Origin of the sequence: Flavobacterium bizetiae (assembly GCF_024271895.1) — a bacterium.
GTDB classification, from domain to species: Bacteria; Bacteroidota; Bacteroidia; order Flavobacteriales; family Flavobacteriaceae; genus Flavobacterium; species Flavobacterium bizetiae.
Map to the genome: position 1 here is coordinate 5,441,588 of NZ_CP091861.1, position 115,343 is coordinate 5,556,930.

Genomic DNA, 115,343 nt, shown 5'->3' on the forward strand with positions numbered 1-115,343 from the left:
GCGATGGCGATTTTATTCGCTATACTTCTACCCTTGACGGTTATGATAAAAACAGATTATTGCATTCAATCCCATTTGCGGGAAGCCGAAAAAACGTAAGCGTACAATTGAGTACAGATGAAGGAACAACCTGGGGAGCACCAAAAACTATTTTCGCAGGAGCTTCGGCTTATTCAAGTTTAACGATTTTGCCTGATGGCACGATTGGTATTTATTATGAGAACGGAGAAAGTTCGACTTATCAAATGTATTTTGTTCGTTTTAGTTTAAATTGGTTAACGAATGGTGCAGACACATTTGTAGCGGCTAATAATCCTTCATTAAGCAAAAAAACAGCAGAAAATAGTGTAGAATCGGTTTCAAAATTTGATGTTTTAGTTGAACCTAATCCAACCAACGATATTTTTAATATCAGATTTAATAATGCAAAAGGCGATATAACAGTCAAAATAGTGGATGTTTCAGGAACAGTAATTCAAAAAACAATGCTTAGTAATTTCGAAACAAGCAAAACTTTTTCGCTGGGAAATAAAACAAGTGGCATATACATTTTACAAATTAGTGATTCAGACACCACTCTTAGCCGTAAAATAATTAAAAAATAAAAAGAGAAAAAAAGCCATCGGCTATAGTAATTTTGTAGAATCGGATCTATTCCGGTTCTACAAAATCAAAAACAAATTAAAAAATGAAACAAGCGATTATCAATACAACCGTGCATACAGGTGATGAAATTATTACCAACGGAGTCATTATTATCGAAAACGGAACTATTCTTTCTGTACGAAAAGAAATTCCACAAGATATAGAAACAATCGATTTAAAAGGAAATCATATTGCGGCGGGCTTTATTGATATTCAGATCAATGGCGGAGAAAGGCTTTATTTTAGTCAAACTCCTACCGAAGAAACCATTCAGGATATTTATGATGCGAGTTTGAAATACGGGACAACTCATGTGCTTCCGTGTTTGATTTCGTCTTCGCATGAAACGATTCTTCAGGGAATTGAAGCGGTTCGTAATTACATGAAAAAACATGATAATGGCGTAATCGGAATGCATTTGGAAGGTCCTTTTTTGAATCCGTTAAAACGTGGCGCGCATAGTATTGATCAGGTTCGTAAACCAACGAATGAAGAGCTTGAAGAAATTATCAGACTTGGAAAAGATGTTATTAAAGTCATCACGATTGCACCGGAATGTTTTACAGAAGAACAATTGAATATGTTGATTGAAAGTGGAATCGTAATCTCAATTGGACATTCGACTGTAACGCACAAAGAAGCTCAGGTTTATTTTTCGAAAGGCATAAAACTCGTTACACATTTATTTAATGCGATGACACAATTCGGACATCGCGAACCGGGTTTGGTTGGAGCCACTTTTGAAAACGAAAATGTTTATGCTCCTGTTATTTTAGATGGTGCGCATTGTGATTATGCTGCTGCAAAAGTGGCGTATAAACTAAAGCAAGACAAATTCTTTCTGATTAGTGATGCTACCTTTTTAGGCCGAAAAGTAGCCAATTTTAAATGGGATAACTTCGACGCGCATCTTGACAATGGTTTTTACAGAAATGACGATGGCAATTTGGCCGGAGCCACAATTTCGATGTTAGAAGCGGTTCAAAATGCTTACAATCATTTAGAAGTTTCGGCAGATGAAGCGATCAAAATGGCGACTTCGCGCGTGGCAAGTGCGATTGGTTTAGAAGACCAATTCGGAAAAATAAAAGCTGGTTTTCCGGCAAGTTTTGTTCAGTTTAATGATGATTTATCTGAAATAGCAACTTTGAATTTTTCTACATCATCAATTTCTATTTCATAAAATGATGAAAGAAAAAATGCTCCCGATTACTACTAAAATCAAAGAATTTAAAATCATTATTGCCGGAATATTGTTCGCTTTTTTATGGGCGTCGGCTTCAACAGCGACCAAAATTGGTTTACATGCTGCACAGCCTTTTGTGATTTCTATTTTCAGATTTATAATAGCCGGAAGCATTATGCTTATTCTTTCACATATTATAATGGCAAAACGATTGCCGCAAAAAAAAGAATGGATACAAATCAGTATTTATGGTTTGTTCAACATTACTTTTTATTTGGGATTGTATGTCGTTGCCATGCAAAAAGTATCTGCTGGCTTGGGAAGTCTGGCTGTGGCCACTAATCCTGTTTTTATTGTTTTGATCTCGGCTGTTTGGTTATCGCATAAAATCAAATTCAAAAACATTCTTAGTCTTATTCTTTGTTTTATTGGTGTATTTCTAGCGGCATATCCTTTATTACAAAGCAGTTTTGCGACCCCCGGCGGGATACTTATTTTAGTTACCAGCATGATTGCCTATTCTTTAGGAACAATTTATTACTCTAAACAAAACTGGAACGGATTGCACATTTTAACCATAAATGGGTGGCAAACTATTATTGGCGCTGTGTTTCTGCTTCCGGTTTTATTTATAACCTATAAATCTGAAAAAAATATTTTTAATAGCGATTTTTGGTTTTCGACCTCATGGCTGGCAATTGCGGTTTCTATTGGCGCCGTTCAGTTTTGGCTGTATTTACTCAAAATTAATCCTATCAAAGCTTCGTATTGGCTTTTTCTGTGTCCGATTTTCGGGTTTTTAATTGCCTATTTTATGGTAGATGAACCGCTTACTTTATATACGCTTTTTGGAGTTGTATTCGTCATCATCGGATTGTACACTACTCTTTCTTCTCATAAAAAATAAAAATAATTTAACCAAATAAAATTAATAAAAATGGAAACTGAATTAGAAACCAAACCTGATATCAGCTATAAAAGTGCGGGAAAATTTGAAGAAACTCGATTTGAGAAAATCCATAATGAAATCTTCAAGAATTCAGCTGAAGCTTCTGTAATTGTAGCGCAGGAAATTGCGCAATTAATTAGATCTAAACAAGAAAAAGGAAAATCTTGTGTATTAGGTTTAGCAACAGGTTCTTCTCCTATAAAAGTTTACGAAGAATTAGTGAGAATGCACAAAGAAGAAGGCTTGAGCTTTAGCAATGTAATTACTTTTAATCTGGATGAATATTATCCGATGAGCAAAGAGAACAATCAGAGCTATTATTATTTCATGCACCAGCATCTTTTTAATCATATTGACATTAAACCAGAGAACGTGAATGTTCCAGATGGAACTATTGCCATAGAGGAACTGAACCAATATTGTGTTGATTATGAATTGAAAATAAAAAACGCTGGAGGTCTAGATTTTCAATTATTAGGAATTGGCCGTACAGGTCACGTAGGTTTCAACGAACCGGGATCACACGTTAATTCAGGAACCAGAATTATTACACTGGATCATATTACAAGAGTAGATGCTTCATCAGACTTTAATGGTATCGACAACGTTCCTAAAAGAGCGATCACGATGGGAGTTTCTACCATTTTGAGATCAAAGAGAATTGTACTTATGGCCTGGGGGCAAAACAAAGCCGATATCATCAAGAGAACCATTCAGGGAGATATCAGTTCAGAAGTTCCGGCTACATTTTTACAAAACCATGCGAATGCGACTTTCGTATTAGACCAGTCTGCAGCATCTGAGTTAACCCGTTTTAAAACGCCTTGGTTGGTAGGAGAATGCATCTGGACACAGGAATTAAAAAGCAAAGCGATTGTTTGGTTGTGCCAAAAAACAAAACAAGCGATATTAAAATTAACAGACAGAGATTACAACAATAACGGAATGTCTGATCTTTTGGCGCAAGAAGGTTCTGCTTATGATTTGAACATCAATATGTTCAACGTATTGCAGCATACCATCACAGGATGGCCAGGTGGAAAACCCAATACCGACGATTCTCATCGTCCGGAAAGAGCCAATCCGGCAAAAAAACGAGTGATTCTTTTTAGTCCACATCCTGATGATGATGTGATTTCTATGGGAGGAACTTTTTCAAAATTGATAAAACAAGGTCACGATGTACACGTAGTATATCAAACCTCCGGAAATATAGCCGTTACAGATGACGAAGCCTTAAAATTTGCTGAGGTTGCCAAAGATTTCATTGGTGAAGCAGGAAGTGGCATCAACTTCAAATCTGTAATTGAATTTTTAAACCATAAATCAGAAAACGAAATTGATTCTCTTGAAGTTCGAAAATTAAAAGGATTGATTCGTAGAAGAGAATCTTATGCAGCCACAAGATACATTGGTTTAAAAGATGAAAATACACACTTTTTAGATCTTCCGTTTTATGAAACAGGACAGGTAAAAAAGAATCCTTTGGGACCTGAAGATATTGCGATTGTAAAAGATATCATTGCTAAAATAAAACCGCATCAGGTTTTTGCAGCAGGAGATTTGGCAGATCCACACGGAACACACGAAGTTTGTCTGAACGCGATTTTTGCAGCCTTAAAAGAATTAAAACCAGAGAAATACATGGATGATTGCTGGTTGTGGTTGTACAGAGGAGCATGGCACGAATGGGACATCCATGAAATTGATATGGCCGTTCCGCTTTCTCCATCAGAAGTACTACTTAAACGTCATGCGATTTTATACCATCAATCTCAAAAAGACCGAGTAATGTTTCAAGGAAACGATTCTCGAGAATTCTGGGTGAGAGCCGAAGACCGTAACAAAAATACCGCAATTCTATACGATGATTTAGGATTGGCAGAATACGAAGCAATCGAAGCTTTTAAACGTTTTGATTATTAATCAAAACCTAAACATTTTTGATCAGATTCTAAAGTGTATGTTCTCATTCGAAATTATCTTCGTTTTTGATAACAAATTAAGAATCAATACGTTTTTATAATAACAAAAATCTAAAAAAACCTACTCATACAACAAATTAAAATAGCAATTTTCTTTCAATATCATTGTTTTTAATAATGATATTGATAGTTTTGCGCTTTGAAAATTAAACCCCAAATTTAACCTACAAACCTATGAAAAAAACCATTTCTTATTTATTGCCCTTTGCCCTTTTCGCAAGCATACTGGTCGGTTGCAGCGATGACGATTCAAAAGGAGACGATTACAATGCGAATTATTTGCCAAGCATTGATGCTTCGAATTTACCTGCCGGGAATCAACCCATGACAATGTTCGAAGATGATGAAAATTCATCAAAAATGTATGATAATAAAGACCGTTGGTTTCGTGTAAATCAGCCGATGCAAATCCTTCAAAAAGGAAAAGATTCGGTACAAATTTCTCTTTATTCTCCGGTTGGACTTACAGATGTAAAAGTTTACGCAAAACTAGCCAACTACGACAAACGATTTTTAGTATATCAATTCTCAAAAGTTCCGGCTTTTCATCGTTCTTTTCACCAACTTCCTTTAGTTGAAGGAAAACATGATTACCAGTTAGAAAACGGAAAAACAGTTACGATTGATAAAATCGACGGATTTTCTTCGGGAGCAATTCAATTTTCTGTAGAATCTTCAGATCCTTTATTTGCAAAATTCAAGAAAATTAAATCGGCTCGTTTGGTACAATTCAGCACGCAGTATCACCTTAATAATCCTGCTGATGATCCTAATAAATATTTACCAATGAATCCTGTTTTGGCAAAAGAGGCGATTACAATGATTATCAACTTCTCGTATGCGATCAGTCATCCTTTGTATTACGACACTTTTATGAATTTTGACCGATACAAAAGAGAACAGGCTGCAGCAGCAGGAACTGAAGTAAATGGGGCATTAAACTGGCACGGAAATGCTGACGATGTAGACGGCGTTTACGATTATTTGACTAAAGCTCAAATCGAACAAGCATATAATACTTATATTGATAGCCGTACACTGAATATGGCCATGGTTGGCGGAGGTTCTGCCTGGGGCGGTGGCGCATTAGCTTCTCAATGGGAATCTGGTTATGTAACCGGACACTGGGTTGGCGAAATGTCGGTTTGGTCTCACGAATATTCACATCATAGTGGCTACAGCCATAGTAGTAATTTAGCCAATAGCGGTCAGGGTGGTGGCCAGCAGGAAATGTTAACCGATTTTTATAAATACCTGATTTCTTTAAATGATCTTCCGTTTATCGATCCTGATATCTTAAAAGGATACACGAAAACAAAATATTTATCGGGAGCTTATAAAAAACCTGTCTTTAAAATTAATCCTAAAAACCCGTTTTTAGTAAAATATAAAGGAGAAGGAAAATGGAACTAACCTACAAAACTATCATGAACAAAATACCGTTTTTACTACTATTACTTTGCCTTTTTACCAATTGCAGCAAAGATTCAAATGGCGATGATGCCACTACTTATAACTATTTTTACCCTACTGATGAAGCCTCGATTACTGCGGCTCAGATTGGGAATGGTACAGGAACTTTAGATCCAAAAGGAATTGCGATTGCCAACGAAAAATTATATGTGGCAAATGGTAATGTACTTGAGGTTTTTAACGCTGTAACTTTGGCACACATTAAAACAATTACAGAATATAAAAAAGGAACGACTACAATTCCTTTAACCGAAATTACCTCGGTTGCTGTTGATAATGGCCGAATCTATATTGGAAGCCGTGAGTCAAGACTTTTTGTTATGGATGAAAATACCAACGCGGGAATCAGCACGGTTGGAAACGGTCAATGGTGGAATACTTTTGTACACGTTTTTGGAGTTGTGGTAAAAGACGGATTGATTTTCGTAAAAGAAAAAGAGACTTCTATTAAGGTTTTTGAAACTTCTCAAATCACCGAAACCAGTAATTGGGATTTAAAACCAATCGCCAAACTTAATACATTAAACGGTTTTGATCAGGTATATTCGCTTGATGTAGAAGCAGGAAACCTTGTTGTTGCCGGAAGAGATGCCAAAAGCTATTTGTATTACAACATTGCTTATATTAAGGCCAATGCAGCTGCTTCTCTTACTGAGCCTTTAAAACCTACAACTTCAACTTTTAATGCAAAACCTATTGCGGTTAGTTTTAGCAAGGATTGGGCGATTGCATCAGAAAACTCAGGAAGTGTAAATAATTTAGTATTGTATCCTAAAGCTGAATTTATGAATCGTACTTATAATGCAAGCGTAAATGTTTCTGATGTTTTAGGAAAAAATGCTTTTGGGAGCATTGTTGGTGTAGCGCAACTTAACGATCGTTTGTTTTTATCAGACAATACCAATAAAAAAATCAGAGTGCTGAAACTGAATAAATCAGTAATCGAAGAACAGAATTAAAAAATTCCAATTTTTTAAAATTCAAAATTCCAAAAAATCTCAAATTCCTTCATTGGAATTTGGGATTTTTTTATTTTGGAGTTTTACTTTTATAGATTGGAATTTGAAATTAAAATAAATCGTAACTTTTCATGCTTTTTTTAGACCAACAATAAAAAAATCCATGACAACCGATATCATCGAATTAAATGATTTTATTGTTTTAATCGAACAATCTAATACCGATAAAGCATTTGTTCAGCAATGCGAAATCGACGGCGATGCTGTGGGATTTGCGTTTTATGGTTCGGGCAATGTTGAACTGGAAATTAAACACAATGAACAAACCAAGTATTTAATGAATACGACAGGTTTGGCAATTTGTTTTTTTGGAAATCAAAAAGTAGCGTTCTCGCATAAAATCGAGCCCGATAAGCCTTTGCAATCGATCAGTATTTTTACAAAACCCAAACATCTTCATGCTTTGCCTCAAGCCGAAAAAGAGATTTTCGAAAACTATCTTCCGAAATTACTACATCCTAAAGAGCATTTTGTAAAAGGGCCTTCTTTTTATATGACTCTGGATATGCAACTGGCCGTTCAAAAAATCTTCAATACCACTTATACAGGCAATACGAGATTGTTATTTTTGAGGAGTCAGGTCAATGAACTTCTGTCCCATTTTTATGCGCTTTTAGCGACTGGTACCAAAATTGACTTTTCGGAAATAGACAAAAATAAATTGTATAAAGCGAAAGAAATTGTCACGAACAGTTATTCGAAACCACCTTCGATTACGCAGTTATCTCAAATGGTAGGCCTGAACAGTAACAAACTCAAAAAGAATTTTAAAGAGCTTTTTGGTATTCCGGTTTTTAAATTTGTTCAGGAAGAACGATTGCATAAAGCTTATGAATTACTCCGCGAAAGCGAAAAAACAGTACAAGAATCGGCTTGGGAAGTTGGGTACGAAAGTTTAAGTTCGTTCTCGAATGCATTTCATAAAAAATTCGGAATGCGCCCTAATGATGTTCGGCAACAATTCCTTTCAGACAAATCATAATTCTTTTACGACAAATGATTCTTTTTTAGTCTCCACATCTTTGTATCAGTAATCATTTAAAAAAATACTGATATGAAAAATACAAAAATTTTAGTCCTGGGTTCCAACGGAAAAACAGGACGCAGAGTGGTTGAAAGATTAGAAAAAATCGAGAATGTCGAAATTCGTTTAGGTTCGCGAAACGAGAAAATTCCTTTTGATTGGGAAAAGCCCGAAACCTGGGAAAAAGTTCTTCAGGATATCGATGCGGTTTATATTACTTTTCAACCCGATTTGGCCATTCCATCTGCAGTAGATATTATTCAAAATTTTACTCTTCTTGCCACAAAAACAGGTGTTCAGAAAATAGTTTTATTGTCCGGAAGAGGCGAAAAAGAAGCGCAGGTTTGCGAAGAAATCGTAAAAACAAATGCTAAAAACTGGACAATTGTTCGTGCAAGCTGGTTCAATCAAAACTTTAGCGAAAGCATATTTCTGGATCCTGTTTTGTCCGGAATCGTTGCGTTGCCAAGAGCCGAAGCGCTCGAGCCTTTTGTAGATGCTGATGATATTGCAGATGTGGTTACAGCTTCACTTTTAGACGAAAAACACAACGGACAAACTTATGAATTAACAGGTCCGAGATTATTAACGTTCGAACAAATCGTAAACGAAATCGCGAATGCTTCTGGCAGAAATATCACTTTTCAAGCATTATCTCTAAATGAATATGTTCAAATGTTACGAGAATATGAGATTCCGGAAGATTTTATCTGGCTGGTAAATTATCTTTTCGAGCAGGTTTTAGATGGCAGAAATTCAAATATCACTTCTGATGTCGAAAAAGTTTTGGGCAGAAAAGCTAAAGATTTTTCCGCTTACGCGAAAGAAACAGCGGAGACCGGAATCTGGGATATTTGAGATGTTGTGCTTTTTAAGAAACACTTTGTCGATTGTACGCGGATGATACGGATTCGCTAAAGCGAAAACGCGGATTTGTACGGATTTTTTTTATCCACACTCTTTGTCATCCTGAGCGAAGTCGAAGGATCACACTCGTAAATCGACAAAGATTGGCGACTTTCTTTGAGGAATTTTTTATTTGAATTCCCTCTAAAAAAACGTTCAAAATTTTTATTTTAATACAAGAAAAAACCAGCATAAAAACCCACAATTCCCTTTTAAATTTCTAATTTTAGAGAATAGATTTTCAATACATTTTAGAAACCTTATGCTCAAAAAATATAGCGCGTTGATTGTGTTTATTGCAATCGAAATTGGTATTGCATTAATCAGTTTAAATATTCATATTCAGGATAATTCGACTTTATTATCGGTCTTCACAGCTTTGTTTTTGATTGTAACACCGGCATTATATTATATCACAAATAAAAAACAAACCGAATTTACGTTTTGGTTTGTTTTTTATTCTGTTTTCAAGATTACTCCTTATGTATTCGAAATGGAAAACAACTTTTTTCAAGTCGTTTTTCAATGGAAGATTTATTTCAACATTGCATTCCTGATTTTCTTAGTTTGGAAAGCTTTTCAATTTGTTCGGAATTTCAGAAAAGCAGTAAAACAAAAAGATAATATCGAACTAGACGATTATGCTATTATTTCAGGTTCTTTAAAAAAATCGATCAAGTTTAAAAAGCTGGCCAAAATGATCGCTTTTGAAGTTTGTTCTTTCTACTATTGTTTCATAAAATGGACTGGAAACAAAAACAATAAAAGTGGTTTTTCCGGCTATCGCGAAAGTGGTGTCAGCGCCATTTATATTGGTTTAATGTTGGCTTCGGTTTTTGAAGCTATTGCATTGCATGCGTACTTAATTTCCCGCAACAAAACGATTGCCATTATTATCCTGATACTTCACGTTTATTTGCTAATTAATCTGATTGGGCATTTGAAGGCGATTTATTTCAGAAGCCATCTTGTTTTATCTCAAAAAATCATCATTCGCTACGGACTTTTTGATACTTTAGAAATTCCTTTTGATTCTATTAAAACCCTTCAAAAATTTGAAGGTGATTATGACAAAAGCAATGATCTAGTAAAATTTGCTCTATTAGGAAAATTAGAACCTCATAATATTTCGATTGAATTAAAAGAAAGCATTCCTGTCAATTTACCTTTTGGAATCAAAAAAGAACCGAAAAGAATATTGCTTTATATTGATGATGTTGCTGATTTTCTTAAAACTGTTACTGGCAAAATGGCAGAAGCGAGAGACTTTGATTCTGTGTCTTTAGAACTAGAGGGTACTGAACCTGTTTTTGTTGTTTAGTTATTTAGGGACGGGAAATCTTTATATGTTTAGGATGGATTAATCCCGAAGCTTCGGGACATCCCTACAATATATTTCGTTCCTCTGGAACTCTATCAAATAACCTCATTTTTGTCATTTCGACGGAGGAGAAATCTCCGTGAGAAGCTCGACAAAGATTGGCTTATTGGAACGGAGTTACTTGCGGAGATTTACTTCGTCTATTCGCTATCGCTCGGGTCTCATTCTTCGAAATGACAAACTTTGCGCTAAAAACTTTGTCAAAGTTTCAAACTTTGACAAAGTTCTCATATAAGATCCACCTATTTTTGTCATTTCGACGAAGGAGAAATCACACTCGTAAATCGACAAAGATTGGTGACTTTCTTTGCGGAATTTCTGGTGTGATTTCTCCTCCGTCGAAATGACAAACTTTGTACTGAAAACTTTGTCAAAGTTCGAAACTTTGACAAAGTTAGCCCCACAAACTACACAAAAATATTCTTATGAAAATGATTGCTCTAGCCCCGATAGAAGTGGAAATCCTTTTATTTTTTTCCTTTAAAAAAATAAAAGATTGGAACGAATAGCGGGATTAGCTCCTAAAAAAAAATTACAGAAATAAAAATGACAAACTTTGCGCTAAAAACTTTGTCAAAGTTTGAAACTTTGACAAAGTGCTACACACAAGAATTGTAAAATAATCTAAAAAAAAAGACTGCCTTTTCAGACAGTCTTTTATTCTTAAAATAAGAATGTATTATAATTCTAGTTCTTTGGCTGCAGCTTCTTTTGACTTTACCAATTGATTTACTCTCCAAATTAAAAATATAGATAGCAGTGTAATTACAGCAATAACATATCCCAAAATATCGTAGTTTTCTAGAGGAGCTGATTTTGTTTTTTGATGTACAATATATCCTGCAAAAACGGCTCCGATACCTCCTGCGATTTGTTGTAATGAAGACGAAATCGACATATAAGCGCCTCGGTCTTTCATTGCGGGAATTGCAGTATTTAAGGTAGTTGCCGGAATCATTCGGCTCATGATTCCCATAAACAAGATCATGTTGATTACTACGATTTCCCATAGTGGAATGGGATTTAGGTTCGTATAAATTAAGATCATGACAATAGAAAGTATAGAACCTGAGGCAAACAATTTAAACTTGCTTACTTTATCACTCAATTTACCTACTAATGGCATGATAAACAAAACCGAAAGTCCGGTAAAGAAAAATACCATTGGTAACTCAAGCTGGCTAATGTGAATGTTGTTGACCAAAAATGCGCTTCCAAAAGGTTGTAACATAAATCCGCCTATCGAAAGAAATGCAATAGAGGCAAAACCAATTTGGTATTGTTTATTGCTCAAAGTATGCCAAAGATGTAAAAAAGGACTTTTGTCTAATTGCAATTCTAAGTGTTTATTAATGGCCTGCATTTGCGTTATAATGGCAATGAGAATTAATACTCCTAAACCTGCTATCATTAAAAAAGACGAATGCCATCCCCAATTATTGGCGCAATACAAACCAATTGGAATTCCTAAAATCTGACTTGTAGCATAGGCCATTTGTATAAATCCCATAACGCGGCCTCTTTGGTGAATGACAAATAAATCGGTTACGATGGCTAATGAAACTGAACCAATTACACCGCCAAAAAGTCCAGTAACGATTCGGGCCAAAAGCAAAGTCATATAACTTGTAGATAGTGCGCAAAAAACGGTACCGATGATAAATCCTGTATAAAAGAAAATTAAAAGTTTTTTTCGGTCGAATTTGTCTGCAAAACCCGCTGCGAGTAAGCCCGAAATTCCGGCGCTAAAGGCATAAGCTGAAACGGCAAAACCAAAATTTGCTGTAGTCATATCAAGGGTTTTCATTAATATATCTCCTAGTGGAGAAATAACCATAAAATCGAGAATTACGGTAAATTGCAAAAGTGCAAGTATGGTAATAATGATAATTTGGTGTGAAGTAAATTTGGGGCTTTCCCCTGGTGTTTTTTCCATATAAACTGGTTATTTTTTATTAATTTAATTCCTGGCATTCGTGACCAAACTGGTTGATCATGCCAATGATTGTTTCGGGTTTTAATGCCCCGGAAACGACACGTAATACACAATCGACATCTTCGTGATCGATGCTCCATTGCTGAATGTCCTGATGCTCGTCTAGCGTTTTGCGAAGCGGGCAATTGGGTTCTACAGTGGTAATATTGGTTTTAAAAACGTGTATGGTGTTTAAATCTGTATCCATAATTTTTCATGGTTTTAGCGCTTTTATGGTTCGGCTAAAAGCTTCTTTCATAATTTCTTTGGTAAGCGTGAATGGCTTCCCTCCCATACTCTTACCCTCAGTATGCAAGTTCAACAGCGTGTATAATGGCCCGTAGGCAACAGCCCAAAAGGCTTCAAATGTCATAGGAACGAGTTCGTTGTTACGAAGCCCGTTATCGATAAACTCCTTCATGATCATTCTAAAATCTGCAAACTCCTGAATAGAATCTAAAATAACTTCTGAATGGGGCGAATGTTTGACGATTTCAAAAAAAGCAACTTCCTTCGGGTATTTCATGGTAAACGCCGCGCGGTTTTCCCATTGCTTCCATAATCCTTCTTCAAACGACATTTTTGGGGAAAAATCTTTTACCGTACCGGTAAAAAATTTAAGGGCAATTACTGCCCCTATTTTTTGTATTAAATCATCTTTGTCTTTATAGTATATATATAAGGTTCCAACCGAAATTGAACAGGCTTTTGCCAATTTATTCATGCTGAAACCCTGAAATCCGTCTTGTACGATTTGATCGATGGCAGTCGCAATTACCAGTTTTTCTTTATCAACATCACGTATTCTCATGGCATTTTTTTGACAAAGATAAAACAATAAATGAATGAACATTCTTTTATTAATTATTTTTTTTTAAATTTATTTTAAGCAGTAAACCGACAGGTTTTTAAGGCCTGTCGGGTTTGAAATATGATTTCTAATCTTGGTGTGAAAAAAACATAGCAAACGGTTTTAACCGTTTGGATGCAATATATTTTAGGGATATGGTATTATGATTCGTTTCCTGTGGTTGAAACCACAGGTTATGTTTGAAAATATGATGAGTTAGAATTTTAGCAAATTATATCGCTAAAATTTTTCAATGTGGCCAATCTTTGTCGAGTTTCTAGTGTGATCCTTCGTTCCTCAGGATGACAAACTAGACGAAAATCATATTATGAAAATGAGTGTCCTAGCCCCGATAGAAGAGGAAATCCTTTTATTTTTTTCCTTTAAAAAAATAAAAGATTGGAACGAATTGCTTCGCCAATTCGCACTTTCAGGCTCGGGTGCGGGATTAGCTCCTAAAAAAAAATAACAAAAAAAAACTCCTGCTCAAATGAACAGGAGTTTCAAAAAACAAATCTAATTTCTATTTCTAATCTAATTCTAATATTTATTTAAACTAAACCACGTGTTAACCAACCTCTTTTATTGGCTGTAACGATGGCATAGGGAGTAATCCAGAAAAGGCTAAAGGTGTAAAAAACACTGTATGAATACGCCCAAAGCGAATCGGAGAAATTGTACCTTTTAGCGTAAAACAAAACCGGAAAACTCGAAACAATTAAGATTCCTAATAGTGTTGAACTTAAAAATAATAATGGGTGTATGGCGATAAAAAAGAACATAAAAAGCATGAACGGATAGGCCATAACGATTTTTGTTGCCTGGTTTAACCATAAAAGTCGGGAACCAAATTTAGATTCTTTTCTAAAATCTGTAAAAACGTATTTTGCCATTGCGATGTTCTCACGCACGTTACTTCTACTCCATCTGATAAACATTTTGTATAATCCGGTGTATTCTTCGGGAACGTTTGTCAATACATAAGCATTTCTTTGAAACAATACGTGTTGTCCTTGTTTTAGGATCATATTGGTCATGGCGCGATCTTCGCCAATGTCTGATGGTTGTCCCATAAAAGTCTGGTTGATCCATTCGTCAAGACAAGCGAAAACAGATGTTTTACGGTATGCTGCGGCTGCTCCGGGAGTACAAAGAACAGAACCTAATTTGCTTTCGGCAGAACGCATGAACTCAAAACTCATTACGAAACTTACGTTAAGCATTTTTGGTAAAATTGCTTTTTTGCTGTTCAATACATGAACGTTTCCTGCAACTGCTCCGCATTTTTCGTCTACTACAAACGGACTTACTAAATTACGTAGCGTATCTTTTTTCACGATCGAATCACTATCGACTGTTACAAAAATTTCTCCCATTCCTAATTCAAATCCGCGGTATAGGGCGTGACGTTTTCCTGCGTTTGCCGGTTGTTGAAAAATCGTTAAACGATCTCCTAATTTTATTTTGGCTTGTTGCATCCAATACCAGGTATCGTCTTTACTTCCGTCATCTACGGCTAATATTTCTAATTTATGTGCCGGGAAATCACTGTCGGCCAAACTCATCAAAGTATCCCAAACCAGTTTTCCTTCGTTGTATGCAGGAACGATTACGGTTACGGTTGGCAACATTTCGTCTGAAACGGATTCGATTGGTTTGTATTTAAAAAACAGGTATAAGTTATAAAGGAAAACCCCTGTTTGAAAGAAAAATAACAATCCCGCAACGATCAGGAATGGTAATCCCCAAGAAGAGTTTAATCTGTCGATTTGAAACTGATCAAAATCATCTTGCAAATGATACACAGAATAAGCCCCAACAAACATTAAAATAAAAGTACTTACTAACACAAATAATCCAAACTTACTTTTGGTGCGTTCGCTCACTTTTTTTGTTGCTGCATTATCATTACTAATACGAAAAATGGAACTCTTTAAGGCTTGTTCGTTACTAAGATCTGATTTCGACGTATAAAATTGTTCTGATGTTAAGGTTTCACTTTTCATATGACACTATTTTGATTTGCTTTGTATGGCTTTTATTTAATTTGCTTTCCTCTCGATGCGTAATTTTCATTTATCGAAAAGGAATTTACATTATCCCATTTTGCAAGCGTTGTGCCATTATCAGTTTTTACTGGTTTTGAGTTGTTTAGGTATTTTGCACGTTTTTGATGTGTGTAATTATTATACGTTTTTAGGATACAGTATACAGTTTTTACTGGGGTTTTGGAAGGTTTTGGGTTGGGATTTTGGTGTCTTTGAGTGTGACGAAGTTTAGTAAAAACGGTTTTTGGAGTTTATTATTGTAGTCCTGAACGAAGTTGAATGATTTTTGGAATTTGGATTTTAAGGTTTGGGATTTATTTTTCTGGAGCTATTTCCCGCTGTCCGTTTCAATCTTTTGTGCCGAACAACGGCACAAAAGGATTTTCACTTCCATCGGGGCTAGGGGTTTTGGGGTTATTAGAAGTTTTTTTATTAATTTGAAAACTCAGGTATAAATACGCATTGTCTTGTTTTTTATTATTGGTATTCTTGTTGGGAATTAATTTTTAGGGGATTTATGGTTTTCCGTAAGGAGGTTAATTTTTAAATTCTAAAATTTGTTAACAATAGAGGATTACAAATTTATTATTAATTTAACTCATATCTTAAATTAACAAGCATATTAGAATTAGAGCATATTTAAGCAAAATGAAAGAAAGTACATATCTACTCCATCAGCATTTCAATAGAGCACTATCTTTCAAGGAATTAAATGATGTAACAATTATTTATAATAAAACTATTAGCAATTCTAATTTAATAATCCCTAAACTTAATACAATTGATTTTATGCTTTGGGCAAAAAGAGAAAAGATAAATTTTGGTCCTTATCAACATTTAACCTTTTTTGAAATCAGTAATCGAATTTATTCTGATTTAGTTTTATTAAAAGCTGCTGAAATATTATTCAAAGATTATCATATAAAAAGCATTCAACTAAAAATGAGTAATCACTCAGGCAGTGATTTAACAATTATAGATAAACATGATAATCAAATTAATGGTGAATCTTTTAATTCTGCTTGTTCCTTCTTTCAATTAAAAATGAGAAAAGAATTGAAAAAATTTAAAAACAAATCAGGAATTATAACTTTCAACAGTTCCGCGTTGAATGATATAAATAAAGTGTTTTTAAAAAGAAAAAAATAGAGTTCCCGAACATTTTGTTTATAGAATGTAATATTTAGAAAAATAAAAAATAATGGATTACAAATCAACTATTAGCGACATCTTTAGTCCCCGTAAAAATCTCTTTGCAGTACCAAATTATCAGCGTGCTTATTCTTGGGAAAAGGAAAAACAAATAAAACAATTCTTCACAGATTTAAAAGATCATCCTAAATCAGTGCCACAATATCATTTGGGACATTTTTTGTTTGAAACTGATGAATACAATAAAAATAAATTTTGGATAATTGATGGACAGCAAAGACTCACTACTGTGGTTATATTCTTAAGCTGCATATATAATAAACTTAAAGATTTAGAAGGTTATAAATCTATAGCCGCAAATATTTATAATGAATACTTAATAAATTCAGATGGTGAGCAAAAATATTCAACAGTTAGTTATGATAATAATTTTTTTCAAAATATTATTATAAGATCTGTTGATGATAAAATTGATACCCGATCTCGTAAAAGAATACTTGAATCATTCGAATATTTTACTTTAGAGTTTGATAAAAAAGAAGTATCAATTGAAGATATTATCCATTGGAAAGATTTACTAGAAACTGCTAAAATCACAACAGATTCAGTTTGTGACAAATCAGAAGCTACACAGCTTTTTAGTTTTCAGAATGATAGAGGTAAAGATTTAACAGAATTAGAAAAATTAAAATCTTTTTTAATGTTTAATATTTATTTGGATTGTAATTTGTCGGAGAAAAAACCTGATAGTGACATTGTTTATATTGAAAAAGAATTTGAAACCATATATCAATCATTAGAATTAATAAAAATTGCCGACGAAGACCAAGTATTAAACTATCATACTATTGCTTTTCTTTCAAATGATGATACTTCATTAGAAAGAGTAAAAAAAGCAATAAAAAGACATGATAATAAGTCTAAATGGATAAAGGATTTTACTGTTGGATTAAAAAAGAGTTTTTTAAATGTCATTGAGATTCAGAAATCAAAAAACAAAGAAAGTTTATTAGGTGATATATTATATTTAGATCAGTACAACTCATTTCCTTTAATTTTAAAATTATTTCACTATCACGAAATTTCTGAATTTAGAAAAATTCTCCGATTAGTGGAAATTATTCTTTTTAAGATGGAATATACTTTCGGTAATTACAGAACAAATAAAATTCATAACATAGCTCTTCATTATAAGAACGATCTGATTTTATTAGAAAATGATTTAAGATATTATGCAAATCAAGGATTTAAGCATTATTGGAACTTTACAAGTGATTTTGTCGGTCGCTTAGAAGCAAATTCTCATTATTTTAAACCAACTCGATATTTATTATGGAAATATGAAAATCGATTAAGACACGATATTAAGGAACCTGCAATGAGCTATAATGATTTTGCAAATTCTTATGGTAAAAACAATCTTGAAAGCACATTAGATCATTGGACACCAAAAAAACCCGACGATATTGAATATACTCAGGAATTCAAAGATCAATTTTTAAATAATATAGGAAACCTTGTTTTATCCACCAGAGGTAGAAATTCGAGCGACAGCAATAATTTACCTCATGATAGAGAAACAAATTCTGTACTAATTCAAAGACAAAAATTAGAATCTTTCAAAAATAATTGGACAGAATTAGAAATAAAAAATCGCCAAAAAGAAATTGTAGCTTTTGCAATGGATTATTGGGATCCAAATAGCATATAAAACATTACACCATTAAAGAATTAAACATAAAACTAACCAGATTTAGAATAAATTAGAAATTAAATCCTATTCTTTTAATTTTCAAAAACAATATCGATTCTAGGAAATCCAATTATAAAAATAAAACATGAGTTATAAAATTACTATTGAAGAGTTTGACAATGATATTTCAAACTATATAGAAAAATTAAAAAATGATTTAAAAAACATTAGATTCGATATAGAAAACAGTACTCGTTTTATAATTTCACATGAATTAGATTGTAAAAGCTTATTTAATTATCAAAAACAAAAAGGAGTTTATCTTTTCGAACTTAATTTGGATACTCCTAATTTAACAGGAACAAAAAGAGCAACTAAAATTAAAAATTTTGCAGAAGCTTGGTCTAAAAAAAAGAATGATTCTTTTTTTTCTTCAAGTGTGATAAAAAAGAGACTACAGTTAAGATCAAACTTCGATGAGCAATGGTTGCCTTTGTATATAGGAAAAAATAAAGATATATATAGCAGAATAAAAGAACATATTGACTTATGCCCAACTAAAAACACTTATGCTATGAAACTTAGACATCGAACTAATTTGCATGGCTTAGAATTTAGAGTTACAACTATAGAAATTGATGTATTAAATTATGATTTTATTGTTCCGCATATAGAACGTTCTTTAAGAGAAATATATCATCCCCTAATTGGAAAGCAATAAATTTAAATAGTTAAAGCTTAACCATTATAATAAATTACACATATAAAAGTCCAACTATAAAAATTGGACTTTTAAATTTATTCAAAAAATTGTATGACTAATCTAATCCCCCTACTCCTCATACATCTCCATCCACAACCTAGTCTCTTCCAAATCCAGTTCCTTCTCAATCTTCCTAAAAATCTCTTCGTTGACAGAACCCGATTTGTGCATTGATTCTAGCTTTCCACGTTCCACGTTTAGGAGATCGATTTGGAGTTTGGTGAAGTCGTTGAAGATTTCGCCGCCCATTAGATTTCCTTTACCGAAGAAATTGGCTGGGAGTTCGGTTTTTTGGAGGCGATTGAATTTTACCTCATATTTGCTTTTGATGTTGTGAAGCAAATCGTCGTTGAGTAACGAGAAATTATCTTCGATGTGGGTAATGGTTTGCGATACGATTACGTTTCTTATTTCGTATTCTTCGGCCAGAATCGAATATTTTTCTATTTTTAATTTCTTGATTAACCACGGCAATGTTAATCCCTGAATGACTAAAGTCGAAAGGATTACACAAAATACCAGATAAATGATGAGGTTTCGTAACGGGAAAGCTTCTGTTTCGTTCATCATTAGCGGAAGCGCCAATGCAGCGGCCATCGAAACCACGCCACGCATTCCGGACCAACCGAAAACAATCATGTTTCGGAAATCGAATTCTTCTTGCAAACGGATTTTTTTACTGATATATCTTGGGAGTAATGTTGCTGGAATTACCCATAAAAAACGCACTAAAATCACGACAATACTTACAGATGCGCCCCAAATAAACAAAGACCAACCCGAGTAATCCCCGATTCCTTCGATAATTTGGCGCAACTGCAATCCGATTAAAATGAAGATTAATCCGTTTAGGATATTCGTTAGAACGCTCCAGATTGTTCCTGTCATGATTCGGCTTTCGTGGGTAAAGATCGTTCCTGATCTTGCGGAAAGGAAAAGTCCGGTTGCGACTACGGCCAAAACTCCCGAAGCTTCGAAATGTTCGGCTATTAGATAGGAAGCAAAAGGTGTTAATAAGGTTAAAGTCGCTTCGATCACTTCGTCGCAAACAAACTTTTTATGAATAAAACTCATGATATAACCTACTCCTAAACCAATCCCGATTCCTAAAACCGACATTATAACAAAGTTCAATCCGGCTTGCCAGAGTACAAAGTTTCCGGCGGTAATGGCGGTTAAAGCATATTTGTACGCCACCAAACCACTGGCATCATTCACCAGACTTTCGCCTTCAAGAATAGCAATCAATCTTGGGTGCAAACCCAAACCTTTTGTTATAGAAGTTGCCGAAACGGCATCAGGCGGCGAAACGATTGCGCCTAATAAAAAAGCTAACGGCCAGGAGATATCATCTATGAGCATGTGCGCTGCAAAAGCTACGGCAACGGTGGTAAAAAGTACCAAACCTACAGCGGCCAAAGTTATTGGTCGGATGGTTTGTTTGAAATCAGACCAACTGGTGTACCACGCAGCATGATATAAAAGCGGCGGTAAGAACACGATAAAAACGACTTCGGGACTTAAAGCTATTACAGGAAGTCCGGGAATAACGCTAATAATTACACCACAAAGCACCAGCACAATCGGAATGGGGAAATTGTATTTTTTACTGATTAGGCTCAAAAAAGCAACCCCAAATAGTAACATGATAATTACGGTAATATTTTCCATTTTTTGATTGTTTGGTAATTCTGGTATTTAGAGTACGAATATAATATTTTTAATTTTTCTTTTTCAGCCACTCCCGATAGTTATCGGGATAAAAGGATTAAAATGATTTTTTCTTTTGAGTGTGGTTAATTTTTGCACGCAGATTTGCTTCGCCTGTTCGCTATCGCTCGGGTGGCAGATTGAGCAGATTTTATTTTCTGGTTTGTGTATATTTTTTTTGCCACTCCCGATAGCTATCGGTATAAAGGATTAAAAAAGATTTTTTACTAATGGGGACTTTTAAACTTTGACAAAGTTCCCGAACTATCGAAGAATTAAAAAAACTAAATGTCTTAGCACAAAGAATGCCCTAGCCCCGATAGAAGTGGAAATCCTTTTGTGCCGGTGTTCGGTACAAAAGATTGGAACGGATAGCGGGATTAGCTCCTAAAAAAAATATCTGCAACAGAATTAACTCTACGCCTGTAAACCTTATTTTAACCAAATTTTATCATCCAATACATCATAAATATCCTAAAAAAAATTACTTTTGACCCTTAAATTCATTGCCTTACATTATGATTCAGAAAAGAAATTTCATTGGTTTATTCGCCTTATTTGCCGTCTTTTTTTACGCGCCGCTAACCTACTCTCAAACCGCACCGGCCAAAACTGATACTACAAAAGCTAAAACGGAAACTGCACCGGCTAAAACGGAAAACAAATCGAAACTTTTTGAGGAAAGTGCTACTGATAGTGATTATCTGGTGGCTATAGAAAAAGCGGGAGAGGTTTTAGAATCTGCTCATAATGACACTGAGTTTGACGGGAACAGTCATCATTTGTTTGGAGAAATTAAGAGGACGCAAAGCAAGCTTGATCTTATTTTAACGAGTTTAAAGGGCGCGAATCCTAATGTGCGCAACCAGCAAATGTATCGTATTGTCCTGAAAGAAATCGAACAGGAACTGAACGAACAAAATACTGCGATCAATGCGAGAAATCTGGCGCTTGAAAAAATCAAAGGCAGGGTAATTGAGTTGCGTAAGGACAAAACCTTAATGGGGCTTTTGACGGATACGATAAAACGTAAACAGTTTAAAAAGGAATTTGCCAATCTTAAAAACAGATACCTGAGCACGGATAGTTTAATGACTAAAAATCAAGGTATTTTAAACGATAATAAAAGACTAACGGTTGAAAGAAAAATTGCGGTTTCGAATGCGTTAATTACGGTTGAAAGTAAACTGGAACAATCGGGAATCAGCATGCTTAAAAGGGAATATCCTGCTTTATGGAGTACGAGCGATTCTACTTCAAAGAAAATAGTGGGACAAAATATTAAAGCAAAGGTAATTATCGAGGAAAATGTGGCTTCGTATTATCTAAGCTACAAAGCGGGTTCTTTAATCTTTTTGGTTTTATTAATGGGTGCTTTGGGGTGGTATATTGCCCGTAATTTAAGATATCTTCGAAATAACGGACATGCGGAAAATCTGGCTCAGTTTAATTTTAAATATCTTAATCGGGGTGTAATTCTTCCTGTATCGGTAATTGGTTTAAACATTGCGGTTGTGAGCAATTTGTATGCTCCTGCTATGTTTATTGAGTTGATTCAGTTGGTGCTTCTTGTGTTGCTTACTTTTCTTTTTAAAAGAGACTGGTCGACGACTTCAATGCGCAACTGGCTGCTTCTGTTAGTATTATTTTTTGTACTGTGTTTCTTAGACTTGTTTATTGCGGTTGGTTTTATACAACGTTGCGCTTTTATCGTAATCAATATTCTAGGTGTTCGTTACGGATTTGTTCAAATAAAAACGCTGAAAGATCAGCTTTACTACAAAGGATTTTTTAAATGGGCGACGATCATTTTTATTGGCCTGAATGTTTTGGCGATACTTAATAATCTCTTCGGACGTGTTTCCCTTGCTAATATGTTAAGCATTACGGCTTTTATTTCGCTTACGCAAATTGTGGCCTTGAGCGTACTATTAAAAATGGTATTAGAAATTATTCTTTTACAAATTTATACGACGAGAGTAAAACGTGATATCGAAAAGATTTTTGATTTCGAAAGTTTGTCTGAAACACTCAAAAAGCCTTTCATTATCGTTATTAGTTATATGTGGATTATTGTAATCGCAGCTAACTTAAATATTTGGGAATCTTTACGCGCTGGTTTATCTACTTTGCTAAGTCATCCTAATACGATAGGAAGCATCACTTTTACGTTAGGGAACATCGTTTTGTTTTTTATCATTATCTGGGTCGCGCATTTATTACAAAATTATGTGGCGTACTTTTTTGGTGAGGTCGATGACGAAAACGAAGAAAACATCAACAAAAAACAGCATTCTAAATTATTGATCACAAGACTTGTGGTATTAATTTGTGGTTATCTTTTGGCCGTTGCCGCATCCGGAATGCCTTTGGATAAATTGAGTATTTTACTTGGTGCTTTGGGTGTTGGTGTTGGATTGGGTCTTCAGAGTGTGGTAAACAATTTTGTATCTGGTATTATTTTAATTTTTGATAAACCTATACAAATTGGCGACGTAATTAATATTGCTTCTGAATCTGGTCGCGTAAAATCGATGGGATTGCGTACTACCAAAATCAACTCGGCAAATGGTGCCGAAATCATCATACCAAATGGTAATTTATTATCGCAAAACATTACCAACTGGACGTATACTGACAATTATAAACTGGTAGAAATCACTGCAGAGGTTAGCGGAGAAATCATGCCGGAAGAAATTAATACTTTGATATTATCTTCTCTGGAAGGTATGGATTTAGTGAATAATACTAAACCTCCTCAAATTTATTATACGGCAATTGCTGACGGAAAATTCAAACTACAAATAAAATTCTGGTGCAGCATTTACCGTACCGAAGAAATCGTGAGTAGCGCCCGTCAGGTTCTTTTTAGTAATTTTAAAGCTAAAGGTGTAACGATAGCAACATAACAAAATTTAGATTATATCTTAAATCCGTCAAATTAATTTTTTGACGGATTTTTTTTGAAGTTAATTTCAGAAATAAACATAGCCGAGATAATCAATAATCCTCCTGTCAAAATCTGATAGGTAAAATTTTCTCCAAGAATAAAAACTCCCGCGATGGTAGCAAATACAGGTTCAAACAAATACGTTAATGCTACTTTTTCTTCGCCCAAATACCGTTGCCCTACATTTTGTACTGCATACATAAAAGCGGTTGCCGGAATTGCTGCAAAAAGAACACCTTTCCAAAATCCATTAGTGTTGGGTAACCAAACAGAGGCTTCATCAAATAATGCGAGAATCAAACATCCAAAAGCACAAAAAAGCATTAATAAAATCACGGCGGGAATAGGATTTTCTTCGGTAGCATATTTCCCGACCTGAAGTACATAAAAAGCAAACCCAAAAGCACAGGACACAATTAATACATCACCGGAATTTAGACACAATCCGTCTTTTACCACAATAATATAAAGTCCGATTAGGGCTAAAATACAGGCAATCCAAATCTTGTTTTCGATTTTCTTTTTATAAATAAGAAATTTTAAAATCGGAATCAACAATACATCCAATCCGGTAATAAAAGCAGCATTTGAAACTGTAGTATACTGAAGTCCTATAGTTTGCAAAACGGTTCCGGCAAGTAACGGAACTCCAATCAGAAAACTGATTTTTAACGTTTTTAGAGAGATTAATTTCAGTTGCCTGAAAAAAACAAAAGCAAGGCAAAATGCGGCTATTAAAAATTTATAAAATAAAAATACGAATGGTGAGCCAGCGCCAATACCCACTTTTACAAAGGTGAAAGAAATTCCCCAGAAGGCTGTTCCTGCTATAAGAAGCAGTAAATAAAGATGTTTTTTTTGCATATCTATAGTTATAATGAATTACATTAAACTATTAGAGTATGCTCAAGGCAAAAGAAGTACAATAATCCCGATTTCTTCTCTAATGTTAGAAAATTGTACGTATGTTTCTTATCTGCGGCAAATATAAAAATTATTTAAGAGACGCAAAAAGTGTTTTTTATACATTAACAATTGTTCTACGGAGTAAATTGGGCTTTTTATTTTTTAAATTAATAAAAAAATACAGTTGTAAAAGCTGTAAACCGCTAATTTTAAAACCAATACATTCAAAACAAAAAATTATTTTTTTAGGACCTAAAACGTTAAATTTATCGGTATATTACTGATTAATAGTAATTAAATTAGTTCTATCTTAGCAGAATTAAATCGATTTTGAATTAAAGTTAATCTCTAATGAAGAGTAACTGAACTCAAAAACAGATACAGTATCAAATTTAAAGGGAATTAATTCTTTAAAAAATAAAAAATTTATAAGACTCAAAATGATTAAACAGAATTACAATTTATTGCTGGCAGATGATGACGAAGATGATTGCGATTTTTTTAAAGAAGCGCTGGATGAATTAACGCTTCCGGTATCTCTTGTGACTGTTAATGATGGCGTACAGCTTATGGATTTTTTAGGTGATCACTCCGGAGATAATTTACCGGACCTGCTTTTTCTGGATCTTAATATGCCCCGCAAAAATGGTTCTGAATGTCTGAAAGAAATAAAAGAAAGCGAAGCACTTAAAAACCTTCCTGTTATTATTTTTTCGACTTCGCTGGACAATGATATTGTCGACCTGATGTATGCAAAAGGCGCGACCTATTATATTCGTAAACCAGGCGAATTTTCTAAATTAAAAAAAGTAATCGAAAATGCTCTTGTTACAGCATCCGAAAATAATTTTAAGCAACCTCTAAGAGAGCAATTTATACTTCAACCCTAATTCGTTTTTAGAATGAGCTTTACAGATCATAAACATTATTTTCTATCCGATGGTGGCGAAATGGGCAAACTGATACGTGCTAAAGATTGGAGTAAAACAACTTTAGACGATCCTGAAAACTGGCCTCAAAGTCTTAAAACCATGGTTGCTGTGATTCTCAACAATCCGTTTGGAATGTATATTGCCTGGGGAGAAAACTATACTCAAATTTATAATGACGGGTTTCGCCCTATTTTGGGTTCGAGCAAACATCCTGAAGCTTTAGGAATTAGTTCGAAAGAAACATTTACCGAAATTTGGGATACAATTGGCCCTATGTTTGGCGATGTAATGAAAGGTAAAGCCGTTAGTTCGCCCGATTTTATGGTAGTGCTAAACAGAAATGGATTTGATGAAAAATGTTATTTTGATTTCTCTTACAGCCCCATAAAAAAAGAAGACGGCGAAATTGGAGGTGTTCTCGTTACCGTTATTGAAACGACCGAAAAGAAAAAAGTAAACGAGGCGCTTAAAGAAAGTAACGCCCAGTTTATGAATAATATCATGCAGGCACCTGTTGCCATGTGTGTGATGAGAGGTAAAGATTATATTGTAGAAATTGCAAACGAACAGATGATTCAGCTTTGGGGAGTCGAAGCCAAAGAGATTCTTTACAAACCCGTTTTTGATGCTTTGCCGGAAACCAGAAATCAATATCTTGAGGATGTACTAGATAATGTATACAATACGGGCGAAAAATTTGTTGCCAATGAGCAACTTGTTAAACTTCCAAGAAATGGAAAAATAGAAGATACTTATATCAACTTTGTATATCAGGCCCTTAATGATGCCGATGGTACAATATCGGGCGTTGTAGGTATTGCGATAGAAGTTACAGATCAGGTTATTTCCCGGGCCAAGAATGAAGAAAGCGAGCAAAAAATAAGAGAATTGGTCGAAAATGCGCCATTTCCGATTGCTTTATATGTGGGTAAAGAAATGATTGTAGAACTGGCCAATGATTCTATTATCAAAATATGGGGAAAAGGTAATGACGTTATCGGAAAATCATTTAAAGATGTGGTTCCGGAACTGGACAATCAATTGGTCTTTGAACAAATTACAGAAGTCTTAAACAGCGGAAAATCCTTTCATACACAAAATACGCCTCTTGATCTTACTGTTGATGGAGTATTAGGCACTTATTATTTTAATTATAGTTTAACGCCTATCTACGACGTAAACGGTAATGTATATGGTGTAATGAATACAGGCGTCGATTTGACGGATTTGAATCTCGCCAAGAAAAAAATAGAAGAAAGTGAACAAAACCTGCGTAGCATGGTATCGCAATCGCCAATTGGTATTTGCGTTCTAGATGCCGAAACTTTGGTGAGCGAAATTGTCAACGAAAGTTTTATTGAAGTTGCAGGAAAAAAATACGAAGAAATTGCAGGAAAACATTATTGGGAAGCTTTTGCTGAGGTAAGATCGGCTTACGAAATTCCACTGCAAAAAGTAATTGCAGAAGGTGAACCGTTTTATGCTAATGAGGTCGCAATGCCGCTCATCAGACACGGAAAACAGGAAACAATTTACGTGACTTTTGTTTATGCTCCGCTAAAAAATACGGAAGGAAAGGTAACAAAAGTGGCTATTTGGGTGTTGGACAATACTCCGCAGGTAAATGCCCGAAGAAAAATTGAAGAAGCCGATAAACGTTTTAGAAATACAGTAAAACAAGCTCCTGTTGGAATTACTATTCTGCGCGGGGCAAACCATGTTGCAGAAATGGCCAATGAGGCTTATTTAAAATTGGTAGGAAAAGAAGAAAGTAACTTTGTTGGCAAACCTTTGTTCGATTCTTTACCAGAAGTAAAAGAAACCGTAAGTGATCTCTTAGATACTGTTTTTACAACAGGCGTTCCGTATCACGGATATGAAGTTCCGGTACCTATTAATAGATTTGGAAGTCCTGAAATTTTCTATTTTGATTTTCTTTATCATCCTTTGAAAGAAGAAAATGGACAAATCTCGGGAATTATAGTAACTGTAACCGAAGTAACGGAAAAAGTTGAAACCAGAAAAAAAACAGAATTAAACGAAGAAAGATTAAATATTATAGTCGAGGCCAGCGAATTGGGTACCTGGGAATTGTATGTGAAAACAAAAGATCTCCAGTATTCTGATCGCTATCTCGAAATTGTTACCGGATATAAAGACCAGGAATATCTTACTCATGCGCAACTTCTTAGCCATGTTCATCCTGATGACTTGCACATACGCGAGAAAGCTTTTAAAGAAGCAATTGCTTTAGGTAACATTCATTATGAAGCCCGGGTAATATGGGATGATCAATCGATTCATTGGGTAGAAGCCAAAGGAAAAGTATTCTATGATGCTGAAGGTAATCCTGAAAGATTGTTAGGAACGGTAAGAGATATTACCGACGAGAAAAATCATCAGCAGGAACTTGAAGCAAGCGAAAAAAGATTCCGTAAACTGGTGATGGAATCGCCTGTACCAAAAGCGATTTTAAAAGGAAAAAACATGGTGATCGAAATGGTCAATGGTGCCATGCTAAAAAATATCTGGAGAAAAAATGAAAGCGATGTTCAGGGAAAAATCATATTAGATGTATTTCCGGAACTTAAAAAACAAAAATATGCCCGACTTTTAAATGAAGTCTACACCACCGGAAATGTACATTCAGAATCAGAATCATTGTTTTATCTGAATGATGGAAATGGGGAACGTAAAATATATATCGATTTTGAATATGCACCACAACGCGAATTAGACGATACGATTTCAGGTATAAAAATGACGCTTATTGATGTAACCGAAAAAGTAGAAACCAGAAAAAAAATCGAGGAAAGCGAAAAGAAATTCAGATCGCTGACCGAAAGTATTCCGCAGCTTATCTGGGAAACCGATGAAAAAGGACATGCCTTATTTACTTCCGGAAAATGGCTGGAATATACAGGCGTAGTTCCTGCTGGCGAAGCGGAATGGAAAGCGATGATTCATCCGGATGATTTTGAACAAAATACCAAAACGTGGAGTCACAGCCTTGCCACCGGTGAAGTTTATAAAACGGATGTTAGGGTTTTACGAAGAGATGGTACGTATAGATGGCATTCGGTAATTGGTGAACCTGTTTTAAATAAAGACAATAAAATCATAAAATGGGTCGGCGCTTTTACTGATATTCAGACAGAAAAAGCTTTTACTCAGGAATTAGAGAAACAAGTTACGGCGCGTACCAAAGAACTGGAGCAAAAAAATGTCGAACTAGAGCAAATGAACAAAGAGCTTCAGTCGTTTGCTTATATCTCAAGTCACGATTTGCAGGAACCGTTGCGAAAAATTCAAACTTTTGCCACGCAAATTATCGAGAAAGAATCTGAAAATTTATCAGATTCCGGAAAAGATAAATTTCAGCGCATGCAAAATGCAGCGCAGCGAATGCAAACGCTTATTAATGATCTGCTCTCCTACTCGAGAACCAATATTCAGGAAAGAAAATTTGAAAAAGTGAATCTTTCTAAAATTATCGATGAGGTAAAAGAAGATTTGAAAGAAGAACTGGAACAAAAAGGAGCTACAATAGAAACTGACAATACCTGCGAAGCAAGTATTATTCCGTTTCAGTTCAGACAATTATTGTATAATCTGGCTAGTAATTCATTGAAATTTGCCAATCCTGATATTCCTACTATCATAAAAATAAACTGTGAATTTACCAAAGGCGTAAATATAAATAATGACACTTTAGCTGAAGAAACAACTTACTGCCATATCAGTATATCTGATAATGGTATTGGTTTTGAACCTCAATACAGCAAAAAAATATTCGAGGTTTTTCAGCGTTTACACGGAAAACTCGAATACACGGGAACAGGAATTGGATTGGCTATCGTGAAAAAAATTGTAGAAAACCATAACGGAACGATCACCGCAACAGGCGAAAAAAATAAAGGAGCTACTTTTGATATCTATATCCCGGTAGTTTAAGTTTACATCTAAAACAATAAAAAACGGAAATAACTTTTAATAAGTCATTTCCGTTTTCGTTTTTAATCCTCCCAAGGAATTAAAAATTTACTTTCTAGATTATCTCGTATAAACCGTAATAATACCAGTAGTTTTGTCTTTCAATTTCAACTCTTTATTAGTAAGATTCATGATATCGCTAGTTGAGCTCACATTACCTACACTAATAGTTAAATCGTTGTGAGATCTTGCATAAGTTCCTGTAGTTTCTGTTAAAGCACAATCACTTCCTTTATAATCTCCTATAACTGCTGCGTTACTCAATCTTAGGTCTAAATAATCTCTGCTACAACCAGCTTCGTTTTGTGGGGCGTCAATTAAGACCTCTTTACCATCAATAATAGTTCCTGTTTGACTTAGGTTGTATTTACCTTGAATTGGAACGATTGTTTCTCCGTCATTGTCATCGCTGCTACAAGATGCTGCAAATAAACCAATGCTCAATAATACTCCGAATAATATTCTTTTAGTTTTCATGTTTGATTTCTTTAAAATTATTTTATGCTAAATTAGTTTTAAAGTCCTCCAACAATGTTCTATAATTTTCGGTTTGATTTACATAATTATATTTCTTTTTAAAGAATTGTTTTACGAAATGAGTTTTTTATGATTAATATGGTAGTAATTATCTCAAAATATACTGACATTATATGTTTTCTTTACTTTTTACTTTCTTACGTATTTATTCAAGATATACTTTGTCACAGGTTTTAACGGACTACTATTTTCAGGATGTCGACCATGTGCATTAAAAAAATCAACTCCATTTGCTGTTCTACCATACCAAATTACTGCTATCCCATTTTTATCAAAATAAGTCGTCGTATCGCAAACTGCAATCTTTTTAAGATTAACAAGAGTAGGATCTAAAAGTTCAATCTTATTATAAGCTCCAAAACCTTCTATCTTCAAATCACAATCTACAAGTTCATAATGATCAACAGACCATTGCATACATTGCTTTTTTGGAAATGCAAAAAAGATTATACCAAAGCCAATACATAAAACCAGAGTTACACCTAATATAGCGTTCTTAATTCTTTGATTAAACTTATTTGAGTTTTCTTCTTCATTTTCTATTTCATTCCCACTTTCCTCTTCTACTTCACTTTCTTTTATATTATCATTTTTCTCTTCCTCTTTTTCTTTTATTTCAATATCTTCCTTTTCTTCTACTATGCCCTTTTCTATTCCTTTTTCTCTTTCCTTTTCATCTAGAAAATTCTCTAAATCTCCCGAACCTTCAATTTGTTTTTTTTGTTGATTTTCTAATACTAAGTTATCATCACTAATATCATCGGGATATAAATTGTGGATTCTAAATTTATTAAAAGGTCGTAATTCAAAATTCACCAGGATTGCCGCCATATTTACTGCCTCAACATTTGCAGGATCAGTTTCTCCTTTAAAATATTTTTCAATAGGTCTAAACTTATCTATTTGTTCATCAAACTTGTTTTTTCGATTAACATCAAAAGGCAAACCTAATAAAGAACTAAAAACATTCAAATCATCCTGATTTCTGTTTTGTTGTTGAAATAACTCCCAACACAAATTGCGGAGTTTAGCTCTTGTGGGATTATCTAAATAAACAAAATATTCGCTATTTCTAACTTCTTCATATTTATTTTTTACAGCAATTTTATAATCTTCAAAAGTATTGTTTGGCATGGGTTTTCTGGAATTTTAAGGATTTCTCATTTGGATTTTCAAGGATTTTTACGGAATTGTCAGGACTTCAAAAAATACTTCGGAATTCCCGGAATTCCTTCTCAAATCACGCTCAAAGCCGTTGTTACTTTGCCTCAGAATTAGTTCTTATTCGATATCGGATTAAAACAAAAATACAAAACTAGTTCAATTAAAAGTACGGAAAACCGTAAGACAAGATTTATCCGGGAAGTATAAATCAACCTCTTACAGTTCTACGCACTTCACTTCCCAAAAAAACAATTTGGTATTGCATTAAATCAACCTCCGGAAAAGTTCCGGACAGCAATACCCATGTCCAATTTTTAATTCATAAAATCATGAAAAAAATATTTATTTTGGGTGCGTTTGCACTATTGACAACGACTGTAATTTCTTGCACTTCTGACGATTTCGAAGATACTAAAGCGAATATTAAACCTGAAGTACCAGCATACGCTGACGGACCTGGAGACCAACCAATAACAGTCCCACCACCACCAATAAAAAATTAATACTAGTAAATATCTATAATTAATTAGTAAATTCGGGGAAAGTATCTTTTATGTTACGGTCCCCGTTTTTTTTATTTATTATATTCCTTTTTTTTCTTTCGTGTAAAGAAAAAACAACTCCTTCTATAAAGTCTAAAGCGGCTTCAAATGAAGCTGGTATTTTGAGATCTAAAGGAATTAACCACTTTCAATCAAAAAACTTTAATAGTGCTTTTTACTACTTTAACAAATCTAAAATAGCATTTGAGTCCACAAAAGACAGTAGTAATATTGTATACAATCTTATCCAGATGGCCAATATTCAGCAAATAAATGGCGATTATTATGGCAGTAAAGAAACCCTGACTGAAGCATTACCTTACGTTAAGACAAAAGATGTTTATAGTGCCGCTATTAATAATTTATTCGGAATTGCAGATAAAGAACTTTCTCTGTACAATGATGCTATTTTTTATTATAAAGAAGCTTTAAAAGATTGTACCGATGAAGCATCTAAACAATCTCCTCTAAATAACCTGGCAGTTGTTTACATACAGCAAAAAAAATATGATCAAGCTATTCTTATTTTAGAATCCATACTAAAAAAAGGACTTATAGATCAAGAACCTTCAAAAAAAGCGCGGGTCCTTGATAATTTAGGCTTTGTATATTTTAAAAAAGAATTACATGAAAAAGGACTTTTTTTAATGAATGAAGGACTTAAATTAAGAAATGAAGATGATGATTTTTACGGAAGCATCGAAAGCAATTTACACTTAGCAGAATTTTATTCAAAAACTAATTCTAAAAAATCAAATCAATATGCACAATCGGCTTATGAAATTGCTACAAAGTTTAATAGCGTCGATGAACGACTGAAAGCTCTCTCCTTTTTAATTTCTAGTGAAAACGGAAATAAAAATGCACAATATGCGCAAAACTATATTGCCATCAATGATAGCATCATAAAGGTTCGTAACAACTTTAAAAATAAGTTTGCCAGGATTAAATACGATTCTAAAAAAGAAAAAGACGAGAATCAGAAATTGCGTTTAGAAAAAGCAGAAAATTTATTGTCACTACAGGAACAAAAATATCAAAAAGTTGTGGCCGGAATTGGGGTTATATTTTTGATAATTGTAATTGTTATTCTGATACGATATTATAAAAACAGAAGCAGAATCGAAAAAATAAAAACCGCATACGATACTGAAACCCGTATTGCTAAAGATATTCATGATGAATTGGCAAACGATGTTTTTCATGCAATGACTTTTACTCAAACACAACCTTTAACGAGCGAAAATACTAAGGAAACACTGGTTCAGAAATTAGACAATATTTATTCGCGCGTGCGTAGAATTTCGCAAGAAAACAGCACAATTGATGTTACGGCAAATTATGCGGCTAACTTAAAAGAAATGCTTTCGACTTATAATAGCAACATTACAAACGTCATTATAAACAATATCGAAAAAGTCAATTGGGAATTGGTCGATAATATAAAGAAGGTTACGCTTCATCGAATTTTGCAGGAATTAATGGTGAATATGAAAAAACATAGTCAGGCATCATTGGTAGTTGTAAAGTTTGAAAGCAACGGAAAAACGGTCTTTATTGATTATACAGATAATGGAAAAGGCTGCGAAAAAGATAAAATTATAAAAAATGGTCTGCAAAATATGGAAAACCGTATTCTGGCCATAAAAGGAACTATTACTTTTGACTCTGAACCGGATAAAGGTTTTAAAGTAAAAATAACTCTGCCTAAATAAAAGCCTTATGTTTAAAAAAGTAATAATTGCCGAGGATCTCGAAGATATAAATTTAGGAATCGAGCAAACCTTAAAAAATTTAGATATTGTAAATTTTCAGCATGCAAAATATTGTGATGATGCGTTTCTAAAAATTCGAAAAGCAATTCTGGACAATGAACCTTATGATTTATTAATTAGTGATCTTTCTTTTAAAAAGGATCATCGCGAAGTAAAAATTACCTGCGGTGATGAACTTGTAGAGAAGGTTCGTGAACTTCAGCCCGATATAAAAATCATAGCCTATTCTGTAGAAGATAAAAGTCATCGCATTAAATCTCTTTTCGAAAATGCTGATATTGATGGTTTCGTTTTAAAAGGCCGAAACAGTATCGAAGATTTAAAAAAAGCAATTCATCTTACCTCAACTTCAGATCAAAAATTTATTTCGCATGAAGTTGCTTCGGCGCTTCAGGAAAAAAACAATTTCGAAATAGACGATCTTGACATTCAAATCTTAAAACATTTGTCGTCGGGAACTCCGCAAGACGAAATCATTCAAATTTTTAAAGACTTGGGCATAAAACCCAATAGCAAAAGTGCAATGGAAAAAAGACTCTCAAAACTGAAAGATTTTTTTAAAGCCAATAATACTGTTCATTTAGTTTCTATTGCAAAAGATATGGGTATTATCTAAAATATTATTATAAAATTATTAATTCTAAAAGCTCCTTCGGGGGCTTTTTTTTATGGTTCAAATTAAAAAAATGGTGATTATGGATTTCCGTAAAATACTGATTTCAAATAGATATAAGTTTGAATTGTTGAAATTTCAATAATAATTTAAAACCAAAAAACATGAAAAAGTATTATGTAAACAACACCGAACAATCAAACAAAGATCATGAAGTTCATACAGATGAATGTCAATATTTTAAAAGTATTGTAAGTAAAAAATATCTTGGAGAATTTTCAGATTGCAAACCTGCGATTGTTGAAGCAAAAAAAACTTACTCTAAATCGAATGGCTGCAAAACTTGTTGCAACGCCTGTCATACAAGCTAAAAATTATGGGCTTTCGATTTCAAAAAAGAATAAAACTTGGAGGAGGACTTGGATTCAACATAAGCAAATCCGGAATTTCTCCAAGTTTAAGAACAAAGATGGGAACATTTAGCAAAAGCGGTTATTCTACAAAAACGGGTATATCCGGATTAAGATATCAAAATAGCGGATGCATCGTATTAATTGCATTTACAGGAATTATAACATTTTTAATTTTTACCATAAAAGATTTATAGTCATGAATACCAGAATAAAAATTACAGTACTATTTATAGCATCAATATTATTAGGATTAATAATTTCTTGTTCAGAATCTTCAGATGCCTCAAACACAAATGATATATCAGGTTCAACAGGAAATTCATCAAACTCAAATTGCCCAACTAAAACTTGTGGAGATTTTAAAACCCAGCCTCAGGCTCAAGCAACTTTTGACAGTAATAGAACATGCTATAAAAGTTTAGATGGTGATGGAAATGGGCGCGCATGTGAAAGTTTGCCTAAAAAATAAAACAGAAAAAACATGATAACACTAGAACTAAAAAGCCACTTTTTAAGATTATATCAAATGGCATTATCTGATGATCAATTTGATGTCTTAGAACTTCAAATGCTGTATCACTTTGCAGACGAACGCGGAATTCCGAGAGAGGAACTCGATAAACTTTTTCTTAATCCCATAAATACCGAATTGATTATACCTGAAAACTTAAATACCAAAATCGAATACTTGTACGATTTTACAAGAATCATTTGGGCTGATGGTAAAATTACCGATGACGAAGAAAATATGCTAAAAAAGTATTGTCGAAAATTTAATTTTCTGGATGAAAACATCAATGATTTATCAAGCTATCTTATTGATTGTGTTCAGAAAAATGTTCAAAAAGAAGAAATTATTAGTCAATTAAATTCCTAAGTCATGAAACCACTTGCACAATTATTTAGTTTAAAAAAAACCGAAGATTCTCATCTTAAAACTTCAGACGAAAATGAAGAAGACAGAGAACAAATTAGAATAACATATTATCAGAGTGGTTTTGCCGCATCGATAAAAGCAACCGGAAAACCAATTGTTCTCAAAGCGTGCCTTCAAAATTTATATATGAGTTTTGAAGATCAGTGCCGAAAACAAAAACTTGAACAAGACCGGTTAAAACAACCCTACAAAGAAGAGCAGGAAAAAAACCGAACCGAACTTAAAAAATCAGAAACTGCCATAGGAATTTATGAAAAAAAAGAACAGGATATTAATTCCGAAATCGATCAGATAAAAAACGAAATTATCGAAGTAAAACGCAATCCTGATAAATACGGAATCGAAGATGGAAAAGGCCTAAAGGCACAATTTTATATTGGCTTATTTTTATTACTGCCCATAACACTATATGTATTAGTATTTTATATTTCGGCATCTTATTCAGCATTTTTCAAAGAATTTGCTAATGACAGTTTAACAGCTGCTATTTTTGATGCAAATGCTTTAACCAATTCATTCCAAGCAAGCTGGCTCGAAGGAGTTTTAGTAATTACAATTCCGTTTGTATTTATGGGGTTAGGTTATGTCATTCATATGGTACAAAAAGGAAAAGGAATTAAAAACGTTTTTAGAATGATTGCCCTTTTTGTAACAACTTTTTTGTTTGATGCTTTACTAGCTTATCAAATCGAAAAGAAAATATATGAGTTTAATAAAACTACAGATTCTGCACCTTATAATTTAAATATTGCATTAGGTGAAGCGGAGTTTTGGATGATCATCTTCGCCGGATTTGTGGTGTACATTATTTGGGGACTTGTTTTTGATTTTGTAATGAAAGAGTTTGAAAACATCGATAAAATAAGAGCTTTTATAAGAGGGAAAAAAGAGAACCTCATCGATTTAGAAAAACTAAAAACAGACTACGTAAACAAGGTCAACGACTTTAAACAGCAAATAGTTACCATAAACGGAAAAATCTCTGAACTTCAGTCTAAAATTGATGGTTTTGTATTTCCTGTAAAAGAATATCTGCACTATCATCATCAATACAAAGAAGGATGGTTTCAGGCCATTAATACAGAAATTGCATTGCCTTATACTGAAAAAACCGAATTACTGGAAAGTTGTGATTTGTTTTCAGAAGAACACTTAAGCAAATTAAACCTGGTCGATCCTGATTTTCAACATTTAGTTTATTCAAAAAATTAATGGCTATGAAAAACATTTTTACCCTAATTGCAATGTCTTTCTTAATCTCTTCTGCTTTTTCATGCAAAAAAGAACCGAGCAAAGAAGAATCCAGTGAAAAAGAAATTGTTTCAAAAAATACTGTTTCAGAAGATTACAATATTAGTATACTGCTTGATTTATCGGACAGGATTAGCCTTAAAAAAAATCCAAACCCAACAATGGAATATTACCAAAGAGATTTAGGCTATATAAAATCAGTTTCTGAAGCATTTACGCAGCATTTAAAATCAAAAAGAATAAGACAGATTAATGATAAAATGCAATTATTTTTTAATCCTGAACCTCTTGATCCGGCAATTAATACAATTGCTCAAAATTTGAGAATTAGCATTGATAAAAATAATGCATCAAAAGAGTTACTCAATTCTATAAATTCAGATTATGCTTCGCAGACATCAAAAATTTACGAGTCGGCCATAAAAGATAATAAATATGTGGGATCAGATATTTGGAGTTTTTTTGACAGTAAAGTAAAAGATCAATGCATTGAAAACAAGTACCGAAACATACTTATTATTTTAACTGATGGATATATGTTTTATGAAAGTACTGTTATGAAAGAGGGAAACCGAACCACTTATATCACTCCGGAACTAATTCGAAAAAATGGATTAAATACTAAAGATTGGGATACAAAATTTCATGATCAGGATTTTGGTTTTATAAAAGCAAATAGTGATTTATCAAATCTCGAAGTTTTAGTTTTAGGAATAAATCCGGATAAAAAGAATCCATACGAAGAAAAAGTAATCAGAGCATATTGGTCAAAATGGTTTACTGAAATGAAAATAAGCCATTTTGAAATTAAAAATGCTGATCTCCCATCAAATATGGAGAAAATTATTAAAGACTTTATTTTAAATAAAGAATAGGTTTTACATCAAACAAAAACATTCAAAAGAGGCATTCTATTGTCCTCTTTTTTTCTATTTATACCATCTCCAAAAATTACTTCTAAATTCTCTCTGATTACGGATTTCCATAAAATACTGGTTTCAAATAGGTTTAAGTTTGAATTAATAAATTAATTTAAAACTAAAAATTATGGAATACAAAGTAGTCCCATTCGTAGCTTCAATCGATCCTAAAAAAGGAACTTCAAATCACGTTGCTGAACAACTTGAAAGTTTAATAAAAAGCTTCACCAATCAAGGTTGGGAATATGTACGATTAGAAAGCGTATCAACATTTGTTCATCCTGATGCTGGTTGTTTTGGTCTTGGCGCCCGACCAGGTTATACTACAAATAATCAAATGGTAGTTTTTCAAAGATGAAATTCATAATACTATTTGGCATTCGATTGTATTGGATTCTTATTCCGAAATCTAAAAGAAGAAAATGCATTTTTAAAAAATCCTGTTCTAACTATGTCTTTGAAACTACCCAAAAAGAGGGATTTATCAAAGGTTTAAAAGCATTTCAATTTCGATATAAAAATTGTAGAGGAAATTTTCAAATTTTTAAAAACCCAATAAACAATCAAATACAAATGATTCTTCCTTCTCAAATAATAATTGACAAGGAAGAAATCTCAGATAGATTAATTAAAAGTTAGTTAACAAATTAAAATCAGGTATAAGTACTCATTTTGAAAGAGTTATTTCGAATTAGATTAGCTATTCAAAAGTATTACGTCTTTTAATTACAGAAAAAAACAATTTTCATTTTATAAAATCCTTCATTCAAAATGCCTATGCAAAAAAACTACTCTATTCTATTTCTATTAGTTTTTATTTTTTCCTGCAAAAGGGCCTCTGCTCCGCCTCCACCAGAAATAAATTCGTTTTATAAACTAACTATTACTGCAGACGATCGTAAAACAATAACTGCTGAAGAAGCAAAAACATATCATGTAAATCATACTTACCAATACGAATACAGAACCGGAGATCCCGGACATTATGAATATAATTATGATGTAAAAGGAATTAATAGCAAAGGCGATTCGGTTCGCGGAAATATCAATGTTCAGGGAAAATTCGGTGCGGGAATTTTAATTGCAGATACAATTCCTGATATTGAAATTAATACCGAATGGATTTCGTACGGAAAGCTCAAAGCCTCTGATAAAGAAGGAAATGAATATCAATTAATTGTCAAATAAAGCTCTGATGAAATATACTTTACTCTTGTTATTTATTTTTTTAACTTCTTTTAAACCTCCTGAAACCAGTGTCTATATTTGCGGTTCAACCGGTGCAAAAAAATATCATTTTAAAGAAACTTGCCGCGGTCTGTCATCATGCAACCACGGAACTGTTAAAACCTCCATTAAACAAGCAAAAGGTTTAGGTCTTACCCTTTGTGGTTGGGAAGATTAATACAAATATAAAAACACTCATATACAAACAATTAAGAATTCTTTCTTGCTGTATTTGAGTGTTATTTTTTTATAATGAAATTTTTCCTACATTCTTAATTTTTATTTTAACAAAAATTTATCAAGTAAATAACTATATTTAATAATCCACTACTGTAATTTTGTAAAATATTATTTACAAAATGTCAAGTAAAAAAACACATAAAAGGATAGAAATGGAGAATAAAACAAAGTATGTTTTACTCTTCACCTTTATATTTTTATTGTTTTTTGGTTTTACTTTATTATCCAATACAGGTAATTCAACTTCATTACCTCAGCAGTTAAAAAAAGAATCTACTATTAGTAAATCTTTGTCTTTAGTAAATAATGATAGTAGTGCCGAATTTTCTTTAGAAGACTTTGATTGTGAAAATCCTGGTTTAATTCTATATCCAGCATTTACTTCTTTACCAATTAATTCGTTTGATAACAGATCACAAATTCTTGGAGATCATCAAATCAGAATACCATTTCACCTACCTCTGTTTTTGCGATATCACGCAATAAAAATTCCTTAATTCTTTTTAGCATTCGGTGTATTCAACATCCGAACAACATTCTTGTATTTCCTTAATTTAATAATTTTAAATAAAATAAGTATGCACTTAACTCCCAGAGAAACCGAAAAATTAATGGTTTACTTAGCTTCTGAAGTTGCTTTAAAACGAAAAGCACGTGGCTTAAAACTAAATTATCCTGAAAGCATTGCCATCATTACTGCTTATGTAATGGAAGGCGCCAGAGATGGTAACAGCGTAGCCGATCTTATGCAAAGCGGCGCCAAAGTACTCACTCGAGATGATGTTATGGCGGGCGTTCCTGAAATGATTCATGACATACAGGTAGAAGCCACTTTCCCGGACGGAACAAAACTGGTAACCGTTCATAACCCGATTCGTTAATCTAAAAAAACATAAAATGATACCAGGAGAAACTTTTATAAAAGAAGGCGACATTACCTTAAATGAAGGTCGTGAAACAGCTACTATAACAGTAGTTAATACAGGAGACAGACCAATACAGGTGGGATCTCACTTTCATTTCTTTGAAATTAATAAAGCCATGGAATTTGATCGAGCTGCTGCTTTTTGTATGCGCTTAAACATTCCTGCAGGAACAGCAGTACGTTTTGAGCCAGGAGAAGAAAAAGAAGTCAATTTAGTACAAATTGGAGGCAATCGTAGAATTATGGGGCTTAATAATCTTGTAAACGGAGATGGTAATTCACATCATAATAAAGAAATGGCCGTAAAGTTAGCTGATAAACTAAATTTTAAAAATACATCAAAATGAGTTTAAATATAAGCAGAGATAAATATGCTAATCTTGCCGGACCTACAGCCGGAGACAAAATTAGATTAGGAGATACCGATTTAATCATTGAAATCGAAAAAGATTATGCCGTATATGGTGATGAGGTAATTTTTGGTGGAGGAAAAACTGTACGTGATGGTATGGGGCAATCTACCACTTCGATAAGAGAACAAGGTTCATTAGACCTTTGTATTACAGGAGTTACCATTATTGATCACTGGGGAATTGTAAAAGCAGACGTTGGTGTTCGCGATGGTAAAATCGTAGGAATTGGTAAAGCAGGAAATCCTGATATTATGGATGGTGTAGATTCTAACCTTATCATTAGTGCTTCGACAGAAGTTCACGGTGGTAAAGGATATATTCTTACTGCTGGTGGTATCGACACTCACATTCATTTTATTTGTCCGCAACAAATAGAAACAGCTTTATACAGTGGTATTACCACTATGATTGGTGGAGGAACAGGGCCAAACGACGGAACGAATGCTACAACCATAACTCCAGGAAAATGGAATCTTGAAAAAATGCTTCAGGCAGCAGAAGAATATCCAATGAACTTAGGTTTTTTTGGTAAAGGAAACTGCTCGACTCCAAAACCATTAATCGAACAAATTGAAGCCGGAGCTTTAGGATTAAAAATTCACGAAGACTGGGGAGCAACACCAGCTGTAATCGATGCATCACTCACCGTAGCTGATGAATATGATGTACAGGTTGCTATACATACCGATACGCTTAACGAGTCTGGTTTCTTAGAAGATACCATGACAGCTATCAATGGTAGAGTAATTCATACTTTTCATACTGAAGGCGCCGGTGGAGGACATGCTCCGGATATCATCAAAGCGGCGATGTATAAAAATGTTTTACCGGCATCTACGAACCCAACAAGACCATTTACTAAAAATACAATCGATGAGCATTTAGATATGCTAATGGTTTGTCATCACTTGAGTAAAAACATTCCGGAAGATGTTGCTTTTGCAGATTCCAGAATTCGTCCTGAAACTATTGCTGCCGAAGACATCTTGCAAGACATGGGTGTTTTTAGTATCATGAGTTCAGATTCTCAAGCGATGGGTCGTGTTGGTGAAGTAGTAACCAGAACCTGGCAAACAGCAAGCAAAATGCGCGCTCAAAGAGGATATTTAGAAACCGATACTGAGAATGACAATTTCCGTGTAAAAAGATACATTTCTAAATATACCATCAATCCTGCAATTGCTCACGGAATCTCTGATTATGTAGGATCTATCGAAGTGGGTAAAATGGCCGATTTTGTACTTTGGAAACCAGCGCTATTTGGTGTAAAACCAGAAATCATTTATAAAGGAGGATTTATTGTAGCGGCAAAAATGGGAGATCCAAATGCCTCTATTCCAACACCTCAACCTATCGTTTATAGAAATATGTTTGGCGCTCACGGAAGTGCAAAATACGGTACTTGTGCCACTTTCGTATCTCAAGTTTCTATCGAAAAAGGAATTGTAGAAGAATACGGTTTGAAAAAAATGGTACTTCCGGTAAAAAACTGTCGTAACATCTCTAAAGCTAATATGATTCACAATAGCGGAACTCCGGATATCGAAGTAAATGCTGAAAATTATAAAGTTTTTGTAGACGGAGAACATATTACATGCGAACCCGCAGACAAATTACCATTAGCACAATTGTATTTCATGTTCTAAGAATTTAGTTCGAAATCATTTAAAATTAAAAAAGTTATCACATGCTTATTAAAGAAATATTAGGAAATACCGCCCAGCAATCTTTAGACAAACTAACTATTGATCTACTGGAAATTGAATGGTATGAAGCAACAAAACGCATACAGCGCAAAACCAGTAATGGCGGAACAGATTTATCTATAAAATTCTTAAAAGAAGGTCAGCGTTTACATGAAGGCGATATCCTTTATCAGGATAATGAAAAAGCAATCGTTGTACATATAAAACCATGTGATGCAATAGTGATTAAACCTAAAACGATGCTTCAAATGGGAACTGTTTGTTATGAAATTGGTAATAAACATATGCCTCTTTTTATTCAGGAAGAGCTGGTTTTAATGCCTTTTGAAATGCCAATGTTTCGATGGTTAGAAGCTTCGGGTTACGAGCCATTAAAAGAAGAACATCAATTGCTGAATTTGTTAAAATCGAATGTAGAGCCACATGGTCATTCAGGAAGTACGTCTTTATTTAGTAAAATAATTAATATCGCCTCGAAAAATGAATAATCCTTTTTTAGGCAGTTTACTTCATATTGCCGATCCTACGTTGCCAATTGGTGGATTTTCTCATTCTAACGGATTAGAAACTTACGTTCAGAACAACAAAGTAAAAGATACCGCTTCCGCAGAAATCTTCATTGAAAATATGTTGCAATACAATATCAAATTCAATGATGCCTCGTTTATGCGAATGGCTTATGAAATGACATCAAACAATGATTTGCAAGCCCTGATTCAGTTGGATCAGGAATGTACCGCATTTAAATCCCCCAGAGAAATGCGCGATGCCAGCCAAAAATTAGGGCTGCGATTCATTAAAATATTTAGACGTCATAAAGAATTTGATTTGGCCCAGCAATACGAGCAAAGTATTCATAAAGGAGATGCAACGGGACATTATGCCATTGCTTTTGCTATGTACGCCTGCTTAATGGAAATTCCGCTTGAGGAATCCTTGTTTGCTTTTTTTTACAATAGTTGTATCGGAATGATTACTAACAGTGTAAAGCTTGTACCGCTAAGTCAGTTAGACGGACAAGATATGATGTTTCGTTTTCAGCCCAAAATAGCAAAATTAGTACAGGAAACCCTTTCGCTGGACAAAGACTTAGTAGGAATGTGCAGTATCGCATTCGATATAAGAGCAATGCAGCACGAAAGATTATATTCAAGACTTTACATGTCTTAAAAACAATAATATTTAAATTAAAATGGAAGATAGAAAATATATAAAAATAGGTGTTGCCGGCCCAGTTGGATCAGGAAAAACAGCACTTCTGGAAAGACTTTCCAGAAAAATGATGGATAGCTATAATCTTGGCGTAATTACCAATGATATCTATACCAAAGAAGATGCAGAATTCATGACTAAAAACAGTCTTTTGCCAAGAGAAAAAATCATTGGTGTAGAAACAGGTGGTTGCCCTCATACTGCCATTCGCGAAGATGCCAGTATGAATTTAGAAGCGGTAGACGAATTGGCAAAACGATTTCCGGATATCGAATTGATCTTAATCGAAAGTGGTGGCGATAATCTTTCGGCAACTTTTAGCCCTGATTTAGCCGATGTAACCATTTTTGTTATCGATGTTTCAGGAGGAGAAAAAATACCAAGAAAAGGCGGTCCCGGAATTACCCGTTCTGATCTTTTATTAATTAATAAAATTGATTTGGCTCCTATGGTTGGCGCAAGTCTTGAAATAATGGAAAATGATGCCCGCAGAATGCGTCAGGGAAAACCATTCGCTTTTAGTAATCTAAAAACTGATGAAGGATTGGACAGTATTATTGGATGGATTAAAAAATATGCACTTTTAGAAGATATAGAAGAGCCAAAGTTATACCGATAATGGATTCTAAATTACAAATTGTAACGGGCTGCAGAGACGGAAAATCATACCTGAAAGATGTCTTTGTAAACCCTCCTTTTCGAGTTGTTCCTGTGGGACAATTAAAAAAAGACGGAGGTGCTTATTTGATGATGACAAGCTCCTCTCCCGGAATTTTAAGCGGAGATCATTATTATATGGAGGTATTGGTTGAAGAAAATGCTCGCTTGCAATTACTGTCTCAATCCTACCAGCGTTTGTTTAATATGGATGATCGTGCAACGCAAAATCTTACGGTAAACATGAAAAAGAATACCTCTTTTTTTTATGTTCCGCATCCAATTGTTCCGCATGAAAATTCAACATTTGTGAGTACAAACACCATTTATATTGAAAATGATTGCGACTTTATGCTGGGAGAAATAATTACCTGCGGAAGAAAACATCATGGAGAAGTTTTCAAGTACAATCATTTTCAGAATAAAACGGAAGTTATTCATAATCAAAAAGTAATTTTTAAAGACAATGTTTTACTCCGTCCGGAAATAGTGCCGCTGGATGCCATGGGTGGGCTGGAAGAATTTACACATCAGGGAACTTTAGTTTACTTAAATACAAAAAATATCAAACCTGAAGATTTTATAGAAGAAATTTTCGAAAGACTAAGCCAGGAAAAAGAATTACAATTTGGAGTTTCGTCTTTGCAAAATGATGGTTTTGTAGTAAGAGTACTTGGTTTTGGCGGAGAACAAATATTCAATTGTTTTCAGGAAATACAAGAAAAAATATGGAGTTATAAACCTCAAAATATTTCGTGATGAATGATACTCTTTGGGCTTTATCGCTTACGGCTATTTCTATTAGTTCGATACATACAATGTCAGGGCCTGATCATTATTTACCTTTTATCGTTTTATCGAAATCCAGAAAATGGTCGGCTTTTAAAACGTATATGCTCACCATCATTTGCGGATTTGGGCATGTTTTAAGTTCTGTTGTTTTAGGTTTAATTGCTGTTTTTTTAGGATGGCAAATGAATAAAATAAGCTGGTTTCAGGATATAAGAGGAAATATTTCCGGTTGGGCATTACTGATCTTTGGTCTTATTTATTCAATCTACGGTATCTGGCAAGCTTATAAAAACAAACCTCATAAACATTTTGATGTTTTAGGCGAAGATGTTTATGTTTTTGAACACAAACATGGCGAAATAGTCATGCCTGATAAAAGAGTTAAAGTTACACCATTGGTTCTTTTTGCCATTTTTGTCATGGGACCAAGCGAACCTTTAATTCCGTTACTTTTCTTTTCCGGTACACATCGATCTGTTACAGAAATTGTGGTACTTATTACTGTCTTTACAATCTCTACTGTTTTAACCATGTTATTGATGGTAGTTCTGGGTCGCTATGGCTATAGCCTCATCAAAACCGAAAAATTAGAACGTTATTCTAATGCCATAGGCGGTTTTGTAATTACAGCATGCGCTTTCGGGATGGTCTTTTTGGGATGGTAAATCTTAAATAAAATACTTTTTCTCAAATAAAAATTATCAAATTAATTCAAAAATGAAAAAACTCGATAAAATAATAGAACACAAATTCCCTATCGTAGCGGAAGTTCTAAAAGGCATTGGACAAATAATGCTGCAAGAAAACATCTATACCGGATTATTTTTTACCATTGGTATTTTCTTCGGATCCATATCAATGGGAATTGCAGTGCTTCTGGCAACCTTAGTAGGTACACTTACCGCCAAAGTTTTAAAATACGATCAAAAAGAAATCAGCATGGGCTTATACGGCTTCAGTCCTGCTTTAGTTGGTGTTGCCTTGAGTTTTTTATTTAAAAGTGAAATCATAGTTTGGGTATTAATTATTGTGGGAGCTGCAGCAGCTGCAATAACTCAGCATTTTTTCATCAAAAAAAATATTCCCGTTTTTACTTTTCCCTTTATTCTTGTTACCTGGATTTTAGTAACAGTACTACACCACTTTTCTAGTATTCCTCCGTCTGAATCTTTTATCAGTGTTCCTGATTTATCTAACATTGATAATTTTACTTCAGAAACAAATGGTTTTGGAGAAGTTATTTTTCAGGGAAGTATTTGGGCAGGACTTCTATTTTTTATTGGCGTTTATATAAGTTCACCTGTTGCAGCTTTGTACGGTTTGATGGGTTCTGCTCTTAGTGCGGCAATTTCTTTTCATGTACACGAACCAATCAACCAAATTAGTATGGGATTATTTAGTTTTAATGCCGTATTGTGCGCGATCACTTTCGCAGGCGATAAAAAAAGAGATGGTATTTTAGTTTTCCTTTCGGTTGTGATTTGTGTCATTATCAATATTGCTCTTGTAAATTCTAACTTTACTATTCTTCAAACCGCAGGAGGACCGTTTACACTTCCTTTTGTTTTGGCCGCTTGTTTAGTTTTGCCCCTTAAAATAAGAAAAGATGCAATTTCATCAAAAATACAAAGCATCATTAGACTATAGCTTCTCAATATTCATCTGATCTAATTCTTTAATTTTATTATTTAAGAAATTAGCAAACTCAAATAAAACCGTCTAAGATCACTTGGCGGTTTTTTGTTTTTTATAAAATATTGATCCGCTTTTTTTAAGTGATTACAAGGATTTCAACACAACCAAAACACTTAACATTTTAATAATCTTCACATTACGTTAAATTCATATTAGTTTTATTAATTTGATTAAAACTAAACGTTATGAAATTCTTTAATCTAAATTTCCTGGTATCATTCAAAGAATGGCTGTTTTTAAGAGCTATGCAATCCTCTTTCCTTCATTAATATATTACAATAAAAATAAAGGAAAACTTATTTGAATGAATAAAATTGAGAACTCATTTTTGAACAAAGACCAATTTGGAGATGATTTCTTGTGGGGTGTTTCAACCGCCGCTTTCCAAATTGAGGGAGCACATGATGCCGATGGAAAAGGTTCTTCTATCTGGGATGTTTTTACATCGCAAAAAGGAAAAATAAAAAACGGACATCATGCTCTAACTGCCTGCGATTTCTATAATTCGTACCAAAACGATATCGACTTAATAAGCGAATTAAATATTCCGAATTTTAGATTCTCTATCAGCTGGCCCCGGATTATGCCTACAGGAGTTCATCCTGTAAATCAATCCGGTATCGAATATTACAACAAAATTATCGACTCTTTATTGGCTTCCGGAATCGAACCCTGGATCACTCTTTATCATTGGGATTTACCACATGCTTTAGAAACAAAAGGAGGCTGGACCAATCGCGAATCAGTTTCATGGTTTTCTGAATATGTAGAAGTCTGCGCACAATATTTTGGCGATCGGGTAAAAAACTGGATGGTCATCAACGAACCTTCGGTTTTTACCGGAGCAGGATATTTTCTGGGGATTCATGCACCGGGAAAAAAAGGTATTACCAATTATCTTAAAGCCATGCATCACGTAACATTAGCTACTGCTGCCGGCGCAAAAATATTGAGAAACAGAATTCCCGAAGCCAATATTGGTACAACTTTTTCTTGTACACATATTGAACCTGCAACGGAAAGTACAAAAGATGTCGAGGCTGCAAAACGTGTAGATACTTTACTCAACAGAACTTTTATAGAACCCATTTTAGGATTGGGCTATCCGCAAAAAGATCTGCCAGTATTGAAAAAGCTTAATAATTATATTTTAGAAGACGATCTTAACAATCTCTCTTTTGATTTTGATTTTATAGGCCTGCAATGTTACACGCGTGAAGTAGTAAAATCATCGATGTTGATTCCGTACATAGGCGCTGAACTTATAAGTGCCGAAAAGAGGAATGTAATATCTACTGAAATGGGATGGGAAGTTTATCCTCCTGCCCTATATCACGTCCTGAAAAAATTTAACGAATATAAAGGCATTAAAAAGATTATCATTACCGAAAATGGCGCAGCCTTTCCGGATACGTTAAGCAACGGAAAAGTTTATGATATCAAACGTACGCATTATATTCAGGATCATTTAGAGCAAATTCTTAAAGCAAAAAAAGACGGCTTAAACGTCGAAGGTTATTTTGTATGGAGCCTTACCGATAACTTTGAATGGGCCGAAGGTTATAATGCCAGATTCGGGCTAATTCACGTCGATTTTGAAACGCAGCAAAGAACCATTAAACATTCAGGATTGTGGTTCAAAGATTTTTTATCTTAAAAACTAAATAATTAAAAATAATAAAGCCTTTCGCAATTAAGTTGTGAAAGGCTTTTTCATTTCAAATAGAATTATCTATTGACGAAATCTAAATTTATATTGTTGTTTTAAAATTCCAATATGAATCTTTCCGTTTATTTTTAAATGCGCTGTTACAAGAATATATCGTTCTTCGGGATATTTTACATTATAACTAAAAATAGTGTCTTTAACCTTAACCTGAAGCAGGTGTTTTCCCTCATCAGATACTGGCAACTCTGCCGTTTCATAGCCAGGCATCGCATTGGTTGCTTTTAAGTTGATATCCTGAATTTTCTTTTTGTCCAGAAGTACTTCCAGTTTTAAGTTATCAAGTCTCATATCCGTTGGCTGTTCAAACGAAACTTCATATTTTTTACAACCAAAAGTGCATAAAACAATGAATAGTAGTAAAAGCTTTTTCATAAAAGATATTTTTTAAATTGATCCTGACCAAAAATCAAAATCTATTGTAAGGTTTTATAAATATAGATAATTTTATTACAATCCAATGGTGTTTAAAAAGCAAATTTTTCGGCTTAAAAAGTTAGTAATTTCGGACGTTAAAATCTCCCAAATTTTATCCGTTTAAAAGTAAAAAAAATGACAATTTCCCTTGTATTTACTAGGTTTATAGATATATTTTGCTTATCTTTATAGTATAAATAACAGTCTAATACATGCCAAAAAACAATCTAATTATGCGCCAAAATTACTCTTCAAAAAATTATCTTTTCAACTCTTTTTCGCATTTTATTTTTCAAAATGCTTCTTCATTACATTTAGAAATTACTTTGTCTCATTTTTCTTCTGCACAAAGTATAAACAAGCAAAAAACTTTAAACCGATCGCGCCAATTGCAATCGTAATTATCATTTCTGAATATATCTTCTGAGCTTTTTTTAGAAATATATTCCTGAAACTAAACAAAAGATTTCCTTTTTCAGGAAGCTCTTTAGACCCTCCATGTTCATTTTTAACCAAACCCTTTATTACTATGACTTCTTTCTCTACTTCAACAACTGTTTTAGCTCTATCGCTATTCTCAATTTCTTGTGCTTCTTCAATACATTATTTATCTTTTTTTAATCACTCAAACCAACCTTTTTAAGACTTTTTATCTCTATATAATAAAAGCTCAGATTGGTTTTTCATTCACATAACACGTTCTAACGAGCCTAAATTTACTATGCATTGTACTTTGTTTTTAGGAATTTCCGGGAATCTCAGGAAAACGTGGGAATTCTGGGAATCCCTTATCAACAAAGGCCTCAAAGCGCCTTTACTTTGCCATAGAAATTAGTTCATGTTTTGTCTGCAGACTAAAACAAAAACAAAAACTATTTCAAACTAACAGTGTAAAAACCGTAAGACTGAGTTTATTCAGGAAGTATAAATAACGTCTTACTGTTCTACACGAATTACTTCCTAAAAATCAATTGGTATTGCTCCAAAAAATCTCTGGATAAAATCCGGACAGCAATACTCATGTCTAATTTCTAAATTAAATCAAAATGAAAAATCTAATACTTTTTATCGCTTTTGCGCTATTATTCACGATATTTTCTTGTACTCCTGATGAGTATGAGACTCAACCAAAAAAGGATACAGAAAAAGCTATTAATCACATAAAAGCAACTTATGCTGACGGTCCTGGTGACGATGGTACGAAACCACCACCTCCAGTACCAAAAGATTAATAAATATATCTTTTTAGTATCTAATTAATTACTATTTTCGGGGAAAGTAAATTTGTATGTTACGGTCCCCGTTTTTTTATTTTATTTTAGTTCTTTTTCTTTTTTCCTGTGAAGAAAAAAAGACTATAAATACTAACAAAGAATCTGTCCGAAAAGAGGCCCTTAGTTTACGAAATAAAGCCATTGAAAATTATGATAAGCAAAACTTCAATACCGCTTTTGATGAGTTTTATAAATCAAAACAACTTTACGAAAATTTAAGGGAAAGCGGAAAAAAAGATAGTGCCAATATAGGTTACATACTTACTCAAATGGCAGCAATACAGCAAGTCAACGGAGATTATTACGGAAGTAAGGAAACCGTTACCGAAGCATTACTGTATGTTAAAAAAAATAGTGTTTACACAGCTGAAATAAATAATAGATTAGGTATTGCTGATAAAGAACTCTCTCTTTATGATGATGCCATTCTTTACTACAAGGAAGCAGCAAAAGACATCATAGATCCTGTACAAAAGCAAATCCCTATAAGTAATATTGCCGCAGTTTATATCCAACAAAAAAAATATGATAAAGCAATTACTCTTTTAGAATCTCTTTTAAATAATAAATTTTTAAAAAACATAGTTAAACCAATTGACAATGCTACAATTGTAGATAATTTGGGTTATGCTTATTTTAAGAATGGAATGGACGATAAAGGATTATTCTTAATGAATAAAGCACTACAGGCAAGAAACGAATTTAAGGATGTATACAAAAGCATTGAAAGCTATCTGCATCTTGCTGATTATTATGCAAAAAAAGACATTCACAAATCAAATCAAAATGCTCTTTTGGCCTACAACACTGCTACAAAACTAAATAGTGTTGATGAAAGACTAGAAGCATTGCAAATTTTAATATCAAACGATCACAGTAGTCAGAACAGCAAATATGTGCAACGGTATTTTACTTTAAACGACAGCATTATTAAGGTTCGAAATAACTTTAAAAACAAGTTTGCAAAAATTAAATACGATGCAAAAATAGAAAAAGATGAAAATGCAAAACTTCGTTTAGAAAAAGCAGAAAATCTACTATCACTTCAAAAAGCAACTTACTTACGAATTGTTTTTATAATCGTTTTTATTTTTCTGGTCATTTTAATAGCCATCTTAATACGCTATTATAAAAATAAAAACAGGGCAATAGAATTCAAAACTTCGTATAACACCGAAACTAGAATTGCTAAAAAAATTCATGATGAATTGGCTAATGATGTCTTTCATGTAATTGCTTTTGCCGAATCTCAGTCGTTATCTGCAGAAAGTACTAAAGAAAACCTACTTCAAAAATTAGATGATATTTATGGTCGCGTGAGAGGAATTTCGAGAGAAAACAATAGAATTGACACTGGCAAAGATTTTATTAAAAGCCTGAAAGATATGCTTTCGACCTATAATACCAGCGAAAGAAACATTATGGTCACTAATTTAGAAAGCATCAATTGGGAAATTATCGATGACATAAAAAAGATTACCATTAGTAGAGTTTTACAGGAATTAATGGTCAATATGAAAAAACACAGTCAGGCCAATCTGGTAGTTATAAAATTTGAAAGCGATCAAAAATCAATCATAATAAACTATACCGATAATGGCAAAGGAGCCGAAAAATCTAAAATAGCGAAAAACGGACTCCAGAATATGGAAAATCGTATTCAGGCCCTTAAAGGAACTATTGATTTTGAAACTGAACTCGATAAAGGATTTAGAGCAAAAATAGCGATACCAAAATAAAAAACCTTTCAAGATTACTCTCAAAAGGCTTTTTTCTTCAAAAAACAAGTAATATTATAACCTCTTCAGCTTATAATGTTTCGTTTAAAACCGCAACCACCTCTTTCCAATTATTAACCCTTAAATGATGCGTTTTGTTTATATTATGAAATGCTGTAAACATAATGGGTTTGCCCATGCAATAATCTAAATTTTTGCAATGATCATCAATCATATAATCAGTATTAATGATTCTTTTGCTTCCGCATAAAATAATATTTTCCCATTTAATAAACGGAAAATGTTCTCCCAGCCAGGCTACTTTTTCAGCAAGTGAAACTGGAAATTCTGTTGCAGCCGAAACAATAAAAACTTCAAAATTCTCTTGTAATTCACGTACACTTTCAACAGCATCAGGCATTACAGGCAATGATCTGAAAAAATTGTCTGCGTTTAAAACTGAGCGTACAACAGCGCGGTCAACAAAAGCTTCCTCTTCTTCCAATCCCTGAATACTTTCTTTCGAAAGGTTCGTTCCGTTTGCTTTATTGTAATGTTGTATCAATTGGTGTTCTATGTCGGCAAGTACACCGTCCATGTCTATGGCTATAGTTTTCTTCTTCATTATAATTTATTTTGCGACAAAATTAAGCAAATATTGCAATATGTTGCAAATTTATTTTATTTTTGCAATATAAAATCGCATCAAATGAAAAAGGAAGAACGTCAAAAAGTAATTTTAGAATACTTATCAAAAGAGCACCGATTAACTTTAACTGAGCTTAGTGCGTACTTAAATGTGTCTGAAGACACCGTACGAAGAGATGTAAAAGAGCTATCAGATCAAGGATTGCTAAAAGCTGTTCGTGGCGGAGCCGTTGCGCCCTCTCCTATTCCGTTGCATTTTAGAAAAAGAGAAAAACACGATCTCGAAAACAAGAAAATAATTGCCGAAAAAGCAATTTCATTTCTAAAAGACGGTCAGGTAGTTTTTATCGACGGAGGAACAACTTCTCTGGCTTTAGTGGCAAGTTTTCCTTACGACTTAAAAATTACTGTGATTACCAACAGCTTTCCGGTTGCGGCCTTAGTCGAAGATTTGCCCAATATCGAATTGATTTTTGCAGGCGGAAAAATGTGCAAAACTTCCTTTACCACCGCCAGTATCGAAACCATAGATTTCTTCAGGAATTTTAGAGCCGATATTTGTATTTTGGGACTTTGCAGTATACACCACGAAAGAGGAGTTACCGGTATTTTATACGATGATTCGCAGATTAAAAAGAATATGATTCAAAATTCAAATTTTGTTATTGCATTAGGTTCTGCTGAAAAAATTGATACCGCCGAATCTTATTTCGTTTGTCCTCTTCGATATATAAATGTTCTCGTAACCAATATTTCTCCGAACGATGAAATTTTTCAAGCCTACAAAAAATCCGGTGTTACTATTGTTTAAAATCTAAGCTATTATTTTTAAGGAGCTATTTCCTGCTATTCGTTTCAATCTTTTGTGCCGAACCACGGCACAAAAGGATTTACACTTCTATCAGGGCTAGGGCATTCGTTTTCATAAGAAAGACTTTCAAGATTAGGCCCCAAAAGTCTTTAAATAATAAATTGATCTTTAAAACGAATTACACTACGCCACTTTCTAATATAGTAAATGACTTATTTTCACAATCAATCTCGGCTAATACACCAAACGGAATCGTAAACGTTGGGCATGTGTGACCAAAATCCATCTCAGTAATAATAGGAAGATTGGTCAAATTTTCTTCTTTCATAATTTTCAGAATCTCATTATTATATTCTTCCATATATTTTGAATCATAAGGACGACCTAAGATAATTCCACTTACACGATGCAAAATTCCTTGTGTAGCATAATTGCGTAACCAATATCGAAACGCTCTTGGCTCAACCTTATTTTCAGAAGTTTCCCAAAACAAAATACAATCATCCCATTCCTCATTTTGTGGCCATAAATTGGTCGCCTTCAAAAATTCTAAAACATCTAAACAACCTCCTATTAATTTTCCCTGAACTTTCCCATGACCCTGCAAGAAATTCCATCCCTGAGAAGGTATCAGCTGTCTTTTTGTATTTGACAACGAAGCATCAAACCAATCCAGATATTCTGATGTCCAGCCCTTACTACTCTTAATTTCACTAATAGCCTGATTAGAAAACAATGTGTTTTTAATATCCTCAATCTGATATTCATGCATACCTGTATTCTCAGCAAAACCAACCAGAACCGAAGTACCATAAAAAGAAGTTATTCCTGCTTTTAAGCACGCAAAATGAGTAATCGTTGCATCAGAAAATCCCAGAAATATTTTCGGATTCTGTTTTATAATATCTAAATCTAAAAAAGGTAAAATCCTTACACTATCTTCTCCTCCAATGTTTGAAATAATCGCTTTGATCGATGGATCTGAAAAAGCTTCCATCAAATCTTCTGCACGAGCTTTTGGGTTATTATAAATCCAATCAGCAGATTGTAAGGCATTTTTAGTTTCAACAACTTCAAGCCCAAATATCTCCTGAAGTTGTTTTTTCCCGTATTCATAGCGCTGCAATAATTCTCCCGCACCACCCCAGGAAAGCGATATCGTGGCAATTTTATCTCCACGCTTTAATGCTTCTGGTTTAATAAGATCCTTCATAAAATTTCTTTTGACTTACAAATATACAGAATGAAAACTTCTTCATTTTAGTAATAATCCGAGAATTGTATGAGACAAAATTTGCTTTCATTCATACTTGTAAATTCGGCGTGACAACATTTTTTTGTTACTATACGGTACTGCAAAATCTACTATAAATAATCCCTTTTTCTTCTTTTTCACAACAAAAAAGTTGAGATATCAAAGTTTTTTCGTGGGTAAATCAAACATTTTACCTTATAAAAAACTGTCTCTGAGCATTTTATTTATTTTATGCAATTTTATTTATTTTATAAGAAAAAGATTACCTTTAGTTAATATTATAAGAAAATTAATACAGTTATTATTTTATCTTAATAGCTTAAAAATAATTAGCAATATGATCTAACACTGCAGATGCAGAATTTTAATAATGGAATAGAGTGAGAATGCAACCCATTAAAATTAACCTGTAAGCTACAAAATGCTTTATGCCTTACTAGTAACTGTCTTTGCTTCGTTTTTAGTTGAAATACTAACAACCCTAAAAATCATATCCTGTTAATTACTAAAATTAGAATTGTGACGATCAACAATAAATATGTTACCAATTAAATTTTAATACATTATGGAAAAAACAAGAAAAGAACATGATTTTCTAGGAGAATTAAATATTCCAGATCATCTTTATTATGGTATTCAGACTTTTAGAGCTGTAGAAAATTTTAATATTACAGGAATTCCAATTTCAAAAGAACCTTTATTTATTAAAGCTTTAGGTTATGTAAAAAAAGCAGCAGCTTTAGCCAATAAAGATTGTGGTGCACTTGATCCAAAAATTGCCGAAGCCATCTGTTACGGAAGTGATCAGGTAATTGCAGGTAAATTCGATCAGGAATTTGTGAGCGATTTGATTCAGGGTGGCGCAGGAACTTCGGTAAATATGAATGCAAATGAGGTAATTGCCAATATTGGTCTGGAATATCTGGGACATAAAAAAGGAGATTACAACTTCCTGCATCCCAATAATCATGTTAACTGTTCCCAATCTACAAACGATGCTTATCCATCGGCATTTAGAATTGCGCTTTACATGAAAATGGAAAGCTTCATTAAAACATTAGAAGGTTTAGAAGTTGCTTTTGCTGCAAAAGGAGAGGAATTTAAAAGCGTTCTTAAAATGGGAAGAACTCAATTGCAAGATGCCGTTCCGATGACTTTAGGACAGGAATTTAAATCATACGCCACGACGATAGGTGAAGATGTTAGAAGATTAAAAGAAGCGCAAAGTCTGGTTCTTGAAATTAATATGGGAGCAACTGCAATTGGTACAAGAGTAAACGCACCGGAAGGTTATCCTGAAATTTGCGTGAACTATTTAGCCAAAGAAGTTGGAATTCCGTTGACGCTTTCTCCTGATTTAATCGAAGCTACGGTAGATACAGGAGCTTACGTTCAGATTATGGGAACATTAAAAAGAACAGCAGTAAAAATTTCTAAAATTTGTAATGATTTAAGATTATTGAGTTCAGGACCAAGAACAGGTTTCAACGAAATCAATTTGCCTGCACGTCAGCCAGGATCTTCGATCATGCCGGGTAAAGTAAATCCGGTAATTCCGGAAGTAGTAAACCAAACCTGCTTTTACGTAATTGGTCAGGATTTAACGGTTACTATGGCCGCTGAAGCAGGACAATTGCAGTTGAATGTAATGGAACCGGTAATTGCTTTTGCAATGTTTACTTCATTAGATTATCTTTCAAATGCTATCCAGACTTTAATAGATAAATGTATTATTGGAATTACGGCAAATACAGATCATTGCTACAATCTGGTAATGAACAGCATTGGAATCGTTACACAATTAAACCCAATTTTAGGTTATGAAGTAAGCGCTAGTATTGCCGGCGAAGCTTTAAAAATGAATAAAAGCGTTCATGACATTGTTGTGGTAGAAAGAAAACTAATTACACAGGAAAAATGGGATGAAATTTATTCATTAGATAATCTGATCAATCCAAAATTCATAACTGCTTAGAACAAAAATCTTATCAAGAACCCCATATAAATAATTGAAAAATATAATATGAAAAATATTTTAATCGTATTGTTTATGTCATTACTGACAGTATCAATACAGGCACAATCTTCTCAGGAATCTAAAAGAATTATTATTCTGGCGACTGGCGGAACCATTGCAGGTTCTGGAGAATCAGCTACAAAAGCAGCTTATACAGCAGGTAAAGTACCTATTGATGATTTGTTGAATGCAGTACCTCAAATTCATAATTACGGAAAAATTACCGGTGAGCAAATTGCATCAATTGGAAGTCAGGACATGAATATTACTACGTGGCTAAAATTATCCAAAAGAATAAATGAAATTTTTAAAAACAACGAAGCTGATGCTGTTGTTGTAACACATGGAACTGATACTCAAGAGGAAACTGCTTATTTCTTAGACTTAACAGTTATGTATGATAAACCTGTTGTTCTTGTTGGTGCTATGCGTCCTTCTACTGCAATGAGTCAGGATGGAAACAGAAATTTATTAGATGCTGTAGTTGTTGCCGCTTCTCCTGAGAGCCAGACAAAAGGAGTAATAGTAGCCATGGATGAAAAAATTTTTGATGCAAGGGATGTTACTAAAACCAGTACTACAAATTTAGAAACTTTTCAATCCCGAAACTTTGGTCCTCTTGGACTTATCTATGATGGAAAGGTGAAATATTATTATCAGTCTTTACGAAATCCTGTCAAGAAATTTGATGTTACCAAACTGAATTCATTGCCTCAGGTAGAAATCGTATACGGATATGCAGATGCAAATGCCAATAGTGTTTACTGTATCAGCAATTCAGGCCCTAAAGGAATTGTATACGCCGGAATGGGTAACGGAAATTTTAATGCACCTGTTGGGAAAGCACTTGCTGAAGCTTCTAAAAAAGGAATTATAGTTTGCCGTTCTGCGCGTGCAGGTTCAGGTAGAGTAACCTTAGATAACGAAGTTAAAGATGCGGAACTTGGTTTTGTAGTTGCTGACGATTTAAATCCGCAAAAATCCAGGGTTTTACTAATGTTATCCTTAACTGAAACTTCTGACAGAGGTAAAATTCAACAAAATTTCTTTGAATATTAATTAGTATCAAAAAAATTGAAACTAGTTTTTTAATCAAATTAATGAAACCATTAATCTAAAAATAAGAAAATGATTTGGATTGAATTTATAATTCTTATCGGAATGATTCTGATTGGATCACAAATGAAGGGAATTGGTTTGGGTGTTATGGGCATGGTGGGTCTGCTTATTTTTATCATTGTTTTCAAAATGAAACCAACAGATCCTCCGCTGGATGTAATGCTGATTATTATGGCAATTGTAACTACAGCTGCAACTCTGCAGGCTTCGGGAGGACTGGATTACTTAGTGCGATTAGCAGAGAGAATCATTCGAAGCAATCCTTCAAATATTACATTTATCGCACCATTTACAGTATATTTTCTGTGCTTATTTGCAGGAACCGCACATATTGTTTACTCTTTATTACCTATTATTGCTGAGGTATCTGCCAAGAAAAGGATTCGCCCTGAGCGACCATTGAGTATTTCGGTTATCGCTTCTCACGTAGCTTTGACAGGAAGTCCTATGAGTGCCGCGACAGCAGCATTGGTTCTGATTTTAGGCACGCAAGGAGCACTAGTAAATATTATGATGATTTGTATTCCAGCCTGTATCATTGGGTTATTGCTTGGCTGTTTTTCTGTTTTCAAAAAAGGTGTCGAACTCAACAATGATCCTGTTTTTATTGAAAAAATGAAAGATCCTGAATTTGCCAATACAATAAATTCTGGTAATGAAGGAAAGGAAACCGAACTAAAATCGGGTGCCAAAACCGCTGTTTTAATATTCGCCTGCGCCATTGTACTAATTGTAATTGCAGGGGCATTCCCTTCAATTTTACCTCACTTTGAAGCCGGCGAAAAATCGCTTGCTGTCAACGCTGATGGTTCATTAACAATGGTAGCTGTTATTAGCGTTATTACATTAACTGCCTCGGCTGCTATGATGCTGATTACAAAAACCAGTACTACATCAGTTTCTAAAGCAACTTTATTTACCTCCATGGCATCAGCAGTTGTTTCTGTATTTGGAGTAGTCTGGATGAGTTCTACTTTTATGCGTGCAAATAATGATACGATACAACATGCACTAGGAGAAATTGTTTCTCAATATCCCTGGACTTTCGCAATTGCAGTTTTTATTATGGGGGCATTAATGTTTAGTCAGGCAGCCACTACAAAAACAATGATGCCATTAGGAATCGCGTTAGGATTGCCGCCAGCAGCACTAATTGCAATTTTCCCTACTGTTAACAGTGACTTTGTTTTGCCGGGTTATCCTACTCTACTGGCTGCTATCAATTTTGACAGGACAGGAAGTACCAAAATAGGAAAATTTGTTATCAATCATAGTTTCATGATTCCAGGAATAGTAACGATTGCATCAGCTGTAGCAATTGGATTTTTAATAGGTTCCTTTTTATTATAAAATTTAAAAACTTAATTATGAAAAAATATTATATATATTTCCTGATTGCCTTTTTACCCATTATGGCATCAGGACAGACTGATCATATAGAAAAACAAACCAGTGAAGGAAATTTGTTTAAGGATACGATACAACCAATAATCCCGGTTTCAAAACAATCTTTATTACGGGATATTGATGTAATTTTTAATTCAAGAATGGGGTATAACAGTTATTTTACAGATGGTAATCACGATCTTTCGCACTTTAATGTTGATCAGCTAAGATTTGAGATTAAAGGAAAAATTCACGATAAAGTATATTTTAGATTCCGTAACAGGTATACCAGAGATCCTATTCCGGGAAATCTGGACAATATTAGCAGATCTATAGATCTTGCTTTTCTAAGAATTGATTTGTCAAAAAGAACAAATATTTCCGTTGGTAAGTTATGTGCAGACTGGGGAGGCTACGAATTTGATTTTAATCCCATAGATATTTTAACTTATAATGATATTATAGAATATGCAGATAATTTCTTAGTTGGTGCCGGAATTTCACATACTTTAAAAAATGGAAATCACTCATTTTCATTTCAGTTACTGAATTCAAGAACAAAAACTTATGAAGAACAATATGGGAAATCTGCACCGCCAAGTGTTACACCAAGCGAATATCCTTTGGCAATGGTAGGAAACTGGAGAGGGAAATTTTTTGATGGAAAATTTGAAACCACCTATAGTTATAGTTTCTTTAATGAAGCTAAAGGAGCTCATATGAATTACATTGCTCTTGGAAATAAATTTTCGGCAAAGAATTTTGTACTCTACTATGATTTTCAATATAGTAACGAAGGTCTTGACCGTTTAGGAATTGTATCTAATATTATTAGCAGTCAATATCCTTATGCAGCAAAAAAAGCAGTTTATCTCGAAAATTGGATCAGAGCCGAATATTTGGCAACTCCTAAAATCAATTTACTTATGACGGTAATGAGCAGCAATCAATCCTGGAAAGATAATCCGGATGCAAATGCAAACTGCAAATTATCTACTAGTTTCGGGCTTATTCCAACAATACAGTATATGCCTTTTAACGATTTTAATATAAAATTCTATTTAGGATATACTGCCAGAAAGTATAATTATACCAAATATGCCGAAAATACGTTTGGCGTAAAAGATTATAGTACAGGCCTTGTAAGCCTTGGATTCATTGCGCCTTTATTGGTTTTGTAATATAATCTTCAAACTATATAGAAAATGAAAAAATGTAATAATTTGATCAATACATATTTTCATAAAATAAAAAAGAAGCTGCCTCATTACTGAGACAGCTTCTTTTCGTTCTACAAATTAACAGGCAATATTATTTCCAACCGCCGCCTAAGTCTCTATAAACATGGACAGCCGCATTTAATTGTTCTTTTTTAGTATCTACTAATTCCAGTTTCGCTTCTAATGCATCACGTTGAGTCATTAAAACTTCGAAATAATCTACTCGAGCCGATTTAAACAAATCATTAGAAACATCAATAGAAGTATTTAAAGCGTCTACTTGTTTCGATTTAAGATCGTAACCTTTTTGTAAATTATCAATTTTAGAAAGCTGATTCGAAACTTCTAAATAAGCATTTAAAACCGTACGATCGTAATTGTACAATGCCTGAAGTTGTCTTGCATTTGCACTGGCAAACTCTGCTTTGATCGCATTTCTGTTAATCAATGGCGCAGCAAGATCTCCCGCTAAAGAATATAAAATTGATTCCGGAAACGTAAACAAATAAGATGGTTTAAAAGCCTGAACACCTACTGCAGCCGAAATATCCAATGAAGGATAAAACTCAGCACGAGCCACTTTTACATCTAATTTTGCCGCTACCAACTCTAGTTCAGCTTGCTTAACATCAGGACGATTCGCCAATAATTGAGACGGAATTCCTGAACTTACAGCTGCTGGCAATAAACTTAAGAAATTAGTACTAGTAGTTCTTTTGATTTCCTGTGGATATCTACCCAACAAAAAGTTGATTTTATTCTCAGACTCTTTTATTTGTTGCAAAATTCCAAACTCTAAACTTTGTGAAGTTAAAACCTCTGCTTCGAATTTTTTAACTCCTAATTCTGTTGCTCTTGCCGCTTGCTTCTGAATTTTTACAATTTCTAAAGCATTGGTTTGCAATTTGATTGTTTGTTTTACAATATCCAATTGATTGTCTAAAGCCATTAATTCATAATAAGAATCAGCAACTTCGGCAATAAGATTTGTAATTACAAAGTTTTTACCTTCAACCGTAGCTAAATATCTGTTCAAAGCCGCTTTTTTAGAATTGCGTAATTTTTTCCAGATATCCACTTCCCAATTGGCGTAAGCCGAAATAGTAAAATCGCCTAACGGATCTGGTGTTTCTACACCTGGTTTAATTTCTGTAGTAGCATCACCTGCACCCTGACTGGTATATCTACCCACTTTTTCTACTCCAGCTCCGGCACGAACGCCTACTGTTGGTAATAAAAGTCCTTTTTTTACACGAATATCATTCTTAGCGATTTCAATTTCCTGTAAAGTAATATTCAATTCCTGATTGTTCTTTAAAGCAACATCAATCAGGTCTACAAGGTTTTGATCTTTAAAATAATCTTTCCATTGTAAAGCTGAGGTATTACTGTTGGCATCCTGAGTTTGAGCAGTTGTGCCAAACGACTCAGGAACTGGTGTACTGGTTGTAGGAGCTACCTCAGGCGCAGGGGCTTTACACCCCGCAACCGTAAGACATATACCTAATGCAATACCATATTGATATGATTTGAATTTATACATGATTGTTATCAATTTCTTCTGTTAATGGATTTTCTTCTTCATGCTTTACCAATTTATGTTTCTCTGCAATTTTGGCAAAAATGAAATACAAGCCAGGAATTACGAATACTCCACAAATAGTACCTATAAGCATACCTCCGGCAGCAGCAGTACCAATGGTTCTGTTACCAATTTTACCCGGACCTGTAGCAAAAGCAAGCGGCAATAATCCCGCAATAAAAGCAAATGAAGTCATCAAAATAGGACGGAACCTCGCTTTCGCTCCTTCCATTGCAGCTTCAAGTACTGATTTTCCAGCTGCATGTCGCTGTATTGCAAACTCTACAATAAGCACGGCATTTTTACCTAATAAACCAATAAGCATTACCATTGCTACCTGAGCATAAATGTTATTTTCTAATCCTGTTAATTTCAATAATAAAAAAGCTCCAAAAATACCGGCTGGCAAAGAAAGAATTACAGATAATGGTAAAATAAAACTTTCATACTGAGCTGCTAATACCAGGTAAACGAATCCTAAACAAATTAAGAATACCCAAATCGCCTGATTACCCTGAGCAACCTCATCGGCAGAGATACCTGCCCAGTCAATATCATAACCTCTTGGCAATTTTTTAGCTGCAACTTCCTGAATTACTTTAATTGCTGTACCAGAACTATAACCTGCTGCTGCAGAACCACTAATTTGTGTAGAAGTGTACATGTTATGCCTTGTAATTTCAGAAAGTCCGTATACTTTTTCTAATCTCATGAAAGCAGAAAAAGGAACCATTTCGTCACGATTGTTTTTTACATACAACTTTAAAATATCGTCTGGCTGAGCGCGGTATTCCGGAGAAGCCTGAACGATTACTTTATAGTTAATTCCGTATTTAATAAAACTAATTTCGTAGTTACTTCCCACAAGAGTTGACAACGTATTCATGGCGTTTTCGATAGAAACTCCTTTTTGCTGCGCCATATCGTTGTCTACCTTCATCATATATTGAGGGAAACTAGAGCTATAAAAACTGAACACGTTAGATAATTCCGGATGAGTATTTAACTCCTTCACAAAATCATTATTTACCTGCTCCATTTTTTTGTAATCATTAGAACCTGTTTTGTCTAACAAACGAAGCTCAAATCCTCCGGCAGCACCATATCCCGGTACAGCAGGCGGTTGAAAGAATTCGATATTAGCTCCGGCAATGTCTTTTGATTTTTCTTCTAATTCAGCCATGATCTCCAGAACAGAGTGTTTTCTGTCACTCCAGTCTTTCAAGTTAACCAAACAAGTTCCTGAGTTTGAACCTGTACCTTCAGACAAAATTTCATAACCTGCTAATGAAGAAACTGATTTTACTCCATCTACTTTTTCTGCAATTTTTTGCAGTCTTTCGGCAATATTATTGGTTCTTTCTAGTGATGAACCTGGTGGTGTCTGAATAACGGCATAAAACATACCCTGATCCTCATTCGGGATAAACCCTGAAGGAACGCTACTACTAATCAACCATGTTCCGGCACAAAACACAAGAAGTGCAATAATAGTCACAGCTCTTCTGTTTACAATTTTACCTAACAGATCCTGATATTTGCCTTGCGCTAAATTGAATTTATTATTAAAACCATCTATAAATACATTTACAGGTGTTTTCTTTTTAACTTCACCATGATTGTTTTTTAACATCATCGCACAAAGCGCCGGTGTCAAAGTCAAAGCCACAATACCAGACAAGATAATAGCAGTTGCCATAGTTACAGAGAATTGTCTGTAAAATACCCCTACCGGACCGGACATAAACGCAACCGGAATAAATACTGCGGCCATTAAGAAGGTAATCGCAATAATTGCTCCTGCAATTTCGTGCATCGCTTTTTTAGTTGCCTTAAGTGGCGAGAGATGTTCTTCTTCCATCTTGGCGTGAACCGCTTCGATTACCACAATCGCATCATCGACGACGACCCCAATAGCTAACACTAAAGCAAATAATGTGATTAAGTTTAATGAAATATCGAAGAATGTCATAAACACAAACGTACCGATCAAAGATACTGGTACCGCAATTGCCGGAATAACCGTAGAACGCCAGTCACCTAAGAAAAGAAATACCACGATACCTACCAGAATAAAAGCCTCAACGAGCGTATGAATTACTTTTTCGATAGAAGCATCAAGGAATTTAGAAACGTCATATGAAATTTCATAATCCATTCCTTTAGGGAATCTTTGCTTAATTTTTTCCAGTTTAGCTTTTACCTCTTCAATAACCTGATTCGCATTACTACCAAAAGATTGTTTTAATACAATAGCGGCAGATGGTCTTCCGTTTAAGTTCGAATAAATATCATACATCGAACTACCAAACTCAATTTTAGCAACGTCTTTCAAACGTAAAAGTTCCCCGTTGGCGTTTGATTTTACAACGATATTCTCATATTGTTCTTTGGTTGTAAAACGTCCTGAATATTTTAGTACATATTCGAATGCCTGAGAACGTTTACCTGAACTTTCTCCTGTTTTACCCGGAGAAGCCTCCAAACTCTGACTTGATAATGCTTCCATTACTTCATCAGCAGAAACTTTATAAGCCAGCATACGATCCGGTTTTAACCAAATACGCATCGCATATTCACGTGTTCCTAAGATATCTCCTGAACCAATACCGTTTACCCTTTTTAATTCTGAAAGTACGTTGATATCTGCATAGTTGTACAAGAACTTCATGTCGGTATTTTTGTCTGTACTGTAAAGATTCACGTACATCAACATACTTGGTACTTCTCGGGTAATTTTGATACCCTCTCTAATTACCAAAGGTGGTAATTTATTGGTAACCGAAGCTACACGGTTCTGAACGTTAATTGCCGCCTGATTAGGATCTGTTCCTAAGTTAAACACCACTTTTATAGTTGCTTCACCATCATTTCCGGCATCGGAAGCCATGTATTTCATTCCGGGAACTCCATTTAAGGCTCTTTCAAGAGGAATTACAACCGCCTTGATCATCAATTCACCATTAGATCCTGGATAATCTGCGGTAACATTCACCATTGGTGGTGAAATTGTAGGGAATTGTGTAATAGGTAAATTTAATACCGACAATACCCCTAAAAAGACAATGATAAGCGATATTACTATCGACAGTACAGGTCTTTGAATAAATTTATTAAACATTTTATATTTTTTTAATGATTAAACCAAATTGGAGTTTCATAAATGTTTTAGATTTCAAGTTTCAGGTTCAGTGCGAAACTTGAAACCTGAAACTTTAAACAAAAAATTACTCTGCTTTTACGCGCAAATGATTCATTACCTCTTTTGGAGATTGGAATTCATATTTAATTTTGTCATTCTCTTTTACTTTCTGAACTCCTTCAAGTAAAATCTTATCATTTTCAGTAAGTCCGGTTTTAATCACATACAAATCAGGAATTTCGCCTGTAATTGTAATTTCTCTTGAATTTACTTTATTGTTTTTATCGATAACAAAAACATATTTTTTATCCTGAATTTCGTAAGTCGCTTTCTGCGGAATTACGATTGCATTTTTAAGAGGAACTAACATTTGAACTTGTCCGGTTTCACCATTTCTAAGCAATTTTGCTGAGTTAGGGAATCTTGCTCTAAAAGCAATATTTCCGGTTTCATTATTAAATTCACTTTCGATAACTTCTACGTTTCCTTTTTCTTTAAAAGTATCTCCATTAGCTAAAACAAGGCTCACTTTATTGTCAGCACGGTCTTGTACATCTGTTTGATATTGTAAATACTCAGGTTCTGACACGTTGAAGTAAGCAAACATCTGACTGTTGTCTGAAAGACTTGTCAATAATTCGCCTTCATCGATAAGACTTCCTAATTTTAATGGTATACGGTCGATAGTTCCGTCAAACGGAGCTCTTATTTCAGTAAATGACAAATGAAGTTTTGCCAACGCAACTTCAGCTTTTGCAGATTGCAGTTTTGCCTGAGCGACACTTAATTCGTTTTTAGAAACGATATTTTTATCTGCCAGCAATTTTGAATTTTGCAATTCAATTTCTACTGATTTTTGTTCAGCCTGTGCTTTAAGCAATTCAGCCTGATACATGTTTGGCATAATTTTAAACAACAGTTGTCCTTTTTTCACAAACTGTCCTTCATCTACATAAATGTTTTGTAAAAACCCTTTTTCCTGGGCACGAAGTTCGATATTACGAACAGATTTAATTTGCGAAACATACTCCTTTGTAAACGAAGTATCAATTCTAACCGGATTGGTCACGGTGAATTTTTCTGCTTCTTCTTTTTCTTCTTTTTTAGTTGTACAACTAGTAAGGCACACAAGGGCAAATAAGCCTGTGAACAAGATAATTCTTTTCATGATTTTAATGGAAATTAAGCGATTGAATGCTTGGAATACAGTGATTCCTTTAGATGAAAAAATGCATCAGGCAGCCTTTAGTTATAACTTAACTTTCATACAAGAAGAAGTAGAAAAAATATACATCAACAAGATATGCAGGATTACAACTTAGGTAACCGATGTATACTGTTGAATCAAATTCTTAAAACCTGTTGGGTAATGTAAATAGGATTTGACTGGCCACAGAATGGCACGAAGATTTTAAAACGATTGTAATCATTTACAATAGTCTGACTTGAAAAGGAAAGGTACCAATTGTCAAGTAAACTGTAGTTTGTTGCAAAAAACTTATTCGTAAGTCCATCTTTAAGATCATCACTTCCAAGATATTCTTCTTCAAGATCTACATCGGCATCTTCAATGATTGAACTGCCCTGATCCTGATTGGTGAATTTCACTCGGTGCTTTTTCTCAAGAGTATGGTGATGAAAGTTTTGTGGAGTACCCGCATTAAGATATTGCCCTCCGCCAAGCAGAAGCAAATTCATGAATACTAAAAATACTATTAACTTTCTCATTTGGGTGCGAAAGTAATCAAAGTATCGAAACAAAAAAAGATTTTTTTATAAGCTTTAACATTTAATAAAAACGAAAACGTTTTCATTGTTTTATTAAACAGAAATAATATTAAAATTTTATTTTTTCATGCAGAAAAATCATAAAAAAAAGACTGACAATCAGAATCATAGTAAAGAGCAGTTGTAAATGCATCGAAAATTATCAAAATCGCAAATAATTTATAATGCATCTATTATTCGGTAAAACTGATTGATATTTCTACAACAAAACTTCCATTATGGTAAATTCCTGTCCTGATTTTGTGAAAGTTTTATTCGTATCTGTCATTCTAAATTTTTCATAAAATGATTTTTTATTGGTTCTTGCATTACACCAAACTTTTTTTAAATGCTTTTCTTTTGCAAGCTCCAAAATATATTTAAGCAATTGAGAAGCAATTCCTTTTCCCTGAAAATCTTCTAAAGTGGCTAATTTTCTAAACTGCATTTCATCATCTACAATAAAACAAGAAACGATCGAAACCAATTTTTCCTGCTCGAAAGCACCAAAATGCAAACCAAAATTGTCTTCTTCCAGCTTAACAAAATCAAAAGGCTGATCCGGCCACATTACTTCATGCCTGATTTCCCAGGTTTGCGAAGCTTCAATTGCTTTAATTTCCATACATTATTATTTTTTGAAGTATACAAATTTACAGGATTTACAAATCATATTCTTTTAATTAACAATACGCACACTCTATTCATTATCAAAAACATACATCAAATAAATAAGATAAATCATTCTTTTCTAATTAATAATATTTATTTTTATGCTATCTAAAAATAAATATATCCAGTTATGAAAAAGTTCATTTTAGCAGCATTATTATGTATTAGTGCGAATGGTTTTGCACAATTGATACAATTTGGACCTCAATTTTCTTATAATATTACTTCTCCGCTTACAGATGATTTCAGCTCAAAAAGCTCCGGAACTGGATATGGCGTTGCAGGATTTGCACGGGTAAATTTATTGCTTTTTTATGGACAGGCAGAATTTGGTTATGCTAAATCAGAATTTAGTCTTTCGCAAACCGGAATTGGAGAAACTGAATATAAATTATCAGGAACTGATGCAACTCTCCTTCTTGGTTTTAAAGTTGTGCCTTTAGGAAAATTAGGAAATGTTCGAATTTTTGCCGGATATAACTGGAAAAGTTACTCTGATATAAAAGCAAATAACAGTTTGAATTATATTGCATTTGAAAAAAATAACAGCAGTATTCTGGGCGGAGTTGGTGTCGATTTATGGAAACTGACTTTAGATTACAGGTATCTGGCAGGAGTTACAGATCTTGATCCTTCGGGCAGAAATGTAAAAACTGCGGTCTCTAATATCTCATTGGGTTTTAAATTTTTATAAAAACGTCTTGCTATATATAAAAAAAGGTCTTCAAAATGAAGACCTTTTTAATTATTTTACTTTCACATAAAATAGTTCGATATTGTTCGTTTCTATTTTTTCTACCCCATTTTCGTCTTTTTTTGCAATATTAATTACTCGTAGTTCATCTCCACTTTCATTAACTATACAATGCCAGATAGTGCCATCTGATAAAATAATATCAGAAAATCCGGCATCTGACTTTTCTTTGTTGTAGTAAACTAATTTCTCGGATTTAATCTGTTTCTTTTCCTGAGTTTTTTTATTTTTCTCAAAAAACAAAATCTCGTTTTGACTAATTTCCACTAACTCATCAAATTCTTTCTCTGCATAAGAACTCGTTTGGTTGGCTGCCCAAATTGGTTTGTCTCCAATCATTTTCCAAGTTCCCAAGGCCTGATTCATAATACTTTCTCTTAAAATATCTTTTAAAGTATCTACTTTTTTAAGAGACTCCTGGCCTATTTCATTTTCAGGTTTGATTTTTGAAGCAACATAAAACAAATCGATCGCATTTTTAAAATCTGCATTTTTGTAATAAGCAAGGGCTAGCTCATATCTGCTTTTTTGAAAAGCAATTTTCGAATCATTTTGGGCAAAATTTTTAAAAGAGATCAATAAAACAATAAAAAAAAGTTTCTTTTTCATGAATAATGTAGGTTTTTCATTTTTTTGCAAACCTACTTTTTTAATTTGAAACTTTTTTACTCTTAGTTGTATTTATTTTAACAATATAATATTTCGTTTTCTGCAAAAAAAAGAAATGCAAATAAGATTTCTCTAAATCATTCAATAAAAAATTGAGATTTATACTTCGTCAGCAAATGCATTCAAAACTTTCATAGCCTCATTAATATCCTTTTTATTGACAAAAATATGGTCATGATAGTAAGCCGCAACAACATTGCAACTAATATTTTTATCAGAAAGTGCTTTTGAGAATGCTGCTGTTAGGCCAACTGCTTCGAGCGAAGAATGTACTGTAAGTGTTATCCAGGACATAATGATTGTATATTCGAGTTGTAACAGATCGGCAATTTCTTTTTTAACAATTAGTGTAATTGCCTCTTTTTCTTTGAACAGCATTTCAATCTCACTTAAGTTTACATTTTCTAAAGTTTCGACTTTACAAAAAACATAATCGCCCAAAATATGTTCAGGCTTCATACTTTTAAGCAATAGTTCTAAATTTTTCTCTCCGGACATTGTTATATTTTGTAAATCAATTACTTTTTATACCAGCTATTATTGTTCGGCGTTGCATCCATAAAAATTCCGCCATCAAGTACTACTTGTTTGATTTCTTTTTTATTTTTTAAAGCTATTGTTGTACGTTTTTGATTCGCTTGCCAAACAGCCGGAGTTTGGTGCAGTGTTTCTGTTGTATTGTCTTTGTACGTAACAACTACATCAAACGGAACAGCGAAACCTCCATCATTCTCTACCGAGACCATATTTTTGGCAACATTTTTAACAGAAAGATCAATATAGTTATTAGTGAAAAACCAGTTATTAAAAAACCAATTCAGATTTTGTCCAGAAGCTGTATTTATAGCATTAAAATAATCCCACGGAATTGGGTGCTTACCATTCCAGTTATCCATATAGGCATGCAATGATTTTTTGAACAAATCATCTCCCAGCAAATCTTTTAGAGCCAAATAAGAAAGGGAGGCTTTTCCGTATGAATTATTGCCATAACCTGAATCTGACAACTGTGTAGACATGGTAATAATTGGCTGATCTTCTTCTGTTGAGGAATCATTGATGTATTGTTGCACCCTAAACTCTTTGTAAAATTTATCAGTTGCTTCTTTTCCGTGTTCGGCAATTCCAATTAAATATTCAAAAGTTGTCGCCCAGCCTTCGTCCATAAAAGCATAACGCGTTTCGTTGATTCCCATATAAAAAGGAAAATAAGTATGGGCTACTTCATGATCCTGAACCAATTGTGCAAAAACAGGATCTCCCATTTGAGAATCATTGCACATCATAGGATATTCCATATCGGCAAAACCCTGAAAAGCTGTCATTTTAGAAAATGGGTATGGAACTCCCGGCCAATTATTAGAAAAGTAATCTAAAGCGTATTGGTTGTTTTTTATGGAGTTTACAAAATCAGTTCCTTTTATATCATAAGCTGCCTGAACACTTGCGCGACGATTTGTTTTTTTATCGACCAAAACGCTGCTGGCATCCCATAAATAATGATCGCTTAAAGCAAAACAAACATCTGTTATGTTCTTAGCTTCAAATTTCCAAACATTCCAGTCGCTTTGTTTTGTAACAACACCACTTTTCATTTCCTGCTCATTTGCTATATGCAAAATTTCGTCTGTTATGTATGACTTTTTTAAACGTGAAGCAAACTCAGGTTGCAAAACCTCATCCGGATTTAATAAATCTCCTGTTCCGTAAACCACATAATTTTTAGGTGCTTTTACAGAATAAGTATAATCATTAAAATCATTATAAAACTCCTGACCAGATGTATGCGGCAAATCATCCCACCTATTGTAATCATCAAAAACAGAAACACGAGGATAACTGTAAGCCACAAAAAAGGTGGTTTTATCGATTTGTCCTTCTCTCCCGCTTACTTCTGATAATGGATAATTCCAATCGATATCAATTGTAATTTTAGAATGTGGACGCATAGGTTTTTTCATTTTTACGATTCCTACTGTTCCCCAGTCTTTTCCATCTTCTTTGTAGACTTCGCCTTCAATTTTTAAAGCCGTAATCGTTAAACCATCAGTAAAAAAACCATCACTATTTTGTACCGCTCTTTGCGAAGTTTTTTTATGAATATTATTTACAAATCTAATTCGTAAATTTTTTAAAGTATCATTACTGTTATTTTCATATACAATAGTTTCCGTTCCGCTAACGACTTTCGTATCGGCATTTACGCTCATTGCAATGTTATAATTTCCATGATTTTGCCAATAGTTTTTACCGGGTTTACCATCCATAGAGCGAACTCCGCTAGAATAGGACTTCTTAATATTTCTTGGCATGTAAAGTTCTTGTGCAAAACTATTTTGCACTAAAAATAAAAAAGCTATTAATAGCAATTGAGGGGATTTTTTTTTCATAATTCGTTTTAAGATTGATGATTAATACTGATTATGATATTAGTGGTTGTTTTTGTTTTAAAGTTACAATTCACTATAAAATTATACTAATTCAAATAAAAAAACATCTAACCCTTAAAAATAAAAAGATATTTTTAAATATTAAAACAAGATTATTACACCCATTACCTTATTTAATTCTACTATAATAAGCCTCCTTATTATCTATATCAATCACTTCTCTTCCTGAAGAAGTTACATTACCGGTATGAATTATACGAAGACCATTTAAAGATTCGTCTACGATATAAGTCCATAATTCTTTCTCTGAATTTACCATTTCTGTAACAGAATTGTTACTATCAAACCCATCATAGAATTCAATTTTATCTGTTTTAATCAGTTTGGTTTCCTTTGTTTTTATATTTTTTACATAATAAGCAATTTCCTGATTGGTAATTACCATCAAAGTATCATTGAGTTTGTTCTTTTCTGAATCTTTACGAATCCAAATTGGTTCATTACCATTTAGATTCCATGTTCCGACTATTTTATTGATGAGGTTTTCTCTAGCAATGGGTTTAAGTAAATCGATTTTATTTTTAGACTTTTTGCCAATTTCTGATTCGGGATTAATTTTATAGGCAAATAAAAGAGGTTCAATAGCTTTATTATATTGTTTTTTTTGAAAGTAAGATAACCCTAAAATATATTTATTTTCCTGAAGCCATATTTTTTGATCATTTTGAGACCAGGAGTTTAGGGCAAATAAGAGAAGAAAGGTAATTGTAATTTTTTTCATTTTAAACTTCATTTTTTATTAATTAAAAATGTAGTAAAATTAATACAATAAATTTATTCAGCAAGAAAATACATTAAATTTATTCAGCAAGAAAATACATTAATATATTAAAAAGAAAAACCGCCTGATTCTAAAATAGAAAGAGACGGTATCTACAATTAATATATAACCTTGATTACTACAAAATATAATCGGTATTAATAAAATTAGATTCTTTGCTGTTAAGCAATTCCTGCAAAATTTCATTATTATAATCGATATCTTTTGAAGCTACAAACGTACGTATTGAGAATGAACGTAAAGCATCAGGAATACTCAAAGTTCCTACAGCCGAATCTTTACGACCTGTGAACGGGAATGCATCCGGACCTCTCTGGCAAGAACTGTTAAGATTTACTCTACACACTAAATTTACCAAAGCATCGATAAGCGGTGCTAAAGTTTTGATATCTTTCCCGAATAAACTTACTTGTTGACCGTAGTTTGATTCGGCCATATCTTCTAGTGGCTCATCAATATCTTTAAACGAAATAATTGGCACTACGGGTCCAAATTGTTCTTCGTGATACACGCGCATATCTTTATTAACAGGATACAAAACTGCAGGGAAAATATAATTCTCTGTATGTTTTCCTCCTTTTTCGTTCAATATTTTTGCACCTTTACTTGTTGCATCATCAATTAATCCCTGAATATAATTTGGTTTTTCAGTCTCAGGAAGCGGTGTCAAAGAAGCTCCTTTTTCCCATGGATTTCCAAATACTAAACCATCAACTTTTTCAGAAAAACGTTTGTTGAATTCCTCGACAATTGATTCATGCACATAAAGCACTTTTAAAGCTGTACAACGTTGCCCGTTGAAAGACAAAGATCCTGCAATACATTCCTGAATTGCCAAATCTAAATCGGCATCTGGTAAAATAATCGCCGGATTTTTAGCTTCTAAACCTAAAATCAAACGTAACCTGTTTTTATTAGGATGTTGATCCTGCAATGCAATCGCAGATTTACTGTTTCCAATTAATGCCAAAACATCAATTTTTCCTGATTTCATGATAGGCGAAGCTACTTCGCGGCCTCTACCATAAACAATATTGATAACACCTTTTGGGAAACTGCTTCTAAAAGCTTCTAACAATGGCGAAATACATAAAACCCCATGTTTAGCAGGTTTAAAAATCACTGTATTTCCCATAATCAATGCCGGGATCAACAACGAAAAAGTTTCATTAAGAGGGTAATTGTAAGGTCCCAGACACAATACAACCCCAAGAGGTCCACGACGAATCATAGCGTTTACACCTTGTACTTTTTCAAAATGTGAGCTACGTCCGTTTAATTCTTTATAACTGGCAATAGTATCATAAATATATTCAACTGTTCTGTCAAATTCTTTTTGCGAATCGCCAAGGTTTTTTCCAATTTCCCACATCAAAAGTTTCACCACTTCTTCGCGGGTTTCCTTCATTTGCTTTACGAAATTTTCCATGCATTTGATACGATCAACCACTTTCATAGTTGGCCATAATCCCTGACCTTTATTATAAGCACCATTTGCAGCTTCAACTACTTCTGCAGCTTCTTTTTCAGCCATAAAAGGAATCGATCCTAATAATGTTGGAGTGTATTTTTCTGTAGATGAAATAGTCGAAAACACAGGAGTAGTTTGTCCTGTCCATTGTTTTAATTCGCCATTTACAAGATAAGTATCTTGATTTATTAAGTTTTTAATCTGGTACTCTTCCGGTATTAAACTCATAATCTGGTAATTTTATGTTTGGTTATTAATAGTTTATAAAAGAAAAAAGAGGCTCTTTGCGCCTCTTTAAATGTTATTATGGATTTATGGTTTCGCCTTCCCAGTCCAGTATTCCGCCAAGCAAGTTGTAGGCATTATTAATACCTAACTCGTTCATAATCTGACATGCTTTAGCACTTCTGGCTCCAGAACGGCAATACACATAATAATTTTTATTTTTATCAAGTTCTTCGATTTCATAAATAAAACCCTGACCTTTATTGATGTCAATATTTACGGCATTTTCGATATAACCGTCATTAAATTCGTCTTCAGTTCTTACGTCCAGTATAACTGCATTCTCGTCAGCAGCAAGCTGATTAACCCAATCTTCTTGTGATAAATTCATAGTATCTGTTTTTTGTAAAATTACGACGTTTCTATTAATTAAAAACGTGCTCAATGCGATTTCGATTATTATTCTCAGAAAACGTTTTAGAGAAAGTATTATAATCAGTGAAATACAAATTTACTTACTATTTTTAAAATTACAGTCTATAAAATCGATAGAAAATAGGATATCATCATTTTCATAAAATGCATCTTAAATATAGTTTTCTGACAATTAATACGATTTCAATCTGCTATCTTTACATCTAATTGTGCACTTTAATCTTAATTTGATAAAAAAGCGAGTCACGAATATTTTTTTGCCACAGATTAAAATGATGAAAATGATTAAAATTGTTTGCCACGAATTGCATTAATTTTCACTAATTCATTAAGCTCAAATTATTTTTTTGCCACAGATTAAGTGATTATAATGAGTAAAAATGTTTGCCACGAATTGCACTAATTTTCACGAATTTAGTATGCTGAAATTTATTTTTTGCCACAGATTAAGTGATTATAAAGATTAAATATTCGCAACAAATAATTAGTGAAAATTTGTGAAATTCGTGGCAAAAAAAATAAAATCTGTGCAAACCAGTTCAAACCGTAAAATCCGTGGCCCAATAATTACAACATTAAAACCATGCAAAATTCACTTAAAAATATATTCCCAAATTTCTCTACCGAACTAATTTCGACGATCGAAGAAAACGGAAGCCTGCAAGATTTTGAAGCCGGAACGATATTAATGCGAACCGGACAATACATAAAAAATACTGTTTTAATTACAAAAGGAAAAATCAAAATCTATCGTGAGGGCGAAGATGGCGGTGAATTTTTAATGTATTATCTACAACCGGGGCAAGCCTGCGCCATTTCGATGATTTGCACCGCCAAAAGCGAAAAAAGCCAAATCATGGCAAAAGTAGTCGAAGATGTTACGGTTATGATGATTCCGCTGCAAATGATGGACAAGTGGATGATGGAACACAGATCCTGGTACGAATTTGTAATCGAAACCTACAGAAGCCGATTCGAAGAAGTACTGGAAGTAGTCGATAATATCGCGTTCCGTTCTATGGACGAGCGTTTAGAATTTTACTTAAAAAGACATTCTGATGCCTGCGGTTGTCAGGAAGTAAATCTTTCACATCAGGAAATCGCAACCGAATTAAATACCTCAAGAGAAGTCATATCCAGATTACTCAAAAAAATGGAACAACGAGGCTTGGTCAAACTTAATAGAAACCAAATTGAACTTTTAAGATAGTTTTTTTGCCCACAGATTTTACGGATTAAACGGGTTTACGCTGGTTTTTTTTTACCATTAAGATATTAAGGTTATTAAGACTAACTACTTAATTCTCTTTATTATGAATTAAGATAAAGAAGCTAAACTTAACTTTCTTAATATCTTAATGGTAAAACTATTTTACAGATAAACATTGTCACTGACAAACAGAGCTTTCAAATTCAAGAAAAAATAAAAAATCTGTGCCAATCCGCTTAACCCGTAAAATCCGCGGGCCAATAAATCGGTACTAAAAATTTCCTTATGTGATAAATGTTACTGTAGATTTCTTTTTATCCAAGCACCTTTGCATCAAAACAAATGCAATGGAATATTTAGGTTATTTTGCTTCGATTATTATCGGGATTTCGCTGGGCTTAATTGGCGGAGGCGGATCGATCTTAACCATTCCAATTTTAGTGTATTTATTCAAAGTAAATCCTGAACAAGCCACATCGTATTCTTTATTTATAGTAGGACTAACTGCTATGTTTGGAAGTTACAGCCATTATAAAATGGGAAATTTAAAACTAAAATCGGCATTGTATTTTGCCATTCCGTCGGTAATTTCTATCCTGATTATTCGCGAAGTTATTTTTCCTCAAATTGCTTCCACCCTATTTTCTATCGCTTCCTATTCAGTTTCAAAAGATTTTCTGATCATGATTATCTTCTCCATATTAATGATTACGGCTGCAATCTCCATGATCAAAAAAAATCAACCCGAAATAAAAACAACCGAAACCAATTACACACAATTAAGTATAATAGGCTTTATTGTGGGCATCATAACCGGATTTCTGGGTGCCGGCGGAGGATTTCTTATTATTCCTGCCCTATTGTTTTTTGTCAATTTACCCATGAAACAGGCCGTAGGAACATCATTATTAATCATTACCATCAATTCATCAATAGGTTTTGGAGGCGATTTATACATTGGCACACCCATAAATTATCCCTTTTTATTAAGCGTTTCAGCAATGGCACTTTTAGGAATGTTAATCGGGAGTCAGCTTTCTAAAAAAATCGACGGTACAAAACTAAAACCCATTTTTGGCTGGTTTGTACTCCTAATGGGATTTTATATTATTACAAAAGAGGTTTTATTTTAATTTTTTATTGTAAATCAATCTTTGTCAAAGTTTAAAACTTTGACAAAGATTAAAGCTAACAAAAATGAGGAAACACTACTGCTTCCCCATTCTCTATTTTTACTTCCACCAATGGTAATAATTATGCAAACCGTCATATTCAAACCCGCAACGCGGATATAACTGATTACCAATATCATTAGTCTTTTCTGTTTCCAGCATCAAACCACAAGCATTTGTTTCCTCGCACCATTGTTTGCTACGATCAATTAATGCTACCGAAAGCCCTTTTCCTCTATAATCAGGATGTACAAAAAGATCACTTAACAACCATTGTTTTTGCAATTTTGTATAATGAAACAATTTATAAAGCTGCACAAAGCCCACCGCTTTTCCTTCCGCAATTGCTAAAAAAATATCAGACTCGTTATTTAGCAATCGATCTTTAAGAAATGCTTTTCCTTTTTCTACATCAGATTCCTGACGGTAAAAAACACGATAAAGATTAAAAAGTTCAGCTGCTTCATTAAGATCTTCAATACTCGCTTTTTTGATTTGGTAATTCATTGTTTGAAATATTTAGATTAAAAAGCGAAAGTATTGCAAAGAACAAACTCACCTATAGTCCAGTTTATATAAAACCAGGCCATCCAGTATTGTAAACCTCTAAGCTGGAGTTTTTAATACATACAAAGTATATTTTTTTGGGCGTTCCCTCCGGTCGGGCTATCCGCTAAATTCCCGATTAACAAAAACTACGGCTAAAAAGCCTTGTTTTTCTAAATCGGGAGATACCGCTACTATCCCTAACGCAAATCTCGGGTTAAAAGAACTTTTCAATTTTCAAACCTTCTAATTGTAATACCTTACTTACAGCATTAATCAATCCAATTGAAGCCTTTCCTGTTTCCATTTGAAAATCATATCGCCTGCCGGAAACATCAACTATACTAAAGACCGATAATTCAGGTTTATCAATCTTCCCTTTAAAGTTACCGTAATTGATATTTTTTATATCTTCAAAATAAATGATCTGCACTTCGTTTTCTGTTTCAATTATACGACGAGTTGTAATAATTGTTTTAGCATTTGGACTATTGATTTCAAAAATTGGTAATTCGCCATCTTCAAGATCAAATGTAACAGATTGGTTTCCTATATGAATTTTAGAATAAATCCATTCTTCTGGATTCATTACTTTCCTATAAATAGCGGCACTTACAATATTTTTAATCGATGTATCTGTTTTCATATTATTTTGCATTGCTTTCAACTTCAGCTATAAACAAACAAATTAATAAAACACAAGCTCTTTTTACAAGATACGTTTTACATTTTTTAAAGAATCTTTGTCAAAGTTTAAAACTTTGACAAAGATCTCAAACAATATAAAACAGTTCCGCTAAAGCAATTATTCATAAAATAAAAAAGCCGTTGGCTAAAAACCAACGGCTAATCATATAATTCATTCGTGAAATTTGTGTAATTGCTTCGCCTGTTCGCTATCGCTCGGGTCGTGACTAAAAACCATTAATGCTCTCCATACCCAACATCATCCATTTTACCACTAAAAACGCGGTATTGAATAATAAAATAAATAATCACCAGAAACAAAGCAATAAAGAACCAGTTCAATCCAGCATTTAAGCCATATTCATGAGCGGCTGTATTGTAAATCGTTAACGACGGATTTACATTATTGGTCGAAGGCAAAACATTTGGAAAAATCGAAACGGCTGTTGAGGCAAACCCGCCAACTAGGAATAAAGTCGAAAACAAAAATCCCATTCCGTCTTTTTGCCACGAGCGTACTTTAAACAAACCTAAAATTCCAACGAAAGTCATTAATGGAAAAAACCAAAGAATCGGATTTTCGACAAAATTATGAAACGGTTTAGGTTCTATAAAATGCCAGATTTGCAACGAAATACAAACCAAGACCAATAAAACAATATTCAGTTTGAAAACTACATTTTTTAGTTTTGGATTCAAAGACGAATTCGTTTTATAAATAATCCAGTTTGCGCCGTGAATTGTTAAAGCCACAACGCTTACAATCCCTAAGAAAAGCGTAAACCAATCTATAATTCCTAATTCATTTGCTTGCGGACTAAAAGTAGGATTCCATAAAGGCAAAAAGAAATAATGCGCCTCTTGCGTCGAAACGCCGTTGGTTACCATTCCAAGATTTACCCCACGAACGATATTTCCTAAAGCAATTCCAAAGAATAATGCCAGAAGCAAACTCGCGATCCCGAAAGCTTTATCCCAAATGGCTTCCCACATGGGGTGATGTACTTGTCCGCGCATTTCTAAACCTATCGCGCGGAAAATTAAAAGCCATAAAATCATGATCAATGGCAAATAAAATCCGCTAAAAGAAGAAGCATATAAAGTAGGGAAAGCGAAGAATAAAACTCCTCCGGCAGCAATAATCCAAACTTCATTGGCATCCCAAAACGGACCAATTGCACTTGTAATTGCTTTTTTATCTTTCTCGTTTTTAGCTAAAAATAAATGAATAATTCCTGCTCCAAAATCGTAACCGTCTAATACAATATAAACGGCCAGAATTCCCATTAAAACAACGTACCAAAAAAATTCCATAATTATATTTTTTCTGAATTCAGTTCAACATTATGAGGTCCTTTATTGATGATTTTTCCAATCAAAAGCAAAAACAACATTCCAAGTAATAGATACAATCCTATAAAACCTAATAAAGTAAACAAGGTATTTCCGGATGAAACCGTTGGCGACGCGCCTGCTGTAGTTCGCATTAAATTATAAACCAGCCAGGGTTGTCTTCCTAATTCGGCCGTGTACCAACCTGTGGTATTGGCGATATACGGAAATGGCATCATAAACATCAACGACCATAAAACCCATTTGGTTTCGAATAATTTCTTTCTGCAAAGCTGAAAAACGGCAAAAGCCATCAAACCTATAAATATGGTTCCGAGTCCCACCATAATATGATACGCGTAATACAAACCGGAAATATTAGTTGGATGCAAGTCTTCATCAAACTGATCTAAACCTTTTATTTCCTCATGCCAGCTTCCGTAAGTCAGGAAACTCAGGATATTAGGAACGGCAATTTTATTGTCTAGTTTTTTGTCTTTTACGTCGGGTTGTCCAATTAAAACAATTTCAGAACCTTTCTTTTCAGTATGAAAAATTCCTTCCATTGCAGCAAAAGTTACAGGTTGGTATTTCACAACATTTTTCGCCAATAAATCCCCTGTAGGAACGGCAACAATAACACTTGAAATCAATCCGAAGATTACACCGGTTTTCAGGAATATTTTCCCAAAAGCAACATTCTTTTTACTCAGGATATAAAAAGCTCCAATTCCGGCCACAACAAAAGAACTTGTCACCAAAGAAGCTGCCTGATTGTGTAAATACGAAGGCCATAACCACGGATTCAGGAATAAAGCTTTAAAATTCGTCAGAACAAATTTTCCGTTCTCGAGAATTTCGTAACCTACCGGGTTTTGCATCCAAGAATGTGTCGCTATAATAAGGTATCCGCTGGCCCAAGAACCAATCATAATTAATAATCCGGTTACAAAATGCCATTTATGTCCAATTATTTTTTCTCCAAACAAAAAGATTCCCAGAAAAGAAGATTCTAAGAAAAAGGAGAACATTCCTTCCATTGCAAGAGTCTGTCCGATGATTCCGCCTGTTAGTTCAGAGAATTTTGCCCAATTGGTTCCAAACTGAAACTCCATTGGGATTCCGGTTACAACACCCATCGCAAAATTCAAAGCGAAGATTTTCATCCAGAAATGAGTGGCGTGATTGTATTGATCGTCTTTAGTTCGTAGATATTTCCATTTAAAATAAACAATGATCAGCGAAAGACCCATTGTAAGTTGCGGAAAAAGATAATGAAAAGTAATTGTGAAGGCGAATTGCATTCGGTCATAAAAAAGCATTTCTTCCATAGTGGTGATATTATTTATGAAGTCTCCTCAAATTTACCCATTAAAACCTGAATTCCCTGCCTTTAAAAGAAGTTTTTTCTTTTTCAAACCATATAAGTTATATCAGAAAAATAAGCTTAGTCTTAATTACAAAAGGCTAAACATAATGCAATAAAAAAAATCTTTTAATACATTTAATATAAATTTAAAATTCGCAAAACCTAAAATAAACCTATATCACTTATAGGGCAAAATTGACATTTATTTACAAACCTGGAATATTTAGAAATTAATTACTTTTTCAAAATTCCCTTTGCTACACTTTCGTTGATTAATCCTTCGGCGTAATTCCATATTGTTTGAGAACCTTCTTTCATGATGCTCTTTTTCTCATAAACCTTACTGTAAGGCACATCAAATTCTTTCCAGGTTCCTCCATTATTCGATGTGTTTTGCAATAAAGGTTCTAATCTGTCCATTGATCTTGCAAATTTCGCTTCGTTCGTTTCTCCGGCTTCAAATTCTTCCCAAATGGCAATAAAATCCTGAGCTTGTTTTTCAGGAAGCAAACCAAAAATTCGATTCGCCGCTAATCGTTCTTCATCAGTATTATCGTGATTTAACTGAGAATCGTACAAAAAGATATCTCCGGCATCGATTTCTACAATATCATGAATCAAAACCATTTTTACCACTTTTAGAACATCAATTGGTTCGTTTGAATGTTCGGCCAAAACAATCGCCATCAAAGCCAGATGCCAACTGTGTTCTGCATCATTTTCACATCTGTCACTATTAAACAGCTTCGTTTTTCGCTGAATATATTTTACTTTATCAATCTCTTTAATAAAAGCAATCTGATTCAATAAATCTTCTGTGTTCATATCCATAATTTTCGTCAGATGTAAAATTACGTAGATTTTTTTTCTCACCATATAAGTGATGTTGCAAAACCAACTATCTTTTTTTTCTAAACCATATAAGTTATATAAGTTCATTTTAGCCTTAAGCATATTAAACCAAATCTTAAATTTTCTTATAAAACTTATATGGTGAAACCTTCAAAATTTTAAACCATATAAACTATATAAGTTCATTTTAGTAAAACCTAAGATTAGACAAAAACTTAAATTCCTTATATCACTTATATGGTGAAATCGGCCCCTCTAGCTTTAATTTATTAGGCATGTTTTAAATTTCCTATGGGGTTTATATGGTAAAATGATCCAAGGTTTTTTTACACAAAAATCAAATTTGTGTAACATTAGTCACCTATTTTAAGCAAAAAGTAGGTTACCTTTGTATTCCCATATTTTTAGAACACGTATCATGAAAATAGAACAAATTTACACCGGATGCCTTGCGCAAGGTGCTTACTATATTACTTCAAACGGAGAAGCTGCAATTATTGACCCTCTAAGAGAAATTCAACCTTATTTAGATCGTTTAGAACGTGATCAGGTGAAACTGAAATACATTTTCGAAACGCATTTTCACGCTGATTTTGTTTCCGGACATGTCGATTTAAGCAAAGAAACTCAGGCGCCAATTGTTTACGGGCCAAATGCGACTTGCGAATTCGATTGTATTTCTGCCAAAGACGGACAAGAATTCAAAGTAGGAAACATTACGATCAAAGCGTTGCATACTCCCGGACATACCATGGAAAGCACGACTTATTTACTGATTGACGAAAACGGAAAAGATCACGCGATTTTCTCCGGAGATACTTTGTTTATTGGTGATGTCGGTCGTCCGGATTTAGCTCAAAAAGCAGCCGGAATGACACAAGATCAATTGGCTGGAATTTTATACCATTCGTTAAGAGATAAAATCATGACTTTGGCTGATGACGTAATCGTTTATCCGGCGCATGGTGCAGGAAGCGCTTGCGGAAAAAACATGAGCAAAGAAACCGTTTCGACTATTGGCAATCAAAAGGCAACCAATTATGCTTTGCGTGCTAATATGACCGAAGCTGAATTTATCGAAGAAGTTACAGACGGATTATTACCTCCGCCAGCTTATTTCAGTATGAATGTAGCGATGAACAAACAAGGTTACGAAAGCTTTGAATCGGTTTTACACAACGGAATGAAAGCTATTGATGTAAAAGAATTTGAGGCTGTAGCCGAAGAAACCGGAGCATTAATTTTAGACACCAGAAAAAGCGCCGATTTCCATAAAGGATTTATTCCACAATCTATTAATATCGGAATCAATGGTGATTTTGCGCCGTGGGTTGGAACTTTAATTGCCAATGTAAAACAACCTATTATATTAGTGACCGAAGTTGGTCTTGAAGAAGAAACCGTAACGCGTCTAAGCCGCGTAGGTTTCGACTCGATCATCGGGCATTTAGACGGTGGTTTTGAAGCCTGGGAAAACGCAGGATTTGAAGTTGATACCGTGAACAGAATTTCGGCTGAACAATTTGCCAGTCAATTTAAAATTGAAGAAGACAAAGTAATCGACATTCGTAAAGAAACCGAATACAGCGCAGAACATATTGATGATGCTTACAACAAACCGTTGGCTTTTATCAACGACTGGGTAAAAGACATTAACCCAAACGAGCATTTTTATTTGCATTGTGCCGGAGGATATCGCAGTATGATCGCCGCTTCGATTTTACAAGCTCGCGGTTTTAGAAACTTCACCGAAATCGAAGGTGGTTTTGGAGCAATCGCAAAAACGAATATCCCAAAATCAGATTTTGTTTGTCAAAGTAAAGTATTGAAATAAATAAAGGTACTGAGTTACTAAGGTTCTGAGGTTCTAAGATTTTTAGCCTTAAACTTAAAACCACAAAGGAAGAAACCTTAGTAACTTAGAATCTTAGTACCTTAGAACCTAAAAAAAATATGCTAGAAATCATCAAAGAACCTTGGCCTTGGTATGTTGCAGGTCCGTTAATTGGATTAACAGTTCCTGTTTTATTAATTATCGGAAACAAATCTTTCGGGATTAGTTCTTCGCTTCGTCATATTTGCGCGGCTTGTATTCCGGCGAATATTTCATTTTTCAAATACGATTGGAAAAAAGAAAGCTGGAACCTATTCTTCGTTTTCGGAATTTTCCTTGGTGGAGTCATTGCGGCTTATTTCCTGGCAAATCCAAATCCGGTTGAAATCACTCCACAACTTTCTGAACAATTAGCAACTTACGGAATCACCGATCATTCGGGTTTATTACCAAAAGAACTTTTCTCTTGGGAAAGCCTTTTCACAATCCGTGGTTTTATCATGATTGTAGTAGGAGGATTTTTAGTAGGTTTCGGAACGCGTTATGCCGGCGGTTGTACAAGCGGACACGCTATTATGGGAATTTCAAACTTACAATGGCCTTCATTAGTGGCTACCATCTGTTTTATGATTGGTGGTTTTATCATGGCAAATTTGATCTTACCTTATATTCTTTCACTTTAAAATTTCAAAAATGAATAATTTAGAAAATAAAAATACAGACACTGAAGGAATCAACGGAAGTCAAATTAAAGATTCAGGATTGTCAAACTTAAAATATCTTGTCGTTGGAATCTTTTTCGGGATTGTATTCGTAAAAGCCGAAATTATCAGCTGGTTTCGTATTCAGGAAATGTTTCAATTACAATCCTTTTTCATGTACGGAGTAATTGGCAGCGCAGTTGCAGTGGGACTTATATCTGTTCAAATCATTAAAAAATTCAATATTAAAACCCTGCAAGGCGAAAAAATCGAAATTCAGCCTAAAGTATTCAGCAAAGGACAAATCTATGGCGGATTATTATTCGGCTTTGGTTGGGCAATTACCGGAGCATGTCCAGGACCACTTTACGCTCAAATTGGTACCGGAGTTACTGTAATTGTGGTTACTTTAATAAGTGCCATTTTAGGAACCTGGTTTTACGGTTTAATCAAAGACAAACTTCCTCATTAAGATTTAAAATATAAAAAATGAGCAACGCAACAGAACAACTACTATTAAGAAAAGCAACTATTATAGACTTGCCGGTTATCTGGACCATCATACAAGATGCCATCGAACAAAGACGTCAGGAAGGAAGTTCGCAATGGCAAGACGGTTATCCTAACGAACTTAGCATTACCAACGATATAAATAATGGTTACGGATATGTACTTACAGAAAACGAAACCATTTTGTCTTATTCTGCGATTATATTCGACAAAGAACCCGCTTACGAAGACATAGAAGGCGAATGGCTTACTAATGGAGATTATGGCGTTGTACATCGTGTAGCCGTATCAAAATTGGCAAAAGGAAAAGGCATTGCAACAAAGCTTTTTAAAAACATAGAAGGTTTATGCCTCGAAAAAAATATTCATAGCATAAAAGTAGACACCAACTTCGACAATGTGCCTATGCTTAAAATTTTAGAAAAATTAGAGTATACCTATTGTGGCGAAGTATATTTTAGAGGAGCAGCCCGAAAAGCTTTCGAAAAAAAGCTAGCTTAAAAATATACAATCTCATCATTACAAATCAAACCCGGCAGAATTCAAAAAACTGTCGGGTTTCTTATTAAAGCGTATCAAAAAAAATGAACAAAATATATTTTCAGATTTTATTATCCTTATTTTTAATAAGTTGCTCCAATACTAAAAAATCAACAGTTCAGACATCAAATAAAACCTATGCTGTTCAGCTTGATAGTTTAGAGTTATTTGATAAATCCAGAAACCGCAAAATTCCAGTCGCACTTTATCATCCAAAATCTGATACGAAAATAAACAACCAGCAAGTAATAATCTTCAGCCACGGATACGGAGAAAATAAAGGCGGAGACAATAAAATCTATTCTTACTTAACAGAACATTTAGCATCGCAGGGATATTTCGTTATCAGCATTCAGCACGAATTACCTACAGATGATCTTTTGCCAATGGAAGGAGAATTAAAAGTTACAAGAAGACCAAATTGGGAACGAGGTACACAAAACATTCTTTATGTTTTAAACGAATTCAAAACAATCAAACCCCAATTAGATTTCAAGCACCTAACACTAATTGGCCATTCGAACGGCGGAGACATGACAGCCTTATTCGCTACCAAATATCCCAAACTGGTTTACAAAATAATCACAATGGATAATCGAAGAATGCCTCTTCCAAGAGTTAAGCATCCTAAAATATATACGTTGCGCTCTAAAAACTATGCTGCAGACGAAGGCGTATTACCCACCGACCAAGAACAAAAGAAATACGGAATGACGGTTCAGTTCACCCCAATCAACCACAGCGACATGGATAATGACGCAACAACCGAAGAACGAAAAATAATATTTACCCACATCGAAAAATACTTAAGTAAATAATAATTTTTCAGCTCCAATTGGAATTTGGAATTTAAAAAATTTGATATTAAAAATCATTAGGGCGTGCCACCATCCCGATAAGAGGGCAAATAAACTTTACGCTTATACGCCCTCTTATCGGCATGCTGTCGGGCTATCCACGCTACTCCGGTAGCTAGCTCCTATCCCTCACGCGCGCAAACGAAAGAACTTATTTCAAAAAAACTAGAAGTTTCGTTTTTTCGAATCTTTCTAAAAATACTATTTTGAGGCAATTATAACCTCTACTCCTATTTCTTCTAGTTTCGTTTTGGTTTCGATATCGATACCATCATCCGTAATCAAAACATCGATTTTATCCAGATTACAAATTTTACCAAAACCTCTAACATTCATTTTTGTAGAATCTACCAGTACAATCACCTTTTCTGCCAGCGAAATCATTACCTGATTCAGATGCGCTTCAGAAGCATTCGAAGTACTTAAACCAAAATCTAAGTGAAGTCCGTCTGCCCCTAAAAACAACTTATTACAAGAAAATTCTTTTAATATCGCCTCAGAAATTGGCCCAATTACAGAATTTGAACTCTTCCGAACATCACCACCCAGCTGTATCGTATCAACATTTGTTTCCTTACTCAATTCTAAAGACACCTTTAAAGAAGGCGTAATCACGGTTAGTTTTTGAAATCCTGAAATAATTTGCGACAAATAATGAACATTAGATCCTGAACCTAATATGATGTAATCAAAATTATTAATATACTTTAAAGCCTCTTTTGCAATTTGCTTTTTTTGCTCTACCTGAAGTCCTTCTTTATCACTTAAATCTCTTTCGAAAGCGTAAATAGGCTGTTTACTTGCACCACCATGAGTACGGTGCAGCAAGTTTTCATTTTCTAAAAAATTCAAATCCTTTCGTATTGTTACGGTTGAAACATTCAGAATTTCGCATAAATCAGCCACATTTACGTATCCGCTTTTATCCAGTTCTTTAAGTATCTCCTCTTGCCTTTTGTTTATAATAACCATAATAGCCTGATAATATTAAGATTTTTGAAGGTATAAATGTACGATAAAAAAATAATTCAAAAAAAACCTTATTTTATTACTTTAGTTTCGTTTAGTTTCGTTAATTTTGCTTTAAAGAAATAAAAAACAGAAAAAGAAACAAAAACAAACACTATATGAAACGTTCAGAACAGTTATCGAAACTAAAAAGCACTGAAAAGTGGGATGTGATTGTAATAGGTGGTGGAGCAAGCGGACTTGGAACTGCTCTTGATGCTGCAAGCAGAGGTTACAAAACAGTCCTGGTTGAAGCAGTAGATTTTGCTAAAGGAACTTCAAGCCGAAGCACAAAATTAGTTCATGGTGGCGTACGTTACCTGGAGCAAGGAGATGTGCATTTGGTAAAAGAAGCCTTAAAAGAAAGAGGATTGATGGCAAAAAATGCCGGACATTTAGTTAAAAATCAATCTTTTGTTATTCCTAACTACAATTGGTGGGGTGGTTATTTTTACACCATTGGTTTAACCATTTACGATTTACTGGCCGGACGTTTAAGTTTAGGACGATCAAAATATATTTCGAAAAGAAAAACAATCGAAATGCTTCCTAATGTGCAGGAAAAAGGCTTAACAAGCGGTGTTATTTATCACGACGGACAATTTGATGATTCACGTCTTGCCATAAATATAGCTCAGACTGCTGCCGAAAAAGGTGCCTGTATTGTAAACTACTGTAAAGTTGTAAACTTATTAAAAGACGACAACAATCAGGTTATTGGTGTTCAGGTATTAGATCAGGAAACAGGAGACAAATATGATTTAAAAGGATCTGCGATTATTAATGCAACGGGAGTTTTTACCAATGCTATAATGAAACTAAACGATACCGTTTACAAAAAATACATCGTACCAAGTCAGGGAATTCACTTAGTTTTCGATAAATCATTTTTACCGGGAGATCATGCTTTAATGATTCCTAAAACAAGTGACGGTAGAGTTTTATTTGCCGTGCCTTGGCATAACCGAATTGTAGTAGGAACAACTGATACTTTAATTAAAAAACAAAGTTTAGAACCAATCGCTCTTGAAAGCGAAATTGAATTTGTACTCGAAACAGCACAACGCTTTTTAGCAAAAAAACCAACCAGAGCAGATGTTTTATCTGTTTACGCTGGTTTACGTCCTTTGGCAGCACCAAAAGAAGAAGGAAAAAGCACCAAAGAAGTTTCAAGAAGCCATAAAATCATCGTTTCGGATACGGGTTTAATCACCATTACAGGTGGAAAATGGACTACTTACAGAAAAATTGCCGAAGACATTATAGACAAAGCAATTAAAACACGTAAAATACCTGCAAAAGGTTGTAATACAGAACATCTTTCTATTCACGGAAATCAGCCTACTACTACTTTAGACAGAGAAAACCACTTATATATTTATGGTTCAGATATTCCTAAAATACGTCAGCTGCAACAAAACGAACCTGAATTAAAAGAAAAAATACATCCTGATCACGAGTTTACAATGGCAGAAGCCGCCTGGGCGGTTCGATACGAAATGGCCAGAACTGTAGATGATATTTTAGCAAGACGTGTTCGTTTATTATTCTTAGACGCCAGAGCTGCAGTTCAGTCTTCTGAAAAAGTAGCAAGATTACTGGCTAAAGAACTCGGACATGATGAAGCGTGGATCGCTCAGGAAATTGCAAATTTTAAAGAGATCTCAAAAGGATTTTTTCTATCAGAATTTCGATAAAATGATGTGAATTTCAACAACAGAACTTTATTAACTTAATTATACTATCAACCATGCAAGAAAAATTAATTTTAGCTCTAGACCAGGGAACCACTTCCTCCAGAGCTATTCTATTCAATCACGAAGGAGAAATTGTAAGCCTCTCACAGAAACCATTTGAGCAAATTTTCCCTAAGCCAGGGTGGGTAGAACACGATCCTAACGAAATCTGGTCTTCTCAGATAAGTACAGCTGCCGAAGTAATCGCAAAAGTGGGAATTTCAGGCCGCGAAGTCGCAGCAATCGGAATCACTAATCAGCGTGAAACTACTATTGTATGGGACAGAGAAACCAGCGAACCTATTTATAACGCCATTGTTTGGCAAGATCGAAGAACAGCAAAATTTTGTGACGAATTAAAAGCACAAGGTCATGCTGATATGATTCAGAAAAAAACGGGATTAATCCTTGATGCTTATTTCTCTGGAACAAAAGTAAAATGGATTCTTGATAATGTTCCCGGAGCACGTGAAAAAGCAGAACAAGGAAAACTTTGCTTTGGAACTGTTGATACGTGGCTTATCTGGAAACTTACCCGTACCAAGTTATTCATGACCGATGTTTCTAATGCGAGCAGAACGTTATTATTCAACATTCATACTTTAGAATGGGATAATGAATTGTTAGAATTATTCGATATCCCGAGAGCAATGCTTCCGGAAGTAAAACAAAGCAGTGAAATTTACGGAGAAACCTGCACTACCCTATTTGCAACAAAAATTCCTATTGCAGGAGTTGCAGGAGATCAGCAAGCTGCCCTTTTTGGTCAATTGTGTACGAGTTCAGGAATGGTAAAAAACACGTACGGAACAGGTTGTTTTATGTTAATGAATACGGGAGAAAAACCAATTCAGTCTACAAATAATTTATTGACTACGATTGCCTGGAAAATCAACGGAAAAACTACTTATGCTTTAGAAGGAAGTGTTTTCGTAGGTGGAGCCGCAGTACAATGGCTAAGAGACGGAGCCAAAATGATTAATTCATCGGAAGAAATTGAAGCGCTTGCCGCTAGTGTTCCTGACAACGGAGGCGTATATTTTGTACCGGCATTAACAGGTTTAGGAGCTCCATACTGGGATCAATATGCCAGAGGTGCGATTGTAGGTATAACAAGAGGAACTACAAATGCTCATATTGCGAGAGCAACTTTAGAAGGAATTGCTTATCAGGTAAATGATTTAGTGAAAGCGATGGAAGCTGATTTTGGTGACAAAGGAAAAGAATTAAGAGTTGACGGAGGTGCTGCTACCAATAATTTATTGATGCAATTTCAATCTGATATTTTTGGTTCTACTGTAACACGACCAAAAACACTTGAAACAACAGCTCTTGGTGCCGCTTATTTGGCTGGACTTGCTGTAGGATATTGGGCAAGCTTAGATGATTTGAAAGAGCAATGGTCTATAGACAAAGTATTTTCGCCAGAAATGGAAGAAAAACAAGTACATACACTTGTAAAAAACTGGGACAAAGCTGTTGGCCGCGCATCAAACTGGATTGAAGAATAACTAAACACAAACGATATGACTCCTTTTATAGCAGAAATTTTAGGCACCATGGTGATGATTTTATTAGGAAATGGCGTTGTGGCAAACGTTAATCTTAAAGGTACAATTGGTAATAATTCAGGTTGGATTGTCGTTACCAGCGCATGGGCATTTGCCGTGTTTGTAGGTGTAACTATTGCAGGGCCCGTTAGCGGTGCACATTTAAACCCTGTAGTTACTCTTGGTTTAGCACTTATAGGAAAATTTAGTTGGGATTTAGTTCCTACCTATATATTAGGTGAAATGATTGGAGCAATGTTGGGTGCATTTTTAGTATGGTTGTCCCATAAAGACCATTTTGCAGCAACAGAAGATGAAGGCGCGAAACTTGCCTGTTTTTCTACAGGACCGGCCATCAAGAATAATTTTTCTAATTTGATAAGCGAAGCAATTGCAACTTTTGTTTTGATATTTTCTATTTTCTACATTGCAGGTCCAAGCTTACAAATTGCAACTGATGCCAACGCAACAATTGGTTTAGGAACTGTAGGTGCACTGCCTGTTGCAATAGTCGTATGGGCAATTGGCCTTTCATTGGGAGGTACTACCGGATATGCTATAAATCCCGCGAGAGATTTAGGACCAAGAATTATACATGCTATTTTACCCATAAAAGGAAGTAGCAACTGGGGATACGCCTGGATCCCGATTGTAGGACCTATAATTGGAGCTTCTTTGGCTGCAGCATTATATCTCAGTCTTAATTAAAAACATCTTCTTTTAATCCATAAATTTTTATGAAAAATCTTTTTCTTTCTATGATAATCTTCATAGGACTAGCTGGCTATGCTCAAGAATCAACGCCGGAAAGTGCGGCTAGTAAAGAACCAAGCCGATTAAATTTTAATGTTACGCTTGCAACAAGTCACCTTTGGAGAGGATTAATTATCAGTCCAAGTATGACGGCTATGGGAGATATTCATTATACCTTCGATAAAAACCGAAACTTTTCGGTTGGTGTTTGGGGCGGTAACAGTTTTGATGGTAAATATACTGAGGTAGATTATTACGTTCAGTACAAACATAAAGGGCTTACAATTGGTCTGTGGGATTTATTCAACACTACAAATGTTGAACATCCGGAAGTTTTTAATTACGATAAAAACACTACGACTCACCTTATTGATTTAAGAACTTCGTATCGTTTTTCGCAGGAATTTCCGTTGCGAATCGAGGCTGATATTATTCTTTATGGAAACGACAAGGAGCTAAACTCTGATGCTAATTATAAAAACAGATATTCAACTTACGTAGAACTAGGATATCCGATTGTAAAAAACGACGAAATAACGCTGGATGCTTATGTAGGAGCAGGATTTTCGCTTGACGGAAAAACGAATCTATATATAAAGGATCCGGATCGTAATTTTGGTATCGTAAATACTGGATTGAAAGCTTCTAAAGATATTTCGATATTTCAATACAAGCTTCCGGTTTTTGCAGGCATAATGTGGAATCCTGCTGAAAAATATACTCGTATGCAGTTAGGAGTTTCATTATTCTAAGACTTAAAGAAATTATTCTATTAAACCCGACACGCTCTTAAAGCCTGTCGGGTTTCTTGTTTACGTGAGCCGCATGAGGGATAGAAGCTAACTGCCGAAGCAGTGTGGATAGCCCGACAGCATCCTGATAAGAGGGCTTATAAGCGCAAAGTAACTTTGCCCTCTTGTCAGGATGGTGGCATGCCCTAATTATAATTTTAGATTTCTGATTTTAGATTTTAGATTCCTGATAGACTGGACAGATTTATTAAAATAGTTATCAAAGCTCTATTTTAGCAAACAACATCGTTATTAAACAATCGTTAAATATTTACTAGACAATATTTTAAGTGAAAAATTGTATTATTTTTATACTAATTATATAGAGTTTATCTAGCTAGTTATTTCGCCTTTTTTGAATTAACAAAAATTTAACATGACATTTGTATATACAACTATTAAAAGATATACATTTGTATATACAAATTATACACTTACGACTATGACAATTGAAGAGGTTATAAAAAGTACAGTTAAGATGGATAATGCGAAAAAAGTTATTCTGAATATCATGTACACGCAAAACGTGATTCAGGATCATTTCAACGAGTTGATAAAACCGTATGATTTATCCGGAGAACAATATAATGTGTTACGTATATTAAGAGGACAAAAAGGAAATCCTGCTAATATGTGTGTAATACAGGAACGTATGCTGGCTAAAACAAGTAATACAACCCGATTGGTAGACAAATTATTACTAAAGGATTTTGTTACAAGAAATGTTTGCCCTGGCAATAGACGTAAAATTGAAGTTCTGATCACACAAAAGGGATTAGATGTTTTGAAAGAATTGGACCCGAAAGTAGATGAACACGAGCGTGCATTTGCCGAGAATATAAGTCCTGAAGAATTAGAATTACTGAATAAATTATTAGAAAAATACAGAACCCAACAAAATTAATATTATGAGCACATTATTAGACAATCTAAATTGGAGATATGCAACAAAGAAGTTTGATGCAACAAAAAAAATATCTTCGGCAGATTTGAATACTTTAAAAGAGGCTGTTAGACTTGCTGCTTCTTCATACGGATTACAACCTTATAAAGTTGTTATCGTAGAAAATCCTGAAATTAGAGAGCAATTAAAAGCTGCTGCTTACGGTCAGACTCAAATTACTGACGCTTCTCAAATTTTTATTTTTGCTAACGACTTAAATGCCGGAGCAGAATCTGTAGATGCTTACATCAAAAATATTAGCGAAACAAGAGGTGTTCCTGCTGATGCTTTGGCCGGATTTGCTGATATGATGAAAGGTACAATTGCTAACTTATCTCAGGATGCTAAAAACATCTGGACAGCAAAACAAACTTATATCGCTTTAGGAACTTTATTGGCTGCTGCTGCTGAATTGAAAATCGACGCAACTCCGATGGAAGGATTTAATACTGCTGCATTCAATGAAATCTTAGGCTTCGATAAATTAGGCTTAAACGCATCAGTTATCGCTACTGTAGGTTACAGACATGGCGAAGACGATACACAACATTACAAAAAAGTTAGAAAATCTCACGAGGAATTATTTATCACTATATAATTATTATTAATCCAAAATCAATTTAAACAACATGAAAAATTTAAAAACAATTGCAATAGCATTATTCGTAGCAGCGGCTAGTATTTCAGTAAATGCTCAAACTAAAAAAATCGACGTAAAAGCATCTACTATCAAATGGGTAGGTAAAAAAGTAACTGGAGAGCACTCTGGAACTGTAAACTTTAAAGATGGAGCCGTAGTTTTTAAAGGAAAAAAATTAACTGGTGGATCTTTCACTGTTGACATGACTTCTTTAACTTCAACTGACTTAACTGGAGAATACCAAGGAAAATTGAATGGTCACTTAAAAGCTGACGATTTCTTTGGAACTGACAAATTCCCAACTGCAAAATTAGTTTTCAAAACTATCGGAGCTAAATCTACTGACGTTTACACTGTAACTGCTGATTTAACTATCAAAGGAATCACTAAACCAGTAACTTTTGACATTACTGTAGCTGGAAACACTGCAACTACTGCTTTCAAAGTTGACAGAACTAAATACGATATCAAATACAACTCTGGTAACTTCTTCCAAAACTTAGGAGATAAAACTATCAATGATGATTTCGAATTAACTGTAGCTTTAAAATTCTAATTTTTAAAGATTCACACACAATTCTTAATATTATAAGAAAAACCCCAATGGTTCAAAACTATTGGGGTTTCTTTTTACATTATTTTCAAAAAGATAACATCCTTAATATTCACATAACACTTTCGTAATAACATCTAAGACTTTGATTAACATTGGGCTTCTAATTTTGGGCTAACTAAAAAAACAACACTAGAAATCAAACTCATAGTTATGAAAGCAAAACTACATATTGCAATTATTACTCTTCTAAGTACTTTATTTTTACAAGCCCAACAACAACCCAAAGGAATTATTGGTAACTCTAACTGGATGAGCAACTGGACCAATTTTAAACCGGCAAATACTGAATATAACGAAGCTACAAATATTATCGCAGGAACTATTGATAAAGACACCAGATTAACCAAACGCAATACGTATCAATTGGTTGGTGTGGTGTATGTTACTAAAAATGCTGTTTTAACGATAGAACCAGGAACTGTTATTCGTGGAGATGACAAAACCTGCGGAACTCTTGTCATCACCAATGGCGCAAAAATCGTTGCCGAAGGTTTAGAAACTGATCCTATTATTTTTACTTCGAATAAAGAAATTGCAGACAGAAAACCTGGAGACTGGGGCGGAATCATTATTTTAGGTAAAGCACCAATAAACACTATTGGCGGTGTACACACTTTACCTTTTGATCTTGAGCCAATGCTTAATCATTATGGAGGTCAGGACGCCGAAGACAACTCTGGAATTTTAAAATATGTAAGAATTGAATATTCTGGAAGAAAACTAAGTGCAGCCAAAGAACTTAACGGACTTTCGCTAGCCGGAGTGGGTAGAAAAACAGTTTTGAGCAATATCCAGATTAGTTATTCAAACGATGATTCGTTCGAATGTTATGGTGGAGATTTAAATATGAACAACCTTGTTTCATACCGAACTACAGATGATGACTTCGATTTTACACAAGGCGCTCAAATCAATATTAGTAATAGTATTGCCATTCGTCACCCGTTTTCATCAGATATTTCAGGATCAAGATGTTTTGAAGTAGATTCATACGATAAAATTCAGAATACTGATATGTCTAAAAAATTAACAAAAATAAACGCGAGTAATATTACTTTGGTTAATTTAGAAGAAAACAACCAGGGACTTGTGAGAGAATCTGTTTATGTAAGAGAAAATACTTTCTTTAATTTAACCAATAGTATTATTTCGGGCTTTACTCCTTTTGCTTTATTAGAAGGAAATATTGGTAATGGTGAGGTTAATTTAGCGAAAATTACTTTCAAAAACTTAATCGTTAACAATTGCAATGGCGGAATTATAAGCGAAGCTGGTGGTGCAAATCCGGCAATCGAAAAATTCTACGGCAATCCTGATTTCCAGATAAACTATACAAAAATCAAAAACAGCGAATTGTTTACGACGCCTAACATCAAAGGAAATCCGGATTTTAGAATGAACCAAAACAATACAATTGCAATTGGAAATTAGATATTTAAAGTAATTGAGAAGAATGAAATTTAACAAATTTTAAAATTTAGAAAAGATTTTTTTTAAATTTTATGTATTCTAATCCAAATTACATTTATATCTTTGTCACATCAAAATAAAGAAATGAAAACATTAATGAACAATACTTGGTGGTGGAAGAATTTACGTCAAACGTCGTGAACGAAGCTTCCTATGGTACTGTAAAAACTATAAATATAAAGGGCTTGTCATCACGACAAGCCCTTTTTTTTTGATCAAAACTTAACTGAAAAATATTAAAAACTAAAAAACAACATACTTTGAAACCTTTTATACTCAACACACATTACAAACAAATTCTGGCAGACACGATTACGCCGGTAAGTATTTATTTTAAAATAAGAGATAAATTTCCAAATAGTTTACTATTAGAAAGTAGTGATTACCACGGAAATGACAATAGTTTCTCTTACATCTGCTGCAACCCAATTGCAACAATTAAAATCGAAAACGAAACGATTTCAAAAACTTTTCCTGACGGAACTACAGAACAAATTTCAATTGACTCTTCAACTAATATTCCGGAAGTAATTCAGGAATTTTCAAGTCAGTTTCAATCAGAAAAAAATGATTTTAAATTTATCAATAACGGATTATTCGGATACATTTCTTACGATGCCGTTCGTTATTTCGAGAAAGTATCAATCGCTAAAAAAGATACTGCCACTTTAATTCCGGATGTGTTTTATGCGGTTTACCAAAACATCATCGCCATCAATCACTTCAAAAACGAAGCTTACATTTTCTGCCACAGCGTAGACGGAAAAAATAATATTGCCGAGATTGAACAATTATTACAATCCAGAAATATTGCTTCATACAAATTCACTAAAGAAGGTGAAGGATTCTCTAACTTAACCGATGATGAATTCAAGCATAATGTGGCTTTAGCCAAAAAACACTGTTTCCGCGGAGACGTTTTTCAATTGGTTTTATCACGTCGTTTTACACAAGGTTTTAAAGGAGATGAATTCAACGTTTACCGTGCTTTAAGAAGCATTAATCCTTCTCCGTATTTATTCTTTTTTGATTATGGAGATTTCAAAATATTTGGGTCTTCGCCCGAAGCTCAAATTATCGTAAAAAACAGAAAAGCTGAAATTCACCCTATTGCAGGAACTTTTAAAAGAACCGGAAATGACGAACGCGATGCACTTTTAGCCAAAGAACTTTCTGAAGATAAAAAAGAAAATAGCGAGCACGTTATGTTAGTCGACTTGGCCAGAAACGATTTAAGCAGAAACGGACATGATGTGAATGTAGAAAAATACAGAGAAGTTCAGTTTTTCTCGCACGTAATTCACTTAGTTTCTAAAGTTACAGGTCATTTACATGAAAAAGCAACTACGATGCAAGTTGTAGCAGATACTTTTCCGGCAGGAACTTTAAGCGGAGCACCAAAACACAGAGCAATGCAATTGATTGAAGATTACGAAAAAACAAATCGTAATTTCTATGGAGGAGCAATCGGTTTCATGGATTTCGAAGGAAACTTTAACCACGCGATTATGATTCGAACTTTCCTAAGTAAAAATCATCAATTACATTGTCAGGCCGGAGCCGGAATCGTAGCAAGTTCTGACGAAGAAAGCGAAATGCAGGAAGTTTATAACAAATTAAGAGCATTGAATACAGCGCTTGAAATGGCGGAGAAGATTTAGTATTCAGTCGCTCCCGATAGCTATCGGGATCAGTCGCAGTCGCAGGGACATAGAATGAGAAGCAATATGTCTCCCGAGGTTAAACCTCGGGCAATGTTTGAAAAGCAAACGTAAAAACAATCTATATAAACATAGCCGACGGTTTCAACCGTCGGGACAAAGATTAGCAAGACCATAAAAAATTAAAAACCACAAAACCATAAATCATGAAAAAAGCAATTTCAATTTTAGTTTTAATCATTACTATCACCTCTTGTAATTCGGAAAAAAAGGAAATTCCGTTAGCTGGAACCTGGCGTCTGATATCAGCAGAAACCACTGAAAAAGATTCAACGTTCTCGACTTTCAATCCAAAAACAAAAATGATTAAGATTATAAATGATAGTCATTTCGCTTTTTTCAATCATGATTTAAATAACGGAAAAGATTCAACAAATGCAGTATTCTTTGGCGGAGGCGGAAAATATACTTTAAAGGATAGTACATACACAGAGAATTTAGAGTTTTTCAATAACAGACAATGGGAAAACAACAAATTTGAGTTTACAGTAAAAATTAAAAATGATACACTGATTCAAAAAGGAATCGAGAAAATAGAAAAATTAGGCGTTGATCGTGTTATAGTCGAAAAATACGTTCGAGAAAAATAGAAATTTAGTTGTCAGTCTCAGTATTCAGTCACAGTTTAAAAAACTTAGAATCTTAGGCCCTTAGCAACTTAGAACCTTAAGAAAAATGAAAAAAATATTAGTTATAGACAATTACGATAGTTTCACTTATAATTTAGTGCACTATCTGGAAGATTTAAACTGCGAAGTTACCGTTTACAGAAACGACGAATTTGATATTGATGAAATCGCTTCTTTCGAGAAAATATTACTTTCTCCAGGACCAGGAATTCCTGATGAAGCTGGTTTATTAAAAGCGGTAATCACAAAATATGCTCCAACAAAAAGCATCTTAGGAGTTTGTTTAGGACAACAAGCAATTGGAGAAGTTTTTGGAGGAACACTTTCTAACCTCGACAAAGTATATCACGGCGTTGCAACGAATGTAAAAACAGTAGTTTCTGATGAAATTTTGTTTGAAGGTTTAGGAAACGAATTTGAAGTTGGAAGATACCATTCATGGGTTGTAGATGCTAATTTGCCGGATGTTCTTGAAGCAACTTCAGTCGACGAAAACGGACAAATTATGTCGTTAAGACACAAAATTTTTGATGTAAGAGGTGTTCAGTTTCACCCAGAAAGTGTTTTAACACCAAACGGAAAAAGAATTTTAGAGAATTGGATAAAGAGCTAGTTTATAGTCTCAGTATTCAGTCTCAGTCACAGTTTACAAAAAACCCTTAGAACCCTAGAATTTTAGCAACTTAGAGCCTTAAAAAAAATGATAACTATTTCAGAAACTAAAGAAATCAATATCGAAGACGTTTTGATATTATACAAAGCAAACGAATGGAGTTCAGCTAATAAACCAAACGAATTGTATAGCGGTCTTTTAAATTCAGAAACTTTAATCACGGCTTGGGAAGATCAAAAATTGGTTGGACTTGGGAATGCAATTTCTGATGGATTCTTAACGGTTTATTATCCGCATTTATTAGTACTTCCGGAATATCAGGGAAAAGGAATTGGAAAATTGATCCTCGATAAAATGCAGGAGAAATACAGTCATTTTCATATGCAAATGCTAACCGCCGATGAAAAATCTGTTGATTTCTACAAGAAAAACGGATTTGAACGCGCAGGAAAAACAGAACCCATGTGGATTTATCAGGGAAATGAACATTGAAAAAGTAAACAGTCGTAGTCACAGTTTTTAGTCTCAGTTACAGTTCTTAGTAACTCAGAACCTTAGCAACTTAGAACCTTAAAAAAAAATGAAAAATATATTAAATAAATTAATCAATCACGAAGTACTTTCAAAAGAAGAAGCTAAAAACGTCTTGATTAATATCTCAAGTGGTCAATACAATCCGAGTCAGATTTCGGCATTTTTGACTGTTTTTATGATGCGAAGCATTACCATTGATGAACTTTCCGGATTTCGTGAAGCTTTATTAGAATTATGCGTTCGCGTTGATTTATCAGCTTACAATACAATTGATTTATGCGGAACTGGTGGTGACGGAAAAGACACTTTTAATATCTCGACTTTGGCATCGTTTATTTCAGCCGGAGCAGGAATAAAAGTGGCCAAACACGGAAATTACGGTGTTTCCTCAATCTCAGGATCGAGTAACGTAATGGAAAAAATGGGAATCAAATTCAGTAATGACGCTGCGTTTTTAGAAAATTGTATTGATAAAGCCGGAATTTGCGTTTTGCACGCTCCCCTATTTCACCCGGCGATGAAAAACGTCGGACCAATCCGTAAAGAATTAGCTGTAAAAACCTTCTTTAATATGTTGGGACCAATGGTAAATCCGTCGTTTCCACAAAATCAATTGGTTGGTGTTTTCAATCTAGAATTGGCGAGAATGTATGCTTATTTATACCAAAATACAGATATCAATTTCACGATTTTACATTCGCTTGACGGATATGACGAAATCTCCTTAACAGGCCCGACAAAAACGATAACATCGCACATGGAAGGAATGTTGAAGCCGGAAGATTTTGGTGTTAGACTTTTATCTCAAAGCGAAATCGAAGGCGGAAAAACCATCGAAGAATCGGCTGATATGTTTATTAACATTCTATCCGGAAAAGGAACTGAAGCACAGAATAATGTGGTTTGTGCCAATGCTGCAATGGCAATTGCAACGGTTACAAAATGTTCTCCGCTGGAAGGATTTGAATTAGCAAAAGAAAGTCTATTCTCCGGAAAAGGACATCAAGCACTCAAAAAACTACAAGAGTTATCTCTTTAAAATTAAAAACTTAGTACCTCAGTATCTTAGAAACTTAGCACCTTAAAAAATGAATATCCTCGATAAAATAATATTTGATAAACAAAGAGAAGTCGTTCTTAAAAAATCGATCATTCCGGTTTCGCAATTGGAAAGTTCTGTATTTTTTGAAAGAGAAACGATTTCTTTGAGCCAAAAACTAAGAACAAGCTCCACCGGAATTATTGCCGAACACAAACGTCGTTCACCTTCAAAATCAGTCATCAATCATAGTTTTACGGTTGAAGAAGTAGTTAAAGGTTACGAAAATGCCGGAGCTTGCGGAATTTCTGTTTTAACCGACGGTAAATATTTTGGCGGTTCTCTAGACGATTTACTTTTGGCAAGAGCTTCAGTAAATATTCCGCTTTTGCGAAAAGAATTTATTGTCGATGAATATCAGATTCTTGAAGCCAAAGCTTTTGGAGCCGATTTGATTCTGTTAATCGCAGCAGTTTTAACCCGAGAAGAAATCAAATCATTATCTGAATTTGCAAAGAAATTAGGCTTAGAAGTTCTACTTGAAGTTCACAATCAGGAAGAACTAGAAAAATCGATTATGCCAACTCTAGACATGATTGGTGTAAACAACAGAAACCTAAAAACATTCGAAGTAAGTTTAGATTTCAGCAAACAATTGGCATCGCAAATTCCGGACGATTTCGTAAAAGTATCCGAAAGCGGAATTTCATCCATCGAAGCCATTTCAGAACTTAGACCTTACGGTTACAGCGGTTTCTTAATTGGAGAAAACTTCATGAAAACCGACAACGCCGGAAAAGCAGCAACAGAATTTATAAGCAAGCTATAATTAAGTTTGCCACGAATTACACAAATTAGCACGAATTGAATTAGCGAAAATTCGTGAATTGCTTCGCCTGTTCGCTATCGCTCGGGTCGTGGCAAAAACTAAACACAAAGCTTTGCGAACTTTTGCGTTTGTAAACATTACAATAGTAAAAAAATCTTAGCGCTCTTTGCGGTAAAAAACACACAGAAAAAACACAATACAATGAAACTCAAAATATGCGGCATGAAATATCCAGAAAACATTCTCGAAGTAGGAGCGCTCCTACCCGATTATATGGGATTTATTTTCTGGGGCAACTCCGCACGATACTTTAACGGAACCATTCCGGAATTAATTGGAACAATCAAAAAAGTGGGCGTTTTTGTAAACCAAAGTCAGGAAGAAATTCTGGAAAAAGTGGCACAATACGACTTACAAGCCGTTCAATTACATGGCAATGAATCTGTTGAATTTTTATCAGAATTAAAAAAACAATTGCCTACTAAAATCGAAATCATCAAAGTTTTTTCTGCCGATAATGATTTTGATTTCGAAATTATAAAATCATTCGAATCGGTTTGTGATTATTTTCTGTTCGATACCAAAGGAAAATTACCCGGCGGAAACGGAACCACATTTGACTGGACGATATTAAAAAAATACAAATCTGATAAACCCTTCTTTTTAAGCGGCGGAATCGGAATGAATGAATTAAAAGCCATCGAAGAAATTTCAAAAACCAATCTTCCTATTTATGCTGTCGATATAAATAGTAAATTTGAAATCGAACCTGGCCTAAAAAACAAAAATCTATTTAGCAATTTCAAACGCAAATTTGATGTTGCCAACTTTTAAAATTGGAATAAAATGAATTTTAACGTTAACGAAAAAGGATATTACGGAGAATTTGGCGGAGCTTACATCCCAGAAATGCTCTATCCAAATGTAGAAGAATTACGCCAGAATTATTTAAAAATCACCAGCGAACCCGATTTTAAAGCCGAGTTCGATCAGTTATTAAAAGATTACGTTGGACGCCCGAGTCCGCTTTATTTTGCCAAGCGTTTATCCGAAAAATACAATACAAAAGTCTACCTAAAAAGAGAAGACTTAAACCATACCGGAGCACACAAAGTCAACAATACAATTGGGCAAATTTTAGTCGCAAAACGTTTGGGTAAAAAACGAATCATTGCCGAAACCGGAGCAGGTCAGCACGGTGTTGCAACAGCAACGGTTTGCGCTCTTATGGGAATGGAATGTATCGTTTATATGGGCGAAATCGACATTGCGCGTCAGGCTCCAAATGTGGCTCGTATGAAAATGTTAGGCGCTGAGGTTCGTCCGGCACTTTCGGGTTCAAGAACTTTAAAAGATGCTACAAACGAAGCCATTAGAGACTGGATTAATAATCCGGTTGACACGCATTATATTATCGGATCTGCAATTGGACCGCATCCTTATCCGGATATGGTAACCCGTTTTCAAAGCGTAATTTCCGAAGAAATCAAATGGCAGTTAAAAGAAAAAGAAGGACGTGAAAATCCTGATTACGTAGTCGCTTGTATTGGTGGCGGAAGTAACGCTGCCGGAACGTATTACCACTTTTTGCACGAGCCAGAAGTTGGAATTATTGCCGTAGAAGCAGCCGGGAAAGGCGTTGATAGCGGTCATAGTGCAGCAACTAGTAAATTAGGAAAAGTTGGTGTTATTCACGGTTGTAAAACTCTTTTAATGCAAACTCCAGACGGACAAATTACGGAACCGTATTCTATTTCGGCAGGTTTAGATTATCCTGGCGTTGGACCAATGCACGCGCATTTGGCACAAACCGGTCGTGGAGAATTTTTCTCTGTGACGGATGATGATGCGATGAATGCAGGATTACAGTTGACTAAACTAGAAGGAATTATTCCGGCGATCGAAAGTGCGCATGCCTTTGCGGTTTTAGATCAAAAGAAATTTAAACCTACAGATATTGTGGTGATTAGTCTTTCTGGTCGAGGCGACAAAGATTTAGACAATTATATCGATTACTTTAAATTATAATAAAAATCGTAATTTGGGCGTTCCCTCCGGTCGGGCTTTCGGCTAAATTCCCGATTAACAAAAACTACGGCTAAAAAGCCTTGTTTTTCTAAATCGGGAGATACCGCCTCTATCCCTAACGCAAAAAACAATAACGAGAAAAATAATAATTATGGAAAAGTTATTTTCATACGGAACATTGAGATCGAAACAAATTCAAATGCAGCTTTTTAGTAAAATCCTAACCGGAAGTCCTGATCAGCTTCTCGGCCATAAACTAAAAAGTCTCCAAATCGAAGAAGAATTTGGAATGGCAGATTATGTTGTAGCCGTACCAACTGCAGATTCTTCAGATCCTATACACGGTATTGCATATAATATTTCAGCTTCGGATTTAGCCAAAGTAGATATATTCGAATCTAATGCTTACAAAAGAGTTCAGGTCGAGTTGAAATCTGGAGCAGTAGCCTGGGTTTATATCGAAAATAAATAAAAATCGAAATGATGATTGATAGGTAAGATTATAAAAAGATAATGCCACAGATTAAAAAGACTGCCACTGATTATTTGTTTCACCCAGATTCTGCAGATTACATCAGATTTAAAAAAATCTGCGTGAATCAGCTTAAATCTTTTTAAATCTGCGTGAAACAAAAATATGTTTTAATATGTGAAATCTGTGGCAAAAAACAACATTCAAAAAAATACCTACAAGATTTTAAAAACCTTGCAGAAGTAAATAAAAAGACATTAAAATGAACAGAATAACTCAAAAATTACAAGAAGATAAAAAGATACTTTCTATTTATTTTTCAGCGGGATATCCTAATTTAAATGATACCGTTCAGATCATTCAGGACTTAGAAAAAAATGGCGTTGATTTAATCGAAATTGGTTTGCCTTTTAGTGATCCTTTGGCCGATGGACCAACGATTCAGGCAAGTTCTACACAGGCGCTTCATAACGGAATGACAACTCAAATTCTATTCGACCAGTTGAAGAACATCCGCGAAAGCGTAAAAATTCCGTTGATTATTATGGGATATTTCAACCCGATGTTGCAATACGGAGTTGAAGCTTTTTGTGCAAAATGCGCCGAAATTGGTATCGACGGTTTAATTATTCCAGATCTTCCGGTTGATGTTTATGCAGACGAATACAAAGCCATTTTCGAAAAACACGGATTAATTAATGTATTCCTGATTACGCCACAAACTTCTGATGAACGTATTCGTTTTATCGACAGCGTTTCAAACGGATTTATTTATATGGTAAGTTCTGCAAGTGTTACAGGATCTCAATCTGGATTTGGAAATGTTCAGGAAGATTATTTCGAAAGAATTTCAAACATGAATCTTAAAAATCCACAAATTATAGGTTTCGGAATTTCGAACAAAGAAACTTTTACTCAGGCAACAAAGTTTGCCAAAGGTGCCATTATTGGTAGCGCTTTTATCAAACATTTGAGCGAAAATGGTTCTGGTAAAATTGCGGAATTTGTTGGTGAGATTCGATAATTTTATATTTAACTTGAAAACAAGTTATAATTATCATTTCGATAAAGGACGAAAATATTGTTATGAAAATGATTGCCCTAGCCCCGATAGAAGAGGAAATCCTTTTGTGGCGTGGTTCGCCACAAAAGATTGGAACGAATAGCGGGATTAGCTCCTAAAAAAAGATTTTATAATAAAAATCGAAATTACAAAATTACGTTAATAGCAAAGCTGAAATAATATTACGATTAATATTATTTCGGCTTTTTCGTTTATAAACACTAATGTAAGCGTGATTTTAGTGACAAAAACGACTACATGGTTTTCTGTTAATATTATGTTAAAATAAAATTAAACGACTGTTTAATTTAAACACTTGTTTAATTTTGTACCCGATTAGAAACAATACCATGTCAAACTTCGAATTAAACGATAAAAAAATTCAAATTCTTGAGGTTGCTGAAAAGCTATTCTCTGAAAAAGGATTCGAAGGAACTTCTATACGAGATATCTCAAAACATGCAAAAATTAACATTGCCATGGTTTCGTATTATTTTGGTTCTAAAGAAAGACTTCTCGAGGCTTTAATTCTTTATAAAACCTCTGATTTAAAACTACAACTCGAAAATTTATTGCAAGAAAATCTCGAACCTGTCGAAAAAGTCAATAAATTAATCGAAATTTACGTTAACAGAATCTGTCTTAACAAAGGGATTTACAGAGTATTGCATTTTGAACTTAATGCTAAAAAGAGAGAAAAAAGCATGATCGCTTTTACTGAATTAAAAAAAGGAAATCTAAAATCTCTGGAGAGTATTATTACTCAGGGTCAGGAAAAAGGTGTTTTTAGAAAGGATATTATTATTCCTCTTATTACGCCTACGATTATTGGAACCTTTTTTCACTTTCACATGAATCGGTCTTTCTTCGAAGAATTATTGGATTTAAAAACAGAAGAAATGTTTAACAATTACATTAAAACCAGTCTTACAAAGCACATTCAACAAACTATAAAAGCGCTACTTGTTTATGAAAATTAGTCAATTAATGCTCTTTGGAGTTTTCTTTATCGGAATATCTTCAGTAGAAGCACAAGAAAAAACAAGTTTAACCTTAGACGAAGCCGTTAAATTGGCCTGGGAAAAAAGTAACGAAGTTACGCTTGCCAGCACTAAGGTAAACACAAAAAAGTACGAATTACAAGAGGTTAAAAACAATCAGCTTCCGGATATTAAAGTTTCCGGACAATACCAGCGTCTTACAAAAGCGTCGATTGATATGCCTAATCAGGGCGAAGGTGCATCTTTAGCATCTCCTGACAGAGCAATGCTTGGAATGGCAAATTTAAGCCTTCCTCTTTTTGCAGGATTTAAAATTCAAAATAGCATTAATGCATATGATAACTTATATGAGGCTGAAAATGCAAATGCTGCTAAAACAAAAGAAGATGTTGCTTTAAGAGTTATTACTTATTATACTGCTCTGTATAAGGCTCAAAAAACTTTGGATGTTTTAAACGAAAATCAAAAAAGCGCTAAACAACGTGTGACTGATTTCATTGAATTAGAGAAAAACGGAATCATCCCAAGAAATGATTTATTGAAGTCTCAATTATTAGTTTCAAAAACGCAATTATCTATTGATGAAGCTACTAACAACCTTAATAACATCAACTTTTACCTAACTACATTATTGAAGTTAGATCCGAGTACAAAACTTCAGGTTAATGAAGCTGATTTCTTTAATTTAAAAACCAGCAATGCGCCAACATCTGATGCTGTAGCATTACAAAACAGAAAAGATTTAGAAGCAATTCGTTTTCAACAAAAGGCTTCTGAGGCCAATATTAAGGTTGCAAGAGCTGCATATTACCCTACCTTAGCATTACTTGGTGGTTATACTGCATTAGATCTTAAAGATATTATTACTGTAAAATACGCCATGAACTTTGGTTTGGGTTTAACGTATGATATCTCCGGAATTTACAAAAATAGCGCTCACGTAAGAGAAGCTGAAAGCAGAGCGCTTGAAGTTAAAAATACAGAAGCGGTAATGACAGATCGTATTAAAGTTGAGGTTCAAAAATCTATTGAAGATTATGACCTGGCTATTAATCAAAGTGTGGTTTATGACGAAGCGCTTCAACAAGCATCTGAAAATTACAGACTTGTAAAAGACAAGTTCGACAATGGTTTAGCTGATACCAATGATTTGGTTGAGGCCGATGTTGAGCAATTAAGCGCTAAAATTAATACTGCTGTGTCTAAAGCAACTATTATTCAAAAATATTACGAATTACTTTCAGTATCAGGACAATTATCACAATCATTCAATCTTTCTAAAATATAATCGATAGCTCTCATGGAAAAGAAAAAAACAAATACTAAATTCATCATTATACTAACCGTGTTGGTTTTAGTGGGCGGAACTTACGGAATAACAAAATACTTACACTCCCAAGCCCACGAAGAAACAGATGATGCTCAGATTGAGAAAAAAATGAATCCAATTATTCCTAGAGTTTCAGGATATATTAGCAAAGTGTATGTAAAAGATAATGACTTTGTAAAAAAAGGAGATACTTTATTTACGATCGATAAAAGAGATTATCAATTAAAAATCGACGAAGCAAATGCTGCATTACTAGGTGCTGAAGGTCAATACGAAGCTTCAAAAGCTGATATTGGAAGTGCTAATGCAAGTATTTCAGTTTCTGATGCTCAAATGAAATCTGCAACAGGATCTATCGAAAGTGCTAAAATCAGGTTAAGACAAATTACTAACGATTACAACCGTTACAATAATTTGTATAAAACGCATACGATTACAAAACAACAATATGAGCAGGCTTTAGCTGCAAAAGACGAAGCAGAAAATCAAGTACGTGTTTTACAAGATCAACAAAGAGCAAGTTCTTACCAAAAATCTGTAATTCAGTCAAAATCTAAAGTTTCAGACAAACAAACAGAAGTTGCTGCTGCAAATATCAAAAAAGCAAAAACAATGCTTGATGTTGCACATTTAAATCTTAGTTATACAGTTGTAACTGCAGCAATTGACGGTCAGGTTTCTAAAGTAGATATTCAGCCAGGACAATTGGTTCAGCCAGGACAATCTTTATTTTATATCATTAATAATAATGAGGCTTGGGTTGTAGCTAACTTTAAAGAAACACAATTAAACAAAATGGTTATAGGACAAAAAGTAAGCTTAAAAGTTGATGCTTATCCTAACTACGAATTTAAAGGTACTGTAACTTCATTTTCTCCTGCAACAGGATCACGTTTTTCATTGTTACCTCCTGATAATGCAACAGGAAACTTCGTAAAAACAATTCAGAGATTACCGGTAAAAATTAGTTTAGATGAATCAAACGATCCTGAAAAAGTAAAATTACTAAGACCAGGAATGAATGTTGACGTAGACGTACATTTAAAATAATATAATGACAGCAGTACAAGGAGATGACGATTTAGTAGAATACGGTTACAGACGTGTGATTATCACGATTACGGCAGTACTTTGTGCACTGTTAGAAATTGTAGATACAACGATTGTAAACGTAGCACTAACTGACATGCGAGGTAGCCTTGGTGCTACTTTGACTGATGTGGCTTGGGTAATTACAGCATACGCAATTGCGAATGTTATTGTAATTCCGATGACGAGTTGGCTTTCGCAGCAATTTGGAAGACGTAACTATTTTGTGGCTTCTATCATAATATTTACAGTCTGCTCCTTTTTGTGTGGTAATGCCAGTAATATTTGGGAACTGGTCGCCTTTAGGTTTGTACAAGGTATGGGTGGTGGTGCCCTGCTTGTAACAGCTCAGACTATTATTACCGAAAGTTATCCGGTAGCAAAACGTGGTATGGCGCAAGCTATTTACGGTATGGGTGTAATTGTGGGGCCAACTTTAGGTCCGCCTTTGGGAGGATATTTAGTAGATAATTATTCTTGGCCTTATATCTTTTATATCAACATTCCGTTAGGAATTATTGCTACTATTCTGGCGCTTACTTTCGTAAGAAGTCCGAAATACGGAGAAAAATTAAAAGCAAATCAGGTTGACTGGTGGGGAATTATATTATTAGCCGCTTTTATTGGATCATTACAATTCGTTCTGGAGCACGGACAACAAGACGATTGGTTTAACGACTCTACAATTGTAACGTTAAGTGTTGTTACAGTTCTTGGATTGGTTTTATTTGTCTGGAGAGAGCTGACATATAAATACCCAATTGTAAATTTAAGTGTTTTAAAAGACGGAAACTTAAGAATTGGAACCGTAATGTGTTTTATTCTTGGTTTCGGTTTATACGGATCGACTTTGATTATCCCGATTTATACGCAATCTATTTTAGGATGGACTGCAACTGATGCCGGATTATTATTGATTCCAGGTTCGATTACAACAGCGATCATGATGCCATTTGTGGGTAACATGATTCAAAAAGGAGTTCCGCAAGGATATATGGTGGGAGTAGGATTTTTAATTTTCTTCTTCTTTACTTTTATGATGCGAAATCGCCTTACACCTGATACAGGAGTTGAACATATGTATTGGCCTTTGATTTTAAGAGGAATTGGTTTAGGATTACTTTTTGTACCTATTACAACACTTTCGCTTTCTACATTAAAAGGAAAACATATTGGTGAAGGAGCAGCTTTTACCGGAATGATGAGACAATTAGGAGGTTCATTTGGTATTGCAATTATTACCACCTTTATCACCCGTTTAAGTCAGGAACACAGAGTTAATTTATTAACGAATTTAGATCCTGCAAATTATCAGGTGCAACAACGTATAATAGGAATGCAAAGAGCTTTTGAAGCTAAAGGTTATAGTGCCGATGTTGCCCTTAAAAAAGCCTATCAGGCAATAGATTACGCCGTTTTAAAACAAAGTACAGTGATGTCGTATATGGATATATTTATGTATCTGGGGATCATGTTCTTATTCTGCATACCAATTATTCTTTTCATTAAAAAAGGAAAAAACAAAATTAATCCTGCTGATGCAATGCATTAATAATAATTGATTTATAATACGAAAAAGCCGGACTATTTATTTAGTCCGGCTTTTTATTTTTATGTGTAATGATGATAATGATATTATTTGGAAAGATTAAAAGCTAACACAAATATTTGCATAATCTGAAGGGATTAAAATCCCTCCCTACAATATGCCCCGAATCTCCGATTCTCTACAAAAAAACTTAGTACCTCAGCAACTTAGAACCTCAGTACCTTTAAAAAAACCTCTGAACCTTTGCCCCTTTGCCCCTTTAAACCTTCAAAAAAAATCTACCTCGTAAAAACCAAATGATTTCCTTCAGAAAGATTGGCATCAAAATGATATCCTTCGTAATTAAAACCTTTTAAATCATCAATTGTTTCGGCATTAGTATCGATAATATAACGAACCATCATACCTCTCGCCTTCTTAGCAAAAAAGCTGATGATCTTTAATTTTCCGTCTTTATAATCTTTAAAATCCGGAGTAATAACAGGAACTTTTAAAGCCTTAACATCTACTGCCGAAAAATATTCGTTACTCGCCAAATTCACAAACAATTCTCCTTTTTCCAGTTCTTTGTTTAAAGCTTTAGTAACGGTTGGTTTCCAGAATTCGTGTAGATTTTTGTACTCGCCGACAGGCAATTTTGTTCCCATTTCTAAACGATATGCCTGCATTAAATCTAATGGTTTTAAAACGCCATACAGACCAGACAAAATTCTAAGTTTATCCTGAAGAACATCTAATTTTTCAAGCGGAATTGTATAAGCATCTAAACCGGTATAAACATCTCCATCAAAAGTATAAATTGCCGGACGTGCGTTTTCAGGAGTAAAAGGCGTTTTCCAATCCTGGTTTCTTTTCCAGTTTAAATCTGATAGTTTATCTGAGATTGACATTAATTCAGATAATTCAGATGGCTTTTTTTCTTTTAAAACTTTTTGAACCTGACGTGCTTCTTTTAAAAAAGCTGGTTCTGTATATTGAGGAGTAGGTAATTCTTTTTCGAAATTTAATGACTTCGCGGGAGATATAACAATTTTCATGTGTGCATTTTTATAGAATTCAAAAATACAAATTGAATTTCTAAAAATAAGAGATCGTAATTGATTTGTTTTATGATGCTATAAATGTTTTGCCACGAATTGCACGAATCTCCACGAATTGTTTTTTATTAAGATTGCGAAGATTTTTTTGCCACTCCCGATAGCTATCGGGATAAAAGATTTCCACAGATTTTTTTTAATCCATTAATTTTTTAATCCATTTAATCCTTCAATCTGTGGCAAAAAAAAATTAATTAGTGGAAATTCGTGCAATTCGTGGCAACTCTTTCTCAATTCTTAAAAATTGACGCTACAAAATGTGAAATTGTTCAAAAAAGTCAACAATACATTATTATAGGCATTTTCTATGTTGTAAATTTGCAGACGTTTCATTCTCTTCAAGAAAAGAAATGTAATATTTAAAATTAGTGAAATTCGTGGCTATACAAACAAACTATAAAGCAGCATTACAACATAAAATCTTCGAAATAATTTCGAAAGCATCTCAGGAACTCAACGTTGACAGTTATGTTATTGGAGGTTTTGTTCGGGATTTGCTTTTAGATCGTGGTTCAAAAAAAGACATTGATGTTGTTGCTGTTGGTAGCGGGATCGAATTGGCTTTGAAAGTTTCTGAATTGCTTCCTAAAAAACCAAAAGTACAGGTATTTAAAACCTACGGAACAGCCATGTTACGTTTTGAAGATACCGATATCGAATTTGTGGGTGCCCGAAAAGAATCTTATAATTTTGACAGCCGAAATCCTATTGTAGAAAACGGAACTCTTGAAGACGATCAAAACCGTCGTGATTTTACCATCAATGCTTTGGCTTTATCACTAAACGAAAAAACATTTGGAGATCTTTCTGATCCTTTTAATGGTTTGGCCGATTTAGAGAACAAAACAATCAAAACACCTTTAAATCCTGACATTACGTATTCTGATGATCCTTTGAGAATGTTGCGCGCCATTCGTTTTGCAACGCAATTGAATTTCGAAATCGAAGAAAATTCACTGAATGCCATCACAAAAAATGCAGATCGTATTAAAATTATCTCTGGCGAAAGAATTGTAGACGAATTAAACAAAATTTTATCTACCCCTAAACCCTCAACAGGATTTTTACTTTTATATAAAACCGGACTTTTAGATATTATTCTTCCTGAGTTAACGGCTTTGAATCAGGTCGAAGAAATTGAAGGTCATACTCATAAAAACAACTTTTATCACACTCTCGAAGTTGTAGATAATATTTGCCCAAATACAGATGATGTTTGGTTACGCTGGTCGGCTTTGCTGCATGATATTGGGAAAGCACCAACAAAACGTTTCAATAAAAAACAAGGCTGGACTTTTCACGGACATGAATTTCTTGGCGGAAAAATGGCAAAGAAAATATTCGAGCGTTTGCATATGCCCTTAAACCACAAAATGAAGTTTGTGCAAAAAATGGTTATTATGAGTTCCCGTCCGATTGTTTTGGCGCAGGATATTGTAACGGATAGTGCAGTTCGTCGTTTGGTTTTTGATGCTGGCGAAGATGTAGAGGATTTAATGACATTGTGCGAAGCTGATATTACAACCAAAAACCCGTCAAAATTCAAGAAATATCATAAGAATTTCGAAATCGTTCGCAAGAAAATTGTAGAAGTTGAAGAAAGAGATCACGTTCGTAATTTTCAACCGCCAATTTCAGGTGAAGAAATTATGGAAATGTTCGATTTAAAACCTTCACGAGAAATTGGAGTTTTAAAGGAAGCAGTAAAAGAAGCCATTTTAGAAGGCGATATTCCAAATGAATATCAGGCGGCTTATGATTTTGTAATTAAAAGAGCAGAAAAATTAGGTTTAAAAAAAGTTAGAGAATAAGAAGATTTAATAAAATGAAAAAAGAGAATAAATCAGTAATCATTTGGTTACTATCAGGTTGTGTTTTATTGTTTTTAATGGTAGTCGTTGGCGGAATTACCCGTTTAACAAATTCAGGTTTATCAATGACCGATTGGCATTTGGTAACCGATACCTTCCCTCCTTTGACGGATGCAAAATGGAATGAAGCTTTTGAGCAATACAAGAAGTTTCCTGAGTATCAAAAAATCAATATTCACAACGATTTTCAATTAGCTGATTATAAATTTATTTATTTCTGGGAATGGTTCCACCGATTCATTGGTCGTATCATTGGGCTTGTTTTCTTTGTTCCTTTTGTTTATTTCTTAATTAGAAAAAAACTTGATAAATCGACCATCAAAAAATGCGTTGTTCTTTTGGCAATGGGAGGTTTTCAAGGTTTCCTTGGCTGGTTCATGGTTCGTAGCGGATTAATCGATAATCCGGATGTAAGTCATTTTAGACTTTCTTTACACCTTACTTTTGCTTTTATCACTTTTGCCTACACTTTATGGGTAGCATTAGATTTAATTTATCCTGAAAAAACAATTACCAAAGTAATTCCGCTTCGTAATATCGCACGATATGCCTTAGTTGCTTTATTAATTCAAATTATTTATGGTGGTTTTGTGGCAGGTTTAAATGCCGGATTAATTCACAATCACTGGCCGTTAATGAGCGACGGAGAATTTATACATGATTCTGTTTTTATCGAACAACCTACTTTGGTAAAAAACCTAATCGAAGGTAAAAGTGGTGTTCAGTTTGTACACAGAACTTTTGCTTATGTTGTGGTGGCTTTTATTCTGTTTTTATATTATAAAAGCACTAAATTTTCGCTTTCGAGAACACAATCAAACGGAATTAAAACTTTGGTAGTTTTTGTATTTATTCAATTTGCATTAGGTGTATTTACCCTTTTATACAGTGTTCCATTGGCTTTAGGATTAATTCACCAAATTATGGCTTTCTTCCTTTTAAGTGCCATGACTTTTACTTTGCATCGATTGAGTAAATAGTAAAACTCTTAGAAATAAAAAAATCCTTCTGCTGAAGGATTTTTTTTTATTTAATTGATACTAAATTTTTATTCCAACCAGATTAATGAATAAATTCTATCCCAGCCAGGCTTTAAAATCTTGTACTTTCTCCCGGCTTACAATAACTTCGTCTTCTTTGTAAGTAGGTAAAATTACTTTTAATCTAGAATTTGTATACACCTGAATTTCTTTTATAGCAGTAAGAGGAACGATAAATTTTCTGCTTACGCGAAAGAAATCCTTCATATCTAGTTCCTGCTCGAGAATTTCTAAAGTCGAATCGATCAGATAATTTCTATTATCGAAAGTATGAATGTAAGTTCCTTTGTTTTCACTAAAGAAACATTCGATTTCATCGGTAGTGATCACTTTTAAATGCTGACCAATTTTTACAGTGAATCGTTTCTTGTAACTCTTTTCAAAAGGATTAGACAACATTTGCCTTATTTGCTCAAAATCAAGTTGAAGATTTTGATTTCCTGCATCAGCTTTAGGAATTCGGTTTTTAAATTTTGTTACCGCAATTTCTAAATCATCTTCGTCTATAGGTTTTAAAAGATAATCGATACTGTTTAATTTGAATGCTTTTAAGGCATATTCGTCATAAGCGGTTGTAAAAATAATGGCGCTTTGAATGTCTATTTTTTCGAAAATTTCAAACGACAAACCGTCTGACAACTGAATATCGAGAAAGATTAAATCCGGATGTTGATTATTAGTAAACCAATCAATGGATTCTTCTACAGAGTGCAACATTGTTTTTACAGCAATATCTAACTTTTCGAGTTTTCGTTGCAATAATCTTGCTGCAGGTTTTTCGTCTTCTATAATTAATGTGGTCATTTAATACAATGCAAAAATTGAAAATTTGATTTTAAAGTTACTCCCATTTATTTTTATTTTGAGATTCTCTCTCCATATATTTTTGAATTTTCTTTTGTTCCCAGTCTTTTCCGAAAAATATATCCGGTCCAAAAACTGTAAAGGCATGAATCAATAAAGCTATTCCCCAAAACAATGCTGTAGAATAAATTTCCCAATTATTAAAACTTCTTATTGTAAAATGATTTCCATTATTAAAATCATATCCCACAAAATTCCTGTTCAAACTAGTAAAAATGATAATAGCATTTACTATAATATAAACCTTCAGATGCGAATAAAATCCTTTAATTTTTTTTACTTTTTTATATGCAATATTATAACTTTCGTCTGTACTAAATTCTTGTCTGTATTCATCATACATGCGTTGTCTAAATCGTCCCATTTTATTTTGAATTAAATTATTGCCATTTATTTTTACCTTCTCTTTCTTTTTCCATCAGTTCTTTGATTTTTCGTTCTTCCCACTCTTTTCCAAGAACCGGAAATATTTTAAAAACCTTCATTCCGTGAAAAACAACTCCAACTCCCCACCACATTAAAGGCCAATAGAACCATAAATGATCCGGTGATGTGTATAAATTGACAAAAATAAGAACAACATTTACACCAATAAAAGCGGTTAAATTTCCGTAAAAGCCTTTAATTTCTTCAACTCTCTTTTTTGCCAGATAATATCTGTCTTCTTCATTTAAATTAACTTCCATGATTACTCCCATTTTTGTGTTTTTTCTTTTTTCTCTAAAATACTTTTCACTTTTCGCTCTTCCCATTCTTCTCCAAAAATTTTAAAAGAAGCGAATAAATCTACCGCCGAAACTAAAAAAACGGTTGTCCAGATGATCATTACAAAACAATTTATATATTTAAATGGCAGGAAATTTAAAGGTAATCCTGCGTATTCTTTTAAAATAAAAATGATCATTCCGATAGAATAAACAAATGCGTGCGAATAAAATGCCTTGAGTTTAAGTACTTTTTTATTGGCCATTTTTTGAAGTTCGAATTCTTCCTCGCTATTGTTAAAATTATTTTCCATGATTACTCCCATTTTTGTTTTGGATTTTCTTTTTCTAAAAGCGCCTGAATTTTTCGTTCTTCCCAATCTTTATTAAAAATAGGCGAAAACCCAAAAGCTTTCATTCCGGGCAAAATGATCGGAATTGCCCATCCTACTACAGAATATATACACCACAAATAACCTGGAGATGTCATAAGATTGACTACAATAACAATGGGATTACAAAGAAGATAAACCGTTAGGTGCTGGTAAAACTTTTTTATTTCGACCACTTTTTTCTGAGCCTCGTAATAGCGTTTTGCTTCATGATAATTGGGTTCCATTATTTCCAGTTTTTTTGTTGTTTTTCTTTTTCCAGA

113 protein-coding genes (2 of these 113 running past the window's edge) are annotated in these 115,343 nt (G+C 34.1%); 78 read left to right on the top strand and 35 right to left on the bottom strand.

All coding sequences use genetic code 11. From position 1 onward, the window contains the following. The 9 genes from L0669_RS22260 to L0669_RS22300 all read left to right on the top strand — a co-directional run. A protein-coding gene (locus L0669_RS22260) for a LamG-like jellyroll fold domain-containing protein (protein WP_263760030.1) crosses the window boundary here: on the top strand, window positions 1–605 show its end. The gene continues 2,599 nt to the left of window position 1, outside the view; 605 of the gene's 3,204 nt are visible here — the last part of the coding sequence; its start codon lies beyond the left edge, outside the window; the stop codon is at window positions 603–605. An 83-nt stretch (window positions 606–688) separates the two neighbouring features. Continuing rightward, the gene (nagA, locus tag L0669_RS22265; protein WP_263760031.1) at window positions 689–1,828 is read left to right on the top strand and encodes an N-acetylglucosamine-6-phosphate deacetylase; all 1,140 of its coding nucleotides are present in this window, start codon (window positions 689–691) and stop codon (window positions 1,826–1,828) included. A gap of 1 nt (window position 1,829) precedes the next feature. Continuing rightward, the gene (locus L0669_RS22270) at window positions 1,830–2,738 is read left to right on the top strand and encodes a DMT family transporter (RefSeq protein ID WP_263760032.1); all 909 of its coding nucleotides are present in this window, start codon (window positions 1,830–1,832) and stop codon (window positions 2,736–2,738) included. 30 nt (window positions 2,739–2,768) lie between these two features. After that, entirely contained in the window at window positions 2,769–4,706 is a 1,938-nt protein-coding gene (gene nagB, locus L0669_RS22275; RefSeq protein ID WP_263760033.1) for a glucosamine-6-phosphate deaminase, read from the top strand. A 233-nt stretch (window positions 4,707–4,939) separates the two neighbouring features. After that, a complete protein-coding gene (locus L0669_RS22280; protein WP_263760034.1) occupies window positions 4,940–6,178 on the top strand; it encodes a hypothetical protein in 1,239 nt (412 codons plus the stop codon). Next, a complete protein-coding gene (locus L0669_RS22285; RefSeq protein WP_263760035.1) occupies window positions 6,169–7,197 on the top strand; it encodes a hypothetical protein in 1,029 nt (342 codons plus the stop codon). The genes L0669_RS22280 and L0669_RS22285 overlap by 10 nt, the downstream gene beginning before the upstream one ends. Before the next feature lie 163 nt (window positions 7,198–7,360). Further along, window positions 7,361–8,239, top strand: a complete 879-nt coding sequence (locus L0669_RS22290; protein ID WP_263760036.1) for a helix-turn-helix domain-containing protein — start codon at window positions 7,361–7,363, stop codon at window positions 8,237–8,239. A 72-nt stretch (window positions 8,240–8,311) separates the two neighbouring features. Then, on the top strand, window positions 8,312–9,139 hold the full coding sequence (locus tag L0669_RS22295; protein ID WP_263760037.1) for an NAD(P)H-binding protein: 828 nt from the start codon (window positions 8,312–8,314) through the stop codon (window positions 9,137–9,139). A 310-nt stretch (window positions 9,140–9,449) separates the two neighbouring features. Next, window positions 9,450–10,508, top strand: coding sequence for a hypothetical protein (locus L0669_RS22300; RefSeq protein ID WP_263760038.1), 1,059 nt, complete (start codon window positions 9,450–9,452; stop codon window positions 10,506–10,508). Between the two features lie 739 nt (window positions 10,509–11,247). Here L0669_RS22300 and L0669_RS22305 read toward each other — a convergent pair. The 4 genes from L0669_RS22305 to L0669_RS22320 form a co-directional block, all read right to left on the bottom strand. Further along, a complete protein-coding gene (locus L0669_RS22305) occupies window positions 11,248–12,504 on the bottom strand; it encodes an MFS transporter (RefSeq protein ID WP_173969172.1) in 1,257 nt (418 codons plus the stop codon). A gap of 19 nt (window positions 12,505–12,523) precedes the next feature. Beyond that, window positions 12,524–12,751, bottom strand: coding sequence for a hypothetical protein (locus L0669_RS22310; RefSeq protein WP_173969171.1), 228 nt, complete (start codon window positions 12,749–12,751; stop codon window positions 12,524–12,526). A gap of 6 nt (window positions 12,752–12,757) precedes the next feature. Then, window positions 12,758–13,354 (bottom strand): TetR/AcrR family transcriptional regulator, encoded by a 597-nt coding sequence (locus L0669_RS22315; RefSeq protein ID WP_173969170.1) that lies wholly within the window; start codon window positions 13,352–13,354, stop codon window positions 12,758–12,760. Window positions 13,355–13,944: 590 nt separating this feature from the next. After that, the gene (locus L0669_RS22320; RefSeq protein WP_263760039.1) at window positions 13,945–15,399 is read right to left on the bottom strand and encodes a glycosyltransferase family 2 protein; all 1,455 of its coding nucleotides are present in this window, start codon (window positions 15,397–15,399) and stop codon (window positions 13,945–13,947) included. A gap of 690 nt (window positions 15,400–16,089) precedes the next feature. Here L0669_RS22320 and L0669_RS22325 point away from each other — a divergent pair. The 3 genes from L0669_RS22325 to L0669_RS22335 all read left to right on the top strand — a co-directional run bounded on the left by L0669_RS22325 (window position 16,090) and on the right by L0669_RS22335 (window position 19,007). After that, window positions 16,090–16,590 (top strand): hypothetical protein, encoded by a 501-nt coding sequence (locus L0669_RS22325; protein WP_263760040.1) that lies wholly within the window; start codon window positions 16,090–16,092, stop codon window positions 16,588–16,590. A 52-nt stretch (window positions 16,591–16,642) separates the two neighbouring features. Beyond that, window positions 16,643–18,304 (top strand): DUF262 domain-containing protein, encoded by a 1,662-nt coding sequence (locus L0669_RS22330; RefSeq protein WP_263760041.1) that lies wholly within the window; start codon window positions 16,643–16,645, stop codon window positions 18,302–18,304. 127 nt (window positions 18,305–18,431) lie between these two features. After that, window positions 18,432–19,007: a hypothetical protein gene (locus tag L0669_RS22335; RefSeq protein WP_263760042.1), complete on the top strand. Its 576-nt coding sequence runs from the start codon at window positions 18,432–18,434 to the stop codon at window positions 19,005–19,007. Window positions 19,008–19,118: 111 nt separating this feature from the next. Here the strand turns inward: L0669_RS22335 and L0669_RS22340 are convergent, their stop codons facing one another. Continuing rightward, window positions 19,119–20,720: a Na+/H+ antiporter gene (locus L0669_RS22340; RefSeq protein WP_173969121.1), complete on the bottom strand. Its 1,602-nt coding sequence runs from the start codon at window positions 20,718–20,720 to the stop codon at window positions 19,119–19,121. A 557-nt stretch (window positions 20,721–21,277) separates the two neighbouring features. Here L0669_RS22340 and L0669_RS22345 point away from each other — a divergent pair. Continuing rightward, window positions 21,278–23,668 carry a mechanosensitive ion channel family protein gene (locus L0669_RS22345; protein WP_263760043.1) on the top strand — a complete coding sequence of 797 codons (2,391 nt, stop codon included), beginning with the start codon at window positions 21,278–21,280 and terminating at the stop codon, window positions 23,666–23,668. Between the two features lie 32 nt (window positions 23,669–23,700). Here L0669_RS22345 and L0669_RS22350 read toward each other — a convergent pair whose 3' ends face one another. Continuing rightward, complete coding sequence (locus L0669_RS22350) at window positions 23,701–24,573, bottom strand: DMT family transporter (protein WP_263760044.1); 873 nt, start codon at window positions 24,571–24,573, stop codon at window positions 23,701–23,703. Between the two features lie 482 nt (window positions 24,574–25,055). Here L0669_RS22350 and L0669_RS22355 point away from each other — a divergent pair, with 482 nt between their 5' ends. Together L0669_RS22355 and L0669_RS22360 are read left to right on the top strand one after the other, a co-directional pair. Continuing rightward, entirely contained in the window at window positions 25,056–25,505 is a 450-nt protein-coding gene (locus L0669_RS22355; RefSeq protein ID WP_263760045.1) for a response regulator, read from the top strand. A 12-nt stretch (window positions 25,506–25,517) separates the two neighbouring features. Further along, on the top strand, window positions 25,518–29,501 hold the full coding sequence (locus L0669_RS22360) for a PAS domain S-box protein (protein WP_263760046.1): 3,984 nt from the start codon (window positions 25,518–25,520) through the stop codon (window positions 29,499–29,501). 99 nt (window positions 29,502–29,600) lie between these two features. Here L0669_RS22360 and L0669_RS22365 read toward each other — a convergent pair whose 3' ends face one another. Both L0669_RS22365 and L0669_RS22370 read right to left on the bottom strand, forming a co-directional pair. Continuing rightward, window positions 29,601–30,017, bottom strand: a complete 417-nt coding sequence (locus L0669_RS22365; protein WP_263760047.1) for a lipocalin family protein — start codon at window positions 30,015–30,017, stop codon at window positions 29,601–29,603. A 189-nt stretch (window positions 30,018–30,206) separates the two neighbouring features. After that, entirely contained in the window at window positions 30,207–31,211 is a 1,005-nt protein-coding gene (locus L0669_RS22370) for a hypothetical protein (protein WP_263760048.1), read from the bottom strand. Window positions 31,212–31,570: 359 nt separating this feature from the next. Between L0669_RS22370 and L0669_RS22375 the strand changes: the two genes are divergently transcribed. From L0669_RS22375 to L0669_RS22490, 24 genes are all read left to right on the top strand, one after another. After that, on the top strand, window positions 31,571–31,744 hold the full coding sequence (locus L0669_RS22375; protein ID WP_263760049.1) for a hypothetical protein: 174 nt from the start codon (window positions 31,571–31,573) through the stop codon (window positions 31,742–31,744). A 50-nt stretch (window positions 31,745–31,794) separates the two neighbouring features. After that, window positions 31,795–33,498, top strand: a complete 1,704-nt coding sequence (locus tag L0669_RS22380; protein WP_263760050.1) for a tetratricopeptide repeat-containing sensor histidine kinase — start codon at window positions 31,795–31,797, stop codon at window positions 33,496–33,498. A 7-nt stretch (window positions 33,499–33,505) separates the two neighbouring features. Further along, window positions 33,506–34,174, top strand: coding sequence for a response regulator (locus tag L0669_RS22385; RefSeq protein ID WP_263760051.1), 669 nt, complete (start codon window positions 33,506–33,508; stop codon window positions 34,172–34,174). A gap of 161 nt (window positions 34,175–34,335) precedes the next feature. Further along, window positions 34,336–34,542, top strand: a complete 207-nt coding sequence (locus tag L0669_RS22390) for a hypothetical protein (RefSeq protein ID WP_263760052.1) — start codon at window positions 34,336–34,338, stop codon at window positions 34,540–34,542. Window positions 34,543–34,547: 5 nt separating this feature from the next. Continuing rightward, window positions 34,548–34,778, top strand: coding sequence for a DUF4236 domain-containing protein (locus L0669_RS22395; RefSeq protein WP_263760053.1), 231 nt, complete (start codon window positions 34,548–34,550; stop codon window positions 34,776–34,778). Window positions 34,779–34,780: 2 nt separating this feature from the next. Beyond that, window positions 34,781–35,053 carry an excalibur calcium-binding domain-containing protein gene (locus L0669_RS22400; RefSeq protein ID WP_263760054.1) on the top strand — a complete coding sequence of 91 codons (273 nt, stop codon included), beginning with the start codon at window positions 34,781–34,783 and terminating at the stop codon, window positions 35,051–35,053. A 12-nt stretch (window positions 35,054–35,065) separates the two neighbouring features. Beyond that, a complete protein-coding gene (locus L0669_RS22405) occupies window positions 35,066–35,461 on the top strand; it encodes a hypothetical protein (protein ID WP_173972079.1) in 396 nt (131 codons plus the stop codon). 3 nt (window positions 35,462–35,464) lie between these two features. Beyond that, entirely contained in the window at window positions 35,465–36,733 is a 1,269-nt protein-coding gene (locus L0669_RS22410) for an ABC transporter permease (RefSeq protein ID WP_263760055.1), read from the top strand. Between the two features lie 5 nt (window positions 36,734–36,738). Next, on the top strand, window positions 36,739–37,647 hold the full coding sequence (locus L0669_RS22415; RefSeq protein ID WP_263760056.1) for a hypothetical protein: 909 nt from the start codon (window positions 36,739–36,741) through the stop codon (window positions 37,645–37,647). Window positions 37,648–37,819: 172 nt separating this feature from the next. Then, window positions 37,820–38,050 carry a DUF4177 domain-containing protein gene (locus L0669_RS22420; RefSeq protein WP_263760057.1) on the top strand — a complete coding sequence of 77 codons (231 nt, stop codon included), beginning with the start codon at window positions 37,820–37,822 and terminating at the stop codon, window positions 38,048–38,050. Then, on the top strand, window positions 38,047–38,331 hold the full coding sequence (yidD, locus tag L0669_RS22425; protein WP_263760058.1) for a membrane protein insertion efficiency factor YidD: 285 nt from the start codon (window positions 38,047–38,049) through the stop codon (window positions 38,329–38,331). Before L0669_RS22420 ends, yidD begins: the two co-directional genes overlap by 4 nt. 138 nt (window positions 38,332–38,469) lie before the next feature. After that, a complete protein-coding gene (locus tag L0669_RS22430) occupies window positions 38,470–38,880 on the top strand; it encodes a hypothetical protein (RefSeq protein ID WP_263760059.1) in 411 nt (136 codons plus the stop codon). A gap of 7 nt (window positions 38,881–38,887) precedes the next feature. After that, window positions 38,888–39,097 (top strand): hypothetical protein, encoded by a 210-nt coding sequence (locus tag L0669_RS22435; protein ID WP_263760060.1) that lies wholly within the window; start codon window positions 38,888–38,890, stop codon window positions 39,095–39,097. A 214-nt stretch (window positions 39,098–39,311) separates the two neighbouring features. After that, window positions 39,312–39,656, top strand: coding sequence for a hypothetical protein (locus tag L0669_RS22440; RefSeq protein ID WP_263760061.1), 345 nt, complete (start codon window positions 39,312–39,314; stop codon window positions 39,654–39,656). Window positions 39,657–39,737: 81 nt separating this feature from the next. Beyond that, the gene (gene ureA / locus L0669_RS22445) at window positions 39,738–40,040 is read left to right on the top strand and encodes an urease subunit gamma (RefSeq protein ID WP_263760062.1); all 303 of its coding nucleotides are present in this window, start codon (window positions 39,738–39,740) and stop codon (window positions 40,038–40,040) included. Window positions 40,041–40,056: 16 nt separating this feature from the next. After that, window positions 40,057–40,431: an urease subunit beta gene (gene ureB, locus L0669_RS22450; RefSeq protein WP_263760063.1), complete on the top strand. Its 375-nt coding sequence runs from the start codon at window positions 40,057–40,059 to the stop codon at window positions 40,429–40,431. Then, on the top strand, window positions 40,428–42,143 hold the full coding sequence (ureC, locus tag L0669_RS22455; RefSeq protein WP_263760064.1) for an urease subunit alpha: 1,716 nt from the start codon (window positions 40,428–40,430) through the stop codon (window positions 42,141–42,143). Before ureB ends, ureC begins: the two co-directional genes overlap by 4 nt. Before the next feature lie 41 nt (window positions 42,144–42,184). Beyond that, window positions 42,185–42,691: an urease accessory protein UreE gene (gene ureE / locus L0669_RS22460; protein WP_263760065.1), complete on the top strand. Its 507-nt coding sequence runs from the start codon at window positions 42,185–42,187 to the stop codon at window positions 42,689–42,691. After that, window positions 42,684–43,373 carry an urease accessory protein UreF gene (locus tag L0669_RS22465; RefSeq protein ID WP_263760066.1) on the top strand — a complete coding sequence of 230 codons (690 nt, stop codon included), beginning with the start codon at window positions 42,684–42,686 and terminating at the stop codon, window positions 43,371–43,373. The genes ureE and L0669_RS22465 overlap by 8 nt, the downstream gene beginning before the upstream one ends. Before the next feature lie 22 nt (window positions 43,374–43,395). Beyond that, the gene (ureG, locus tag L0669_RS22470) at window positions 43,396–44,034 is read left to right on the top strand and encodes an urease accessory protein UreG (RefSeq protein ID WP_263760067.1); all 639 of its coding nucleotides are present in this window, start codon (window positions 43,396–43,398) and stop codon (window positions 44,032–44,034) included. Then, a complete protein-coding gene (locus L0669_RS22475) occupies window positions 44,034–44,831 on the top strand; it encodes an urease accessory protein UreD (RefSeq protein ID WP_263760068.1) in 798 nt (265 codons plus the stop codon). Before ureG ends, L0669_RS22475 begins: the two co-directional genes overlap by 1 nt. Further along, window positions 44,831–45,529, top strand: coding sequence for an urease accessory protein UreH domain-containing protein (locus L0669_RS22480; protein ID WP_263760069.1), 699 nt, complete (start codon window positions 44,831–44,833; stop codon window positions 45,527–45,529). Before L0669_RS22475 ends, L0669_RS22480 begins: the two co-directional genes overlap by 1 nt. Window positions 45,530–45,581: 52 nt before the next feature. Further along, window positions 45,582–46,511 (top strand): urea transporter, encoded by a 930-nt coding sequence (locus tag L0669_RS22485; protein ID WP_263760070.1) that lies wholly within the window; start codon window positions 45,582–45,584, stop codon window positions 46,509–46,511. 352 nt (window positions 46,512–46,863) lie between these two features. Next, on the top strand, window positions 46,864–48,216 hold the full coding sequence (locus L0669_RS22490) for a GH1 family beta-glucosidase (protein WP_263760071.1): 1,353 nt from the start codon (window positions 46,864–46,866) through the stop codon (window positions 48,214–48,216). A gap of 75 nt (window positions 48,217–48,291) precedes the next feature. Here the strand turns inward: L0669_RS22490 and L0669_RS22495 are convergent, their stop codons facing one another. Continuing rightward, on the bottom strand, window positions 48,292–48,660 hold the full coding sequence (locus L0669_RS22495; RefSeq protein ID WP_263760072.1) for a hypothetical protein: 369 nt from the start codon (window positions 48,658–48,660) through the stop codon (window positions 48,292–48,294). Between the two features lie 1,088 nt (window positions 48,661–49,748). Here L0669_RS22495 and L0669_RS22500 point away from each other — a divergent pair. Together L0669_RS22500 and L0669_RS22505 are read left to right on the top strand one after the other, a co-directional pair. Continuing rightward, complete coding sequence (locus L0669_RS22500) at window positions 49,749–49,934, top strand: hypothetical protein (RefSeq protein ID WP_263760073.1); 186 nt, start codon at window positions 49,749–49,751, stop codon at window positions 49,932–49,934. 56 nt (window positions 49,935–49,990) lie between these two features. Next, entirely contained in the window at window positions 49,991–51,715 is a 1,725-nt protein-coding gene (locus tag L0669_RS22505; protein WP_263760074.1) for a tetratricopeptide repeat-containing sensor histidine kinase, read from the top strand. A gap of 70 nt (window positions 51,716–51,785) precedes the next feature. Here the strand turns inward: L0669_RS22505 and L0669_RS22510 are convergent, their stop codons facing one another. Beyond that, window positions 51,786–52,319, bottom strand: coding sequence for a 5' nucleotidase, NT5C type (locus tag L0669_RS22510; RefSeq protein WP_263760075.1), 534 nt, complete (start codon window positions 52,317–52,319; stop codon window positions 51,786–51,788). An 84-nt stretch (window positions 52,320–52,403) separates the two neighbouring features. On the opposite strand from L0669_RS22510, the gene L0669_RS22515 reads away from it, so the two are divergent. Further along, entirely contained in the window at window positions 52,404–53,153 is a 750-nt protein-coding gene (locus tag L0669_RS22515) for a DeoR/GlpR family DNA-binding transcription regulator (RefSeq protein ID WP_263760076.1), read from the top strand. Between the two features lie 178 nt (window positions 53,154–53,331). Here L0669_RS22515 and L0669_RS22520 read toward each other — a convergent pair whose 3' ends face one another. Next, the gene (locus L0669_RS22520) at window positions 53,332–54,366 is read right to left on the bottom strand and encodes a S66 family peptidase (protein ID WP_263760077.1); all 1,035 of its coding nucleotides are present in this window, start codon (window positions 54,364–54,366) and stop codon (window positions 53,332–53,334) included. 607 nt (window positions 54,367–54,973) lie between these two features. Between L0669_RS22520 and aspA the strand changes: the two genes are divergently transcribed. The 4 genes from aspA to L0669_RS22540 all read left to right on the top strand — a co-directional run bounded on the left by aspA (window position 54,974) and on the right by L0669_RS22540 (window position 60,111). Further along, window positions 54,974–56,383 (top strand): aspartate ammonia-lyase, encoded by a 1,410-nt coding sequence (aspA, locus tag L0669_RS22525; RefSeq protein WP_263760078.1) that lies wholly within the window; start codon window positions 54,974–54,976, stop codon window positions 56,381–56,383. Window positions 56,384–56,431: 48 nt separating this feature from the next. After that, complete coding sequence (locus L0669_RS22530) at window positions 56,432–57,484, top strand: type II asparaginase (RefSeq protein WP_263760079.1); 1,053 nt, start codon at window positions 56,432–56,434, stop codon at window positions 57,482–57,484. 69 nt (window positions 57,485–57,553) lie between these two features. Then, on the top strand, window positions 57,554–58,894 hold the full coding sequence (locus tag L0669_RS22535) for an anaerobic C4-dicarboxylate transporter family protein (protein WP_263760080.1): 1,341 nt from the start codon (window positions 57,554–57,556) through the stop codon (window positions 58,892–58,894). A 17-nt stretch (window positions 58,895–58,911) separates the two neighbouring features. After that, entirely contained in the window at window positions 58,912–60,111 is a 1,200-nt protein-coding gene (locus tag L0669_RS22540) for an OprO/OprP family phosphate-selective porin (RefSeq protein ID WP_263760081.1), read from the top strand. Window positions 60,112–60,241: 130 nt separating this feature from the next. On the opposite strand, the gene L0669_RS22545 is transcribed toward L0669_RS22540, so the two are convergent. From L0669_RS22545 to L0669_RS22565, 5 genes are all read right to left on the bottom strand, one after another. Further along, on the bottom strand, window positions 60,242–61,693 hold the full coding sequence (locus tag L0669_RS22545; protein WP_263760082.1) for a TolC family protein: 1,452 nt from the start codon (window positions 61,691–61,693) through the stop codon (window positions 60,242–60,244). Next, a complete protein-coding gene (locus L0669_RS22550) occupies window positions 61,686–64,853 on the bottom strand; it encodes an efflux RND transporter permease subunit (protein ID WP_263760083.1) in 3,168 nt (1,055 codons plus the stop codon). The genes L0669_RS22545 and L0669_RS22550 overlap by 8 nt, the downstream gene beginning before the upstream one ends. 106 nt (window positions 64,854–64,959) lie before the next feature. Continuing rightward, on the bottom strand, window positions 64,960–66,042 hold the full coding sequence (locus tag L0669_RS22555; protein ID WP_263760084.1) for an efflux RND transporter periplasmic adaptor subunit: 1,083 nt from the start codon (window positions 66,040–66,042) through the stop codon (window positions 64,960–64,962). Window positions 66,043–66,218: 176 nt separating this feature from the next. Beyond that, on the bottom strand, window positions 66,219–66,602 hold the full coding sequence (locus tag L0669_RS22560) for a hypothetical protein (protein WP_263760085.1): 384 nt from the start codon (window positions 66,600–66,602) through the stop codon (window positions 66,219–66,221). Window positions 66,603–66,861: 259 nt separating this feature from the next. Next, window positions 66,862–67,266 carry a GNAT family N-acetyltransferase gene (locus L0669_RS22565; RefSeq protein WP_263760086.1) on the bottom strand — a complete coding sequence of 135 codons (405 nt, stop codon included), beginning with the start codon at window positions 67,264–67,266 and terminating at the stop codon, window positions 66,862–66,864. Between the two features lie 177 nt (window positions 67,267–67,443). On the opposite strand from L0669_RS22565, the gene L0669_RS22570 reads away from it, so the two are divergent. Next, complete coding sequence (locus tag L0669_RS22570) at window positions 67,444–68,007, top strand: porin family protein (RefSeq protein ID WP_263760087.1); 564 nt, start codon at window positions 67,444–67,446, stop codon at window positions 68,005–68,007. A gap of 51 nt (window positions 68,008–68,058) precedes the next feature. On the opposite strand, the gene L0669_RS22575 is transcribed toward L0669_RS22570, so the two are convergent. The 6 genes from L0669_RS22575 to L0669_RS22600 all read right to left on the bottom strand — a co-directional run bounded on the left by L0669_RS22575 (window position 68,059) and on the right by L0669_RS22600 (window position 74,054). Beyond that, entirely contained in the window at window positions 68,059–68,676 is a 618-nt protein-coding gene (locus L0669_RS22575; protein WP_263760088.1) for a hypothetical protein, read from the bottom strand. A gap of 159 nt (window positions 68,677–68,835) precedes the next feature. Then, complete coding sequence (locus L0669_RS22580; protein ID WP_425250468.1) at window positions 68,836–69,234, bottom strand: ACT domain-containing protein; 399 nt, start codon at window positions 69,232–69,234, stop codon at window positions 68,836–68,838. A gap of 20 nt (window positions 69,235–69,254) precedes the next feature. Further along, a complete protein-coding gene (locus tag L0669_RS22585) occupies window positions 69,255–71,126 on the bottom strand; it encodes a M1 family metallopeptidase (RefSeq protein ID WP_263760090.1) in 1,872 nt (623 codons plus the stop codon). A 169-nt stretch (window positions 71,127–71,295) separates the two neighbouring features. Then, window positions 71,296–71,907, bottom strand: a complete 612-nt coding sequence (locus L0669_RS22590; protein ID WP_263760091.1) for a hypothetical protein — start codon at window positions 71,905–71,907, stop codon at window positions 71,296–71,298. A gap of 178 nt (window positions 71,908–72,085) precedes the next feature. Further along, window positions 72,086–73,666 (bottom strand): NADP-dependent glyceraldehyde-3-phosphate dehydrogenase, encoded by a 1,581-nt coding sequence (locus tag L0669_RS22595; protein ID WP_263760092.1) that lies wholly within the window; start codon window positions 73,664–73,666, stop codon window positions 72,086–72,088. Window positions 73,667–73,742: 76 nt separating this feature from the next. Then, on the bottom strand, window positions 73,743–74,054 hold the full coding sequence (locus L0669_RS22600) for a rhodanese-like domain-containing protein (RefSeq protein WP_072963814.1): 312 nt from the start codon (window positions 74,052–74,054) through the stop codon (window positions 73,743–73,745). Window positions 74,055–74,681: 627 nt separating this feature from the next. Between L0669_RS22600 and L0669_RS22605 the strand changes: the two genes are divergently transcribed. Both L0669_RS22605 and L0669_RS22610 read left to right on the top strand, forming a co-directional pair. Next, window positions 74,682–75,308 (top strand): Crp/Fnr family transcriptional regulator, encoded by a 627-nt coding sequence (locus L0669_RS22605; RefSeq protein WP_263760093.1) that lies wholly within the window; start codon window positions 74,682–74,684, stop codon window positions 75,306–75,308. Window positions 75,309–75,655: 347 nt separating this feature from the next. Continuing rightward, entirely contained in the window at window positions 75,656–76,441 is a 786-nt protein-coding gene (locus tag L0669_RS22610; RefSeq protein ID WP_263763975.1) for a sulfite exporter TauE/SafE family protein, read from the top strand. Between the two features lie 99 nt (window positions 76,442–76,540). On the opposite strand, the gene L0669_RS22615 is transcribed toward L0669_RS22610, so the two are convergent. The 5 genes from L0669_RS22615 to L0669_RS22635 form a co-directional block, all read right to left on the bottom strand. Next, window positions 76,541–76,987: a GNAT family N-acetyltransferase gene (locus tag L0669_RS22615; RefSeq protein ID WP_263760094.1), complete on the bottom strand. Its 447-nt coding sequence runs from the start codon at window positions 76,985–76,987 to the stop codon at window positions 76,541–76,543. 256 nt (window positions 76,988–77,243) lie between these two features. After that, the gene (locus L0669_RS22620) at window positions 77,244–77,672 is read right to left on the bottom strand and encodes a hypothetical protein (RefSeq protein ID WP_263760095.1); all 429 of its coding nucleotides are present in this window, start codon (window positions 77,670–77,672) and stop codon (window positions 77,244–77,246) included. Window positions 77,673–77,950: 278 nt separating this feature from the next. Beyond that, window positions 77,951–79,027 (bottom strand): cytochrome d ubiquinol oxidase subunit II, encoded by a 1,077-nt coding sequence (gene cydB, locus L0669_RS22625; protein WP_173969866.1) that lies wholly within the window; start codon window positions 79,025–79,027, stop codon window positions 77,951–77,953. Window positions 79,028–79,029: 2 nt separating this feature from the next. Next, the gene (locus tag L0669_RS22630) at window positions 79,030–80,376 is read right to left on the bottom strand and encodes a cytochrome ubiquinol oxidase subunit I (RefSeq protein ID WP_173969867.1); all 1,347 of its coding nucleotides are present in this window, start codon (window positions 80,374–80,376) and stop codon (window positions 79,030–79,032) included. A gap of 272 nt (window positions 80,377–80,648) precedes the next feature. Next, window positions 80,649–81,239, bottom strand: coding sequence for an HD domain-containing protein (locus L0669_RS22635; RefSeq protein WP_263763977.1), 591 nt, complete (start codon window positions 81,237–81,239; stop codon window positions 80,649–80,651). A 445-nt stretch (window positions 81,240–81,684) separates the two neighbouring features. On the opposite strand from L0669_RS22635, the gene L0669_RS22640 reads away from it, so the two are divergent. From L0669_RS22640 to L0669_RS22660, 5 genes are all read left to right on the top strand, one after another. Beyond that, complete coding sequence (locus L0669_RS22640) at window positions 81,685–83,100, top strand: MBL fold metallo-hydrolase (RefSeq protein WP_263760096.1); 1,416 nt, start codon at window positions 81,685–81,687, stop codon at window positions 83,098–83,100. A gap of 119 nt (window positions 83,101–83,219) precedes the next feature. Continuing rightward, entirely contained in the window at window positions 83,220–83,783 is a 564-nt protein-coding gene (locus L0669_RS22645; protein WP_263760097.1) for a YeeE/YedE family protein, read from the top strand. Window positions 83,784–83,793: 10 nt separating this feature from the next. Beyond that, window positions 83,794–84,273 (top strand): DUF6691 family protein, encoded by a 480-nt coding sequence (locus L0669_RS22650; RefSeq protein ID WP_173969871.1) that lies wholly within the window; start codon window positions 83,794–83,796, stop codon window positions 84,271–84,273. A gap of 17 nt (window positions 84,274–84,290) precedes the next feature. Then, a complete protein-coding gene (locus tag L0669_RS22655; RefSeq protein WP_263760098.1) occupies window positions 84,291–84,812 on the top strand; it encodes a GNAT family N-acetyltransferase in 522 nt (173 codons plus the stop codon). 83 nt (window positions 84,813–84,895) lie between these two features. Then, window positions 84,896–85,669, top strand: a complete 774-nt coding sequence (locus L0669_RS22660; protein ID WP_263760099.1) for an alpha/beta hydrolase family protein — start codon at window positions 84,896–84,898, stop codon at window positions 85,667–85,669. Between the two features lie 240 nt (window positions 85,670–85,909). On the opposite strand, the gene L0669_RS22665 is transcribed toward L0669_RS22660, so the two are convergent. Continuing rightward, on the bottom strand, window positions 85,910–86,680 hold the full coding sequence (locus L0669_RS22665) for a DeoR/GlpR family DNA-binding transcription regulator (RefSeq protein ID WP_173969874.1): 771 nt from the start codon (window positions 86,678–86,680) through the stop codon (window positions 85,910–85,912). 155 nt (window positions 86,681–86,835) lie between these two features. On the opposite strand from L0669_RS22665, the gene L0669_RS22670 reads away from it, so the two are divergent. The 22 genes from L0669_RS22670 (at window position 86,836) to L0669_RS22775 (ending at window position 109,115) form a co-directional block, all read left to right on the top strand. Continuing rightward, window positions 86,836–88,413: a glycerol-3-phosphate dehydrogenase/oxidase gene (locus L0669_RS22670; RefSeq protein WP_263760100.1), complete on the top strand. Its 1,578-nt coding sequence runs from the start codon at window positions 86,836–86,838 to the stop codon at window positions 88,411–88,413. Window positions 88,414–88,466: 53 nt separating this feature from the next. Next, window positions 88,467–89,963 (top strand): glycerol kinase GlpK, encoded by a 1,497-nt coding sequence (gene glpK / locus L0669_RS22675; protein ID WP_263760102.1) that lies wholly within the window; start codon window positions 88,467–88,469, stop codon window positions 89,961–89,963. A 15-nt stretch (window positions 89,964–89,978) separates the two neighbouring features. After that, window positions 89,979–90,710, top strand: coding sequence for an MIP/aquaporin family protein (locus L0669_RS22680; protein WP_263760104.1), 732 nt, complete (start codon window positions 89,979–89,981; stop codon window positions 90,708–90,710). 50 nt (window positions 90,711–90,760) lie between these two features. Beyond that, complete coding sequence (locus L0669_RS22685; protein WP_263760106.1) at window positions 90,761–91,507, top strand: hypothetical protein; 747 nt, start codon at window positions 90,761–90,763, stop codon at window positions 91,505–91,507. A 481-nt stretch (window positions 91,508–91,988) separates the two neighbouring features. After that, window positions 91,989–92,450 (top strand): MarR family winged helix-turn-helix transcriptional regulator, encoded by a 462-nt coding sequence (locus tag L0669_RS22690; RefSeq protein WP_068844590.1) that lies wholly within the window; start codon window positions 91,989–91,991, stop codon window positions 92,448–92,450. 4 nt (window positions 92,451–92,454) lie between these two features. Then, window positions 92,455–93,087 (top strand): NAD(P)H-dependent oxidoreductase, encoded by a 633-nt coding sequence (locus L0669_RS22695; RefSeq protein ID WP_263760107.1) that lies wholly within the window; start codon window positions 92,455–92,457, stop codon window positions 93,085–93,087. 31 nt (window positions 93,088–93,118) lie between these two features. Further along, complete coding sequence (locus tag L0669_RS22700; RefSeq protein ID WP_173969880.1) at window positions 93,119–93,685, top strand: YceI family protein; 567 nt, start codon at window positions 93,119–93,121, stop codon at window positions 93,683–93,685. Window positions 93,686–93,895: 210 nt separating this feature from the next. Continuing rightward, entirely contained in the window at window positions 93,896–95,176 is a 1,281-nt protein-coding gene (locus tag L0669_RS22705; RefSeq protein ID WP_263760109.1) for a hypothetical protein, read from the top strand. Between the two features lie 299 nt (window positions 95,177–95,475). Next, a complete protein-coding gene (locus L0669_RS22710; protein WP_263760112.1) occupies window positions 95,476–96,876 on the top strand; it encodes an anthranilate synthase component I family protein in 1,401 nt (466 codons plus the stop codon). A 206-nt stretch (window positions 96,877–97,082) separates the two neighbouring features. Next, window positions 97,083–97,526 carry a hypothetical protein gene (locus tag L0669_RS22715; protein WP_263760114.1) on the top strand — a complete coding sequence of 148 codons (444 nt, stop codon included), beginning with the start codon at window positions 97,083–97,085 and terminating at the stop codon, window positions 97,524–97,526. 85 nt (window positions 97,527–97,611) lie between these two features. Then, window positions 97,612–98,178 carry an anthranilate synthase component II gene (locus L0669_RS22720; protein WP_263760115.1) on the top strand — a complete coding sequence of 189 codons (567 nt, stop codon included), beginning with the start codon at window positions 97,612–97,614 and terminating at the stop codon, window positions 98,176–98,178. A gap of 87 nt (window positions 98,179–98,265) precedes the next feature. Further along, a complete protein-coding gene (locus L0669_RS22725) occupies window positions 98,266–98,670 on the top strand; it encodes a GNAT family N-acetyltransferase (protein ID WP_263760117.1) in 405 nt (134 codons plus the stop codon). 88 nt (window positions 98,671–98,758) lie between these two features. Beyond that, window positions 98,759–99,751, top strand: a complete 993-nt coding sequence (gene trpD, locus L0669_RS22730; RefSeq protein ID WP_263760119.1) for an anthranilate phosphoribosyltransferase — start codon at window positions 98,759–98,761, stop codon at window positions 99,749–99,751. Window positions 99,752–99,800: 49 nt separating this feature from the next. Next, entirely contained in the window at window positions 99,801–100,580 is a 780-nt protein-coding gene (trpC, locus tag L0669_RS22735; protein ID WP_263760121.1) for an indole-3-glycerol phosphate synthase TrpC, read from the top strand. A gap of 201 nt (window positions 100,581–100,781) precedes the next feature. Then, window positions 100,782–101,414 carry a phosphoribosylanthranilate isomerase gene (locus tag L0669_RS22740; protein ID WP_263760123.1) on the top strand — a complete coding sequence of 211 codons (633 nt, stop codon included), beginning with the start codon at window positions 100,782–100,784 and terminating at the stop codon, window positions 101,412–101,414. A 12-nt stretch (window positions 101,415–101,426) separates the two neighbouring features. Continuing rightward, window positions 101,427–102,608: a tryptophan synthase subunit beta gene (gene trpB / locus L0669_RS22745; protein ID WP_055095721.1), complete on the top strand. Its 1,182-nt coding sequence runs from the start codon at window positions 101,427–101,429 to the stop codon at window positions 102,606–102,608. 151 nt (window positions 102,609–102,759) lie between these two features. After that, on the top strand, window positions 102,760–103,080 hold the full coding sequence (locus L0669_RS22750; RefSeq protein ID WP_263760125.1) for a gamma-glutamylcyclotransferase family protein: 321 nt from the start codon (window positions 102,760–102,762) through the stop codon (window positions 103,078–103,080). Window positions 103,081–103,342: 262 nt separating this feature from the next. After that, window positions 103,343–104,104: a tryptophan synthase subunit alpha gene (gene trpA, locus L0669_RS22755; protein WP_263760127.1), complete on the top strand. Its 762-nt coding sequence runs from the start codon at window positions 103,343–103,345 to the stop codon at window positions 104,102–104,104. Window positions 104,105–104,493: 389 nt separating this feature from the next. After that, window positions 104,494–105,123, top strand: coding sequence for a TetR/AcrR family transcriptional regulator (locus tag L0669_RS22760; RefSeq protein WP_173969893.1), 630 nt, complete (start codon window positions 104,494–104,496; stop codon window positions 105,121–105,123). Beyond that, on the top strand, window positions 105,113–106,432 hold the full coding sequence (locus L0669_RS22765) for a TolC family protein (RefSeq protein ID WP_173969894.1): 1,320 nt from the start codon (window positions 105,113–105,115) through the stop codon (window positions 106,430–106,432). Before L0669_RS22760 ends, L0669_RS22765 begins: the two co-directional genes overlap by 11 nt. 12 nt (window positions 106,433–106,444) lie before the next feature. Then, window positions 106,445–107,524 carry an HlyD family secretion protein gene (locus tag L0669_RS22770; RefSeq protein WP_263760129.1) on the top strand — a complete coding sequence of 360 codons (1,080 nt, stop codon included), beginning with the start codon at window positions 106,445–106,447 and terminating at the stop codon, window positions 107,522–107,524. 4 nt (window positions 107,525–107,528) lie between these two features. Further along, window positions 107,529–109,115: an MDR family MFS transporter gene (locus tag L0669_RS22775; protein WP_263760131.1), complete on the top strand. Its 1,587-nt coding sequence runs from the start codon at window positions 107,529–107,531 to the stop codon at window positions 109,113–109,115. A gap of 275 nt (window positions 109,116–109,390) precedes the next feature. On the opposite strand, the gene yaaA is transcribed toward L0669_RS22775, so the two are convergent. Further along, the gene (yaaA, locus tag L0669_RS22780; RefSeq protein WP_263760133.1) at window positions 109,391–110,149 is read right to left on the bottom strand and encodes a peroxide stress protein YaaA; all 759 of its coding nucleotides are present in this window, start codon (window positions 110,147–110,149) and stop codon (window positions 109,391–109,393) included. A gap of 437 nt (window positions 110,150–110,586) precedes the next feature. Here yaaA and L0669_RS22785 point away from each other — a divergent pair, with 437 nt between their 5' ends. Both L0669_RS22785 and L0669_RS22790 read left to right on the top strand, forming a co-directional pair. Further along, window positions 110,587–112,020, top strand: coding sequence for a CCA tRNA nucleotidyltransferase (locus tag L0669_RS22785; protein ID WP_263760135.1), 1,434 nt, complete (start codon window positions 110,587–110,589; stop codon window positions 112,018–112,020). A gap of 14 nt (window positions 112,021–112,034) precedes the next feature. Further along, entirely contained in the window at window positions 112,035–113,060 is a 1,026-nt protein-coding gene (locus tag L0669_RS22790; protein ID WP_263760137.1) for a COX15/CtaA family protein, read from the top strand. 96 nt (window positions 113,061–113,156) lie between these two features. On the opposite strand, the gene L0669_RS22795 is transcribed toward L0669_RS22790, so the two are convergent. The 6 genes in view from L0669_RS22795 to L0669_RS22820 are tightly spaced (at most 37 nt apart) and all read right to left on the bottom strand, a layout consistent with a single transcriptional unit that may run on beyond the window. Further along, window positions 113,157–113,924, bottom strand: coding sequence for a LytR/AlgR family response regulator transcription factor (locus L0669_RS22795; RefSeq protein WP_263760139.1), 768 nt, complete (start codon window positions 113,922–113,924; stop codon window positions 113,157–113,159). 37 nt (window positions 113,925–113,961) lie between these two features. Continuing rightward, entirely contained in the window at window positions 113,962–114,348 is a 387-nt protein-coding gene (locus tag L0669_RS22800; RefSeq protein WP_173972691.1) for a 2TM domain-containing protein, read from the bottom strand. Between the two features lie 16 nt (window positions 114,349–114,364). Then, entirely contained in the window at window positions 114,365–114,670 is a 306-nt protein-coding gene (locus tag L0669_RS22805) for a 2TM domain-containing protein (RefSeq protein WP_263760141.1), read from the bottom strand. 2 nt (window positions 114,671–114,672) lie between these two features. Beyond that, window positions 114,673–115,002 carry a 2TM domain-containing protein gene (locus tag L0669_RS22810; RefSeq protein ID WP_263760143.1) on the bottom strand — a complete coding sequence of 110 codons (330 nt, stop codon included), beginning with the start codon at window positions 115,000–115,002 and terminating at the stop codon, window positions 114,673–114,675. Window positions 115,003–115,004: 2 nt separating this feature from the next. After that, entirely contained in the window at window positions 115,005–115,307 is a 303-nt protein-coding gene (locus tag L0669_RS22815; RefSeq protein WP_263760145.1) for a 2TM domain-containing protein, read from the bottom strand. Next, on the bottom strand, window positions 115,307–115,343 hold the end of the coding sequence (locus L0669_RS22820) for a 2TM domain-containing protein (RefSeq protein WP_263760148.1). Its footprint extends 1,322 nt past the window's final position; the window shows 37 of its 1,359 coding nt (coding positions 1,323–1,359); its start codon lies beyond the right edge, outside the window; its stop codon occupies window positions 115,307–115,309. Before L0669_RS22820 ends, L0669_RS22815 begins: the two co-directional genes overlap by 1 nt.

Excerpts from the sequence above, each read along its gene's own strand:
- L0669_RS22410 (WP_263760055.1), top strand. The coding sequence starts at position 35,465 with ATGAAACCACTTGCACAATTATTTAGTTTAAAAAAAACCGAAGATTCT.
- L0669_RS22540 (WP_263760081.1), top strand. The coding sequence starts at position 58,912 with ATGAAAAAATATTATATATATTTCCTGATTGCCTTTTTACCCATTATG.
- L0669_RS22725 (WP_263760117.1), top strand. The coding sequence starts at position 98,266 with ATGATAACTATTTCAGAAACTAAAGAAATCAATATCGAAGACGTTTTG.
- ureG (WP_263760067.1), top strand. The coding sequence starts at position 43,396 with ATGGAAGATAGAAAATATATAAAAATAGGTGTTGCCGGCCCAGTTGGA.
- L0669_RS22505 (WP_263760074.1), top strand. The coding sequence starts at position 49,991 with ATGTTACGGTCCCCGTTTTTTTATTTTATTTTAGTTCTTTTTCTTTTT.
- L0669_RS22485 (WP_263760070.1), top strand. The coding sequence starts at position 45,582 with ATGAAAAAACTCGATAAAATAATAGAACACAAATTCCCTATCGTAGCG.
- L0669_RS22700 (WP_173969880.1), top strand. The coding sequence starts at position 93,119 with ATGAAAAATTTAAAAACAATTGCAATAGCATTATTCGTAGCAGCGGCT.
- L0669_RS22310 (WP_173969171.1), bottom strand. The coding sequence starts at position 12,751 with ATGGATACAGATTTAAACACCATACACGTTTTTAAAACCAATATTACC.
- L0669_RS22500 (WP_263760073.1), top strand. The coding sequence starts at position 49,749 with ATGAAAAATCTAATACTTTTTATCGCTTTTGCGCTATTATTCACGATA.
- L0669_RS22335 (WP_263760042.1), top strand. The coding sequence starts at position 18,432 with ATGAGTTATAAAATTACTATTGAAGAGTTTGACAATGATATTTCAAAC.
- L0669_RS22680 (WP_263760104.1), top strand. The coding sequence starts at position 89,979 with ATGACTCCTTTTATAGCAGAAATTTTAGGCACCATGGTGATGATTTTA.
- L0669_RS22350 (WP_263760044.1), bottom strand. The coding sequence starts at position 24,573 with ATGCAAAAAAAACATCTTTATTTACTGCTTCTTATAGCAGGAACAGCC.
- cydB (WP_173969866.1), bottom strand. The coding sequence starts at position 79,027 with ATGGAATTTTTTTGGTACGTTGTTTTAATGGGAATTCTGGCCGTTTAT.
- L0669_RS22465 (WP_263760066.1), top strand. The coding sequence starts at position 42,684 with ATGAATAATCCTTTTTTAGGCAGTTTACTTCATATTGCCGATCCTACG.
- nagB (WP_263760033.1), top strand. The coding sequence starts at position 2,769 with ATGGAAACTGAATTAGAAACCAAACCTGATATCAGCTATAAAAGTGCG.
- L0669_RS22655 (WP_263760098.1), top strand. The coding sequence starts at position 84,291 with ATGAGCAACGCAACAGAACAACTACTATTAAGAAAAGCAACTATTATA.
- L0669_RS22495 (WP_263760072.1), bottom strand. The coding sequence starts at position 48,660 with ATGAAAAAGCTTTTACTACTATTCATTGTTTTATGCACTTTTGGTTGT.
- L0669_RS22775 (WP_263760131.1), top strand. The coding sequence starts at position 107,529 with ATGACAGCAGTACAAGGAGATGACGATTTAGTAGAATACGGTTACAGA.
- L0669_RS22390 (WP_263760052.1), top strand. The coding sequence starts at position 34,336 with ATGAAAAAGTATTATGTAAACAACACCGAACAATCAAACAAAGATCAT.
- L0669_RS22365 (WP_263760047.1), bottom strand. The coding sequence starts at position 30,017 with ATGAAAACTAAAAGAATATTATTCGGAGTATTATTGAGCATTGGTTTA.
- glpK (WP_263760102.1), top strand. The coding sequence starts at position 88,467 with ATGCAAGAAAAATTAATTTTAGCTCTAGACCAGGGAACCACTTCCTCC.
- L0669_RS22400 (WP_263760054.1), top strand. The coding sequence starts at position 34,781 with ATGAATACCAGAATAAAAATTACAGTACTATTTATAGCATCAATATTA.
- L0669_RS22590 (WP_263760091.1), bottom strand. The coding sequence starts at position 71,907 with ATGAAAAAAATTACAATTACCTTTCTTCTCTTATTTGCCCTAAACTCC.
- L0669_RS22300 (WP_263760038.1), top strand. The coding sequence starts at position 9,450 with ATGCTCAAAAAATATAGCGCGTTGATTGTGTTTATTGCAATCGAAATT.
- yaaA (WP_263760133.1), bottom strand. The coding sequence starts at position 110,149 with ATGAAAATTGTTATATCTCCCGCGAAGTCATTAAATTTCGAAAAAGAA.
- trpA (WP_263760127.1), top strand. The coding sequence starts at position 103,343 with ATGAACAGAATAACTCAAAAATTACAAGAAGATAAAAAGATACTTTCT.
- L0669_RS22695 (WP_263760107.1), top strand. The coding sequence starts at position 92,455 with ATGAGCACATTATTAGACAATCTAAATTGGAGATATGCAACAAAGAAG.
- L0669_RS22475 (WP_263760068.1), top strand. The coding sequence starts at position 44,034 with ATGGATTCTAAATTACAAATTGTAACGGGCTGCAGAGACGGAAAATCA.
- L0669_RS22530 (WP_263760079.1), top strand. The coding sequence starts at position 56,432 with ATGAAAAATATTTTAATCGTATTGTTTATGTCATTACTGACAGTATCA.
- L0669_RS22795 (WP_263760139.1), bottom strand. The coding sequence starts at position 113,924 with ATGACCACATTAATTATAGAAGACGAAAAACCTGCAGCAAGATTATTG.
- L0669_RS22305 (WP_173969172.1), bottom strand. The coding sequence starts at position 12,504 with ATGGAAAAAACACCAGGGGAAAGCCCCAAATTTACTTCACACCAAATT.
- trpC (WP_263760121.1), top strand. The coding sequence starts at position 99,801 with ATGAATATCCTCGATAAAATAATATTTGATAAACAAAGAGAAGTCGTT.
- L0669_RS22760 (WP_173969893.1), top strand. The coding sequence starts at position 104,494 with ATGTCAAACTTCGAATTAAACGATAAAAAAATTCAAATTCTTGAGGTT.
- L0669_RS22550 (WP_263760083.1), bottom strand. The coding sequence starts at position 64,853 with ATGTTTAATAAATTTATTCAAAGACCTGTACTGTCGATAGTAATATCG.
- L0669_RS22810 (WP_263760143.1), bottom strand. The coding sequence starts at position 115,002 with ATGGAAAATAATTTTAACAATAGCGAGGAAGAATTCGAACTTCAAAAA.
- L0669_RS22630 (WP_173969867.1), bottom strand. The coding sequence starts at position 80,376 with ATGGAAGAAATGCTTTTTTATGACCGAATGCAATTCGCCTTCACAATT.
- L0669_RS22705 (WP_263760109.1), top strand. The coding sequence starts at position 93,896 with ATGAAAGCAAAACTACATATTGCAATTATTACTCTTCTAAGTACTTTA.
- L0669_RS22325 (WP_263760040.1), top strand. The coding sequence starts at position 16,090 with ATGAAAGAAAGTACATATCTACTCCATCAGCATTTCAATAGAGCACTA.
- L0669_RS22545 (WP_263760082.1), bottom strand. The coding sequence starts at position 61,693 with ATGTATAAATTCAAATCATATCAATATGGTATTGCATTAGGTATATGT.
- L0669_RS22750 (WP_263760125.1), top strand. The coding sequence starts at position 102,760 with ATGGAAAAGTTATTTTCATACGGAACATTGAGATCGAAACAAATTCAA.
- L0669_RS22435 (WP_263760060.1), top strand. The coding sequence starts at position 38,888 with ATGAAATATACTTTACTCTTGTTATTTATTTTTTTAACTTCTTTTAAA.
- L0669_RS22670 (WP_263760100.1), top strand. The coding sequence starts at position 86,836 with ATGAAACGTTCAGAACAGTTATCGAAACTAAAAAGCACTGAAAAGTGG.
- L0669_RS22515 (WP_263760076.1), top strand. The coding sequence starts at position 52,404 with ATGAAAAAGGAAGAACGTCAAAAAGTAATTTTAGAATACTTATCAAAA.
- ureC (WP_263760064.1), top strand. The coding sequence starts at position 40,428 with ATGAGTTTAAATATAAGCAGAGATAAATATGCTAATCTTGCCGGACCT.
- L0669_RS22420 (WP_263760057.1), top strand. The coding sequence starts at position 37,820 with ATGGAATACAAAGTAGTCCCATTCGTAGCTTCAATCGATCCTAAAAAA.
- L0669_RS22405 (WP_173972079.1), top strand. The coding sequence starts at position 35,066 with ATGATAACACTAGAACTAAAAAGCCACTTTTTAAGATTATATCAAATG.
- L0669_RS22640 (WP_263760096.1), top strand. The coding sequence starts at position 81,685 with ATGAAAATAGAACAAATTTACACCGGATGCCTTGCGCAAGGTGCTTAC.
- L0669_RS22650 (WP_173969871.1), top strand. The coding sequence starts at position 83,794 with ATGAATAATTTAGAAAATAAAAATACAGACACTGAAGGAATCAACGGA.
- L0669_RS22605 (WP_263760093.1), top strand. The coding sequence starts at position 74,682 with ATGCAAAATTCACTTAAAAATATATTCCCAAATTTCTCTACCGAACTA.
- L0669_RS22685 (WP_263760106.1), top strand. The coding sequence starts at position 90,761 with ATGATAATCTTCATAGGACTAGCTGGCTATGCTCAAGAATCAACGCCG.
- L0669_RS22600 (WP_072963814.1), bottom strand. The coding sequence starts at position 74,054 with ATGAATTTATCACAAGAAGATTGGGTTAATCAGCTTGCTGCTGACGAG.
- L0669_RS22620 (WP_263760095.1), bottom strand. The coding sequence starts at position 77,672 with ATGAAAACAGATACATCGATTAAAAATATTGTAAGTGCCGCTATTTAT.
- L0669_RS22815 (WP_263760145.1), bottom strand. The coding sequence starts at position 115,307 with ATGGAACCCAATTATCATGAAGCAAAACGCTATTACGAGGCTCAGAAA.
- L0669_RS22370 (WP_263760048.1), bottom strand. The coding sequence starts at position 31,211 with ATGCCAAACAATACTTTTGAAGATTATAAAATTGCTGTAAAAAATAAA.
- L0669_RS22520 (WP_263760077.1), bottom strand. The coding sequence starts at position 54,366 with ATGAAGGATCTTATTAAACCAGAAGCATTAAAGCGTGGAGATAAAATT.
- L0669_RS22565 (WP_263760086.1), bottom strand. The coding sequence starts at position 67,266 with ATGGAAATTAAAGCAATTGAAGCTTCGCAAACCTGGGAAATCAGGCAT.
- L0669_RS22560 (WP_263760085.1), bottom strand. The coding sequence starts at position 66,602 with ATGAGAAAGTTAATAGTATTTTTAGTATTCATGAATTTGCTTCTGCTT.
- L0669_RS22440 (WP_263760061.1), top strand. The coding sequence starts at position 39,312 with ATGGAGAATAAAACAAAGTATGTTTTACTCTTCACCTTTATATTTTTA.
- L0669_RS22480 (WP_263760069.1), top strand. The coding sequence starts at position 44,831 with ATGAATGATACTCTTTGGGCTTTATCGCTTACGGCTATTTCTATTAGT.
- L0669_RS22790 (WP_263760137.1), top strand. The coding sequence starts at position 112,035 with ATGAAAAAAGAGAATAAATCAGTAATCATTTGGTTACTATCAGGTTGT.
- L0669_RS22320 (WP_263760039.1), bottom strand. The coding sequence starts at position 15,399 with ATGAAAAGTGAAACCTTAACATCAGAACAATTTTATACGTCGAAATCA.
- L0669_RS22395 (WP_263760053.1), top strand. The coding sequence starts at position 34,548 with ATGGGCTTTCGATTTCAAAAAAGAATAAAACTTGGAGGAGGACTTGGA.
- nagA (WP_263760031.1), top strand. The coding sequence starts at position 689 with ATGAAACAAGCGATTATCAATACAACCGTGCATACAGGTGATGAAATT.
- L0669_RS22660 (WP_263760099.1), top strand. The coding sequence starts at position 84,896 with ATGAACAAAATATATTTTCAGATTTTATTATCCTTATTTTTAATAAGT.
- L0669_RS22665 (WP_173969874.1), bottom strand. The coding sequence starts at position 86,680 with ATGGTTATTATAAACAAAAGGCAAGAGGAGATACTTAAAGAACTGGAT.
- L0669_RS22740 (WP_263760123.1), top strand. The coding sequence starts at position 100,782 with ATGAAACTCAAAATATGCGGCATGAAATATCCAGAAAACATTCTCGAA.
- trpB (WP_055095721.1), top strand. The coding sequence starts at position 101,427 with ATGAATTTTAACGTTAACGAAAAAGGATATTACGGAGAATTTGGCGGA.
- L0669_RS22800 (WP_173972691.1), bottom strand. The coding sequence starts at position 114,348 with ATGGGACGATTTAGACAACGCATGTATGATGAATACAGACAAGAATTT.
- L0669_RS22315 (WP_173969170.1), bottom strand. The coding sequence starts at position 13,354 with ATGAGAATACGTGATGTTGATAAAGAAAAACTGGTAATTGCGACTGCC.
- L0669_RS22635 (WP_263763977.1), bottom strand. The coding sequence starts at position 81,239 with ATGAACACAGAAGATTTATTGAATCAGATTGCTTTTATTAAAGAGATT.
- L0669_RS22285 (WP_263760035.1), top strand. The coding sequence starts at position 6,169 with ATGGAACTAACCTACAAAACTATCATGAACAAAATACCGTTTTTACTA.
- L0669_RS22345 (WP_263760043.1), top strand. The coding sequence starts at position 21,278 with ATGATTCAGAAAAGAAATTTCATTGGTTTATTCGCCTTATTTGCCGTC.
- L0669_RS22570 (WP_263760087.1), top strand. The coding sequence starts at position 67,444 with ATGAAAAAGTTCATTTTAGCAGCATTATTATGTATTAGTGCGAATGGT.
- L0669_RS22645 (WP_263760097.1), top strand. The coding sequence starts at position 83,220 with ATGCTAGAAATCATCAAAGAACCTTGGCCTTGGTATGTTGCAGGTCCG.
- L0669_RS22715 (WP_263760114.1), top strand. The coding sequence starts at position 97,083 with ATGAAAAAAGCAATTTCAATTTTAGTTTTAATCATTACTATCACCTCT.
- L0669_RS22330 (WP_263760041.1), top strand. The coding sequence starts at position 16,643 with ATGGATTACAAATCAACTATTAGCGACATCTTTAGTCCCCGTAAAAAT.
- L0669_RS22430 (WP_263760059.1), top strand. The coding sequence starts at position 38,470 with ATGCAAAAAAACTACTCTATTCTATTTCTATTAGTTTTTATTTTTTCC.
- L0669_RS22375 (WP_263760049.1), top strand. The coding sequence starts at position 31,571 with ATGAAAAAAATATTTATTTTGGGTGCGTTTGCACTATTGACAACGACT.
- L0669_RS22805 (WP_263760141.1), bottom strand. The coding sequence starts at position 114,670 with ATGGAAGTTAATTTAAATGAAGAAGACAGATATTATCTGGCAAAAAAG.
- L0669_RS22765 (WP_173969894.1), top strand. The coding sequence starts at position 105,113 with ATGAAAATTAGTCAATTAATGCTCTTTGGAGTTTTCTTTATCGGAATA.
- L0669_RS22490 (WP_263760071.1), top strand. The coding sequence starts at position 46,864 with ATGAATAAAATTGAGAACTCATTTTTGAACAAAGACCAATTTGGAGAT.
- L0669_RS22585 (WP_263760090.1), bottom strand. The coding sequence starts at position 71,126 with ATGAAAAAAAAATCCCCTCAATTGCTATTAATAGCTTTTTTATTTTTA.
- L0669_RS22415 (WP_263760056.1), top strand. The coding sequence starts at position 36,739 with ATGAAAAACATTTTTACCCTAATTGCAATGTCTTTCTTAATCTCTTCT.
- L0669_RS22555 (WP_263760084.1), bottom strand. The coding sequence starts at position 66,042 with ATGAAAAGAATTATCTTGTTCACAGGCTTATTTGCCCTTGTGTGCCTT.
- L0669_RS22270 (WP_263760032.1), top strand. The coding sequence starts at position 1,830 with ATGATGAAAGAAAAAATGCTCCCGATTACTACTAAAATCAAAGAATTT.
- L0669_RS22690 (WP_068844590.1), top strand. The coding sequence starts at position 91,989 with ATGACAATTGAAGAGGTTATAAAAAGTACAGTTAAGATGGATAATGCG.
- L0669_RS22595 (WP_263760092.1), bottom strand. The coding sequence starts at position 73,666 with ATGAGTTTAATACCGGAAGAGTACCAGATTAAAAACTTAATAAATCAA.
- ureE (WP_263760065.1), top strand. The coding sequence starts at position 42,185 with ATGCTTATTAAAGAAATATTAGGAAATACCGCCCAGCAATCTTTAGAC.
- L0669_RS22280 (WP_263760034.1), top strand. The coding sequence starts at position 4,940 with ATGAAAAAAACCATTTCTTATTTATTGCCCTTTGCCCTTTTCGCAAGC.
- L0669_RS22355 (WP_263760045.1), top strand. The coding sequence starts at position 25,056 with ATGATTAAACAGAATTACAATTTATTGCTGGCAGATGATGACGAAGAT.
- L0669_RS22290 (WP_263760036.1), top strand. The coding sequence starts at position 7,361 with ATGACAACCGATATCATCGAATTAAATGATTTTATTGTTTTAATCGAA.
- L0669_RS22770 (WP_263760129.1), top strand. The coding sequence starts at position 106,445 with ATGGAAAAGAAAAAAACAAATACTAAATTCATCATTATACTAACCGTG.
- yidD (WP_263760058.1), top strand. The coding sequence starts at position 38,047 with ATGAAATTCATAATACTATTTGGCATTCGATTGTATTGGATTCTTATT.
- L0669_RS22385 (WP_263760051.1), top strand. The coding sequence starts at position 33,506 with ATGTTTAAAAAAGTAATAATTGCCGAGGATCTCGAAGATATAAATTTA.
- ureA (WP_263760062.1), top strand. The coding sequence starts at position 39,738 with ATGCACTTAACTCCCAGAGAAACCGAAAAATTAATGGTTTACTTAGCT.
- L0669_RS22580 (WP_425250468.1), bottom strand. The coding sequence starts at position 69,234 with ATGTCCGGAGAGAAAAATTTAGAACTATTGCTTAAAAGTATGAAGCCT.
- trpD (WP_263760119.1), top strand. The coding sequence starts at position 98,759 with ATGAAAAATATATTAAATAAATTAATCAATCACGAAGTACTTTCAAAA.
- L0669_RS22510 (WP_263760075.1), bottom strand. The coding sequence starts at position 52,319 with ATGAAGAAGAAAACTATAGCCATAGACATGGACGGTGTACTTGCCGAC.
- aspA (WP_263760078.1), top strand. The coding sequence starts at position 54,974 with ATGGAAAAAACAAGAAAAGAACATGATTTTCTAGGAGAATTAAATATT.
- L0669_RS22575 (WP_263760088.1), bottom strand. The coding sequence starts at position 68,676 with ATGAAAAAGAAACTTTTTTTTATTGTTTTATTGATCTCTTTTAAAAAT.
- L0669_RS22380 (WP_263760050.1), top strand. The coding sequence starts at position 31,795 with ATGTTACGGTCCCCGTTTTTTTTATTTATTATATTCCTTTTTTTTCTT.
- L0669_RS22535 (WP_263760080.1), top strand. The coding sequence starts at position 57,554 with ATGATTTGGATTGAATTTATAATTCTTATCGGAATGATTCTGATTGGA.
- L0669_RS22295 (WP_263760037.1), top strand. The coding sequence starts at position 8,312 with ATGAAAAATACAAAAATTTTAGTCCTGGGTTCCAACGGAAAAACAGGA.
- L0669_RS22720 (WP_263760115.1), top strand. The coding sequence starts at position 97,612 with ATGAAAAAAATATTAGTTATAGACAATTACGATAGTTTCACTTATAAT.
- L0669_RS22360 (WP_263760046.1), top strand. The coding sequence starts at position 25,518 with ATGAGCTTTACAGATCATAAACATTATTTTCTATCCGATGGTGGCGAA.
- L0669_RS22340 (WP_173969121.1), bottom strand. The coding sequence starts at position 20,720 with ATGGAAAATATTACCGTAATTATCATGTTACTATTTGGGGTTGCTTTT.
- L0669_RS22610 (WP_263763975.1), top strand. The coding sequence starts at position 75,656 with ATGGAATATTTAGGTTATTTTGCTTCGATTATTATCGGGATTTCGCTG.
- L0669_RS22615 (WP_263760094.1), bottom strand. The coding sequence starts at position 76,987 with ATGAATTACCAAATCAAAAAAGCGAGTATTGAAGATCTTAATGAAGCA.
- ureB (WP_263760063.1), top strand. The coding sequence starts at position 40,057 with ATGATACCAGGAGAAACTTTTATAAAAGAAGGCGACATTACCTTAAAT.